This window comes from Bradyrhizobium sp. SZCCHNPS1003, assembly GCF_032381555.1.
Taxonomy (GTDB): Bacteria; Pseudomonadota; Alphaproteobacteria; order Rhizobiales; family Xanthobacteraceae; genus Bradyrhizobium.
In genome coordinates this window covers 1-112,192 of sequence record NZ_JAUHIU010000005.1, presented here as the reverse complement: position 1 = coordinate 112,192, position 112,192 = coordinate 1, and the positions used below count along the sequence as shown (strand labels likewise).

The window sequence follows — 112,192 nt, the reverse complement described above, 5'->3', positions numbered from 1 at the left end:
CGCCGCCGCGGGCTGCTGCGGACGCAGCATGGTGAGGATCTGCGCGGTCGGACCGTCGGCGACAATCTTGCCGGAGTCGAACACCAGGATGCGGTCGACCAGCGACAACAACGAAGGCCGGTGGGTCGAGACGATGATGGACATCTCGCCTTTGGCCAGCGACTTCAGGCGCTCGAGGAATTCGCCCTCGCTGCGGACGTCGAAATGCGCAGTCGGCTCGTCGAGGAACAGCACGCGCGGCTTGCGGATCAGGACACGCGCCAGCCCGATCGCCTGCTTCTGCCCGCCCGACAGGCTGCGGCCGCCTTCGGCGATCATCATCTCATAGCCCTGCGGGTGGCCGGCGATGAAGGTTTCGACGCCGGCGAGCCGCGCTGCCTCGAGCACCTCCTCATCGGTCGCCGCCGGACGGCCGAGCGTGATGTTGTCGCGCAGCTTGCCGTAGAACAGGTCGGTGTCCTGCAGCACGAAGCCGATGCCGGCGCGCAGATCGGCCGGGTCGTACTGCTGGATGTCGATCCCGTCGATCAGGATGCTGCCTTCGGTCGGCGGATAGAACGCAGTGGCGAGGCGGCCGACGGTGGTCTTGCCCGAGCCGACCCGACCGATGATGCCGATCTTCTCGCCCGGCTTGATATCGAAGGAGACGTTGTCGAGCGCCTTGGTCTGGCTTCCCGGATAGGAGAAGCTGACGTTCTTGAACTGGATGCGGCCCTGGTTGATCTCACGCGCGACGTAGATCTTTTCCGGCGGACGCTCACGGTCCAGGGACATCAGCCGGTCGATCGAGCGCAGCGCCGACGTCGTCTGGGTGAAGCGCGTCATCAGGCCGGCGATGCCGGCGATCGGACCGAGCACGCGACCCGACAGCATGTTGGCCGCCACCAGCGCACCGACCGAGAGCTTGCCGTCGAGGATCAGGAACACGCCGACCACGACCAGCAGCAGGCTGCAGAACTGGCTGGCGACGCTCGCCGCGGTCATGGCCATCGACGCCCAGAACTGGACGTCCTCGCTGGAGCGCGCCTGCGCCGCCACCGAGCGCTCCCACACCGTCTGCACCCGGCTCTCGCCGGCCACCGCGCGGACCGTCTCCATTCCGTTCAGCGATTCCACCAGAATGCCGTGACGCGCGGCGGACTGCGCCTGCATCTGCCGCATCGCGCGTTCGAGCGGCCGCTGGATCAGCAGCCCGACGGCGATCATCACCGGCAGCATCAGCAGCGGAATCCATGCGATGGGACCTGCGATGATGAACAGCACGATGATGAACACGACCGCGAACAGCATGTCGGTCGCCGACACCACGGTGCCGGAGGTGAAGAACTCGCGAACCGAATCAAAGTCTCGCAGCTGGTTGGCGAGGATGCCGACCGACGGCGGCCGCTTGTCCATCTTCAGCGACATCACGTGCTCGAAGATGTTCGCGGCAAGCACCACGTCGATCTTCTTGCCTGTCATGTCGATGATGCGGCTGCGCACCACCTTGAGCAGGAAGTCGAATCCGATGGCGAGGAGAAGGCCGATGCCGAGTGCGACCAATGAGGGGATCGCGCCGTTCGGGATCACGCGGTCGTAGACGCTCATCGTGAACAGCGGCGCGGCCAGCGCCAGGATGTTGACGATGAACGCGGCGATCGCGACATGGCCGTAATTGGCGCCGAAGCGGCTGACCACCGACCAGAACCAGTGCGTCTTCGGCACCTCGCCGGCTGCCGCCACGCGCGGATCGGCGACTGTGGCGGGCCGCACCAGATAGGCGAAGCCGACATATCGCGCCGCGACCGCCTCGAAGCGCTCGATCGCCGGCTGTTCACGACGCGAGGGATCGACGATGGTGAGGCGGCCGGCGGCCTCGTCGATCGTCAGCAGGATGCGCGTGGTGCCGTCGTGAAACATCAGCACGCAAGGCAGCACCAGCGCGGGGATCTCGCTCAGCGGCCGTTCGACCAGTTGCGCCTCGAGCCCGGCGCGCTGCGCGGCGCGCTCGTAGAGCGCGATGCTGAGCACGCCGCTGTCGAGCGGCAGTCCGGATAGCAGCGCGCTGCGGCTCAAGGCGCGGCCATGATGAGCTGCGAGGTAAAGCAGACTGTCGCTGAGAGGATCAGTTGCTGCTGCGGCTGCGCTCATCTGCGGCATCACGTGGGCCGTCTCTTCGAGCTCGAACCTTGTCGGACGAATATTCAACGACGCCTCGAAAACCCATCTGGCCCACCGAGCAGCGCGGACCTGCACCCATTGCTTCTTGCTAATAATTTGCCTTAGCCCAATTCTTTGGCTCGCACCTGGCTTTTTCAAGATTTTTGCAGGTGCTTCTCGACAATCTCAGCGCAAAGTAAATGCGTATGGTGAAAAGCCGGCGCGACATGCACCGGCTTTGTTAGTCTCACCTATTTCGGCGCGCGCCCGTTGGGGCTCTGAGCGAATCCGCCGTACTTTCCGGACGCGACGAACAGTGTCGTATCCTCAGGATCGCTCGAGGCCCACCGATCGCCAAAGGTAATCGGCGCAGGATGCTTCGGCGTACCAGCATGCAGGCCGAACATCGGCACCGGACCGGCGGAGCTCAGCGGCTGCGGTCCGGGCGCAGGCGCGCTCAGCCGAACAGGCGCCAGGCTATAGCCGATGAAGCCGCTCGGCGTGTCCACCGGCTCGGTCTCCGGAGGATGCCCGGTCTTCAGGTAGTTGAGCATCTGGCCCATCGCGGCGAGCAGCTGATAGTCAGCGAACACAACCACACCGCGCGCCGACACCAGCGACACGTTGGCATTGAAGTACTGGTTCTGCGAGTTCAGGAGATCGATCAGCGTGCGCTGGCCGAGTTCGTATTCCTTGTTGTAGGCGACGAAGGTGCGACGGGCCGCTTCGACATCGCGTACGAGGGCGGCGACGCGATCGGCGGTGATGATCCGGGCCGCCCAGGCCTTGTCGATCGACTCCAGCGCATCGCGCTGCAGCCGAGCGTGCTTCTGCTGCTCCTGGATCATCCGCTGCGCGGCTTCCTCACGGCGCCAGCTGTTCTGACCGCCGTTGAAGATATCCCAGGACGCAACGACCTTGCCGCTGACCTCGTCGTAGCGATTGGTGTAGGTGATCGATTCCTTGCCGGTCGTCGCGCGGCCTTCGAGCGAAAGCGTCGGCAGGAAGGTGCCGGTCGTGGCATCGAAGCCCCGCTTGGCAGCCGTCACATCCGCCGCGGCGGCGCGCAGGGTCGGATTGAACTTGTAGGCGACGTCGAGCGATTCCGCCTTGTCTCTCGGCATGTCGGACAGCCGGCCGGGGAAACGCAGGTTATAGGGCTCGACGCCGACGACCTTGCGGTACTTCGCCCGCGCCACTTCCAGGCTGAGACGGAATTCTTCGAGCACGGCCTGCGCTGCAGCGACCCGCTCCTCGGCCTGCTGGGTGTCGCCCTCGCCGGCCCGGCCGCCCTGGAAACGGGCCAGCACGTTCCTGCGCAGCTCGAGATGAACCTTGAGGTTCTTCTCGGCCAGCGCGACCAGCCTGGAGTAGCGCACCACGTCGACATAGGCCTCGGCGGCATCGAGACCGATCAGCTCGGTTCGCTCCAGCACGCGGTACGCGGCGGCATCGACCCGCGCGGCCTGGCGCCACACTTCATTGATCGAGGAAAAGCCATCGAACAGCAACTGACGGACCACCACGCCGGCCTCGCGGCCGCGCAGGTAGCGGCCATTATTGGCCGGCGCCGGTGAAACATACTGCTTGAGCATCTCGGGCCCGGCGCTCGCATCGAGCCGGACCTGCGGCAGCAGCGTCCCCTGGGACTGGCGAAGCTCGGCTTCGGTGGCCCGCCGGTTGGCGGCGGCCTCCCCGACACCGGGATTGGTCTTCACCGCCTGGTTGATGGCGTCCTGGATGGTGAACGGCTCAGCGCCCAATGCCGGGCTAAAGCTCATTCCCACAACACATATCAAAATCGGTGTATATATGCTCTTGAACATATGGAACCGATAACAAACGTGAGATCAGCTCGCAACGCGACTCGCCACAGTTGCGACGAAAAACCGCCCGGTTGTGGCAGAATAGCTACGCTCCGCCACATTCTTCGAGGCGAAAGATTCAGGATTCTGAAGCAAAATCAATGCGGTGGGAATGACGCGAAGCCGACGCGGTTGATTTAAAGCCAGCTATTTTTTTCATAAAGAAAATCTCGCGACAGAGAATGTCGCGTTTTCCGTGGTTGCTTCAATATATCGATCGCTTTCGCGGCATTAACTCGGCTGTGGCAGCCGGAACCTCACCCCGCGAGGGTGGACCGGCAACAAGCGATCAATAGCCCACCGTTGCCAAGCCGGCTTGTCCGGAGCCTGGGTTCTGGCGCGTCGTCATGGCAGCCGTGAGCGATTGCCGCCGAGGGATCGAGGAACAACCAAGGATACAATGGAGGTCACGATCGGTCGTTGGATTTCCGGATCTCGCCATGACCCAGATGCGACCCATTGATTTCGGCGCTCCATCTGCAGGGAATGCGGCGGCAATGCCCAGGGGGTCCCCGATCCTTGCAAAATCTCATCGAGCTGAGAGGCAGTAAATTGGTGGGGGAGGCAGGACTCGAACCTGCGAAGCCATGAGGCGGCTGATTTACAGTCAGCTCCCTTTGCCACTCGGGACACTCCCCCGTATCGACGGCAATTCGGGCCGGCCGCGGAACAGCAGCGTCGGGACCATCAGCGCCATGGAGACGGTAAGACCGCGGGGCCCGGATGAGTGGGCGCGCGCGGCCGGGGTCGTTATGATCGAACCCGCCCCTCGAAGTCAACCAAGGGACGACGAATTTTCCCGTCTCAGCGGTGCCAAATTGCCAGAATCCGCAGGCCGTGACAGAAGCTCGGGCCATGAGCGAACGCGACCGAAAGCCACCTTTTCGCCGTCCGGGCGGTAAATTCTCCGGCAAACCGCGCGGATTCGAGCGCCCCCAGCCGTGGCGGGAGCGCGGTCAGGACTCGGATGGCCCCGTCATTCTCTATGGCTGGCACACCGTGACCCTGGCGCTGGCCAATCCGAAGCGGAGGATTCGCAAGCTTTACCTGACCGAGAACGCTGCCCGCCGGCTCGCCGACGAGGGGATCGAGACACGGGTGACGCCCGAGATCGTGCGTCCCAGCCAGATCGACCAGCGGCTCGGCCCGGACGCCGTGCACCAGGGCCTGTTGGCGGAGGCCGATCCCCTGCCCTCGCCGGACATCGACACGCTCGCCGCCGAGGGGCTGATCCTGGTGCTCGACCAGATCACCGACCCGCACAATGTCGGCGCCATCCTGCGCTCGGCGGCGGCGTTCGGCGTGAAGGCCGTCGTCACCACCGGGCGCCACAGCCCCGAGGCCACCGGAGTGCTGGCCAAGTCCGCCTCCGGCGCGCTGGAACTGGTGCCGATCGTCACGGTGCAGAACCTCGCCCGCGCGCTGACGCGGCTGAACGAACGCGGCTTTCAGACAGTGGGGCTGGACAGCGCGGGCGAGGAGGACATCGCGGCGGTCGCCTTGCGCGAGCCGCTCGCGCTGGTGCTCGGCGCCGAGGGCAAGGGCCTGCGGCAGTTGACGCGCGAGACCTGCAGCGTCGTGGCACGGCTCGACATGCCCGGCGCCATCAAGAGCCTCAACGTCTCCAATGCCGCCGTGCTCGCACTCTATGTCGGCGCGACCCGCATCGGATTGATGCCGAAATGACGAAGCGCCCGCGCGCATGCGGCGCGCGGGCGCTGGCGTGAACGAAGGTGCGGCTGATCAGTAGTAGCGGCGCAGCACGCGCTGGCCGTGATAATAAGGCGAGGCGCCCCAGCGATAGGCGGGGCGGGGCTGGGCATATACCACTTCGGGGGCGACGCGGGTCGCCTCATAAGCATGCCGGCGGTGGTGATAGCGATAGACCGGGAGCGCCTGCTCCTCATAGGCCGGATACGGCGCGAAGGCGCCGGGACCGCTGTAGGTCGGACCCTGGTTGACATAGTAGTACTGCCGCGTCGGCTCGGGCAGCCGCTCATAGCTCGCGCCGCAGGCACCGCAGCCGTGGCCATAGGTGTAGCCGGGCTGATAGAAGTATTGCGGCTGATACGTCACCGTGGGCTGGTAGGTCACGGTCGGCTGATAAGTGACCGTCGGCTGATAGGCGACCTGCGGCGCGCACGGCGTGGCGTAGCCGCACGGCGTGCAGGCGGAGGCGCCGCAGGCGGCGGCCGGCGCGCTGCCAGCGGCGGCCAGACCGGCAATGGCGACAAGTCCTGAAATTATTCCACGCATAACTCTCTCCTGTTGACCTATTTTTGCTTGATTTGACAGTTGATGGCGAGCTGCTCGCTAGCGGCGGTAGGCCGGCGGTGAATTAGAATACCCGCGCGGGCCGCCATCAGGCGGAGCCAGGATGACGGCAGGCGGATACATCGGCACCGCCGGCTCCGGCGGCTGCATCTGCGACTGGGCACCCCATGAGCGCGAATAGCTCTCGGCCGGCTTCGGCAGCTTGCGATCGGCCGGCGGCTCGATCTCCATGCGGCCATAGCCCGGCCTCGCTCCGAGAGTCGGATAGTAATGGCCGACATGGGGCTCGGGCTCGACCGGTCGACCGCCATAGATCGTCGGCTGCATGTAATTGCCCCTGCCAAGACCGTACTGGCCTTCGACAACGGCGTAGGACGCATCGATGCCGTTGATGACGACGGGCACGCCGGGCCGCTGCGGAATGACGATCTCGAAGCCTTCGCTGGCGAGCGCGGCGGAAGACGCTCCAATCAGAATCACAAGAGCCGTTGTAATACGCATGAATTCACGCCCCGGTTGCCATCCTACCAATACCGCAACGCGCGCCCCGATGGGTTAAACGCGCACATCAATCTGCTGGTAAGACTAACGCGCGAGCCACCATTCCGGGTTAAAGCCCCGGTGGGGTTCGAGCGCGAGGGTTAATGGCTGATCATCAGCCGAGAGCGACAATACTGCCAGCATCAACCCCGCCTGCCCTGTCCGCGGGACTAACAGCCTTCGGGTCGGAGCAAGCCGGACCGCAACCGCTGCTCCGGCCTCGCAAAGCGATGGCCTCATGTCGTTCCAAAACATTCCCGGCGCGGCGGGAACGACGGGGCCGGCTTGCGCTTAGCAGGTGGGGCGCAACGACGGAGTATTCCATGACACGATTTGCTATTCTCGGGGCTGCTGTACTCGCAACGGCGCTCGCCGGCCCGGCCATGGCGCGCGACATGCATCACCGGCATATGAACCACCAGCAGGAAGGAATGATGCAGCATCGGCACATGGCCCGCCAGGACGGGGCGATGATGCAGCAGCGCACCGATGCCGGGTGGAATACCGGATGGAACAACAACGGCTGGGATCGCCGCAACAGCGGCTTCTGGCCGGCTGACGTCGCCGCTGGAGCGGTCGGCACCGCTGCTGGCATCGCAGGCGCAGCCATCGGAACCGCCGGCGCCATCGCCACGGCGCCGTTCCGGACCGCGGATGCCTATGCCTACAGTCCCGGCCCCTCTTACGGCCAACCGAGCTATGATCGCGGCCCGAACGGCTACTATGGCGACTGGAACAGCTACGCGACCCGCAACGGCCTGGTCTGCCGCCCCGGCACCATGTTCAAGGGCAGCGACGGGCTGATGCACATCTGCCAGTAAAGATCGCGCCGGAGCGGCTTCGATAATCGGCTCCGACAAGGGCGGCCCAACGGCCGCCCTTTTTGCTGGGTTGATGGGAGAGGCGGCCCTCACTCGGGGAGTAGCCGGACTGCATCAACTCTGGTAGGAACACCGCGCTTCGCGAGACCTCGTCGCAATCTGAGGACGAGATCTTCGCCACCAATGTGCATTCGCCGGCTTAGCTCAGCGGTAGAGCAGCGGTTTTGTAAACCGAAGGTCGGGGGTTCAATCCCCTCAGCCGGCACCAGCTTCCGTGAAGTTGGGATTTGCTGCGGCAATCGCTATCACCGGCCTTAGGCGTCAATTCACCCTCGTCCTGACCGCTGGCTTGGCGATACCGGTCGCCGACGGCGGCTTGGGCGCAGTCCACTCTGGATCCGGCAACGGCCCGCCGCCCTCGCCGGTCGCTCCGATGAGTTGGCCGGGCACCTGATCCGTCACCAGCACCCAGCCTTGCGTCGCGCAGAACAGCCCGAGCAGACAGCCCTTGACCGCCAGCATCTTCGGGCCCTCGCGCCAGATCGAGACGGCATAGGTCTTGCCGTCCTCGGCGTTGTAGACCTCGCCGCTGTGACGGCCGTCGGCGTTCAGCTTCAGGCCGAGCAGCATCTGGTGGCCGAGCAGCAGACGGCCGCGCCTGGCCGGATCCGGATTCAGCCGGTCACGGAACGGCTGCCCCTTGGCATCCGCCGTCTCCTTCATCCAGACGATGTAGCCGCAGACGCGATCGGCCATGGCGCCACAACGCTCGATGCGGACGCGGGCGCGGCCGTCCTCGGTCAACCATGTGCCGAGCGGATCGCTGACGGGGGCGGCGTGACCGCGGCCCTCCGCCATCGACAGCAGCAGGCTGACGACGATGCGCAGGCCGACGCGCAGAACGAATCTCAATGTCATGTCCAGGGACCCCGTTGTCTCCACGGCCTCGAGCCACGCGCTCGTACGGCGAGATTGACGTCGCCAATGGCTGCCGGACATTTGCCGGTGCCCTCGATGCGAAAGCACGCGAAAGACGGCTGCGCGGCGGGCCGCCTTCTGGGGCCCCTTCGCATGCGTCTGCACTGCTCGCTCACTGGAGCTGCGCGACCAGGGCATCGGCCCCCTTGTCGATCCCGGCTTCTGCGGCCGCGAGCGCGCCGACGCTGGCCTTGATGTCATACGGAGAGGGATATTGCTTGCTGACGAAAGCGTTCAGCAGCCGCCCGCTCGCGGCATCGAAGATCTCGGCCGCGTAGAACACCGAGCCGGTCAGCAGCCCCTCGCCGTCGCGGGCGCTTTGCACACCGTTGTAGACGGCGCCGGCGAGATCGAAGCGCGAGGCGGTGCCGAGCACCGGCGTGTTGGCGACGGCGCCGGTCAGGGTAAGCCGCACGCGCAACGTGGCCGGCCCTCGCTGGCTCACGACCCGGAAGCGCGCCGACAGATTTTCCAGGAACCGCGACCGCATGTAGGCGGCGAGCCTCGCCTTGTCCTGCTCGGACATGTCGCCGAACTGGTGATCCCTGCCGCGATAGATCACGACCGGATCGAGCATCACCTTGTCATAGCTGCGCCAGTCCGCGGCAGCCGCGTAGCGGTACGGCACCCGCCCCGACAGGTCGACGGAATTCGGCGCCAGATAACGCGCCGAGGCCACCTCGGAATAGGCCACCGGCGTCACCGTATTGCAGCCGGCGCAAAGACCCGCCGCGGCAATCGCCGCAAAGCCGGACACCCGGACTCGAATCGTCATTCCCTTTCTCCTCACCTGCGCGGCTTGTTGCGAAGCACAACCAGCGCCCAATCAATAAAACCGACCAGACGGTTTGTAAAGAAGCTCGGTGAAGATTGCGTTAATGTCTCGGTGGGATGCGACCCGGCGCCTGCCGAAGAAGCGGCTTTCGAGGCAGATCAGCGGTCGGACGGGACGCGGTGCTCGAACCCCGTCCATTGGCGGTCGTCGAGCAGGCGCGCAAACAGGCGGTCCAGGTCCGGCTGCTCCAGCGGCGAGACGCGCAGCATCGTCATCAACGCAAGCCCACGGGCCGCCGCCCATCTTAGGACCGCGAGATCGGCGTCCTCGGCCTCGCCGCGGATCTCGGCTACTCTCTCGGCATCCTTGGCACGGGCATCGGCCAGCAATCCCGGCTCCTGGGCGAGCGCGCCGAGCATGGCCTGCGCCACCGAATATTGCTGGGCGATCAGCTCCCGCGAGATCGCGATCTGCGTCGCGAGCTCGGGCTGATCAGCCGCTTTGCCGGCTTCAGCCCTGTATCTGCTGGCGAATTCGTCGAAATGCAGGAATTGCTGTTCCAGCAGAGCCTTGAGCACCGCTTCCTTGTTGGGGAACTGGTGCATCAGCCCGCCCTTGCTCAGCCCGCTCTCGCGGGCGATGGCGTCGAGCGTCAGCCGCCCCGGACCATCGCGGGCGATGATGGTAAGAGCGGCGGTGAGCGCGGCCTTGCGCGACCGCTCGGAGCGTGAAGGGTTGTCCATCGAAGACTGCGAAGTGCTCGGGCGGCGCACGAAGGTTGCGAGCAGGAAGATGCCCCGACACCGAGGCGGCTCCGTCATAGGGGCGAGCCACCCTCCTCTGTCAAGAAGAGCTCCGGAAAAAAACCGCCGCGCCTCAGGAACCATCTGCGCGGGATTGAATTTCTGCTATCACCTTCCGCGGGTGGGGGACGAAACGAGTTCAGACTGTGGCAACATTGTTGTCACATCTCATCTAGAACTCCTGCTTATCCCCAGAAGTCACTGGTCTTCAACTTGATTTCGTCAGCCGCTTTTGTTGCAATTGAGGCATCGGGGGACAAGCGTCATGACGTGGAAGGAAGAGCGTGATGCACTGATCGCGCAGACCATGGCCTTCGTGCAGTCGGTCACCGGAAAGCCTGCCGACTTCGCCCAGTTCGAGCTGCCTGCCGTTCCAGCCGACACCCCCGCTACGCCGCAGCAGGCTGCGGTCGAGCGACCGACGCATGTCACCTTGGAGCGTGTGCTCGCCGCCCGAGCCGAAATCGGGGCATGGCGCGGCGGCAACGCGCAAGGCGAGATCCCCGGCGCGGTCGCGGAGGCTGCAAGGCCGAGTGCGCCCCACTCCATCGCGTCCGAGGCTTCGTCCTCAGCCCTGAGCCCAGCCCCCCCGGAGCGTTTCACGAGCATCGCCTCGCAACTCGATCTGCAGCGCGACATGCAGGCAGAGATTCGTGCCCGGGTTGCTCGCTTCCGGGCCCACCAGGAGCGCTTCAACCGGGAGCGCCAGGAATATTTCAGCGCGACACTCGCGCGCCTGAAAGCATCGGCCGAACGGAGCGCCCTCCCTGAGGACTAAAGCCGGCCGCGCCAGAGGTGCACAACGGCCGAGAGTGCACAAAAGAACGAATCCCGCAATCGACGCGCCCGCTCACAGCCAGGCGCACAGCAGCGCCACATTGGCGACGAAGGCGAGCAGCAGCCCAAAGGCGAGCGTCAGCTGGATCCGCCCGCAAAAGATGTGGAGATCGGTTCCCATGAGCTTAACCATCTGGCGATTCTAGCCCCGGAGTCCCACGGATTCTTTTTTCAAAAATTTAGGACTCGTTTACGACTCGGCCGCGCCGAAAAGGCCCCTTTCCTGCCCCAGGCGCGCCAGTGTCTCGCTACACGTGCCGTTCATTCTCGGTTCATCCTTCGCTTCTCTGGAGCTGCTTGGAATGCCCTACGCGCTATTTTGCAACGACGCCAAGTTGAGCAAAGCCTATCCGACCGAGGGGGATGTCTGGCGGCTGGCGCGGCAGAGCGGGCTTGTGGTGGACGTGATGATCAATGCGCGATCGACCGCGCATCTGCAGCTCGACAATGATTACGAGATCAGACCCTGCGCCGCCGAGCCCGAGGAAGATCCCTGGCAGAACCGTGCCGAGGCCGAGCAGGAGTTCAACATCCCGTTCGCATCCTGACCGGCTGCGGCGGAAGCCCGCCTTGGGTCACACGCGGCAGAAGAGATGCACGCCGTTATGCCCGTCCGCTCCCGCGGACGGCTTGCTTTCATCAAAGATTTTTCGACAGACAGACCCGCGATCAGCGGGCAGCCGGAGCTGCAGCTGGAAGGTCGCCATGAAGCCCGTTCTCAGGGCGTCGCCGTCGCCAGCGATACCGTCTCGGCCGGAAGGGCGACACAGGCGCGCTTGCGGCTGACACCGCGGATCGCACCGGTCACCTTCAGAACCTTGCCCGACGGGCAGGACGCGGTTTGCACCAGCGCCACCTCGTAGGGGGCCAGCATCAACGGTTCGGACTTCAGAACGGTCTGGGCGGAGCACGGCAAAACAGCCGCCGACAACAACAGCACGGACACCAAGATACGCATGTGGGATGATCCATCAAACCAGCGGACTGATAATATCAACTGATGGCGAAAGTTTCACGAAGGTTTGAAAATTTTTTTGCACTGCGTGAGCGATCCCGAAACCATCGACGGCAAACCGCCGGATAGCAATACACCCGCACCAGATGGCGCGGGCGTGTTGGAAGTGAGGCGTGAACCGGTCCCCGCCGGAAGCCGCCGGCCGCGGGCTCGGTGACCGCGCTTAGTACTTGCTGGCGGCCGGTCCGCCCCAGCCGAAGCGGTAGTTCACGCCGACCTTGACCGTATGCTCGTCGCTGTTGAAGCGGCTGCCCACAACCGGAGCCGGCCCAGCCGTGAAGGTCGTATTGCCGAAATTGTAATATTGATACTCGGCCTTGGCCGACCAGTTCGGTGCGAACATGTATTCGAGGCCGGCACCGACGGTGTAGCCATCCTTGGTATTGCCCGACGTGGTGAAACCCGTCGGCACGCCGGCGACGCTCACCCCGAGATTGTTACCGTCCCGCCAGGCGTAGCCGCCCTTGGCATAGAGCAAGGCCGGTCCCCAGGTGTAGCCAAGACGGCCGGTGACCGAGCCGAGCTGGTTGGCGCCGGTCGAGGTCACGACCGCAGCCCCCGGGAAGCCGAAATTGGTCGTATTGCGATCCATCCAGCTGTACTGGGCTTCGATGCCGAGCACCCAGTTCGGGGCAAACTGGTAGTCGAAGCCGCCCTGCACGCCGCCGAGGAAGCGGCCGTTGTTGCCTTCCAGGCTATTATTGCCCGCGAAGGCGCCACCAAGGTGACCACCGAGATAGAAGCCGGTCCAGTTGTAGATCGCCTGGGGCGGCGTGTAGACGGGCGCCTTGGTGTAGGTGCGCGGAGGCATGTCGGCGGCGAAAGCCGGGGCAGCCAATGTGGTCAGGGCCACTGCACTGAATAAAAACCGCTTCATGGGACGTCCCCGTTATTCGTCTGCGACATCTATCGAACATCATGGCCGCATTTGGGTTGCCCGGCGGCGGTGACACAGCTGTGATTGCTGCTGCGGTGTCACCAGAGGGCAACAAAGGCCTTTTGTTCCATAGGCTTCCCGAATATTTCGTGAAGCTGACGCCGCGCCCGATATTTGGTCGCCGCGAGGCAGCAAAGCGTTCGGGCCATCCCCGATTTGTGATCGGGCAAGCCGCTTGGCAAGGTGCTGCGACGACGTGGCAGGCGGCCGAAGACGTCGCGGCCTAACGCGTGAGGCCGGCAAGCTCCGGGAATGGCGCGTAGGTCGACCCGGCACAGAGCTCGCCTGCATCCTCGACCAGACGATCGAACCGGCCGTCGACGAACACCGCCGCGCGCTCCTGCGCCGGACGGTAGCTGCCGTCGGACTCGCGCGCCGCATAGCGGAGGCAGCTCACATAGCGCAGCCGGCCACCGACCGTCCGTTGCACCGGCTCCGCCATGACGCCGTCGCGCACCCCGACCGGATTGTTCAGGTAGGTCCTGAGATAGGACAGGATCTCGCTGCGGTGGTTGGCCGGAAACGGCTGGCTGCCGACGCCACGATCGCCGGTGTAGGAGATGCCGCGATTGTCCTCGCTCATGAACGCGGCGGGACCTCCGCTGGCGCACCCCGCCAACAGCAGCGCCAGCGCGGTTGCCGGCCACCAGCTCGTTCTCCCCATCCCCAAGGCGCCCAACTCTTGAAAGCCAATCCCGCGGCCGTTCTAGCTCAAAGCCGGAGGCCGGGAAATCCGTCCCGGCTCACGCCTTCGTCAAGCCGCTGCCGCCGGAGCGCTCTGGCGCGCTCCGGCGGCCAACGACCAGATCGGCTCTGCGTGACCTTGGCCGGATCAGCCGCGGCGGGTCGCCGGCGTCACGCGCTTGAAGCTCACCTTGTTGTGATGGCTGAGATGCGCCACGTGGCGATGCTTGTGGCGGACAAGCGAGGCATGCGGCTTGGTCTTCGTCTTGCCGACGGTGGGCTTCATCTCGTTGGCCTTGTCGCCGGCCTGCGTCGCGCCCGGCTTGGTGGCGTCGGTCTTGGCCGCATCGGTCTTGCTCACATCGGTCTTCGCGGTGCCAGTGGTCTGGCTGGACTTCGCGGACGTGTCGGTTTTTGCAGGACCAGCAGCGAACGCGGGCGCAGCCAGGATCGACGCGGCGAGCAGAGCAACAGACATTGACTTCAGCATGGTCGTCTCCGTGATGTGAAGATCTGGAGGCACCATCCAGTCTGGATGGGCTCGTGATCATGAAGGCGACGATAGGGAACCGGCACTGAACCGCCCCTGAAGTAAAGTGGTGTTTTCAGTTCATGGACATGAAGGGATAGTCATCGAGGTGACTGGTCTGTCATCATGTCGTCCGTATAATGAACCGATCGCGGCGCAAAATCCGCGCAAATGGCCGGGAATATTTCGCAGCTGCGGGAGTTCTTCTCCGTACGCAGTCACCTGTTGGATCGACAACTCGGGAGATACGAATGAAAAAGTCTGCGATCAGGATTGCCACGCTGGCTCTGTTCTCGATGGCCGTGGCCTCCGGGCCGCTGCTTCTGTCGAAGGCCTATGCCGCGGGCAGCGATACCCCGTCGTCGCCGCCGGCGTCGGATTCAGGCAAGAAGAAGAAGGACAAGAGCTCGAGCATCGAAGATCCGAAGTTCCTGGCGGCCTATCGCACGGCCTACACCTCGATCTACGATCGCGGCGACTACGCCACCGCGATCCAGCAGCTCAAGGCGCTGAACCGCGAGGACGTCGCCGACGTTGCCAACCTGATCGGCTACTCCTACCGCAAGCTCGGCAACTACCAGGCCTCCAAGCAGTACTACGAGCAGGCCCTGGCGGATGATCCGAACCACGTGCGCACCTGGCAGTATTACGGCCTGTGGCAGCTCGAACAGGGCAACCGCGAGCAGGCCAAGTACCACCTCGACAAGGTGGCGCAGCTCGCCGGCACCAACAGCGCCGAATATCGCTCGCTGGCCGACGCGCTCGAGAAGCAGCCGGGCACCGGCCTCGTCTACTAAGACGCGATCGGACCAGATCCGATCTCGACAGTGGCGCAACCCGAAGGGGTTGCGCCATTTTCTTTGTCCGCTGCCCTTCGTCCGCTATGGATGGGATGTCGTGCAGTCCATTTTCATCACGTCTTTTGAACGGGAGATTGCCTCGTGGAGTCCTGGCTGGGCGCAGCACTCGATTACATCAAGGATTGGCTGGCCTTTCAGGTCGCCGTTTCGGAGCAACCCGGCTGCATCCTTGCGATTGCCCATCGCGGTGAGATCGTCCTGGAGGCGGCCTATGGCCACGCCAATCTCGACAGCGGCGAGAAGCTGACGCCGCGGCACCGCTTCCGTATCGCCTCGCACACCAAGGCGTTCACCGCCGCCGGAATCATGCGCCTGCGCGAGCAGAAGCGGTTGAAGCTGGACGATCCGGTCGGCGGCTACGTCAAGGATCTGCATCCGGATGTCGCCGCAGCAACATTGAACCAGCTGCTGTCGCACACGGCAGGCCTGATCCGCGACGGCAAGGATTCCGGCCAGTTCACCGACGGCCGATCCTATCTCGACAAGGACGAGCTGCTGGCCGAGCTGAAGCAGCCGCCGGCGATCGATCCCAACAGCCGGTTCAAATATTCCAACCATGGCTACGGCCTGCTCGGCCTGGTCATCGAGGCGATCACCGGCGAGCCCTACCCGGCCTGGCTGCAGCGCGAGATCATGACGCCGCTGGCCTTGCGCGAAAGCGCGCCCGACATGACGCTGCTCGGCAAGGGTGTCCCGTTCGCGCGCGGGCATTCGCGCATCGTGCCCGTGGGCCGCCGAGTCGTGATTCCCGGCGACAATCCGACCCACGCCATGATGGCGGCCGCCGGCATCGTTGCGACCGCCGCGGACACTGCCCGCTTCTTCGCCCAGCTCGCGCCGAACGCAAAGAAGAGCCTGCTGTCGGTCGCGAGCCGCCGCGAGATGGTCCGGAGGCAATGGCGCGTCCCACAGGACATCGAAGAGGCCTATTACGGCCTGGCCCTGATGAGCGGGACGACGGCCGGCTTCGACTGGTTCGGCCATGGCGGCGGCTTCCAGGGCTACATCTCGCGGACGTCAGTCATCCCCTCGCGCGAGATCACGATCACCGTGCTGACCAATGCCGTCGACGGCTGGGCGCCGGGCTGGGCCAACGGTGTCAAGTTCATCCTGCAGGCCTTCGCCACCCATGGCGCGCCGTCGCGCAAGACGCGCGACTGGACCGGGCGCTGGTGGACGCTGTGGGGCGCCGTCGATCTCGTCCCCTTCGGCGCGCAGGTGATGGTCGCCAATCCGGTCTTCATCAACCCGTTCATCGATGCCGCCCGCATCGAGGTGACCGGCCGCGACACCGGCCGCATCGTCCAGGCGACCGGCTATGCGAGCCACGGCGAGCCCGTCCGGCGCGTGCGCACCAAGTCCGGCGTCAGCGAGATCTGGCTCGCCGGCGCGCGGATACGGCCCGAGCGCGTGGTGAAGGCCGAGATGGAGCGGAAGTATCCGAAGGGCCGGCGCAAGAAGGACTCATAGCCCGGGTGTCGCTGCACTCATCGGGCCTCCTCCCTGCCCTCCTTCATCAACGCCTCGGCCTCGCCGCGGAACGCTTTCCGCGCATCGTCGCGGGAATAGAACATGTGCCCGCCCGGATAGACCACGAGCTTGACCCGCGGCGGTCGCGCGAAGGCCGGCAATTGGTCGAGCAGGATCTTCGAGCCGTAATACGGCGTGGCGAGATCGAACAGACCGTGGCCGACCAGGAGCTTGAGCTTGGGATCGAGCGCGAGGATCTGCCGGAGCTCGCCGGTGGACTCCGGCGGGCTGATGCCCTTTCCGAAATCCCATGACCGGTTCACCGCCCCGCTCAACAGCTCGTAGGAGCCGTCGGGGTGCCAGTTCAGCTTGCGTGTCGTCAGCTCGACCGCGGCACTGGTCAGCGGCGCGGTCAGCACATCCCCGGATGGATCGGAGCTGCGCGAGCGACTCGAATCCGGATAGGGATCGATGCCCAGCACCGAGCCGTCATAGCGTCCGGCGATGCGGCCGTTCTTGCGGTCGAACTCGCGGCGAAACTCCGAGACGTCGAACCGGCCGGCCAGCCTGCGGCTGACCGCCTGGTCGATGCCGGTGAGGCTCGCGACCCTGTCGGCGAGCCGGTTGGTCGCTTCCGTATCGGCCTCGCCCTTGACGAGGTCGAGCAGGAAGTCGCCGCTGGCGTAGCGCTCGACGTCGGCAAGATCGGCGCGGGTGACCGGCCCCTTCATCTGCTTCGCGACGGCGGCATAGCTTGGCAGGCTCGCGACATATTGCATCAGGCTCGAGCCGGAATAATCGCGAAAGTCCATCAGTGGTGAGAGCAGGATCAGGCCGCTGACGCCGATCCCCTGGTCATGTTGAAGGTTGTTGACGATCTTCGGACCGCGAATGCCGCCATAGCTCTCGGCCGTGATGAATTTGGGCGAGGCGAGCCGGTCGTGCTTCTCCAGCCAGCGACGCACCACGAGCGACAGCGAACGTACGTCGCCGTCGACCGAGAAGAACCGTTTGCGCACCTCGTCGCCGGTCGCGACGAAACGGCTGTAGCCGGTCCCGACAGGATCGATGAACACGAGATCGGTAAAGTCGAGCCAGGTGTCGGCATTGGGCATCAGCTCCGGCTTCGACGAGGGCGTCACGCTGGCCGCATCGATTCCGATCCGCCACGGACCGGCATTGCCGAGCTGCAGATAGGCGGACGAGGCACCCGGCCCACCGTTGAAGAAGAAGGTCACCGGGCGGCTGGCGCGATCAGCACCATCGAGCTGATAGGAGGTGTAGGCGATGTCGGCCTGCGGCTCGCTCTTGTCGTCGAACAGGCGGATCGAACCGGCAGTCGCCGTGAACGACAGCGTGCGATCGGGCAGCTCGACCTTTTGGGTCGTGGTGGAATCCGCCGGGAGCTTGTGCTGCTCGGCTGCCGATGGCGAGCTCGGCGGGCTTGCGGCGCGATTGCCGGCCGATCCGGTTCGGTGCGCGCCGGGAGCCGTGGTGTCCTGCGCCGCCGGCGGCGCGTCCTGCGCGTATACGGCTTGGCCGGCGAGCAGCGCCGTCAAGGTCAGGGCCATCACACGGGACCACACGACGGACGATCTCGAACCTGCCATCAACTCACTCCCTGGACGATGGATTGGCGCAACGCGCTACCCTTTATCGCTTGCTTTACAAACGCATGAACCGCGGCTTGGGACCAAGCTCAACCAACTCTTCCGTGATCCAGGTCACATCCGGAGCAGTGCCCGTTCTTCGTAAGGTGTGTTATGGGCTCGAACCTCTCCATCGCCTCCGGCGTCCCACCACTGGGACACCCAGGTTTGGGCCAAGAGGCGCGCCGCCGATTGCGATCACGGAGTTCATCATGAAGTTGCCGACGCTCATCATCGCAGCCCTCATCGGGCTCGCCGGACCGGCCATGATTGGACCGCCGGCGGCCTGGGCCGGTCCGCCGGCGGCGCTGGTCGAGGACGTCCAGGGGGATGTGGCCGGCGCCGAGCTGATGGACTATGTCGCGCCCGGCCAGGTGATCAAGCTCGGCCCGGATGGCGCCGTGGTGATGAGCTACCTCAAATCCTGCCGGCGCGAGACGGTCAACGGCTCCGGCAGTGTCACCGTCGGACCCGGCGAAAGCACGGTCGACGGCGCGACGCTCAAGAGCGACATCGTCAATTGCGACGCCAGCCATGCGCAGGCCACCTCGCGTGAGACCAGCGAGGTCGCGGCCACGATCGTGCGCAGCGTCGGGCCGGACAGCGCGCCGGTGGCGCAAGCGATCATCTACAGCGCGTCGCCCATCTTCGAGGCCAAAGGGCGCGGCACGCTGATCGTCGAGCGGCTCGACCAGCCCGGCGAGCGCCAGCAGGTCGAGCTCTCAGGCCGGCAGTACAAGGGACGATTCTACGATTTCGCCGGCACCAGCCACCCGCTTACTCCCGGCGGCACCTATGTCGCGAGCTTCAGCAACGCGCGCATCGTCTTCAAGGTCGACGCACAGGCCAAGGCGGGCCCCGGCCCTGCGGTCGGGCGATTGATCCGGTTCAACTGAGACCGAAAGCTCTTGTCGGTGGCGATCGGACGCCGGACGCGCGACGCGGTTGCCGTCATCGCCATTGCGCTGGCGTGCGCGGGCCTGTTCGTGTCGCCGGCCTTCGAGCGCGGCCGCGGCCTGTCGCTGGACGCGCTGACATGGCTGCACTTCGAGACCTTCGGCAACCGCCACGATGCAGCAGCGAGCCCGGCCGTGGTCATCGCGGTCGACGAGGAGAGCTATCAAGCGCCCCCCTTCAAGGGCGCGCCGCTGTTGACCTGGACCGGCGAGATCGGGCGCGTGATGACGGCCGTCCTCGACGGCGGCGCCAAGGTGGTCGGCTTCGACATCGTGTTCCAGACATCGATCGAGCAGTCGGAGATTCCGCTCGGCGACAGCACCCTTGGCGAGAAGACGCGCGGCTTCGATCGCGACTTCCTGCGCGCGCTCGCTGCCGCGGCCGCCGGCGGCAAGGTGGTGCTGGGCGAGATTTTTGCCGAGCCGCCGATCCTGCCCGCGCCCGGCCAGCGCATCGCGGTGCGCCAGCAGCAGAACCTTCGTCCGCTCAACACCTATACCGACAGCGATGATGTCGTCCGCCGCCATCCGTTGACGCTGTCCGTCGATGGCAAGGCAGTTCCGAGCATGGCGCTGGAATTGGCGGGGCGCGCAACCGGCACCGCGCCGGTCATTGCCGCTGATGGCGTCACACTCGGTGAGTACAAGGTGCCCGGCAGCGTGCCGGGCACCATGACCCTGAATTTCGCCGGCGGCGCCCAGGACATCCCGACGTACTCGTTCGCCGATTTGCGCGCCTGCGTGCTCAAGGGCGACAAGGACTATTTCCGCCGCGAGTTCGCCGGCAAGGTCGTCCTGCTTGGCACCGTCGGGATCGAGGATCGGCGGCTCACCTCGAAGCGCTTCGCGACCCGCGCCGAGGGCGCGCGCCGGCCGCGCTGCGTGCTGGACGAGCGCAGGATCACCGAGACGTTCGCCCGCAGCACCATTGCCGGCGTCTACATCCACGCCACGGCGGTGAACAATCTGGTGCGGCAGGACGCGGCCACCGAGCTCGGACGCCCAGCAATCTTCGCCATCGCCGCAACCATCGCCCTGCTGGCTGCGCTGCTCGCCCGATTGCTGCGCCCCGCCTCTGCAGCGGCCATCCTGGCAGGGCTCGCGCTGCTCTACACCGCGCTCGCCGCCGCCTTCTTCGACCATGCCTACGCGCTGCCCTTGACGGAGCCGCTCGCGGCCGGCGTGCTCGCGCTGGCTGCGACCACCGGCTATCGTTTCATGGTCACCGACAAGGACCGCAGGCTGCTGCAGAAGAGCTTTGCCTATTATCTCGCACCGCACGAGATCGACCGCATGCTGGCCTCGCGCCGGCTGCCGCAGCTCGGCGGCGAGACCCGCGAGGTCACCGTATTCTTCTCCGACATCGAGGGCTTCTCGCGCCTCGCCGAGCAGATGACGCCGGAGCAGCTCATGGCGCTCACCAATGAATATCTCTCGGCCATGACCGACGTCATCGAAAGCCACGACGGCTATGTCGACAAATACATCGGCGACTCCGTGGTCGCCGTGTTCGGCGCTCCGCTCGACGATCCCGACCATGCACGCAGCGCGGCGCGTGCGGCGCTCGACTGCAAGGCGAAGCTCGCCGAGCTCAACCTGATGTCGACGGCATTCCAGGGCATCAAGGTGGCGCAGCGCATCGGCATCAACAGCGGCGCCGCGCTGGTCGGCAATTTCGGCTCACAACGTCGCTTCAACTATTCCGTCATGAGCGACGCCGTGAACGTGGCCTCGCGGCTCGAGGGCGCCAACAAGTTCTACGGCACCACGATCATTGCCTCCGAGAGCACGGTGACGCTCGCCGGAAACGAGTTTGCCTGGCGCGAGCTCGACACCATCCGGGTCAAGGGGCGCGAGCAGTCGTTGAAGATCTACGAGCTGCATGGCCGCGCAGCCGAGCTCACGCCGGAGGAACAGGCTCTCCTCACCGGCTACGCCGCAGGCCTCGCGCATTGGCGCGCCGGCGAACTGCCGCAAGCGGTCGACTGCTTCGCGCGGGGCGCACCGAGCGATCCGCCAAGCCACTTCTTCGCCGAACGAGTGAAAGCAAGCTTGGCGACCGGGTCCTTGGCCTGGGATCCGGTGCGCAGCCTACAGGAAAAGTGACGCCACGATGACTTCCGCGCGTGCGCACACGTCCGGGCCATATCAGCCTCATCCCGGCCCCATTGCCCCGGGATACCGGCCGCGATGGACAAGCACGGGCAAGGTCGGCTAGACGACACGGCGCCTGTCACCGGCCAACCGACCAGCGAGCCCTGCGACGCATGACCACGTCCAAGCGATATGAGCGGATCGCCTTCGTCGCGAGTCCGAGTGCCGAAGCCCAGGCCGCACTGGCGCAGCTCTCCGCGCTGTACGGCAACTCCGATCCGGACCTGGCGGACGTCGTGGTCGCGCTCGGCGGCGATGGCCTGATGCTGCAGACGCTGCACGACCACATGCGCTCGGGAAAGCCGATCTACGGCATGCATCGCGGCACGGTCGGCTTCCTGATGAACGAGTTCAGCACGATCGATCTGCACGGGCGGCTCGAAGCGGCGCAGGAATCGGTAATCCATCCGCTGCTGATGCGGGCGACCGATGCCGCTGGCGTCGTTCACATCCACCACGCCATCAACGAGGTCTACCTGTTTCGCCAGACGGCGCAGACGGCGCGGCTGCGCATCCTGATCGATGAGCGCGAGCGCATGCCGGAGCTGATCGCCGACGGCGTGCTCGTTGCCACGCCCGCAGGCTCCACCGCCTATAACCTCTCGGTGCAGGGCCCGATCCTGCCGATCAACGCCGCGCTGCTGGCGCTGACGCCGATCAGCGCCTTCCGGCCGCGGCGCTGGCGCGGCGCCCTGCTTCCGAACACGGCCTATGTGATCATCGAGGTGCTCGAAGGCGACAAGCGCCCAGTCGCGGCGGTGGCGGATCATGACGAGGTCCGCAACGTCCAGCGAGTCGAGGTGCTCTCGGACAAGACGATCTCGATGCGGATGCTGTTCGACGCCGGCCACAGCCTGGAAGAGCGGATCCTGAGCGAGCAGTTCGGCTACTGACATCGGGCGCTTTTCCGCGCCTTTTTCCTCCTTCGCCGCCCTGGGCAACGCTTTGTTAACCCGCGGCTCCGTATGGTTAATGCGGGTATACCGCCATCACCGGTGATCCTTTCAGGCCGGCCAAATGTACCGCATCGACTTCAACAAGCTGCGCTTTCTCGTCTGCGACGACAATCCGCACATGCGCCGCATCCTGCGCACGCTGCTGCATTCGTTCGGCGCCCGCGAGGTCAACGAGGCCGAGGATGGCGCGACCGCACTCGAGATGTATACTCATTTCTCCCCCGACATCGTCATCACCGACTGGGCGATGCCGATCTTCGACGGGCTCGAGCTCGCGCAGATGATCCGGCAGCCGGAAGCCAAGGGCAACCCCTACGCGCCGATCATCATGCTGACGGGACATTCGGAGAAGCGCCGCGTCACCGTCGCGCGCGATGCCGGCGTGACGGAATTCCTCGCCAAGCCGATCTCGGCGAAGGGACTGTATCAGCGCATCCTCAACGTGGTTGCCAATCCGCGTCCGTTCATCAAGACCAAGACCTACTTCGGTCCGGACCGGCGCCGCAACACCAACACCGCTTATATCGGGCCAGAGCGTCGGATCGGCGGCGAGGCCGAGATCTTCCAGCAGCCGTCACTTCTGGATAAGGCGCGCTCCGCAGTTTAGGAGCGCGGCAGTGAGCCCGCGTTAACGCAATCCGGGGATCGACGCCCAGAGCGCCCAGTTCCTCGGCTATGAATCGGGGCAATGAGTCGATTTGCGTTGTTCGGCATCATCAGGGGATATCGAGATGGCGAAAGACAAGGCCTCGGCGATCCAGGTCAAGACCTACACCTCGCATCACGTCATCACCCAGCCCAATCCGCTGAAGAAGGTGCTGCGCCGCGCCGAGGAGAAGGATCTCGACGATCCTATCGCGCGCGCGGAAGCCGCGCTTGCCGGGCTATCCGGCGAGTTCAAGTCGTGGATGGACACCGAGGCCGATCGCCTGACAAAGGCTTACGGTGCCGTTCTGAACAATGGCTTCGACGACGACGCCTGCGAGGAGATGTTCCGCGCCGCCCACGACATCAAGGGCGATGCCGCGACCTTCGGCTATCCCGCCGCTGCCGAGGTTGCCGACAGCCTGTGCCGGATCATCGAGCACGCGCCGGATCTCGAAAAGGTCCCCGTCGAGTTGTTCGAGCATCACGTCAACGCCATCCAGGCGATCGTGCATGACCATACGAAGTACCACAGCCCGACCGTCGCTGCCGAATTGAGCCGCCGGCTGCGCCGCGTCGCCGACGACTACCTGCTCCAGGTCAACCGCAACCGGCCGGAGCATCTCGAAGCGATCCTGGCGCCGAGCCTGGTGCCGAGCGATCAGCCGTAATCGGATGGCGATCACGTAGGGTGGGCAAAGCCGCCGCCGCAAAGGGGCGGCAGCGTGCCCACCATGGATCAGCAATCTCTCGGCAAGTCGGTGGGCACGGCGCCACCGCGCGCTCGAACGTGGCGATATCTGCGACGCGCCTTTGCCCACCCTACGGCAGCGGACACGCCTCACGCCGCGATCAGTCCGAACTCCAGCCCGGCCACGAAATCCTCCGCCATCACCTCGTCGCAGAACTCGCGGGCCTCGTCGCGCGCGGATTCGGTGGCGAAGCGGCGCAGCAGGATCAGCAACGGCTCGGCGGCATCACGGTCGGTGGCGCAATGGGTGAGCACGCGCTCCACCATCTTGCGGCGCAGGATCGCTGCTCCGCTCAAGGTGTCGGCAAATCCATTCTCGCGGCAGACTTCGAGCGCGATGCTGAAGGCCTCGAAGGTGGTGTCGGGAATGCCCGCCTTGCGCAGCAGCCCCTGCAGGCTGGCGCGGCCGCGATCGTTGAGCAGCGCCGACACCCGGGCCCGCGGCATGTCGGCGAGCTCCGACAGAGCGATCTCGAACAATTCGACGTTGCCGGAGAGAAGTGCGCGCAGGATCAGGCCCGCGGTGAGTTGCGAGGTTGCACGCAGATGCTGGACCAGCCCGCGCAGCTCCTCGCCGCGCGACCGCGCCGCGATGGTAATGGTCGAGCGGTCGCGCGCCTCATTGGTGATGCGCCCTGCTTTGTCGGCACTGAGCCAATTCCTGGCGACGACGAACTGCGCCAGTGTCTCGGAGAGCTTGTCGACCAGCGCCGCCCGCGTCGCGGCCGGCAGGTCGTCCAGGACCAGCATCGCTTCGCGGATGGCGGCGAGATGGCCGTGGCGCTCGACGATGCGGTCCCAGGAGAACGGCGCTAGCTCGGCATAGGCGTTCTCGATCAGCTCGAGCGCGGCGGCGGCGCTGCCGACTTCGGCGATCGCGGCGCAGACCGGCGCCGGCAGGCCGACGCGGCGCGCGATCGCGCATTGTGTGTCGGAGTTGCCGGTCGCGACGATGTCGACGAGGTCGGCATCGATCAGCAGCGGCGAATGTTCGAGGATGATGGCGGCGACAGAAGCCTGGTCCGTGGCGAGCGCCTGGACGATGGCGGCCGGCGCCTCCTCCGAGCGGGCGAACACCTCCGCCATGGCCTGACGCACCAACGGCGACGGATCGTCCAGCAGCATGAGGAGCGCGCCCTCCGCGGCGCCGCGATCCTCATCGCAGAGATCCGACAACAACCACGCCCGCGCGAGCGCCCTGGTGGCCTCTGCCCGCTCACCGGCGGGTGCGGTTCTGACCCAACTGAGAAACTGCCGAACGATCATGGTCTTTCCGGCTTACGCAACTTGCAGACAAAGGCCACGAGGGCCTCAACAGCACCGAAAGTAAACCACGACGCTTAACAAAGCGTTCACCATAAGTAGCTGGTTTTGTTGATGTTTTGTTAAGGAGGGAAATCAAAACTATATTATGCCACCTCTGAATGTCTCATTTGGCCGTAATCCAACGGGCGAAATGCGGCCGCCGCCGGCAGCGCAAGCCGTGGCGAAAGGTCGAAAATAGTTCTTTTTGATCAATGGTTCAGCGACGAGTGCGGACCGCCTTAGCCGGCACATCAGCCCGAAAAGGTGCCGTGGGGATCGCTGAACAGGTCGAGTCTGCGCTGGCCATTGCCGCCGCCATCGTTACCGCCGCCCTCCGGCGAGGCCGCGCTAGCGACCGATGAGCGGCCCCACAATTCGCGGACGGTCGGCGAGACCGCCTGGCTCGACTGGCCGTCAACCTGGAATAGCGAGCGAAACATCGGGTCCGCCGGCCGGTTGGCGGCCGATGCGTCGGCCGTCGTCGAAGATGCGGCTTGCGACGAGCCGCGCGCATCCGGAAACATCGACAGGAAGGTGGCGGTGTCCGTCGTCGGCAGCGCGCCGCCGCCGGCTGCATTGGCCGCGACATTCGCCGATGCCCCTCCATAAAGGGCGAGCGCCCCGCGCGTCGCCGAGGAGTTGGCGGCGCCGGCATAGCGCGTGTTCAGCACCGCATAGACCTGGGACACGCTGCGGGCTTGTCCGTCGCGATCGTAGAAGATCGGCCGGTTGGCCGCGGCGGCGCCGGGAAACATCCGCGCGGCCGACGCATTCGGCGTCTCCTGGGTGCTGGTGATCAGCTTCGCGGCGCCGCCGACACCCATGAAGTGCGCCATGTAGAGCTCGGCATCGGTCGGCCGACGGCCGATCTTGCCGGCGAGCTGGAAGCTGTTCGATTGCGTGAGCGCAGCGGCCATCGCGGACGACGCCTGCGGGTCGTCGCGCAGCTTCATGATCGCCTGCCGCATTCCGGGATCGCTGACCGTGTAGTCGCCCGACGATGTCCGGGTGATCGCGTCGGCATATTGGCCATAGCCGAGATCGGCGCCGGCTTCCTTCACGGTGCCGAGCCAGGTCTGGTCGATGAACTGGTAGAGCCCGCGCGCTGATGACGTCGAGGCGCCGGCGGTCGGATTGAAGTCCGACTCCATCTTGGCGGTCGACAACAGATATTCGAAGCTGGTGCCGACGCTGTCCGCGGCCTGCTTGATTGCGCCGGCGACCTTCGCCCGGACGCCATCGAGGAAACCGGTGGACGAGGAGTTGGATGCGTCGACCGACATGGGAAGACCCGCTGTTTGCAGATTCGCTGGCAGACGAACGCGCCGGAAACGTCCGGCAAAATGCGGCGGGTATGGTTAATGGCGGGTTAATTCGCAGGGCCCGACCGGGCCAATGAACGACCGGGCACGTCAGGACGCAGGTCGCTGGCCTACTTGCGATAGACCTCGGCGGGATCGAACAGCCTGTCGGCATCGACGAACACGAGCCGCGCGCCACTGCCGTCATCCGATCGCTCGACCTTGCGATAGAAGCAGGAACGGCGGCCGGTGTGGCACGCCGCGCCGGCCTGCTCGACGCGCAGCCAGACCGCGTCCTGGTCGCAATCGGTGCGCATCTCGACCACGCGCTGGGTCTGGCCCGAGCTCTCACCCTTGCGCCACAACGCATTGCGCGAGCGGCTGAAATACCAGGCTTCGCCGGTCGCCACCGTCTTGCGCAGGGCCTCCTCGTTCATGTGGGCGACCATCAGCACGTCGCCGCTCACGGCATCGGTCGTCACACAGGTGACGAGGCCGGCCGCGTCGAACTTGGGCAGGAAGGCCAAGCCCTCCTCGCGCTCAACTGAGGATGAAGACACGAAACTCTCTGCTCAACGGGTTGGCAGGCTTACCGTTGCGGCGACCGCACCATGGACAGGAAGCGCGACTGCTCGGCCGGATTGTCCCTGAACATGCCGGTGAAGCGGCTGGTGAAGGTGATGGCGCCGTGCTTGGCGACGCCCCGCACCGACATGCAGGTGTGCTCGGCCTCGATCATGACGGCGACGCCGCGCGGCTTCAGCACCTCGTCGATCGCGGCCGCGATCTGGGCGGTGAGATGCTCCTGGGTCTGCAGGCGGCGGGCGAAGATGTCGGTCAGGCGCGCCAGCTTGGACAGGCCGACCACCCGCTCGACCGGCGTATAGGCGATATGCGCGCGACCGTAGAAGGGCATCATGTGATGCTCGCATTGCGACGTGAACTCGATGTCGCGAATCAGCACGAAGTCGTCATAGCCGGCGGTCTCGCCGAAGGTGCGGTCGAGCACCTCGGCCGGGCACTGGTGATAGCCCTGGTACAGCTCGTCATAGGCCTCGACGACCCGGCGCGGCGTGTCGACCAGCCCCTCGCGGGTCGGATCCTCGCCGATGTAATTCAACAGCGTATAGACCGCGGCCTCGGCCTCGGCCCGCGACGGCCTGGCACGGTCGGGCCGCACGGCGGCAGCGAGAAACTCGGCGGGATCGAGCTCTGCAGCGCGAGCGTCAGTCAGCTTGGCGTCTAACGGCTTGCCCTCGGGCTTGTTCGCACGCAACGTCTTGATCAAAGTGTCCATCTCAACTCCGTTCGACCGGTCGGCGGTCCGACCGGAGTGTCACCGGCACAGCATCACCTTGAGGGCGTCACCTGCAGAGGTGCCACACGCAGGCTTGGCGCCTCTCGCGCCGGACGCCTGTGGATGTGGCTGGAATTCCTGCCAATCGTTTCCATATACTCGCAATATAGGGCGATGAAACCCGGCCGCCAAGGCCGCCACGCCGGTAATTCCGGGACGTCAGGCACATGCTGAACGACATCTACAACAAGCGCATCATCGAGCTCGCCGGCAACATTCCGCGGCTCGGACGGCTGGACCACCCGGACGCCACTGCCACCGCCCATTCCAAGCTGTGCGGCTCGACCGTCAAGGTCGACCTCAAGATGGACGGGCCCGTGGTGACCGACTTCGCCCATGACGTGAAGGCCTGCGCCCTCGGCCAGGCCTCCTCTTCGATCATGGCCCGCCACGTCGTCGGTTCCAGCGCCGCGGAGCTGCGCGAGCTGCGGGAGACGGTCCGGAGGATGCTGAAGGAGAACGGTGCACCGCCGGAGGGCAAATGGGCCGACATTGCCCTGCTTGAGCCGGTGCGAGACTACAAGGCCCGCCACGCCTCCACGATGCTGACGTTCGACGCCGTGGTGGATGCCATCGGCCAGATCGAGGCCAAGACCAACGGCGAGCAGCCGACCGCGGCTCAGGGCTGAGGCGGCACCGCTTCCCACCCGTGCGTGCAGACTGACAGATCCATAGCCCGCATGAGCGCACCGGCATGCGGGAGCGGTCGTCGGCAAGCTCATGATTGGACGCGGAGGTCCGGCTCGCCCCGGCGACGTCGATGCCTATTGCTGCGGCGTCGTGGCGACCGTCGCTGGCGGCAGAGCCTCCGCGGTACGCGACAGTTGCCCCTTGTCGCGGTCCAGCGCCACGGAGAAGCGGTCCTGCTGCTTGTCCTTGGCCTGCGGCTTCTGTGCGAGCTCGGCGACCGGCACGGCCCCCTTCGGCGGCAGCACCTCGGCAACCAGATCCGTGGTCACGACGTTGGTGAGCCGCAGCTCGGCGCGTGACAGCTCATGCAGGTCCTCCCAGGGCGGCACGTTCAGCGCCAGCGACAGCAGATCGCCCGCTCCGCCCATCTCGAAGGTGTATTTGGCGAGACGCCCGATGTCGCGCTCGACGATCATCAGGTCCTGCGCCGTATAGCTCGCCGCCTTGGCGTCGTCGGCGCGGTCTCCCATCCAGATCTGGTGAACGCGGACATGGGCCGTGTCCGGAACATAACGCGTGGTTCCAGCCAGCAGCAGGAACACGCACATCGACTCGCAATAGGCCTCGGGCATGACGCGCGGCCGGTCACCCGCGCGGCTCGGACGCTGGGTCATGCCGACGGTGGTGCGCATCTTCAGCCCACGGAACCGGCGGCCCAAGGTGATGGCGTCGTTGACCGAGCCGCCGCTGGAGTCGAGCACCAGGGTGGCCCCCGTCAGGTCGCGATCCCTCGCGAAATCCTCGAAATCCTTCGGCGTATCGCCGGTGACGATCCCAACCGCACTGACCCAGCCGCAATTCGGCTCGCAGGCGACCCAACCGAACCGCATCGGGAGTTTGCGCTCTTCGAGCGCGCCGCCGGCGCGCGCCGTGTTTGACATGATGGTGATCGCGCTACCGACCACCGCACCAAGCGCTGCAACACCAAGTAGCATCCAGCGCAATTCACGCGACCGCAGCAATCTCACGCGCAATCCGTCCCCCTCGTCAAGCTCGGTACGCAGTTCCTCGGTTTTCTCGCGGAAAGACCTGACAACCTGGCCTCAAATCCGTTATTAGTCTGTCACATCCTTGTCGGGAAACGTATCCGGGCAATCACCGACCGTCCAGCTGCGGCGTGCTGCGGCGCCGCTGAAAACCGGCCATTGTTGCATCACATCACCACAAATGAACGCGAGCCGGGTTCCCTGCCGAGGAACCGGTCAAAAGTTCGCACATCCATCTGGCATCGCGCTCATGAAGCACTCATGCTCTGACATCGGCTGCCATTCTGCGCACATCGGGTCGCTGCTGGCCCGACTCCCGCGGCGCGCTGCTCACGCGCTGATCTGGCTGTACCGCCACACATTGTCGCCGCTGGTCGGCTACAATTGTCGGCACCTGCCGACCTGCTCGGTCTATGCCGATGAGGCCATCGAACGCTTCGGACTCTGGGCGGGCGGGTGGATGACGCTCGCCCGTCTGCTGCGCTGCCAGCCCTTTGGCACCTCGGGCATCGACAACGTCCCAACAACGGCTCCCGCAGGCGCTCACTGGTATCTGCCTTGGCGCTACGCGCGATGGCGCGGCGTCAACGGCCCGGGCTGATGTGCAGCGCAACAGAGGTCGCGCTCGTCAATTGATCTGCAGCACATGGCCCTGGCGAAATCTCGGGCTACGATTATTCTTACGTCACGAGCCGGCGCTCCCATCAGGAACCGCGCTGCCTCGACCTGCATTGATGTGATGCTTCCTTCGGGAGGAAAACAACGATGCGCTGGACAATCAGCCCCAGAAGCAACCGTTCCCGCAAGAGCATCGGTCCCGATCAGGCCGGCCACCACGACGCACGCCAGGTGGATCTACTCTGCATCATCGCTTTGTTGATCGTCATTGTCGGTGCCTGGCGCTTTCTTGCCGACAGCACCGCCCTGCCCTCGCCGACGACGTCCTACATCGTGCCCAGCCAGAGCGTGCACTGGTGAGATTCACCCCCTACCATCTCGGCCAGAAGATGAAATCGTCGCGCCGCGGCGGCGGATAGAGAGGAACCGGCTCCGGCGGCCGCGGCACGCGCCGAGCGCGCGGCGGTGGCTGGTAATCCGTTTCTGCAGGGGCGCTCGCTTCGGCCGAGACCGTCGCGTCGGCCGGAGGCGATCTCACCGCGAGCAGGACATTCGATTCACGCGTGCGCCAACGATAGCCGATCCCGAATTCCAGCGGCTGCGCACGCTCGAACAGCTTCGCATAGCTCCTCTGGTACATGTCCGGAAATTTGTCGATCGGCCCGGCATAGCGCCCGAACGGCAGGAAACGCCAGGCCCGCGCCTCATAGCTCGCGAGCGGGATGCCGGAATCGTCCTGGATGACGGTGGCGCTGTTCTTCAGCAGCCAGCTGCGGACCCGTGCGAAGCCGTTCTCATGCAACAGATAAGACGCGCTCTTCAGGAGACTGTCGCCCGGCCCCAGCGGCTCGCAGAACTTGAACAACCCGCTGGCCTTCACGCCGGAATCGGAGAGATCAGCGGAGAAGTAGTAGAGCGTCTTCGCGACCCCGTCGGCGCCGGCAAACAGGATGCGCGCGCCCTTGGTCGCATTGCGCGTCGGCGGCTCGTTGTTTCCGTGCAATCCGCCATTCTCGTCCAACCAGATCAGACTGGCCTCGCGGATCGTCTTGCCGGTGCGCGCCAGGAAGACGTAGAGAATTGGCAAGGTCCCTTCGAGTTCGCCTTCGCGCAAGTCGACCTTCATGTCCTTGGTGATAAAGAAGGAGAAACTCAGGATCGATTGCAACGAGCGTTCGACATAGGACAGCGCCGGGCCGATGCTGCCTCGGGGCAATCTGGTCAGGTCCGGGATCGGGCCGGTCGGCTCGAGCGCCACCAGGACATAGGTCGTTGCCTTCGGATGAAAGGCATCGGCATAGAGAAAATCCGGCCCCGAGAAGAAATAGAACATCGCCGGCCGCGGCGCGGCCAGATTGGCATCCGCCCAGGCCCTGATCTTCGACAATTGTCGCTGCTCGAGCTGATTGAAGGCGTTGTCGAAGAACGCCGCGTGCCGCCGCCATGCCGGATCCTGCACGAAGGGCACGAGCGGCGAGCCCGCCGCTGGCGCCATGCCCGCCAGCACCCGCGCCGTATCGTCCGGCGTGATGGTCTGAGCCCGAGCCTCGAAGCTCATGGCAAGGATCAGACATGCGACGGCGAACCAGACTCTCGAGGCCAACAGCATTTCAATCCGAACCCGATGCGAGCGTTGCGGTGATACGGCGCGATCGCGCGTGAGCGAGCCAATAGATCAGCAATCCCGACGCCATTGCGCCTGCGCCGAGCCCTGCCTGCAAGGGCCGCGTCGCGACGAGATAGTACATCATGAAGAAGGTCACGCTGAGGAAGATCAACGGCGTGACCGGATAGCCCCAGGCGCGGTAGGGTCGCGTGAGTTCGGGCTGCGCGATGCGCAGCTTGAGCAGTCCGAGCACAGCGAGAAACGAGCAGGACAAGAGCGAGAACTGGACGAGATCCAGCACCGCCTCGAAGCTCTCCGTGAACAGCATCAGGGTGGCCACCGTGAGCTGGAACAGGACGGCGTAGGCCGGCGCCCCGTTGCGCGAGCGCCGCGCGAACACCGACAGCGCCGGAATGTCCTCGCCCATTGTCATCAGCACGCGCGGGCCGATCCACATCATCGCGGCGATGGAAGGAACCAGTCCGATGCAGATCATCGCGGCCACGAAGCGCCCGCCGGTCTCGCCGAAGATATGACTGCCCGCGATGCTTGCGACCTGGAGTTGGCCCGCGAGTGCGTCCATCGGTGCGGCCCGCAGGAAAACCGCGTTGAGCGCAATGTAGAGCACCAGAACGATCACCGTGCCCAACAGCAGCGCGCGCGGCAAGGTCCGCTCCGGCGCATGCAACTCGCCGATGATGTAGGTCGCCGCGTTCCAGCCGGAGAACGCGTACATCACGAACACCAGTCCGGTCGCGAACGCCGCGCTCGTCACGTGACCGACATCGGTCACGGTTGGCAGGAACGTCACCGGTTGCGGGGTGGCGATGGTGTAGCCGGCGATCAGGAAGGCGGTGATGAGCCCGAGCTTCAGCACGGTCGACAACAGCTGGAAACGGCTCGACTGCCTGATGCCGCCGAGTTGCACTGCTGTCACGAGCCAGACAGCGCCGGTGGCGAGCAGCAGCGGCGGAGCGCCCGGGATGACGGCACGACCATATTCTCCGAACGCCATGGCCGCGAGCGCCACCGGCGCCGCGAAGCCCACCGTCGCCGAGACCCACCCGGCCATGAAGCCGATCGCCGGGTGGAACGCCCGCGTCAGAAAATTGTACTCGCCGCTCGAGCGCGGAAACATCGTGCCGAGTTCGGCATAGGACAGTGCCCCGCAGATCGACACCAATCCCCCGACCGCCCACAGCACCAGAATGGAGAAGCCCGACGGGATGTCTCGGACCTGGAAGCCGAGGCTGGTGAAGACGCCGACCCCGATCATGTCGGCGATGACGATAGCAGTCGCGACCGGAAGCGACACGGATGGAACCCGGTCGCCGTCTGTCCGGCCCCGGCCGGGATCGTCCGCCTCGGATGCAGCCATCTCGTCGAAGGACGCCCGGCGCCCCTTCCTCTGCCTCAGCCCAGGTTCCCGCCGAAGCATTCAAACATCGTTAACGGGCGTTAAATATGACCTTCATCAAGGGTATTTATGAACCGATTTCGGACAGGCTGGGCTGCGACATTGCATTGGGCCGCCAGGCGTCCCACAATCGCGACACGTTCGCGTGGTGTGTCCCGGTGCGCCCGGGGTTGGCCGGACACGATCCTTAACGCGACCTCAATTTCGGCGGCGCAGGTTGAACGAAATCCGCTGGTTGAAGAGCCGTGTTGCGGCTCGAACTCGTCTTTGGGGACGGATGATCGGGGAAGACCATAACATCTTGAGGTCTGTGCGCAGAGGTTGGTGCCTCTGGTGGCGCGCGGCTTTGGCGCTGGCGATCTGCCTTTCGTTCACGCATTGCGGCAAGGCCCCCAATCCCGAGGCGTTGGCCGCCAACGCGTCGACGGCCCAGGGGCTGACCTTCGACGATCGTTTTCCGGCACCTGAATTCAGCGACCGTTTCCCGTCCGCGCAGGAGAGTTTTCGGCTTCACACGCCCTCCGACTTCGCCCCGAAGCCGGCGCCCTCTCAGATCGCATCGCTGGAGCCGCAGCGGCCGGGACGGCCGCAGCGTGAGGAACTGACGACCCTCATCAGCATGAAGTCGTCGGCCTTTCCCTATTTCGGCAACAATCCGGCGTCCGACGCACCGTTCCTGAACGTCAGCAGCGGTGAGCGCCGCGGCCACCGCAGCTTCTCCGGCCGCGTCTACTGGCAGGACCAGACCTACAACGACAGCCGTGTGCTGGTGCACGTCCCCGAACAATTCGATGTGCGCAAGCCGGGCGTGATCGTCGTGTTCTTCCATGGCAACGGCGCCACGCTGGAGCGCGACGTGCGCGACCGCCAGTTGGTGCCGCAGCAGATCACCGCGGCCGGCGTCAACGCGGTGCTGCTCGCGCCGCAGATGGCCGTCGACGCCGCCGATTCGAGCGCCGGCAAGTTCTGGCAGCCCGGCGGCTTCAAGCGCTTCATGGACGAGGCCGCGGCCAGCCTCGCCCGCCTGACCGGCGATCCGGCAAGCGCGAAGACTTTCGCCGGCATGCCCATCGTGATCGTCGGCTACAGCGGCGGCTTCCTCCCCACGGCATGGAGCCTCGAGGTCGGCGGCATCAGCGACCGCGTGCGCGGCGTCGTGCTGCTCGATGCGGTCTACGGCCAGCTCGACAAGTTCGCCAACTGGATCGAGCGCAGCCGCTCCGGCTTTTTCATCAGCTCCTACACGCGCTATACCGCGCGGCATGATCAGGAACTGATGGCGATGCTGCGCAATCGCGGCATCGAAGTCTCCGAAGACATGGACCGGCCGCTGCGCCCGGGCAGCGTCGTCTTCGTCGAGACCGACGAGGGCATCACCCATCGCGACTACGTCACGCAGGCCTGGACGCGCAACCCGATCAAGGATGTGCTGGTCAAGATGGCGGCCGCCCAGCCGCCGATCCGGATTGCGGCCGGAGCCCAGGACATGTCGAACCGCGTGTCGAGCCGCTGAGAGAGCGGCCGCCGCAACGCCTCAGGACTTCGGCAGCTTCTCGACGAAGCCGTTGAAGCAGGCGAGCCGCTCGTCCTCTTCCTTGGCGAACTTGCAGTCGCCGACCGCCTTGGCCTTCATCGCCTTCGGCTTGGCGGCCGGCGGAATGACGGCGTCGTAGCAGTTCAGGCGCTCCTTGGTTCCGTCATCGATCTCCAGGCAGGCCTGGAGCTTGGCGGCCGCCGATTGCGGCTTGGCCGGCGCTGCGGCGGCGGTCTTCGTCCCCTTCGGCTTGACCTGCACCAGCGGGCGGTCACCGACCATCGGCGCGCTCTGGGCCAGCGCAGGGGTGCACAGCAGCACTGCAGCCAGGCTCAACATCATCTTCTTCATGCCATATCTCTCTCATCCGACCCGTGGGCACGCGAGGACGTCCGTCGATGCTACTCGCCGGCCGTGGCAGAATCCACGCCCCAGCAGCCCCCACGACATCGGCCTTTAATCCGGTCGGGCCGGCTTTGCCAAGCGTCAACCCGCTGCTCAGGCCGGAACCGCGATCCGCGCGCGCTGGCGGCTGGCCAGGATTGCCAGCAATGCCAGGGTCAGGAACATCAGTGCGACGTAGCCGGTGGCGCCGAGCAGGTCGCGCGCGAACAGGCTGCCGCCGATCGCGGAGCCGATGGCCTGGCCGATATAGAGCACCGAGGTGTTGAGCGACACCGAAGCCGAGGCGAGCGGCGGCGCGGCTGCCACCAGCCGAACCTGCTGCATCGAATTGGTGGACGCAAACCCCAACCCCCAGATGGCGACCGCCGCCGCCATGAGGCCGTAGGTGCCTGCCGCCAGCGTCCAGGCCGACACGCCGGCGAACATCAGGCAGGTGAACAAGAGCGACGTCCGGTAGGCTCCCCAGCCATCGACGATCCGGGTTGCGATGACGACGCCGAGAAAGCCGCAGGCGCCGTAGATCGCGAACACCAGGCCGATCTGGTTGGAGTCGGCGCCAGTCAGGCGCTTCAGCAGCGGTCCCATGAAGGTGAAGATGACGAACTGTCCCGACATCTGCAGGGTCGTGACCAGGAGCAGCAGGACCACCAGGCGGTTGCGGCCGAGTTCGGTCCAGGTCTTCAACGCGACCGGCGCGCCCTTCAGGCCGGATGGGAGGCGCCATGTCAGCAGAACAAAGCTGACCGTGCCGGCCGCACCGACCGCGAGATAGGCGGCTCGCCAACCGGAATGACTGCCGATGAAGGTGATCATGGGCAGCCCCACGGCGGCCGCCAGCGACCAGCCCAGGAAGACATAGGCGATGGTGCTGCCGCGTCTCTCGACCGGGCTGATCAGCGCCGCCGTTCCGGCAGCCTGCGGTGTATAGAGAGCGCCGACCGCGAGCATCACGAGGCGCAGCGCGAGCAGGCTCGCATAGTCGGGCGCAAACGCCGAGCCGAGATTGCCGAGCGTGAGCACCAAGAGCGTCGCTGCGAGCAGACGGCGGCGATCGAAGCGGCTCGTCAGCCAGGCGGTCAAGGGCGAGCAGATGCAGAGCACCACCGCGCCGAAGGTGATCAGGAGCCCCGCCGTCTGAACGCCGACAGCAAGATCCGAGGCGAGTTCCGGCAGCAGGCCGGCGGGCGCGAGCACCGAGCAGCCGGTGACGAGATTGCCGAGCATGAGCGCGGTCGGCGCAAAGCGCCCGGGAGCGGATGTGGATGTCATCGCGCCTCAATAGCAGAGAATTCCATGCATTTGCATGAAAATGTCTCATGCCGTCCATGACTTTCTCTCGTCCTGCCTCCTTCGTCCATTCTCGTCAGCGCGCGGGGGCGGACTGCGCCGCCGAGGCCTGCGGCGAGGGAATCTGCGTCCACGGAACCGGCGTACTCGTCGGACGGGCGATGGCCTTGGACGGCGGGCAGCTGTCGGTCAGCATCTTCAGGGCAGATTGCAGGCCTTCGCTGCTCACCGGAAATGTCGAGACATTGCGACGCGCGACATTCAACAGGGAATCGCTCAGCTCGGCCGACGGCATCAACGACAGCGTTTTCACCTGGCTTGCATTCAGGAACACGCCCCAGGTCTCGCGATCGCCCGACCGCCGCGGCGGCGAGAGGAAATTGAGCCGCATATCTCCGCTCGCCATCGCCAGCGGACCCGGCGGCGAGCCGGCCGGCGCGATGCGCTCGACGTCGAGCTCGAAGCGGTCCTGATCGAAGCAGACCATCTGCAAGCGCGTGGTCTGGAACGTGCTCTCACCGTCCCTACGTGCGAGAATGGTCTTGTAGGCAATCCCTCGGCTGGCGGTCTCGAACATCCAGGGGCTTTCCACCCGCTGCCGCCTGTCGAGCGCAAACCGCGCGATCTCCTCCCGCGTCAGGATGCGCATGCTCTCGAACGGGACAGACCGCGCCACCGTCAGCAGACCGGGATCCGCGCCGAGCTTGGTGATGTAGTCGAGCACCATCTTGTCGGCCCGAGCCATCGCCTGCTGCATCGCCTGCGCCCGCATCTCGCGGGTCGGCACGCCGCCCGTGAAGTTCAGGATGACGCGCGGAGAATGCACCGCGAGCGTCGCATCCGCTGCGATGTCACGTGTGGACGCGCCGAGCAGCAAGTAGGGACAGGCCGAATTGCACGTCGCCCCCCGCGTCCAGACCTCGCCATGCAGCTCGCGTCCGGACAGCTTCAGCTTGCTACAAGCTTCGCCCTCCTGAGGCTCGAAGCCGCACTCGCGCAAGGTGGTACGTCCCACCCGCACGGTGGCCTTGCGCTCGCGCAGCATGTCGCCGATGGCGAGCGCCTGCTGCAGATTGCCGCCTGGAGAATTGAAGTAGATCGGCAATCTGCGCTCTCCGATCTGCTTCATGAACTTGCGGAAGCGCGCGGCGGCGCCGCCGTCGATCTTGCCTTCGGCGGCGATCCAGCTGTCACAATCATGTCCACAGGCGTCCGAGGAGCCCTTGACGAGCGCGAACGCAATCGGCGCCGAGCCATCTGCGATCCGCGGCGACGGGGCGCGGCGCGCGGCCGGCCTGGACTCCGTTGCAGGCCTGGCCGGGGGCCTAGGCTGCGCCGCCGGCTTCGGCTGCAAAGCCTTTTGCTGCGAAGGAGGCCTCGGCTGGATCATGGATCTGGACTGGTCCGCGGGCCTTGTTGCCGCCGGAACGGCCGCGAACGACGACAGGCTCGACAACACGCACATGATCAGTGCGGCCCCAACATGAATGCCGCCGCGCCGACAAACGGAGAGCGGCGCCTCCCCTGCAGACTCCATCGCCAAACGCGTCCCCACGCCCCGAACACTTGAAGTTGTATCATACCGGTCCGCGGCGGCAATCTCCGCATCGCCGCACCGGCCGCAATTGGGCGGTTTTCCCGTCCCTCTCCCGGTTGCAGCCTGAAAATCCCCTGCTATACCCCTTGCTCCCGCTTACCTGCGCTCGTTCGCAGGAGTGAGCTCAAGGAGTGACCCATGTCCGATCCGAAATCGCCTGATTCCAAGTCCGACCAGCAAAAGTCCAATTTCCAATACAGCCTCAGCAACCTGAAGCCCGCCACCCCGGTCGAGAAGATCACCATCAGCTTCCCAGACGGCGCCCGGCGTGAATATCCCAGGGGCACCACCGGTCTCGACATTGCCAAGGGCATCTCGCCCTCGCTCGCCAAGCGCACCGTCGCGATGGCGCTGAACGGCGACCTCGTCGACCTCGACGATCCCATCACCGAGGACGCCAAGCTCGAGCTCGTCGACCGCGACGACCCGCGCGCGCTGGAATTGATCCGGCACGATTGCGCGCATGTGCTCGCCGAGGCGGTGCAGGCGCTGTGGCCGGGCACCCAGGTCACGATCGGCCCGGTGATCGAAAACGGCTTCTATTACGACTTCTTCCGCAACGAGCCCTTCACCCCCGAGGACTTCGCCGCGATCGAGAAGAAGATGCGCGAGATCATCGGCCGCGACAAACCCTTCACCAAGGAGGTGTGGGACCGCGAGAAGACCAAGCAGGTGTTCCGCGACAAGGGCGAGGCGTTCAAGGTCGAGCTGGTCGACGCCATTCCGGGCAACGAGCCGATCAAGATCTACTACCAGGGCGACTGGTTCGACCTGTGTCGTGGTCCGCACATGACCTCGACGGGGAAGATCGGCAACGCCTTCAAATTGATGAAGGTGGCGGGCGCGTATTGGCGCGGCGATTCCAACAACCCGATGCTGACCCGCATCTACGGCACCGCCTTCGCCAAGCAGGAGCAGCTCGACGCCTACCTCAAGCAGATCGAGGAGGCCGAGAAGCGCGACCACCGCAAGCTCGGCCGCGAGCTCGACCTGTTTCATTTCCAGGAGGAAGGTCCGGGCGTCGTGTTCTGGCATCCCAGAGGCTGGAGCATCTTCCAGGCGCTGATCGCCTATATGCGGCGGCGTCTCGCCGGCGAGTATGACGAGGTCAACGCGCCGCAGATCCTCGACAAGTCGCTGTGGGAGACCTCCGGTCACTGGAACTGGTATCGCGAGAACATGTTCGCAGCGCAGTCCGCCGGCGACGAGGCCGAGGACAAGCGCTGGTTCGCGCTCAAGCCGATGAACTGCCCGGGTCACGTGCAGATCTTCAAGCACGGCCTGAAGAGCTACCGCGACCTGCCGCTGCGGCTCGCCGAGTTCGGCGTCGTGCATCGCTACGAGGCCTCCGGCGCCATGCACGGCCTGATGCGCGTGCGCGGCTTCACCCAGGACGATGCGCATGTGTTCTGCACCGAGGACCAGCTCGCCGACGAGTGCCTGAAGATCAACGACCTGATCCTGTCGACCTACTCGGATTTCGGCTTCGAGGGCGAATTGACGGTGAAGCTCTCGACCCGGCCGGACAAGCGCGTCGGCACCGACGAGATGTGGGATCACGCCGAGCGCGTGATGGCCACCGTGCTGAACGAGATCAAGGCGCAGAGCAACCACATCCGCACCGAGATCAATCCGGGCGAAGGCGCGTTCTACGGGCCGAAGTTCGAGTATGTGCTGCGCGATGCCATCGGCCGCGACTGGCAGTGCGGCACCACGCAGGTCGACTTCAACCTGCCGGAGCGGTTCGGCGCGTTCTACATCGACGCCGACGGCGCCAAGAAGGCGCCGGTCATGGTCCACCGCGCCATCTGCGGCTCGATGGAGCGCTTCATCGGCATCCTGATCGAGCACTATGCCGGCAGCTTCCCGCTGTGGCTGGCGCCGACGCAGGTGGTCGTCACCACCATCACCTCGGAAGGCGACGAATACGCCAAGCAGGTGCTGGCGGCGTTGCGGCGCGCGGGTCTGCGGGCAGAGATCGATCTGCGCAACGAGAAGATCAACTACAAGGTCCGCGAGCACTCGCTGCAGAAGATCCCTGCCCTGCTCGTCGTCGGCAAGAAGGAGGCCGAGACGCATTCGGTCTCCGTGCGCCGGCTCGGCCGCGACGGCCAGACCGTGATGCCGACCGCGGAGGCCATCGCCGCCCTGGTCGACGAGGCGACGCCGCCGGACGTGCGGCGCCGTCAGCGCGAGGCGGCGTGAGCTGTCCCGGTTCGTAGCCCGCATGAGCGCAGCGACATGCGGGAACAGTTTCCCCGGGTGTCGCTTGCGCTCACCCGGGCTACGGGCGCTGCTATGCCGACAGGGTGGCCACGGCATCCGTCGCACTCCCATCCCGGCCCGCCGCCTGCCGCGCCACCTCGGCGCATTCGGCCATGTAGAGGAACATCGTCGCGAGCATCCGCTCGATCGCCTCGCGTCCCCTTGGCAGGATGGTGATGGCCTCGGTGCCGCGGACGAGCAGGCCCTTCTCCTCCGCATCGCGCAGCAAGGTCAGCACGTGTTTGCGTGACACCGAAAAACGCGTCGCCAGTCCATTGATGGAGAGCGGCACGGGACCATCGGGCGGGAACGGCTGGTCCGGCCCGCCCCCTTGGGCCAGGCTGAACAGGATCACCATGCCGGCGGTGCGCTCGGCAAACGGCTCCAGCTCCGGCGCGCCGTCGAGCACCCGCACGCCCGCGATGAAGCGGCGGCCGAGCTCGAGCACGAAGGTCTTGACGAAAGCGGGATCGTTCAGCGCGGCCCGATAGGCGACCGCGGCCGGAAGCACCGCGCTCATCGCATCGAACTGCACGCTCCAGCGCTCCCGATGCAGCGCTATGAGCTTGTCGGTCGGCACCAGCGGACGCCGGCGGCGGTCGAGATTGGAGGCGGACGCGACCAGCCCGGCCGCGCGCATCAAGGCCAGCATCGCCTCGCAGCGGCCGGCACTGCACAGGCCGAGCCTGACGCACATCTCCTTCATGGCGCCGACGGTGAGGCCGAGCTCGCCATCGCGCTGCTCGGCGAAGTGCAGGTACAGCGCGACATGGGGAAACAGCGCCCGCGCCCGGTCGCTCAGCAGCGCATTGAGGATGCGGTCGCCCCGGTAGAGCCTGACGGCAGCCTCGGTCGACGCCCGCATCGCCGCGGCGAAACCCGGCTCGCGGCGCAGCCGCACGACGGCATCAACTGAAGGTGTCAGCGCTGTCATTCCCACCGCAAGTCTGCTGCCCCGGCCGGCCGCGAGCTGCGGTCTCCAGCGTCATCTTTTTACCGATCCACCCAAATTTCCACAATTGCCACGGCCGAGGCTGGCGGCGGACCGATGGCCGCAGCCAACCAGGCCGGGGCCGCCGTGTGAGGCGAGAGATTGCAGGATTCACGTCACGGCTGCACGGCAGCTTGAGCAGAGCGCGCGCCGCCTGCGGCTGCGGCAACACGCGGTAGAACCGATCAAAACGCCGTTCCGTGGTCTCGTTGCAGGCGAAGGCGCATGCTATCTGTTCCGCGTGCAACCAACGAGACATCACGACGTGACCGACGCGATCGAACTGCTGAAAACCCGCCGCTCCGTGAAGCCGCGCGAGATGAGCGGCCCCGGCCCCTCGCCCGCCGAGCTCGACACCATCCTGACCATCGGCGCCCGCGTGCCCGACCATGGCAAGCTCGCGCCGTGGCGCTTCATCGTGTTCGAGGGCGACGGCCGCCGCCGCGCCGGTGAGGTCATCGCGTCCGTCTTCGCCAAGAACAACCCGCAGGCCAGCGCGGCCGAGCTTGAAGTCGAGAAGAACCGCCTGATGGAGGCGCCCCTGGTGATCGGCCTCGTCAGCTTCACCCGGCCGCATCCCAAGGTGCCGGCCTATGAGCAGGAGCTCTCCGCCGGCGCCAGCGCGATGAACATCCTGACCGCGGCCACCGCGCTCGGCTATGGCGGCTGCTGGCTGTCCGGCTGGTTCATGTTCGATCGCGATGTGATGAACGGGCTCGGCCTGAAGCCGGAGGAGAAGCTCGCCGGGCTCATTCATATCGGCAAGCCGACCAAGCCGAACGAAGACCGCCCGCGGCCGGCGCTGGCGGAGATCGTGACGCGGTTCTGACAACGAAGCCCGCAGTCCGTAGCCCGCATGAGCGAAGCGACATGCGGGGACGGTGTTCCCGGGGCCGCTCCGCTCGCCCGGGCTACGCACTGCGCACTCGTCAACCATCACGCTGCCTTCGACGACCGCGCGCCGAATTGCGCCAGCAACCCCGCGATCTCCGATGCCGGCTTTGCGGCGCTGAACAGAAAGCCCTGGACCTGGTTGCAGCCTTCGGCGCGCAGCCAGTCGAGCTGATCCGATGTCTCGACGCCCTCGGCGGTGGTGATGATGTTGAGGCTCTTGCCGAGGCCGGAGATGGCCCGGACGATGGCGAGGCAGTCGGAGCGCTGCGCGAGGTCCTTCACGAAGGAGCGGTCGATCTTGATCTTGTCGAACGGGAAGCTGCGCAGATAGCTCAGGCTGGAATAGCCGGTGCCGAAATCGTCCATCGAGATGCGGATGCCGAGCTGGCGCAGCTGATGCAGCGTCGCCAGATTGGCCTCGGTCTCCGCGAGCAGGATCGACTCGGTGATCTCCAGCTCGAGCCGCTCCGGCGCCAGCGCCGACTGCGCCAGCGCCTGGACCACGACCTGCACCAGGTTGCGGCTGCGGAACTGCACGGCGGAGAGGTTCACCGCCACCTTGATGCCATCGGGCCATCGTGCCGCCTCGTGGCAGGCCTCGCGCAGCACCCATTCGCCGAGCGGCACGATCAGGCCAATGTCCTCAGCCACAGGGATGAAGTCGGCCGGCGAGATCATGCCCTTGTCGGGATGACGCCAGCGCAGCAGGCATTCGAAGGCAGAGATGGCGTTGGTCGCGACATCGACCAGCGGCTGGTAGTGCAGCTCGAACTCGCCATGCGCGAAGGCGCGGCGCAGATCGTGCTCCATGTCGCGCCGCTTCTGCGCCTGGCGGTCCATCTCCTTTTCGAAGAAGCGATGCACGCGGCCGCCGTCCTGCTTGGCGCGATACAGCGCCATGTCGGCGTTCTTCATCAGCTCCTCGCAGCTCGCGCCGTCGCCCGGCGACAGCGCGATGCCGATGGAGGCGCCGATCACGAGCTCATTGCCGTCGATGTCATAGGGCGCGCCGAGCGCCGCGATCAGGCGGGCGGCACATTCGCTCGCGTCGTTGACGCCACTGCTCTGGCTGATGATCACCGCGAACTCGTCGCCGCCGAGCCGCGCCGCCAGCTTGCCGCCATGCATCTGCTGCGTCAGGCGGCCGGCGACCGCCTGCAGCAGCCGGTCGCCCATCGGATGACCGAAGGAGTCGTTGACGGTCTTGAACAGGTCGAGGTCGATGCACATCACCGCGATGCGCCGGTCGGCCGCGCCGGCGCCGTCGAGTTCCTGCGTGAGGCGCTGCTGGAAGAACTCGCGGTTCGGCAGGCCGGTCAGCCCGTCATGGTGCGCCATGTAGGCGATGCGCGCCTCGGCGCGACGGCGCTCGGTGATATCGACGATCGCAACCAGCACGCCGTCGCGGCCATCGAAGGTGATCTCTCGGCCATAGGTCAGCACCTCGATCTCGCTGCCATCGGCCTTGCGATGGCGCCAGTCGCGATGAAACAGGTCACCGTCGGCAAGCCGCAACAGCGCGTCATCCAGGCTTTCCCATTCGCCCGGCGGCCAGAGATCCCAGACGTTCATGCAAAGGAGGTCCGCCCGGCCGTAGCCGTAGTGGCCGACCATCGCATCGTTGACATTGAGGATCTGCGCGGTCTTCGCGTCGAGAATGCACATCGGCACCGGATTGGCGTCGAACAGCAGCCGGAACGACGCCTCGCGCCGCTTCAGCGCGGTCACGTCGGCAATGGTCAATGAGATGATGTCGCCAAAGGCGTGGGCGCCGAGCCTGAGACTGCGGGCTTCGCTGTCGAGCTCGAACTGGTCGCTTCGCCCCTGCGTGACGACATCGAACAGCCGCGCCATCACCTCGGGCGTGCACAGCATGTTGCCGCCCTGCTTCAGGCGATGCCATTGCAGCGTCGCCGATGGCAGCCTGAGCAGCTCGGCCGCCGCGCGATTGTGATGGACGACCTGAAAATCGCAGGGCATGCCGACGCTGTCGCGGATGGTTGCGAGCGAGACCACGCCGTCATCCGTCGTCGAGAAAATCGCATCGAGCAGATTATATTGCGCGTCGCGCTCGTTGACATAGGTCCCGACCAGCGTGCTGCCCCACCGCGAGTTGGTCGGCAGCGCCAGGACGTCATAGCTGCGAACCATGCCGTCGCGCACGCAATGCGCATGGGCGAGATAGGGCTGGCCGCTGGCGAGCGCGCAGTTTGCGGCCTCCACCAGCACGGTGGCGCAATCCGGCGACACGGCCTCGACCGCGACGCCCGAGCGTTCGTCCTGCAACCATTGTTGGACGTAGCGGCCGCTGCGCGAAATCTGCAGACCGCCGTCTTCGTTGTTGAGCACCGCGATATGATCGGCGAGACGGCCGAGGCTGCCCAGCATGACGTCCTCGTAGCGCGGCAGGCGCTGGCCGGGCTTCAACGCGGCCTGCCATTTGCGCCTGAGCACCGGGATGTCGTCAAACAGATCGCTGCTGATCGTCGTCAACGCCTTGGTCGTCGCGGCACTCATCATTTCCACTCAATCGCCACCCTGTCGGTCCCGGCGGTATCTGAAGCAGACGCGGCTTTAACGAGCTGTAAATGCATTGGCTTCGCGCGTGGCGCGCAGCCATTGTGACAGTTTTAAGTGGTTCCATGGTTATCGCGCATTAGCGACTGTGACAGTATCGCTTCACGTTCGTCGCCTATGTCGCAACGGCGAGGTCGATACCGATACGGCACAGATGCGGATGTGAACCTGCGATCTCGCGACAATCTCTGCCCGAGTTTTGCTGATCGAACCGCCCTCTTCGAACAGAGGGCGCAGGGAGAGCCGGACCTCGACTGAGGTCCGTGGCCCGCCTGCGAAAAAATGCAGGCGGCAGGTACCACGGGTCAGCCGGAAACCCGGCCCTCCCTGCGCGATGGCTGAACGGCTGCTTCGCGTTCTCCCTGGTGCGCCGGGCTTTCTGGCCACCATCCCCACGCGAAGCGAAGCCTCAACGTGAGTTGATATCAGCATCGGGATATCAGGACCGCGCGACTTGACCGTGCGCAGCGAATTGTTCGTCGGCGCGAGAGACTCGCGCTGCAATCCACCACGCCCACCGCTCCCCGCCTCGCGTCTCGTGACGACCGCGATACGCCCCTCATCTCGAGGCGGGATGCGCGGAAAGATCGACCTGATTTGCCCGACGACACAAGAACTAATAACTGCGACAAAGTAACCCGACGGGCAGATGCGGCACGACTTAGCGAGTCGTGTCGCGCACCACTGCTTCGACAATCACCGCTGTCGTCCCGGCCTTGAGCCGGGCCCCATAGCCACCGGCCGCGGTGATGCGGGCCACTGACAGCGACGTCCCCCGATAGCATCCGCGGTATGGGTCCCGGCGTTCGCCGGGACGACACCCGTGGTCAGGCGCGCTCCTGCCAAAAACGCTGTTCTTGCATCACTCCTCCTCCAGACGGATGCCTGCGTCGCTCAGCGCCTGCATGATCCGCTCGATGTCCTCGGGTTCGACTGTGTTACCCGGGCAAAGTGCGTTCAGCTCGTCGAACGTGATCCAGCCCTTGCGCTCGCCGATCTCGATGGCCTGGCGGATGATGTGGCATATCTGCATGCGGCTCTCCCAGAGATTGGCTCTCATAGATAGCGGGGAGAGTCGGTGTCCTTCTGCGGGGCCATTTCACGTGCGAGCCGCTTACCGCGCGAGCACCTCGACCTCGCCGTCGACGCCGTTGACGACGCTGAAGGAGCGCTCGAACACCTTGCCTTCGTTCTTGGCGATGGCGCGGTAGTCGCCTTCGGACAGCACGACCTTGGGGAAGGCGCCGATCGATTCCTTGATCACGTCGCCGCCGGGGTTGATGACCGACCAGGCCGTGTTGGCGAGCGCCTCGCCGCCCTTGTCGGAGACGAGCTTCAAGGTGATGACCGCGGCGCGATGCGTCACCGTGACATCGGTGAGCTTGCCGGCCTGGACGCGGATGTCGGAGCGCACCACCGAGTTGGCGTCGCCATAGTTGGAGACGATGTAATAGGTCCCCTCCGGCAGCATCAGCATGTCGCCGGCGGCGACGTTCGGCACCAGCGGCGCCCGCTCGCGGCCGTCGAACTGGCTGCCCTTATAGATGGCAAACGAGATCTGGTTCTGCGGGATCTTGCTGGTGCCGACCCTGCCCTCGAGACGCAGGCCCCCGGCCGGCAGCACGAAGGATTCGCGATCGGTCTCCGGCTTCAGGTTCACGGACCTGACCGCGCTGACGAGACCGAGCGCGACATGGACGACATAGGTGCCGGGCGGCAGCACGATGTTCGGCGTTGCGCCGCGATCCTCGCGCAGCATCTTGAAGGCGCCGGATTCGTCCGGCCGGTCGGCGAACACGCGCCAGACCAGCCCGCCATTGATGTTCGGCAGGTCCTTGCCGAACCGCGCCGACAGCGACAGCACGCCCTGATTGGGGGCTGCGGCCGGCGGAGCGGCAACCGGGGGGATCGCAGCCGGCGCGCCGGGTGGAATCGCGGCGACCGGCGGTCCCGGCAGCGCCTGGGGTGCCGGCGGCGGAATGGGGCCGGAGGGTGGTGCCAGGCTGACCGCTGCCCCGGGATCGGGCACCGAGGCCGGCGGAACCGGCGGCGGCCTGTCGCTGAACAGTTGCGCTGCGGCCGGCGACATTGAGAGTCCGGTCAGCGGGCACGACAAGGCAAGCACAAGCCATAGCCGCCCGCTGCGCCGGAATCTGGTGAACCCGCGACCTGTCGTCATCGTCCTGCTTTTGACCGAAAACGCGGCAAATTCAAGCCTCTACTCAACTGTCCCCGAGGAACCGCATGGGCGGCGCGCGACTTGGTCGCATTCTCCGGCGGTGAGCGGCCGGAGCGCGCAGTTCCGTCCAGGAGAGCCGTTCACATCAGCGGCATCCGATGCTTCCGTCGACCCGGCATAAAGGATGCTTCTGGTAGGCTGGTGCTAGGCTGTCATGCGTCATGAGTCCGTTGCCGACTCATTGCACACAGTATGCGTAGGCGTGGAGATCTCGGTGCTGGATATTCTGAAAGGACGCCGTGCGAGCGGAACCGAAGGTTCCGATGTCGGTCTTGGGACGATCCGCAAGCCGGTCATCGGCTTGGCGCTCGGCGGCGGTGCGGCGCGCGGCTTTGCCCATATCGGCGTGCTCCGAACCCTGATGGCGCACGGCATCGTGCCCGACGTCGTGGTCGGCACCTCGATCGGGGCCGTGGTCGGCGGTGCCTATGCGGCCGGCCAGCTCGATACCCTGGAGGAATGGGCGCGCAGCCTGCAGATGCGCAACATCCTCGGCTATCTCGACATCCGCCTCAACGGCTCTGGCCTGATCGGCGGCGAGAAGCTCGCCGCCCAGCTCAAAGCCTCGCTCGGCCGCGTCACCATCGAGGAGCTGCCGATGAAGGTCGCAACCGTGGCGACCGAAATCCGCACCGGTCACGAGATCTGGCTGACCCATGGCAGCCTGGTCGATGCGATGCGCGCCTCCTACGCCCTGCCCGGCATCTTCGCGCCGGTCCTGATCGGCGACCGCTGGCTGGTCGACGGCGCCATGGTGAACCCGGTGCCGGTGTCGGCGGCGCGCGCGCTCGGCGCCGAGATCGTGATCGCCGCCAACCTGTCCAGCGACGTGTTCACGCATTCGACGACGATCTACTCGCATGGCCAGCCGGTCGAGGTGCCGGAGACGGTGATGGAGAGCGCGCCGCCCAAGCGCCGCTTCGGCAGGCTGTTCTCGCCGGAGCGCGCGGTGAAGCGGCAGTTCTTCGGCGGCGGCGGCCGGCCGGGCATCTCGTCGGTGATGGTCGATGCCTTCAACATCATGCAGGACCGCATCACCCGCGCACGTCTCGCCGGCGATCCGCCGGACCTTCTGATCTCGCCGCGCGTCGGCCAGATCGGCTGGTTCGACTTCCACCGCGCGGCCGACCTCATCGCGTTCGGTACCAGGGCGGCCGAACGTGCGCTGGATTCGATCCAGGAGACCATCGGCCAGGCGACCGGCGCGGTGACGCCGACCGGCGGCGGAGCGACGACTACGCCGTCTTGATGTACTGACGCAGGGCTTCCTGCTCGGTCTCGTATTCCTGGACGCGCCACTTCACGACGTCGCCGATCGAGATCAGGCCGACGACGACGCCGCCCTCGATCACCGGCAGATGGCGGAACTTGCCGTTCGTCATCACTTCCATGATCGAGGCGACGGTATCCGCCGGCTTGCAGCTCACCACCCGCCGCGTCATCACGTTCGACACCGGCTCGGTGAGCGCCGAGGCGCCGCGCTCGCCGAGCGCGCGGACGATGTCGCGCTCGGATAGGATGCCCTCCATCCGGGAGCCCGACATCACCAGCACCGCGCCGATCTTGCGGTCGGCGAGCCGCTTGGCGGCTTCGGCGAGTGTGGTCTGGGACTCGACGCTCTCGACCTGATGGCCCTTGATGTCGAGGATCGCACGTACTGTCATTGCTCGTCTCCTTCAGGGGCCGGTGTGCCTTCTTGAGCGAGGCGTCGTTGCGGCCGATGCTTCCAGCGATCGTCAGTCAAGCGAGTCTTCAATCAACAGTCTGGCAACGCAACGGATCCAATCCTCCCGATCACGCCTTGGTTGCATTGCACTCGGCAGGCTGGCCTGCGCGGCACAAAATGGCCTGCTTTCGTTCATCCGGAATCGTGCTCCGGTTGCAGTGGACGCAAATGATGAATGAAATCACCCGCGCTCGCAAGCGCAGGATTGCGGCAACTAACGGTCGACCACGTCGGACGGTAACGCAGGCGCAGCATCGTCACGTACATGCGGGGTGGGATCGAACAGCGCAAACAGGATCAGGCCGGCGATGAAGCCGCCGATATGAGCCTGCCAGGCGACGTCGGCGCCCTCGGCGCCGGGCGTGATGCCGCCGATGCCGAACACGATGTTGACGCCGAACCACACTGCCAGAAAGCCGAGGACGCGCGGATTGCGCAGCGCACGCGACAGCGACAATGCCGGAACCCTGGCCGCCGCCTCGGCATCGCCGCGAGTGAACGACAGGAAGCTGCCGCTCACGAAGGCAAAGCGCATCGCGGCCGCCATGGTGCCGGACACCGAGGCCGAGGCGCCGATCATCGGCGCCAGCGCGTGCTCATGGGTGAGCAGATGCGCCAGCGCACCGGCCGCCGCCGTCACCGCCATGAACAGATAGAACCGGGCCGCCCCGAAGCGGCGCGCGAGCGCGCTGCCGAATGGCAGCAGCCACAGCACGTTGAAGCCGATATGCGCCAGATTGGCGTGCAGCAGCGAATAGCTGACGAAGGTCCAGATCTTGGCCGGCGTGCCGCCGGGAAACGCCCCGTCCATCAGGGTCTGGTCGTATCGTTTCGGGACGAAGGCGAACAGGTCGATGATCCAGCCGTTCCACTCGTCCGGCAACAGCACGCGCAGATGGATCACCGCGATCAGCAGGATGTAGGCGGTCAGTGCGCCCGGCAGATTGAGGATCGGCTCCCGCGCCTGCTGGAGCGGCGGATCCTGCGTGAGGTCTGACGAGGAGGAATCCAACGGAACGCACGCCTTCGACGAGAGGAACAGATCCGTCAGATAGGCGGCTTTGGCCGGCCTGTGCAAGCGCACGGCGGCAGAGTTGATGTGCGGCGCGGTGGCAGCGGTGGAGAAAGGGCGGCGGATCCGCAAAAAGAACGAGGGAGGGTCCTGAGAAAACCCTCCCTCCGAGACTTGCCGGCCTCTGCCGCGTCCGGAGCGCCCGGGTTTGTTTTCCCCACCCCGCCCCGTCGCGACGACCAGACTTGTTTGACGCCGCCTGCGTGTACCTCACCGTATCGCGGCGGACCTTCCACCGTCCGGCCGCGATCTGATGAACGCATTGTTAACGATCGCTCGGCGGCCGCCAAGCTCATCGTTAATTTAACCTTAACGCGCGGAAGGCCGGGGGAAAGCCGGCACGATCGCACCATCGGCATGGACGCTGCACCGCCCCTCCTGCGAAAACAAACCAGGGAGGCGCCTGGACGAAAGCGGGACAGCAATGTCCTCCGTGACGTCGAGGGCGCGAGGGATCACCGAGATGAAACATCCGTCCAATCGCGAGCTCTTCGCCTATTGGAACGACAGGCGCGGCCATGCCAAGGCGCCAGAGCGCTGCGACTTCGAGCCGTCGGCCGTGCGCGAGCTGCTCGGCGACATCTTCGTCTTGTCCTGCGACGCCGACAGCGGCTTTCCGTTCCGCATGGCCGGCACGCGGCTGTGCGCCCTGCTCGGCGGCGACGTCAAGGACAGGAGCTTCCCGGCGCAGTTCGCGCCCGCCAGCCGCCGCGAGATCGAAGAGATCACGATGGTCGTGTGCGAGGAGACGCTGCCGGCGATCGCCGGCGTCAAGGCGCAGGGACCGGATCGCACGACGGCGCATTTCGAGCTGCTGCTGCTGCCGTTCGCGACGCGCGCGCACGAGCCGATCAGCCTGACCGGCCTGCTCGCCCCGTTCGAGACGCCGCGAGGCGCGCTCGGACCGCTGGAGATGGTGTCATGGCGCTACATCCATCCGCCGGCCGAGCCGATCGTGCCGCGCGCGCTGCGCAAGCTCGCGCTCGCCCGCGGCTTGATGGTCTATGAGGGCCTGCGCTGACTGCGGCGCGCGTAGTTAGGACTTCTGTGCAGAAGCAACCGCAAATACTCCAATTGCGTTACCGCTAGCGGATTGTCGTAAGGGCCGAGAGTTTCGCCTGGAACCTTTCGCGCACCTTCTCTGCCCCGCTCTTCGGGTCGTTGGCTAAGAGTGCGTTGACGACGACGAGGCCCTTGCGATAGGCGTCGACGGCGTCTTGCAGGGAGCGGTCATCTTTTCCCGGCTCGCTCTGCTCGCGCGCGGCGTCACCGATGCGCTCGTAGCCTTCCGCCAGCTCAAGTTGACGCTTGCTATCGTCGGGAAACCTTCCCGCGAGCTGCAGCCGGATTTGCAGACCGGCATCATATTCCTTGAGCGCGTTTACGAAGTCGTGCTGCCTTCGCCAGGCGCCCCCAAGCCTATCGTGTGTGTCGGCTACGTCGCGCGTCCATGCCACTTTATTGAGGTCCTTTGCGGTGATCTCCTCGCGAATTGCCAGGGCACTGCGGTATCTTTCGATCGCGCCCGCCGGGTCCTGCTCTGCCACCGAATCGCCGATGATGACGTATTGCCGGGCGAGGCGAATTTTCCAGTCGACCTTGTCGGGATCGTCGCGGGCGAGGCCGGCTGAGAGGTCGACTGCCATCTGGAAGTACTTCAGTGCGTCGTCGAGCTGGTCTTGCATCCTGTGCACTCGGCCGATCTGCTCGTAGATCCTCGACAAATTGGATCGATAGATGTTGTTTTTCGGCTCCCTGCGGACCAGGGCTTCCCGTATCGTCATTGCCTGCTCGTATTCCGCCAGAGCTTCCTTCGCACGATCGTGCGCAGCAAGGACATCGCCGATCCGGGTCCGAGCATCCGCCACGGCCTTCTGGGCATCCGGATCGTTCCGGTCCTGAGCCAGGAGAGCGGTGCCAATCGCAAGGGATTTCCGGTACCAATCCAGAGCCCCCTTCCAGTCCGTATTCAGGAGGCTGTCCGCAATCTTGTTCTCGACGAATGCGATTCTTGGGCGCGCTGCGCCGTCCGCGGGGTTCTTGTCAGCCAGCCGCTGCGCAATCCGTAGCGCGTAATCAAGTTCCGCTGCGGATCGCTTCAGGTCACGGCCCTCGAAGGCGTCTCCGAGTCGGAACGCAACCTCATAACGCAGCTTCTTCCACTCGTCGTTCTCGGCGTCGTTCTCGAGGAGCTGGTCAGCGAGGTCTTTGGCCTCTTCGATTTGTGTTAAGGCAGCGTCATGTGCTCCAACCAGCAGGTACACATCCGAGAACTTCGTCAGCAGCTTGGCGCGATACTCCATGACTTCCGGCCGATTCTCGACGGCACCGAAGATCTTCTCGGCGCCGCGCAGCAGCCGTTCAGCACTCGAAACCTGGATTGCGCCGGTATTGAGCTGATCCTGAATTACATCGAGCACGCTCCCGACGACGGAAAATGCACTTTTCGCGCTCCGCAGCGCGGATTGCTCCTCCAAATCCGCCTTTCGCCAGCCCCACACCGCAAAAACGAGCAAGGCCGCCATGACAATCAGCGCGCCGTTCCTGGCGCGGGAATATCGTCGCGCCTGCAGCTCGTTGTGGGCCCGACTGGCCGCCACGAGCTCCTTGAGCTCCGGCGCGCCCTCCATGTAGGACGCCGCGTCGTCCAGAGCGGCGCCGGAGAGCAGATAACCGGCGTCGAAGCCGGATGCCTGCCAGCGCTGCGCCGTCGCGATGAGCTGCAGCTTCGCCTTGGAGCGGTTCCGCTCGTCCTGCAGCCAGTCGCGCAATCGCGGCCAGCCGTCGATCAGCGCGCTGTGGGCCAGATCGAAGCGATCGTCGTCCCAGCCGACGCCTGGACTACGCCGGATGAGCTCGGCATCCACATATCGCTCCAGAACATGGTCGACGCGACCGGCAGGCGCGATCTGCACCAGAACGTCCCGCCGCACCCGGCGGCGGATGAACCCCTCCACGTCGGGCTGCACCAGTTGCAGGAAGACGCACCTCGCGGCCGCCTGGTCGTCAGACGTCAGACCGGCGTAAATCGCTTCTGCTGTACGGATCAGAGCGTCTCGCGGCTTGCCCACCTTATGATAGGCTTCCCAGGTGATGCGGTTACGCTCGCGCTGGTCCCACAGCCTTCCAAGGGCAAATTGCAGCATGGCCAGCGCGCCCGCATCGCCGGCAACACTCTTGGCGAGGTCCTCGACGATTCCCTCGTCGAACTTGAGCCCGACCGTGGTGGCCGCGCTCTCGATGATGTGCTGCACTTCGGCAGCGTTGGGCGGCGCAAGCGAGAAGCGCGCGGCCGGGTTCTCCCCGAGTGACTTGAGCGCGGCGAGCTGAAGCGCCGGTTGCTGGTACCGCTCCTCGATAATGAGGATGGTCCGGTCCGGCTGGCCACGCGCTCCGACCAGTGCCTGAACAAAGCCCTCCCTCGTCTTCTCGTCCGAGCAGATCGTAAAGATCTGCTCGAGCTGATCGACAACCATGATAACGGGGCGCCCCGGAAATACGCCGTCGAGCAAGGCGCCAAAAAGCTCTGGCGAACGTTCGAGCTTCTGCTTCTGCTCGGTGATCCATGTTTCGAGTTTGGGTAATGCGGGATTGGCAGCCGCCTCATATATGCTCGTGAGCAACGCGGCGAACGGATCCGCTCTCGGAACTACGACCAGAACGAGCGGGCTCTTGCCTTCCCCGGCAATCTGCGACTTCATCCTTGGGATGGCGCCGGCCATTACAATCGATGTCTTGCCGCTTCCCATCGGGCCGGTGACGAGCACTACTCGCTGTTCGCGAAGCTGCTCCAGAAGTCTTCGGACAGCCTCCTCGCGCCCGAAAAAGCGCCCTGCGTCGCCTTCGTCGAACGGGTTCAACCCTATGTAGGGATTGGCGGCGCTGGTGAGGTCCGGGGCGTGCGATGGGTCGAAGGGGGCGAGGGCGGGCAGCGTGGCAGAGAGAGCCTCCCGATCGCCGGCCGAAAACTGATACGACGTCCAGTAGGTAATGATGTTCTGGGCAGCCTCGCGGTCGGCCGGCGAATCTATCCATCGTCCCGCCGCCTGCGCCCGATCGACGAACTTATGGACGTCGGCAAGCAGATCTTGGTCGTTCTCTCGATCGCGGGCCGCGCGCATCAACGCGATGTGTTCGGCGCGCAATTCGGTTAGCGAGGTGAATGTTGACGGCACCGGTCCTGAGGCGTCCGGCGCAACTTGGTGATCTTTCGACATGGCTCACACCTTGTCAGACAGTTCTCGCAAAGGCTCACGGATCTTCAGGATGTCCCCACACTGCGCCTTGAGATCTCGATCGACATTGAAGAAGTGAAGAAGCGCCGTATCGCGGAATAGTTTGAAATTTCTGCGCAGCGTGCCGAAATTGGTAACGTGGCTGGCGATCGTCTCGTCGACCCGGCTGGCGTACTCCTTGGCATCCTTCGCCCAGTCCGCTTCAGCCTGCGTGGATGCGATCTCGTCGACGCGCGACTTGATCGCCGGCCAGAATTCCTTGAACAGGTCGAGCGATTCCGGTGTGTTCTTTTCGATGTTGTCTTCGGCCTCCCAGAAATCCTTCTCGATTCTCTGCCATTTGTCGTGTTCCGCAACCCGGCTACTCAGTTGCGACTTGATGTTCCTCAAAGATGCGATCGCCTCTTGAAGGTCGGCAGCCGACGCATCCCCTGCCGGTTTGGCGGCGACAGCATTGGCGAGGATTTCGCTCAGCTCTCGCAACGGGAGCTCTTCGGCATATCGGTTGAGCGATGCATTGACCCTGCTCTGTTCGGAGACGATCACGCTCCGAAACGGGAACACCGCAGTGATCACATCGTGCGTATCCTCGTCGCGAACGGCCTTCCGCAATTTCGGAATCGCCGATTCGAGCTCCTCTATCCAGCCCCGCACATGCGTCCGATCGGCGCCGACCTCCGGGAGCAGCTCGGCCGCCTCGCGCACGCGGCTGCAGATTTTCGCGAGGTCGATGACGTGTTGTTGGAGCCCGAACGATGCTTGCGGATCGCGCCCCAGTTCCTTGGCACAATCGATGATCTCGCGGTAATGTCGCAATTGGATGTCGTGCAGGCAATCGTGCAGCTCCTTGTAATGAAAAAGAGCGTCGATTCTGCTGCTGACCTGGTCGAGCGTTTTGCGCGAGGCGGCGACGACGGAGCGTATCCCGGCGTCCTCCTCGACTTCCCGACGCAGGCTATTGATCCCGGTGTTGAGTGTCTTGACGCTGGCCGGGGTGGAAATGCGATCGAGGTGCTCGTCGACAACCCTCTGAAGGGCCTCGTTGGACTGTTGATCCTCCCAGTTCTTGATGCCATTGAGCAGGTCGAGAAGCCGGCCGTCCCCTTCGACCATATCCAGGAGATCGAGGACGATGTTCGGTTTCGGCTGGTCCCAGGACAGTCGATTGAAAACGACTTTGCCCATCGTCGTGCGAACCAGGATCTTCAGATCGTTCATGTTGAACGCATCGCAGATGCCATGGAGCAGCTTCTTGTCCAAGAGAGAGTCCGCCCCTTTCGCGGAGCCGGCAGCGTCTGTCTCGACCATGGCCTCTACGCCCTTTCACTTGAAGCGAAGCGGACCCAGCGCATCATGGCGCCTCGAACTCGATCTTGCCTGCAAGCCGCTGGCGGATCATTCCAATCGGAATGCCCTGATTGAATTTCGGCGAGCCCCAGGCAGGGTCGCCCATGTGATGCATCGCAACCAGCGACCATTCCATATTGAAGCACGGGGACCCCGATGAGCCTCGGTCGCTGTTAGTGGCATAGCGAACCCGTGTGCCGTTGCCGTTCATGCCGAGCACAGCTTGCGTGTCCACGGCGAGCTTCAAAGGGCTCCCGTCCGGATGTTGGGCTATCAGCAGCGGCATGTCGATCTCAAGTGGCGGCTGTGTCTTGGGCATTGCGATCCAGCGCCGTCGCGGGGCACCGGAGCCGGCGTTCTTGTCGATCGGTTCGTTGCCGATGGATCGCGCCAAGCGGGCGAGTACGAAATCGAGTTCGTCGACCGCTGGAAGATCTCGGTCCGGCTGACCTTCGGCCTCGGCCTGGCTGTAACGCGCGAAGTCGATGCGCCAATCTGAATCGTGCAGCGGCACGACAACTCCTTCCGAGCGCGAGCCATCGGTGAGAACCTTGTAATCAAAATGGCAGGCGATCGCGGCCGGACGTGCCGTCCCCTCGATCGCGGACTCGAGCACGTGATAGTTGGTCAGGATGAGATCCGGTCCTATCAAGAAGCCGGTCCCCATCGCGTTGCCGTCAAACTCAATGCGGCAAACTTGGCCCTCGATCTGTGCCATGCATCCCCGCCACACGCCCATATCGAAGGTCTTAAGTCGCGGACGCACGATCGCTTCGAGGCCGCTTGCGGTGGCACGCTCGGGCGCCGCGGTGACGGACTTGCCCGCGTTCTGTACCGACATCGTCGGCGCCATGCCGAATTTCTCGTAGAGGCGTCGTATCTTCTCGTGGTCAGGCTTCGTAAGATACGCAGCGCGGGCCAAATCGACGACGATCGTCGCGCCCTTTCGCTCCGCCCAGTCGATCAGTTGAAACGCCACGTAGTTGTTCGGACCGGGTGTAACAATGTCTTCCAGCCGTTCGTTTAATCGAACGCGGACCATCATCTCCAATTCTCTAGGATTGAACGCTGCGACAAGCGCTTCCTGGAACTCGCCGAAATCGATGCCCGGTATCATCGCACCAGATCCTGCGCGAACTGAGGTGCCCGCCCGGCCGACGATCGGCACACGACGTCTCGTTGAAGCCGATGGGCTCGTCGTCTCGGTGCCCCTCATTGCTCCACAGAACAATGTGCTGCGCTCAAGCTCTACTTTCAAGAGCATTGTTTACGATATGTAACCTCCCGCTGAAGTCACCGGAGGGACGGGAGACCGCCAGATCCGGTCTGGAGAGTGTGGATCTTGTCGCGACGACCTCTGGTCGCATCGCATGCGGGCCACGCGATCGGGGCTACGTCCCGCGCCTCACCGCGAGCCGGTCAGCGGGGTGAGCAGACTGCCGTCGGGAGCGAACGCGGCGACGTGATCCGAGATGACGAACGAAGTAAGATCGCACCCGACGACAAGCGGGCCCTGATAGGCCGTGCGCGTGCGCGCGACCAGCGCACCCTCCGGCACGTCCTGGACCGGCTTCACGGTCGCAAACACGATGTGCGAGTAGACTGCGAGCTTCGGCTTCGCCTCGCTGAAGATCCTGCCGGCCTCCTCGGGCGAGGTGTGGTGGTCCTCGATGGCGCGGTAGTTCGGGTAGGATTTCAGCAGCTCCGGATCGATGACGGCGACCTCATGGATCAGAAGATCGGCCCCCTCCGCCGCCTTCTCCACCCGCGGATCGGGCTTGGTGTCTCCGGACAGCACGACCTTCTTGCCGTCGAACTCGACGACATAGCCGAGCGCCGGCTTGATCTTCTCGCCGTGATTGACCTCGATGGCGCTGACCCTGACGCCGTTACGCTCGTAGACGACGCCCGGCCCGATATCGGTCGCGGCGAAGGCGACGCCTTCGGGCGGATAGTGCTCGTCATCGATGCGGATGCGGATGTCCTCGGAGAAGGCTTTGGTGAGATTCTCCGTCATCGCCACTGTCCCCTTCGGTCCGAACACGACCATCGGCCCCTTGCGCGAGGCCCAGGGCGTGCCGATCCATCCGCTCAGCCACATGTCCGGCAGCCCCACCACGTGATCGGAATGCAGATGGGTGAGGAAATGCGCGGTGATGCTGCCGAGTGGGATGTTCTTCTGGAACAGGCGGATCGTGGAGCCGCGTCCGAGGTCGAACAGCAGCCGCTCCGGCCCGGCCTCGATCAGGGTGGAGGCGCTGAAGCTCGACAGGCGCGGCGTCGGCGTGCCCGTCCCGAGCAGGGTCACCTTCATCTCGGCCGCCGCGGCCGGCGACGATCCAACCGCTGCGCAGACCACGACTGCCACGGCTCCCAACCAACTCCGCATGAACGTCTCTCCCGTCTTCACTGGTGTCATTGGCGCGATGCCGCGCCTGCCCATTCTATCAGCTCGTCAAAGGCCGTGGCAGCGTGCTGCAGGAGCACAACGTAACGCTGAATTAACCGTGCAGGACTTAGTTTCAACACTGGATCATCCGGCGCGCTAAGAGCCGGCTTTGAGTGGCGAAACATGGCGTTGCCGAACAAAAAACTCTCTCTTCCGGCCGCCGAGGAGCGCCGCCGTTTCCAGCGGGTCAAGGTCCACCTGCTCGGCCGCTACATGCTGCCGGACCGCCGTGAGTTTCCCTGCCAGGTGATCAACATGTCGCCGGGCGGCCTCGCGCTGCTCGCGCCGGGCATCGGCAATGTCGGCGACCGCGTGATCGCCTATCTCGACCATATCGGCCGCGTCGAAGGCAAGATCACCCGCATCATCGACAACGGTTTTGCGATGACGATCGGCGCCACCGCGCGCAAGCGCGACAAGCTCGCCGCGCAGCTGACCTGGCTCGCCAACCGCGACATCCTCAACCTGCCGGAGGATCGCCGCCACGACCGTATCATTCCGCGCAACCCGATCGCGGTGCTGACGCTCGAGGACGGCACCAAGATGACCTGCCGCATCATCGACATGTCGCTGTCGGGCGCGGCGATCGCGGCCGAGACCCGGCCGCCGCTGAAATCGCAGGTCATGCTCGGCCGCGTGCAGGCGCGCGTGGTGCGAAATCTCGAAGGCGGCTTCGCGATCGAGTTCCTGCACGCCCAGATCGCCGAAACGCTCGAAGACAGCGTTACCGCGCGGTAAAGCCGCAAGCCTCTGAAATCCCGCAACTTCACGGAGCACACGGCGTCCGCCACCGCGGGCGCCGTGTGGCGTTCGGCCAGCGCACAGGTGGTCCGGCGCGGTTAATGGCTGGCGGGCAAAGCGCGGCAGACCCTGCAACGGCAGCGGTTCCCGGCTTAATGCCGCGCATTCGATTCAACCCCGAACGATTCAAATTTTAGCTAAGTTCGATTCAAGTGAAAGTCGAATAAGCCCTTTGTTTTACTTGGATTTGCGTCAAATCCATCGTGGCGATTTAGCGGCAGCGAAAAATCTTTATGAGACACATGGTCCCAACGAAAACGGGGGGCCAAAAATGGTCAAGCGGACGGGACAGGCAAAAGGGTGGGCGGTCGCAGCCTTCCTGATGGCGATGGGCGGGATGGCGCATGCCGGCGATGACCGGGTGCTCTATGCGAGCCTTGGCGACACCGCACGGGCGCCGATCGGCTGGGTCGAGTTCTGCACCGAGACGCCCGAGGAATGCCGCGGCGGCGCGTCGCAGCCCCGCGACATCGTGCTGTCCCAGACCGCCTGGCGCGATCTGCTAAAGGTCAATCGCTGGGTCAACGAGAACGTCAAGCCCATCACCGACATGGACCATTGGGGCGTGGTCGAGAAATGGTCGCTGCCGACGGACGGCTACGGCGACTGCGAGGATTACGTGCTGCTGAAGCGCAAGCTGCTGATCGATGCCGGCTGGCCCCGCGAGGCGCTGCTGATCACGGTGGTGCGCGACAAGAAGGGTGAAGGACACGCCGTCCTCACCGTGAAGACCGACAAGGGCGAATACGTGCTCGACAATCAGAACGAGAGCGTCGTCGCCTGGACCGAGACCGGCTACCGCTTCGTCAAGCGGCAGTCGCAGGGCGATCCCAACGTCTGGGTCTCGCTCGGCGACGGTCGCCCGGCAGTGGCCACCGCCAGCGCAAGAGAACGCTAAGGCGTCCGCGAACGCTGATCAGAGAGGCGAGACACGAATTCGAGTTACGCGACCCGGTCACATCCCCACCCCTCCCCGTCCCAGACCGGTTCGCGCGCGGCCAGGCCTCCCCCAAGGCCTGGCCGCAACTTTTTTGAGCCAGCCGAAGTTCACGAAAACCGCTTGAATTCCACGGCTTGGCAGCACCGTTCCGGTCCCGCTCGCCGATCCCCCCGTCACTTCGGCCGCTCGGGCCAGGCCCGACTGACCTGATCGCGCAGTTCCTCGAGCCCGCACGCGAGGCGCAAGTCCTTCCGTATACTCGTTTTTCGAGGAGTCGGCGGCTGCTGCAGCCCCGCCATACAATCCAAGATCAGCAGTGTTCCACATCAACACGCGAAGATTGATCGCGCTGAGGCTGTGGTGCTAGAGTGCTTCCACTTTAGCGCGGGGCATTGCTATGGGGATGAACCTCGATGCCGTGATCTACTTGCAGCGGAACGGACATCTGACCGGCAGGAAAAACAGAATTCTCGATATCGGGCCGCAGACTATCTATTTCGCACGCGCCGAGCAGATCACGGAAATCGTCGAGCGCCTGGGACAGCCGCGTCCTGACGCAATAACGGTTGATCGGCTCGTCCACTTCTCGACGCCAAGAGCGGACGAGAGAACGACGATGCTTTCCGAGATCACGGATCTCGCAAACATCGAATATGAGGCGATCGATGTTTGTCCCGGGCTGAAGAACACCAACATCCTGGATCTCAACTTCGACGAACTCCCTTCGCAGCTCCGTGGCCATTTCGACGTGGTTCTCAACTTCGGCACCACCGAGCACATCGTCAATCAGTGGAACTGTTTCGAAGTGATGCATGACGCCATGAAGGTCGGCGGCGTGATCTACCATCAGCTGCCAGCGAGCGGCTATCTCGACCACGGATACTTCTGCTACACGCCGCTCTTCTTCCGGGAGCTTGCCCAGGCCAACGGCTACGAGATCGAGTGCCTCGCAGTCACCCATGCGGGCGAAAACCGGATCGACGCTCTCGGCATCACTTGTCTCGGCGGCGATACGATGTTGAGTGAGCCGGCCCATCTCGCCGACAACAATCGCGTCCCCCAGCTCAATCTTCACGTCATCCTGCGGAAGACGATCGACCAGGCGTTCCGCCCCTCGCTCGAGATCGCTACGACCCACAGCCAACTGAGCGAAAGGATGCGAGCTCGCTACAGCGACCTCCTCCAGTTGCAGGATCGCATCGAGGCGCTTGAGTCGGAACTCGGCAGAACGGTGAGCCCCCGCCTTATCCGCTGGCTGCAGAAGAACTACGCTCTGCTGCGTGGGAGCGCGCGCGCCCCCGTCCGGCTGCCATAGCGAAAAGTGGCCTACCGTTTCTCGAATTGTGATGCCAGAGAAGCGTAGCTGGCATCAGTATCTGCCATCGGGCGCAGCCGCGCCTTCAATCGACCAGGCCGTGGCAAAGGCTGCGGCCAGGATCTCTCGCGCGTCGGGCACGATCGACTGTCACCGTGAATCTCTCCACGACGCCGTGCTGAGAGCAGGCCGAGATGCAAGCGTCCGCCGTTAGAGGCCAGCGGCGATCTCGACCGTCCCAGCTCCATCACCCGCCAGGAAGCACGGAGGCTTGGGCCGGCAATGGACCATTGTTCAAGCACGTCTGCGGCAGTCGGTCGAACGCGCGAACAAACTCCGACGAGAACCGCTTCGAGCTGTCAAATGACAGATGAGCCTCGTCGACGAAGGTGAGATCGTCGCCGGTATCAGCATCGATATACATCGCCCCGATCGTCTCGGCGAGTTGCTTGGTCGGATCCGGCTTTGGCCAGATTTCGGTCGTCGGCATCGGGACCAGGACGACACAGTCGGCAGGCATGCCAATTCGCTTCAAGAAGTTGTTTGCCTCGATCGCCGAGAGCGGCACATTGACCTGAAAGTCCCGCAACTGGCTCCGACGAACTCGCGGGCGCTGGCGATCCGCCATCAGCACATCCCGCCAACGAAAATAGCCATCCACTGAGGATCTGAAGGCCGTCGGCGCAATTTCGCAGTCGACAAACCGTAAATTGCACAGGGCTGGCTGGGCCCACATCTCCCCCTTCTTGACCAGAGCCCGCCCGAGCTCCCATCCATCATGCAGCGCGGCCAAGGCGGGCTCGCTTACCCGATCGTTGAAATAGGGATCGACACCAATCACCAGCACACGCGGACGCAGATGGTGCTTCACCGCAAGCGCAGAGAAGAACGTCTGCTGGTCCTCATAGCCGAATCCGAGATTAAACTGCCGTAGACCGCGTGCGGCAAAATACGACCGCACTTCGGCCGTGCTGAAAGCAAACATCGTGCGGCTCGACCCAGTAAAGACCACATCGGCTGCCTTCAGGTTGGCAAGCGCCCTGCGCTCGATCCCGAACCAAAACGCAGCATGCTCGAAGTCGCCAAATCGGCGCGCACTGCAGTAGCTGATGAACTGATCAGGCTCCGGCGCCAGCTTGCATCCGGCGATCGAGATCCCCCTGCCGCCATATGCGATCGGAGCCGCCAGGCAGCCCGATACAATGACCATGGCAATATAGATCAACAACCAAAGTTTGTGCCCATCACGCACGCACGCGCCCCCCCTCTGCCGGCCGGAAAAACGGTTAGCAAATACCACATGGCTCGCCATCACGCGCAAAAAATCGACTTAAGATTGAATTCAGAGTCTAACGCAATCAACAACAGTATTTTTATACTTATCTAAGCCGAGTTTCCGGCAAGCCGGGGCGAGCTGCCGGAACAAAAAAAGCCCGGCGGCGCGGGGGTCGCGGACTTCGTAGTTCGGCGTCTTGCCGTGGGTCGCGGACGGTGGGAGGCACGTCATCGCCTCGCGTAAGGTCGTCTCGATGCGCAACTTTTTTTGGCCTTGCTTTGACGATATGTCGCAGGCGGGGCGCGGCAATGGCCGGCCAACCTTGTTTTCCCTCGACCGTCGGGTTTAGGTTGTCGGCATGATGATGATCCTGCGAAGCGCGACCCTGCTGGCCGCGGCCCTGACGCTGGCGAACTGCTGCATGTCCGGCACCGGCTGCTCGGGACCGCTGGCCTCGGCCGGCGCACCTGCAGCCACGCCGGCGATGGCCGCTGCGCCCGCCGTGATTGCCGCGCAGCCGACGAGCGCTGCGGCCGACTGGGACGGCCGTGTCGCCACCTCCGACGCCGACACCGAGATGGCGACGGAGCCGGACATCGGCACGCCGCGCAAAGGCGCCAAGCGCCGTGGCGACTCGCGGGTCGACGTGATGTCCGCGCAGTCGAGCTCCGGCTATCGGGGCCGGATGAGCTGGGAGGAGGAACAGGCGGCCGACCTCGCCGACGAGGCCCGCCTCAAGCAGAAGCTCACGATCTGCCGGAACTGCAGCGCAACGCAGTAAGCATCTGTCCCGCCGAATTTTTCGGCTGGTCGCGACCGCCGCACGGAACCGGCATGGTGCATGGCGCGGCGGCGCGCGCTTTCGGACTTGCAGGCCTCGCTTTTGTCGGATTTCCTAATCAAACCTTGACCACTTGGTTCGTCCGTCAGACGCTCGATTTGCGGGCTGGGCGAACAGCGTTCTCTGCTCGAGTTTTCGCCTCTCCCAGTTTTCGGGAGGAGCATCCGAAGCTTTTTCAATTTGGGTGGTTTCGTGATGAATCCGGTGACGCGCGACACCAGACGCTACCCCGAGAAGCTCAGCCCGAGCCCCGTCAAGGGCGCCCAGCCGATCGCGCTCGCAGCCGCGACGCTCGTGGTGCTCGTCGCGGGCATCGGCGGCATCATGTTGTGGCGTGCCCATGGGGGCGCGCCGGAAGCCGAGCGCGGCGCAGTGACGCGGCAATTGCAGGCGCGCACTGTGCAGGCGTCCGAGCAATTGGTGGAGAAGACCAAGGGCCTGGAAGCCACCCAGCAGGAATCGATCGATCAGCTGCAGATGATGCAGGAGCAGATGCAGAGCATGCGCCGCCTGCTCGCCGCCCAGCAGGCCGACACCAAGCGGCTCTCGGACCAGGTCTCGACCTTGAAGGACTCCATCGACGGCCTGCGCCAGTCCTTCGCCAGCACCCAGAGCTCGGAGCAGGCCGCGCCGGCCCCGCGCAACCGCAGCATCCGCGCCCGCGCCCATGCCAGCCGCAGCGGCCATCGGCATCGCCGCAACCGGTCCTGATATGGCCGGTCCTGACACCTGCTCGTAGAATTTCCCGCCGAATTTTCCCGGGCCCCTGTGAAGTGCTTCACAGATTGAAACCGGGAGTCACGCCATCCTGCCTTCACCGGATGGCGAGCCAATTTCAGGATGGCACAGGGCCAATTTCAATATCCGGGGCTGGCAAGGTCGTTGGCGCCATACTGCGCCGACGGCCTTGTTCTTTGTGGGATCACGTTCGACCGCCCGGAACGGACCCGACTGCCGCGGCTCTCCGGCTGGTGACTTGCTTTTCCCAGTCAATTCTCGGCTCAATGCGCCCGTAAGACGCAGAGGAGCCCCCATGTCCGCCGATCCAGCACTGACCTCCGATGTCATCGGGCTGACCACGGTCGCCCCCTTCTCACGCCGCGGCTTCATGACCGCGTCCGCTGCCGTGACGGCCGGCTACACGCTGGCTGCCGGCCCGGTGCGGGCCGAGGTCATCACCACCGACAGCAATGGCCTGAATGCCGGAGATGCGAAGATCAAGGTCGGCGACCGCGACATGCCGGCCTATTTCGCCCGCCCCGCCAGCGCCAGCAGCCCGCCCGTCGTGCTGGTCGCGATGGAGATCTTCGGCCTGCATCAGTACATCAAGGACGTGACCCGCCGTCTCGCCAAGCTCGGCGCGTTGGCCGTGGCGCCGGACTACTACTTCCGCAGCGGGACCGACCTCACCAAGATCACCGAGATCAAGGACCTGCTGCCGATCGTGAATGCCAAGCCCGACGCGGAGCTGCTGTCGGACCTCGACGCGACCGTGGCCTGGGCCAAGTCGCAGGGCGGCGACAGCTCGCGCCTCGGCATCGTCGGCTTCTGCCGCGGCGGCCGCAACGTGTGGGAATATGCGGCGCATAGTTCGGCGCTGAAGGCGGGCGTCGCGTTCTACGGCCCGCTGATCGATCCGCCCAATCCGGCCTGGCCGAAGAGCCCGACGCAGCTTGCACCCGAGATGAAGGCGCCCGTCCTCGGCCTCTACGGCGAGGCCGACACCGGCATTCCCGTCGCCAGCGTCGAGGCCATGAAGGCCGCGCTCGCCGACAACAAGAAGACCGCGGAGTTCAAGATCTATCCCGGCGCGCCGCACGGCTTCCATGCCGACTATCGCCCCAGCTATCGCAAGGACGCCGCCGAGGACGGCTGGGTGCAGATGCAGGCGTGGTTCAAGAAATATGGCGTGCTGAGCTGACGGCCGCCCGCCCGGGCGAGCGAACCGGGTAAGACTGCCCCCGCGAGACGTCCCGCATGTCGCTTGCGCTCATGCGGGCTCCGGGCTGTCGGCGGTTAGCGCAGGCGATGATCGTCGCGACGGATCTTCGCCAGCTGCCTGCCGCCCTGCTCGAGCTCCCAGGCCATCCAGACCAGCGCTGCGCCCAGGCCGACGACGACGCCCATGAAGACCAACGTGAGTTCAGGGGATGTGAGTGTGTTCATCATGCCTGGATCCCATGCAAGCGTTGCGCCAGCTACTTCTCCGTTGTGCGCCGCCGATCGGAGCGCCAACAAAAGGTGACGAGATGTCGTTAAGGCGAAGTGACCGGATCGGCCGGTCACCTCGCCCAAGCTTCATTCACACACCTCGACGTTCCGATAGCGCCAGCCGTGCGCCGTGCGCACGCGCTTGCGGGCGACGTAGCAGCCGCCGAGATCTTCGTAGGTGTACGGGTAGTAGTAAGGATAGCCTCCGTAACCGTAGTAGCCGGGATAGCCGAAGCCGAACCCGATTCCGAAGCCTGGACCAAAGCCATGATGATAACCGAATCCATGATGGAAACCGCCGCCATGAAAGCCGCCCGGCCCGCGCGCCGATGCCATGCCGGGCACCATCGCCGTCGCGATCACGGCACCCGCCAGCAATCCCATCAATCTCTTGCGCATCGATCCGTCTCCAAATTCAACCGGCATGACAATGTCATTGCACTCGGTACTCTCAGCCGAATGTCTCTAAGCCGAATTTGGAACGGCGCGGGGGCAACCCCGCTCACATCTGCGCGATCTCGATGTCGTTGTGTGACGTCCGGAGCCGCGGGCAATATTCAGCAACCGCGGCAGATGCTCTTGACCTTCCGGTCGACCGTCTTGTTCTCCTGCTGAATCTGCTCATCGGTCGCATCACCGGCGCGGTTCGGTCCCGTTGCCGCGGTGCCTCCCGCCGCTCCACGACCCGTGCCGGTCGTGACGCCGGAATTGCTCGACCCCGACCCGCTCGCGCCGGAGCCGGACGACTGCGCCGTGCCGAGGCTGTTAGTCCCGTTGGTGCCTGCCGCCCCCGGTTGCGACAGCCGCGAGGGATTGTTGCCGCTTCCGGCTTCGTTCTGCGCGTTGCCGAGACCGGCGGCGTTCCCTGATCCCGCGGCGATACCGGTCGTGCCGGTGCCGGCGGCCCCCGCACCCGGCGCGCCGCCGCCAGCGCCTCCTCCACCGCCCGCACCGCCTTGCGCGAACACCGCTGTGGCCGTGCTGAGGCCTGCAATCACGATCAAAGTGCCCAACGAAAATCTGGCCATGTGACCGTCTCCCTTTACGCTTCAACCCGACCGGGCGGACCGCGTTCCGGAACGAATGTTGGTCGGAGAGGATTGATGGGGCGAGGAGACCGAGGAGCCGTGCGCAAGCTGATCGCCTTCGACGAGGACACGTTCGGCAAGCTCAAGCAGCTGGGCCGCGATCAGATGCTGAGTCTGCAGGATCTCGCCGACGAGGCGTTCATGGACCTGTTGGAAAGGCACGGCGTACCGGCGGATCTGAAGGACGCGCTGCGCAAGAGCGCTGCGGAGGATGGCGATGGCACAGGCAAGCCTGCGCGCAAACGGAAAAGCGAGACCGACGACAAGTCCAGAAACCAGTCGAAGCGCAAACCGAAGCAGAGAAGCAGGGCATCAGCATGAGCACCGACCCCGATCCGTTCGAGCAGGGCGAGCGCGCCGCGCACGAGAACATTCCGGCCGAGGCCAATCCCTACCACGACGGCAGCGAGCAGTATGCGCTGTGGGCGAGCGGCCACGAACGTGTCGCCAGCGCAGCCGAGGCCGGCGAGTCCGAAGGGACGGAAGGGACGTGAGCGATCTCCGATAGCCCGACAGTTCGATCCGCGGCGAGGTCAGCCGATCTTCTTCAGGCCCTTGATATAGCGCGGTCCCTTGGCGACATAGGCCTTGGCCGCGATACCCATGCGCTCGACCTGCGCCGGCTCCAGCGTGCGCACGACACGCGCGGGCGCGCCGATGATCAGCGAGTATTCCGGAAAATCCTTGCCCTCGGTGATGATGGCGCCGGCGCCGACGACGCTGCCGCGGCGGATGTGCGCGCCATTCATGATGATCGAGCCCATGCCGATCAGGGCGTCGTCCTCGACCGTGCAGCCGTGCAGGATGACATTGTGGCCGACCGTGACGTTGCGGCCGACGCGCAGCGGAAAGCCGGGATCGACGTGGCAGGTGGCGTTGTCCTGGATGTTGGAGCCTTCGCCGATCTCGATCGAGTCATTGTCGCCGCGGATCACCGCGCCGAACCAGACGGTGACCTCCTTGGCGAGCTTCACCCGGCCGATCACGGTGGCATTGTCGGCGATGTAGTAGTTGCCGTCCGCCGGCAGCTCGGGCGCCTGCCCGTCGAGTTCGTAGATGGCCATCGAGGTCTCCCGTTCGCAGGTGACCTTGGCACAGCCGCCAGAGCGATTTCAAGCAACCGCGGCGGCGGCGCCCGGCACGGGAACTAGGTCAGCACGCCCGCGGCGCGCAGCGTCATCACCACGAAGGTGCCGGACATCATGCTCCAGAAGCCGGCGATGACGGTCGCCAGCATCACGAACTCGAAGCGGCGGCGCTCGATGCGCGCGCCGCGTAGCGTGTTGCGCATGATGATGAAGGGCGCGGCGAACACCAGGAACGGCACCGCGGCGAAGCGCCGGGGCGTGACGCCCTCCTGCAGCAGCTCGAAGCCCGGCGGACGTTCGGCATAGGCCTGATAGCCGCTCGCCAGGGCACCGGCCAAGGCGAAACCGATGAGGAGCGAGAACAGGGAATTGAACGCCTCTGCCGACATCGTACGCACTCACACACTTGCAGAACAGCCCGATGCTGGTTTGGCAAAAAGTGCTCGCGCCCGCCACATTATCCTTAAGGAACGGTTAACGGCGGCGGCAGCCGGTGCGCGGCTCCCTGCAGGTAAGTTTCTGCGGAATGCCGCATCGCCGTGGCATAGTCGCCGCTGATTCGGCCTTGAGATCCCTGCCCGCCATGACGATGTTTTCGGTCCGCAGTGCCCGCCCTTCGAACGGACATGGCCATGCCGTGCCGATCATCCTGGGCTGCGTGCTGGCGGCGGCGGCGATCGCCCTCGTTGCCTACCTGCTCTGGCCGACCTGGCGCGCCAGCACCTTCAAGGGGCCCGAGCGCCTGCCGGTCAGCATCGGCAGCACCGTGTTCAACGTGCCGGCGGCCGCCATCCGGGTGAAGGTCCAGCGCCACACCGGCCCGCAGGAGCGCGTCGATCTCGGCTTCGAATATCCCTCGCTCACGCCGCCCGAGGCGCCGCATCACGTCAGCGCCGACCAGATCGATCAGGCGCCGCACCCGATCGATCGCATCTTCGTCTCGATATCGGCGCATCACGACGCGATGTCGCCCGAGACGCGACTGAAGACAATCTATCCGCGCTACCTCAATCCGGCTGCCGTGTCGGTGCAGGACGGGCTGAGCATGCGAAGCTTCCGCGCGGGCACACCGTACGACGTGGAGGATCTGTTCACGGCCGAACAGCCTTTGCTGGTCGCCCGCTGCACGCGTGACGCCGCCACGCCCGGCATGTGCCTCAGCGAACGCCGCGTCGAGGGCGCGGATCTGATCTTCCGGTTTCCGCGCAGCTGGCTGTCACAGTGGCAGGACGTCGCCGCCGCGATGGAGCGGCTGACGGCGCAGATGCATGCGACGAAGTAGTCAGTCTTAGCCCGGATGAGCGCAGCGATATCCGGGGTCTTTCGCCCAGCGCGTGTGAACCCGCATGTCGCTTGCGCTCATGCGGGCTACGCGCTCTAGGACTTACTCCACCAGATCGTCTTCCAGGATCGCCATCTGGAACTGGAACGAGCGATCGTCGTCCTCATCGTCGACGAACAGCACGCCGATGAACTCCTCGCCGATATAGACTTCGGCGGAGTCCTCCTTCTTCGGCCGCGGCACTACACGGATCTTGGGATTGCCGAACACGCGCTTCAGATACGCGTCGAGCTTCCTGACTTCCTGAACGTCCACGGTGATCTCCAATCGACAGCGAGGTTTGCGGATGATGAGGACGTTGCAGCGCGAACGTCCGTGTCCTTGTGATTTCGACATTGTGATTTCGACATTCCGGCCCACCGATCGAGGCAAGACGAGCCGGCGATGTCGAACGACCTGAAAGGGACGCCGTGGATCTCACATTCACTCCGCCAAGACAAACGGCGGATCGTCAAATCCACAGACGCCGATGTGTTGGCACGAATTTCCCTGGATGAGAAGGTCTTGACTTCGCTGTCGCCGACGCGCTCGCGGCTCAGATCCCGATCGCGTTGATCATCTGATCCATGGTGCGCGACGGCTCCGCACAACCGGCCTCGCCGACGATCTTCGCCGGCACGCCTGCGACGGTGACGTTGTTCGGTACCGGCTTCACGACGACGGAGCCGGCAGCGATGCGCGCGCAATGACCGACTTCGATGTTGCCGAGAACCTTGGCGCCGGCGCCGATCAGCACGCCGTGACGAATCTTGGGATGCCGATCCTCATTCTCCTTGCCGGTGCCGCCGAGCGTCACGCCATGCAGAATCGAGACGTTGTCCTCGATGATGGCCGTCTCGCCGCAGACGAAGCCTGTGGCGTGATCGAGGAAGATGCCGCGGCCGATGCGCGCCGCCGGATTGATGTCGGTCTGGAACACGGCCGAGGAGCGGCTCTGCAGATAGAACGCGAAATCCTTGCGACTCTTGCGATACAGCCAATGCGCCAGCCGGTGCGTCTGCAGCGCGTGAAAGCCCTTGAAGTAGAGCAACGGATCGATGAAGCGCGAGGTGGCGGGATCGCGATCGTAGACGGCGACGAGATCGGCGCGAAACGCATGGCCGAGGTCCGGCTCGTCGCGCAGCGCGTCGTCGAAGGTCTGGCGGATCAGGTCGCCCGACAGCGCGGAATGATCGAGACGATCGGCAACCCGGTGCACGACCGAATCCTCGAGCCGGCCGTGGTGCAGAACGGTTGAATAGATGAAGGTCGCGAGTTCAGGCTCGCGGCGCACGATCTCTTCTGCCTCGTGGCGGATCCGATCCCAGATCGGATCAAGCGTCGCCAGCTTGCTGCCCTGCTGCGGATTGGTCTGGTGCATAGCCATGGCTGCTTCTCGCAGTTTCAGTGGGCGGGCCTTATAGCACGGCGCCGGGAACGATGTCCTCCGCGGGCTGCGCGAGGCCGGCGATCCATCCCGGCCAGCCCGCCTCCCAGAGAACACGGGATTGAGACATTTCCGTTACGCCCCGCCGGTGACGTCCCGGTTGCGCCGCCATACGGTTCGGCACCGCCGTCGGCTCAAGGTGGGCAGCAGGAACCCGAAATCAAGACGATCGTGGCGGAAGAAGCGGCGAACACCGTGGCTGCGGCAAAAAGGAACCACCTGGGCACAGAAGGCCGACCATTCCCCCGTTCAATCCCGGGATCGGCTTTACCATCCATCGCTCTGCGTCTACTAGTGAATATCGCCCTGACCATATTGCGGCCATGGTGCTCCTGATCGGGGGGACACGGGTATCAGTAACACTCAGATCCTGGACGAACGCACGACCGAGGCCGGATCGGCCTGGCTCCCCGTCATCGTCATCCCGCTCTTCCTGGTCGCGCCGGCGCTGTGGAACGGCTACCCGCTGCTGCAGTGGGACACCGGGGGCTATCTCGCGCGCTGGTACGAAGGCTATCTGGTGCCGAGCCGCTCGACCGTGTTCGGGCTCTATCTGCATTGGGGCGAGGGCTCGAGCTTCTGGCTCAATCTCGGTCTGCAGGCGCTGGCAACGCTCTGGATCCTGCAGCTCACCTTGCGCGTGTTGGGACTGGCCCAGCCGCTGCGCCTGCTCTGGATCGGCCTGCTGTTGGTCCTGACCACCGCCCTGCCCTGGCTCGCCAGCATGCTGCTGACCGACATCTTCGCCGGGCTGTCGGTGCTGGCGCTGTACATCATGGTCACGCAGGCACGCCGGACCTCCCTGCTGGAGAAATGCGCGCTGTTCGGCTTCGTGGCCTTCGCCTCCGCCACCCACAGCGCCACGCTCGGCGTCCTGTTCGGCCTGTGCTGCGTCGGCTGGATCGCCTATCCCCGGCTGCGCCGGCAGATCGCGCTCTCGGGCCTGGTCCAGGCCAGCATGACCATCGTCGCGGGGGCGGCGATGCTGCTCGCGGCCAACTTTGCCCTGTCCGGCCAGCTGGCGTGGACGCCGGGCGGCACCGGCGTCGCCTTCGGCCGCATGCTCCAGGACGGTATCGTGGCGCAATATCTGAAGGATCATTGCGCCCGCCAGAAGCTGAAGCTCTGCCCCTATCGCAACGAGCTGCCGCCCACCGCCGACGACTTCCTGTGGGGCAACAGCATGTTCAACAAGCTCGGCCGCTTCGAGGGCATGAACGACGAGATGGGCTTCATCGTGAAGCAGTCGCTCGCGGCCTACCCGCTGTGGCAGGCCAAGGCGGCGGCGATCGCGACGGCGGAGCAACTGGTTCACGTCGCGACCGGCGAAGGCACCAGCGGCTGGGTGCCGCACACCTATGGCATCATCGAGCGCTACATCCCCTCGCAGGTCCGGGAGATGCGTGCGGCGCACCAGCAGCATTGGGAGATCAATTTCGCCGTCGTGAACTGGCTGCACGTGCCGGTCGCGCTGGGCTCGATGCTCGCGGCAGCAGCGATCGCCGCTCACGCGATCTGGCGGCGGCGGCGCGATGACGTCGCCCTGCTCGCCAGCACCGTGACGCTCGCGCTGCTCGGCAACGCCGTGATCTGCGGCGTGATCTCCGGCCCGCACGACCGCTATGGCGCGCGGCTGGTGTGGATCGCCACCTTCACGGCGCTGATCGCAGCCGCGCGCTGGTTCGGCGGCGAGCGTGCGGACGTGCCGACGGCATGAGGGCCCCGTAGCCCGCATGAGCGACAGCCGAAGCCGCGAGGCTTCGGCGAAAGCGACATGCGGGTTCACACGCGCTGCGCCGGAAAACCCGTGCGCTCCGCTCGCCCTGGCTCCGCGTTCAGCGCCGCGCCAGGAAATCCACCACGCCGGCCTTGTAGACCTTGTCGCCGACCGCGCGCATGTGGTCGCGGTTGGGAATGTCGAGCACCTCTGCACCCGGGATGAGCGCACCGAGCGCGGGCCCCGAGCCCGACACTTCGTCCGTCGTGCCGACCGCGACCAGCACCGGCACCGCGATGCGGCCCGCATCCTCCCGCGAGATCAGGCCGCGCGAGCCGCGCATGCAGGCAGCCAGCGCCAAGCGGTCCGAGCGGGTCTGGTCGGCGAAGGCGCGGAAGGTGCGGCCGACGGGATCGGTCACGTCGTCGATCGACGGCGCCTCGAGTGCCGAGGCGACGTTCTCGCCGGGTCCGCCGCCTTCGATCATCGCCATGCCGATGCCGCCGAAGATCGCCGAGCGCAGGCGTTGTGGAGTGTTCAAGGCAATATGCGCGGCGATGCGGCCACCGAGCGAGTAGCCCATCACGTCGGCGCTGGCGAGGCCGAGATGATCCATCAGCGCGGTGACGTCGCTCGCCATCTCCGCGATCGAATACAGCGCGGGGTCGTAGAGCTTGGCCGAATCGCCATGGCCGCGATTGTCGAGCGCGATCACCCGGCGGCCGTCCTTGCGCAACTCGGAGGTCCAGCCCGGATAGATCCAGTTGACGGTCTTGGTCGAGGCGAAGCCGTGGACGAGCACGATCGGATCGCCCTCCCCCTCATCGATGAAGGCGATTTCAACAGCGCCGTTGTGAAAGCTCGGCATCGGTCGCGGATCCCGGAATGTGCAAGGATTGATCTTGAGCCGCAGTCTAGCCGCAGGGCGCGGCCGCGACCAGTTCGGGACGGACCGCAGCGGCCTGCATCTGGCGCAGGCGGCGCCGCTTGCTCCGGTCGAGCCAGGCCTGGGTGGCCCGCTCGGCCATCGCCTTGAGCGAGGCGACGAAGCTGAGCAGCGTCATTAACGCGCCGAACAGCCACAGCGCGAGATTGAACGCGCCCGCGGTCAGCAGCAGCGCGCCGCGGCCGAGCAGCTTCAGGATCGCGCGGGTCTGCCCGCCCTTGGCCTCGGCCAGGCGGGCCGCACGGGCAATGTCCTTCGGCCCTTCGGCGAGCTTGAGCGAATCGAGCGCGCCACGCGTGCCGGCCTTTTCGGTGACGCGGCCGACATCCTTGGCGAGCCGCACCAGCGCGCCGGCCTTCTCGGCGCGGAACGCAGCCCGGATCGCGGTCGCGGTCTGGCCCGGCCGCAGCACCGAGCCCGAGGCCACCGCCTGCTGCAACAGCGGCGCATCGACAACCTCGCGCGCCGAGCGCCCGGCCCAGGCGGCGAGCCCCTCGCCGAGCCGGCCGACTTTCCGCGCGTCCTTGACCAGGGTGAGGCCCGCCCGCACCGGCGCGGCAGTCCCGACCGAGGCATAGGTCGCGGCCGTGACGGCAAGGCCCGCAGTCGCGAGACCCAGCACCAGCCGGTCGGTCTCCTCGCCCATCACCAGATGCTTGCCCTCGCGCACCGCGTCGCGGATGTCGCCGAACACGAAGAGGTCGCCGGCCACGGTGCCGGACAGGCTCGCGACGTCATCGGCCTGTCCGGTGACGAGCCCGCTGGCGAAGCGCTTGGCGACACTCCCCGGCGCCTTCTCGGCGGCCACGGCATCGCTCACCCGCTGGATCAGCGCCTCGTCGAGCGCAACGCGATGATCCTGTGCGAGCGCGACGAAACTCTCGGCGAGATCGGTATCGCCCGCCGCGAGCGCATCCTCGATGTTGCGAGCAATCCGCGCCGGATCGTTCTGCAGAACGGACGCAATCTGAAGCTCCGACAGCCTCGCCGGGTCATCCTGTGCCACGATGATGGCTCCGGCCCCATAGGCGTGCGGCCATATCGCAGCGCCGACCGCGGCGCTGACGGCAAGCCCGGCCAGCGCCAGACTGATTCCCAGCTTGATTCGCTTCGAGATCACGCCGCCTTCACGTTTTCGCGGGGACGATGCCGAAAGACATAGGATGTCCCGTGCCTGACACAACGGCCCCGACGAAAGAAGGGCTTCTCGGCGGGCCTGAGTTTGTGTCGAATCCACAGGCCACAACATAACGGCGTGCGTTGCACCAAACGCGGGTTCCCAACACTAGGAATTGGCCTTAAGGCTCAGTATGGTCGCGCCGTTTTCGACGCGTGCGGCCCTGCGACCTCAGTCCCGTCCTGCTCCGTCGTGCTGACCGCATACGCTCCCGTTGCCACGCGAGGTGATACCGATGGCCGATAACATCGTCCCGCATTTCCACAATGATGCCGGTGTCCCCGTCATCGAGATCGGCTCGCATGAGTTCATGTGCGTGGGCGCCAATCCGCCGTTCGATCATCCGCACGTGTTCCTCGATCTCGGCAACGACAAGGAAATCATCTGCCCGTACTGCTCGACGCTGTACCGCTATGCGCCGGACCTCGCCGCGGGCGAAGCGCGGCCGCCGGAATGCGTATTGAAGGACGTCGCCTGATCGGCGTGTCGTGGCATCGCGTACCGTCTATGTGGCTGGAGCCGGGATTGGCGGCCTGACGGCTGCGCTCGCGCTCGCCACCAAGGGCTTCCGCGTCGTCGTGCTGGAGAAGGCCGAACGGCTCGAGGAAGTCGGCGCCGGCCTGCAGCTGTCCCCCAACGCCAGCCGCATCCTGCTCGATCTCGGCCTGGGGCCGCGGCTGACCGCGCGCGCCGTGGTGCCCGACGCCGTCAGCATCATGAGTGCGCGGGCCGGCGGCGAGATCGCCCGCCTGCCGCTCGGCGAGGCCGCGAGCCAGGCGGCTGGCGCGCCCTATTGGGTCATCCACCGCGCCGACCTGCAGGCGGCGCTGGCCGCGGAGGTGATGGCGCATCCGGACGTCGAGCTGCGGCTCGGCTGCCAGTTCGAGGACGTCGCCGCCCACGCCAAGGGCCTGACCGTCGTGCATCGCCGCGGCAATGAGCGCCGCCAGGACGTGGCGCTGGCGCTGATCGGCGCCGACGGCGTGTGGTCGGCGGTCCGGCACCATCTGTTTCCGCAAGTCCGCGCCGCGTTTTCCGGCCTGATCGCCTGGCGCGGCACGCTTGACGCCCGGCAATTGCCACGCGAATTGACCGCAGCGCGGGTGCAGCTGTGGATGGGTCCCGAGGCCCATCTCGTCGCCTATCCAATTTCTGCCGGCCGGCAGGTCAACGTGGTCGCGGTGGTGCCGGGGACCTGGAACCGGCCGGGCTGGAGCACGGAGGGTGATCCGAGCGAGCTGAAGGCGGCGTTCGCCCCACCGCGCTGGCCTGCGACGGCGCGCCTGCTGCTCAACGCGGTCGACGGCTGGCGCAAATGGGCGCTGTTCGGCGTCCCCGAAGGCATCGAATGGACCGACGGCAGCGTTGCGCTGCTGGGCGATGCCGCGCATGCCATGCTGCCCTTTGCGGCGCAAGGCGCGGGAATGGCGATCGAGGATGCGGTGGTGCTCGCCAAGAGCCTGAGCGAGGCACGCCCGGACGGTCCCGGCGCGATCCCGGCTGCGCTCAAACGCTACGCCAAGCTGCGCCGTCCGCGCGTCGGCCAGGTGCAGCGCACCGCGCGCAATCGGGGCCGCCTCTATCACATGACCGGGCCGCTGGCGCTGGCCCGCGATCTCAGCATCAAGGCGCTCGGACCGCAGCGGCTGTCGGCGCGGCAGAGCTGGATCTACGACTGGCGGCTATAGATTGCCGCTGCGGCTGCGGTCAGTAGACCGAGCCGTCGCGCGGCAAGATCGATGGTGCGCCGGAATTGCTCGAGGCCATCGGCCGCGCATTGCGCGCCGGCTTGACCGGCTTGCCACCCTTCGCGGCCACCGGCGCCGACGGCGTTTCCACGCATTTGTTGCGGCGCCAGGCCTCTTCGGCGAATTGCGACTGGCCCCTGATGGCGACGTAATCGTTGCGATACGCGACCTCGGCGACGATGGCGCCGCCGGCTCCGGTCTCCGCCTTGGCCATCAGGCCCTGCAGCTCGGCGGCTCGCGCCGCGAGGGCCTTGCGCTCGGCTTCGAGCTGCTTGCAGTCGTAGAGATCGTATTTGGCCGGATCCGCGAAGGCCGTCGACACGCTGTCGCTCATGCCTGCGCAGCCCGACAGCAGCGATGACAAGGCCAGCAGTCCCGCGGCCAGCGCGAGGCGACGGGAACGAAGGCGATCGGTGGTCATGCAGCCTCGATCATGCGGCGGCCTCGAGACGTCGACGCAATTGTGGGCCGATCGGCCGCGAACGGCGGCAGTGTTCGCCTCTGCGATGGTCTTCGGATTCGTCACGCTCACCTCGCCCAGCGACCGGTCCGCAAGGCATGCGGATCCGAATCGTTTTCTCGTGATGGGTCCGTGCCTTACAACGGCCGCTTCGTCCATGTCTTGCACCACGTGATCCCAGACTTGGCAAAGCGCTTCAACGCGAAGGCATCTCAAAGCAGCTGGTGACGGCCGGATTGAGGCTTTACCAAGGCGCTCTCGCTGGCTTAAGCAGAGGATGAGCTTCAGAACCAAAGTGCAACCTCGTCCGGCCTCGCCGGATGGTGCGCCAGGTCTCTGAAATCAAAGCGCGGACGTGGCGGAATCGGTAGACGCAAGGGACTTAAAATCCCTCGATGGCAACGTCGTGTGGGTTCGAGTCCCACCGTCCGCACCAGCCCTGTGCACGCCTCGCTCGACCGCCCTGCCCGGCTCAGTTCAACGCCGCCAGCCGCTCGAGCTCGGCGAGATCGGTGACCTCCAGCCTGCCCTCCGAGATCGTCAGGATCTTGCGATCACGAAACAGCGCCAGCACGCGGCTGACATGGACCGAGGTCAGGCCGATGGCGTCGGCGATGTGCTGCTGCTTCAAGGGAAACGGATAGCGGTGGTGCTGGACCACGCCGTCGACCGCGACGCGCCGCATCAGGCTGAGCAGCAGATGCGCGATGCGACGCTCGGCCGGACGCTGGCCGAGCACGGTGATGAGCTCGTAGGAAGCCCTGCCATTGTCGCCGAGCGAGCGGAACACCTCCATCATGACCAGCTCGTCGGCACGGCACTGCTTGCGGACCTCCTCGCCATCGAGCCGGCTGACCTGGACCTGGGTCAATGCCTTGGCCGAGAAGCTCATGCCTTTGGCGAAAATCGCCGCCGGCGAGAAGATGTCGCCCGGCAGCAGGAAGCGCAGGATCTGGCGGCCGCCATCCGACAGCTGGATGTAACGGAATGCCCAGCCGCTGCAGAGCACGAGCACATCGTCGCGCGCCTCGCTCTGGCATTTGATCTGCTGGCCGGCCCGGACGGTGAAGAACTGCTGATGGAGCCGCGGCAGCGCCGACTGCTCCCCGCAAGCATTGAACAGCGCGGCACAGAATCCGGAATTGAGGTGAGTGCAGGAGACGCAGCGGGCGGCTAGATCGGGGTCTGATCGCAGCATCAAGGGGGGTGCTTGTGTCCAATCTGTCCGCAGGGCCAGCTTCGTCGCGCGGCCGTCGGCACGCAGCGGCGGCCGCTCCGAGTGAGCGGATGCCGAAGCCTCCGGCATGCCTGACAGCTAAGATGGAACCGGTCTGTAGCGATATAACCTGGATTAATGACGTGGTTGAAAGTCGTGCATTCGTCCGCCCCAGCGGCCTTCACGGCGCGATCAGTCGTTTGGACGCGGATCTCACACCCAAGCAATGATCGACGCGGCTAGCGCCTACGCCGCCTGCGCTCGCGCCGTCAGCTCCGCCATGGTGGTGGACTTGAAGCTCGGCCGCCCCTCCAGCCGGTCGATCCAGGCGACGAGATTGGAATGGCCGGCGGTCAGCTCCGTCCAGTCCGGCGTCAACGACAGGAAGCTCGCCTGCGGCGCGGCCTGCAGATCCGCCAGCGACAGATGGTCGCCGACCATGAACGGCTGCTCGCCGAGCAGCCGCGACAACTCGGCGATGACAGCTCTCGCCTGCGGCATCGCGCGCGCGATCGCGGCTTCGTCGGTGGTCGTGCCGAAGAATTGCGGGCCGACGATGCGCTGGAAAATGATGACGTTGCACACGCCCTGGAACAGGTACCAGTCGCTGATGTTCATCACCTGGTCCATACGCGCGGCCGGATTGACTTCCTCGTCTACGCGCAGCAGGTTACAACCTTTGCGGGACGAATTGTACTAGCCAAATGCATCGAGTGGTTTTCCATTCGTTCGGGACGTGGGACCGGGGGGCCTCACCTTGCGCACAGTTTTGCTTGCTACTGCCTCGGGATTGATTGTTTTTGCATGCGCCGCCAGTAGCTGCGTGCAGGTCCCGCGCCGGGATGGGATCGCTGCCGTGGACGTCAATGCTGTCGTCAAACGGATTAAGTGCGACCTTAACAGGGCTGTTCTGGATAAGGCGTACTCACTCTTCCCGGAAGAAAAGCTACCCGAACGGCGGCAGCCCTTCCTCTTTTTGCGCTCGTGGGCTGCCAAGATTCGACTGACGGTCGCCATTGACGATAGCTTCCAGATCAATCCGGGAGCCTCGTACACGCAGCCACTCCGCACCGTGAACAATGTCGCCCAAACCTTCACGATCGGCGCGGGAGGTGGTTTGACGACGCAAGCGATCAGGCAGGAGGACGTAGAGTTTCTTATGTCGTTCAGGGATCTCGATGCGGAGAACGACAGCGGACGTCTGAAGACCGGGCTCTACGACTTCTGTCGTCCCGATCCTGGATTGCTGCTCGAGAGCGATCTGGGTTTAGACCGCCTCATTGACGCGGCTCTCAAGCCGGTCGAGACCGGCGTTTTGAGACCGGGCAACAATTTTGGACCGGGCGCATCGCCGCCGCCTGCCATTCCCAAACTGGACCTCCCGACAATCGTTGCCGAACGGCGAAAGGTCGATCCGAAGGCCATACCTGAGGATTCCATACGAACCATTGCGGCCCAGTCCGAAAAGATGAGGCAATTTTCAACTCAGCTCATTCAGAAATTCAACATTCCTGAACTGGCGGATAAGACCACCAAGGAGCTGACGGAGGCACCGTCGCCGAAGAATGAAAGCGCGGAACGGATCAAACAGATTCTTGCGAACTCGGCCGAAGCCACCCGCATCGAGACGAAGACACAGGCCATCATAAACAATGTGGTGAAGCCTCGTTACAGTATTGCGCAGGGAGCGCTCGACGGATCGTGCCTAAAGCCGGTCGCTGAAGCGCAGTTTGAGGCCATTGCACAATCAGCCAACGTTTCGACGTTCGTTATCAACATCGACAAGGCGGCCGAACTCACTTCTGATCATCCGAGCGCAGCGCCTCCATCTAAAGCGGACGAGGAAAGATTGAAGGAAGCCGCGGAGCAATCCGCGGCTGATCTCAAGAAATTGATTGAGGCCCGCGACAAGGTCATCGTCGCCACGAATACGATGAGAGACGCCATGCTCACCTGTTTGGTTGAGACGAAGAAGATACAGGAGGAAAAGAAGAGAGAAGGCCCGGCGGTCTTCGATCCGGTGTCAACCATAAGTGAAACAGTCAATTTCTATATAACGCTGACGGGAAGCGTCACACCGACCTGGAAATTGGTGCGGGTGACGGCACCCACCTCGGGAAATTTCCTCTCAGGCACGCGCAAGGATACAAATACTCTGATACTAAGTATGGGTCGACCGACACCTGGATCCAGCGCCGGACCTACGTCCGCCATCGACCAACAAATTCTCTATTCGATACTCGGACAGGCGATCCCAGCATCGAGGCCGTAGCGCCATTTCTCACGCGCCAGCTTACCATCGCGACGCAGAGTGTCGCTAATGGCCCTCGATGGCCAGCGTCGTAGCGATCGCGCCAATAGATGAACCGGGTGCGGGGTCGCCTTCACCTCACCGAAAACCCATTCTGGCGTGCTCCTATTGCGTCTCAAACCCATTGCACTCGACGTCACTCCTTTGGAATGACTTTGACCTCTTTCAGTAAACTTTGCAGTTTGCCTTGTCCGCCGAGCCAACAAATATCTGCAATGTCTTTTCGGGGTCCGCGTACGTTCGCAAGATCGAATCTCGCCATCGATACCGGCCGTGGCGCTCAGCTTGCTCTTCGTCAAATCTGGATCTCCAACTGTCCTCGCTGCGTACTTGTCCAACTCTTCTTCACACTTTACGCGCGGATTGTAGAGAGCAAGCCGCACCAGTCCAATGCGCTTCTGCAGCGCATCGCCAAACGGCGAGACATATTGCGCATCCCATATCGGGAAGGATTCGGGATGCTCCATGAAGACCCCTTACGGAAACTCCGATTCGTCGCTGAGCTGTCGATCAAGGCCCTCCTTCTTGGCGCCACGAAACCAAGGGGGAACGAACTCTTCAACAGGCTGCCCCCGGAACCTCTCCCCCGGCCACATCACCGCGCGTGCGCGGCGACAATCAAGGTGAGAACTCCGCGACGATGAGGATGAGAGAGCCGACCTGGCGAAAGAGAAAGAGCAGTCCTGCAGCCTCGTTCAGGAGGCCGATACGGCTCGGCTTTGTCCCGAACAGGACAGCGGACTCGGATCAGCGGCGCGATACAAGCTGACGCCCGCCTGATCCGACGTGAACGCAACGTCGCTCCATCAGTGATCTGATCTGCAGTGATCTGATCTACGGCTCCGGCGTGGGGCAAGCCCTGCGCGCCGATGACGGCGCGACCGGCGGCTTGTTCCGCGGCGGCAGGCCCGCTCGGCTGGTCGCACCTAAACGACCTGCGGAGGCTACGCCGCCTGCGCTCGCGCCGTCAGCTCCGCCATGGTGGTGGATCTGAAGCTCGGCCGCGTCTCCAGCCGGTCGATCCAGGCGACGAGGTTGGGGTGGCCGGCGGTCAGCTCCGCCCATTCCGGCGTCAACGACAGAAAGCTCGCCTGCGGCGCGGCCTGCAGATCCGCCAGTGACAGATGGTCGCCGACCATGAACGGCTGCTCGCCGAGCAGCCGCGACAACTCGGCGATGACGGCTCTCGCCTGCGGCATCGCGCGTGCGATCGCGGCTTCGTCGGTGGTCGTGCCGAAGAATTGCGGGCCGACGATGCGCTGGAAGATGATGACGTTGCAGACGCCCTGGAACAGGTACCAGTCGCTGATGTTCATCACCTGGTCCATACGCGCGGCCTGCCTGACGTCCGCGGGCGTCAGGGCCGGCTCGGGCAGCATGCGGTCGAGATAGCGCAGGATCGCCTGGGTCTCGTACAACACGAAGCCGTCATGCTCGAGCACCGGCACGCGCCCGAAGGGATGACGCGCCAGATGCGCCGCTCCCTTGGAGTCGCCCGGCGCCAGCGCGGCAAGCCGATACGGCGCGCCTTTCTCCTCCAGCGCGATCAGCACGCTGCGCCCGAACGGGCTTCCCGGCACGGAATGGACCACGAACTCGGACATCACGGTCTCCCCACTCTTGTGATGATTTGCTCAGGATGACGTCGGCGGCCGCTCGGCCTCGGCCACGAAACGCTGCAGCAGCCCCGGCCAGCCGCCGTCGACGTCCCGCCGCATCGATGCGCCGGCCTCGCTGCCCATGGTTTCGAACTTGTGGTGCAACAGCTCGACGCGGGTCACGTCCGCGCCTTCGACGACGAATTGCACATCGACCTCCGAGCGCATCGCCGCGTTCGGCTTCCACTGCGCATCGATCTGCCACAGCATGACGAAGCGATGCGGCGGCTCCCATAGCGTGATGGTCGCGACCGTGGTCGCCGTGCCGTCCTCAGCGATCTCGAGCCAGCGACCGCCGAGCTTCGGCTCCAGCAGCACCTTCTCGATCGGCTTGCGGCCGACCCCATGCGTATGCGGCCACCAGCGCGTCAGGCCGCGCGTGAAAACGTCGAACGCATGGTCGATCGGCGCCCGGACACGGACGAGCTTCCGAACCGGCGCGATCACGGCACCCTCACTCATCGATCCTCCCTTTCGTCTGCCGATGCGTGCGCTCCGCCTCGATCTTGAAGGCGAGCAGTGCGTCGTCCCAGAAGCTGTCGAGCCAGTCGCGGAGCTCGGCCAGCCCCTCACGGCGCAACGAGTAGATGCGCCGTACGCCTTCGCTGCGCTCCTCGACCAGCCCGGCATCCTTCAGCACCTTCAGATGCTGCGATACCGCCGGCCGCGACACCGGCATCCCGGCCGCAATCGCATGGACCGGGCGCGGCCCGCCGCGCAGCCGCTCGAGCACTTCCCGCCGCGTCGGGTCCGCCAACACGTTCAGCGTCGTTCCGTAAGCCATAGCTTACTGTAGGCTGCGACTTACATAATGGTCAAGGGCGGCAGGTCGGGGAACGCGAGAGCCTGATCCAGCAGATCTCGCCACCACCGGTTGCAGGAAGAAACCCGCCATTAACCACAACCGACGAGGGTGGAACCAACGGCTACCGGCGTCCGGGCCGGTCACTGCGTGCGACCTCGCTCAGGCCAGCCGGGCTCGCCATCAATGAGAGGCACGATGCTGGGATTCCGCCGAAAGAACGAACCATCGGACGCCCCGCTTGCGTCCGACACCTCCGCACACGACGCCTTCCAGGACGCGCTGGCGCAATGCCTCGGCGACTGGGCGGACGGCAAGCTCAATCGCGATGTCGCAGGCGTCGATGCTGCCGCGCTGCACGCCAAGCTCAAGCCGCAACTGATCGAGGCCATCCATCGTCTCGGCACCGCGCTCGCGGCCCGCGCGTCCCAGGATCTCGATTCGGTCGTCGACCTCTGCATCAACAGCAACGAAGCCTCGATCAGCGCGGCGCGCCTGATCGGCGCCTCCAACAATCAGTCCGAACGCTGCCAGAGTCTCGCTTCCGCATCGGTCGAGATGCAGGCCTCCGTACACTCCATCCGGTCGACGTCGACCGAAGCCGCCGCCGAGGCCGCCGCGACGCGCCAGGCCGTCGAGAAGAGCGTGACCGCGGTACAACGGACGTTGCAGACGATGAACGGCATCGCCAGCTCCGTGCGCGACACCTCGACGAAGATCGCCGATCTCAGCGCCGCCTCCGCCGAGATCGGATCCATCGTCGGCACCATCGACGCGATCGCCAACCAGACCAACCTGCTGGCGCTCAATGCCACCATCGAGGCGGCGCGCGCCGGCGAATTCGGCAGGGGCTTCGCGGTGGTCGCAGCCGAGGTCAAGAACCTGTCGCAGCAGACCACCAAGGCGACCGAGGACATCAAGGGTCGCATCGAGCGGCTGCAGGCCGAGATGAGCGGCATCGTCGAGGCCATGGCCGGCGGCGCCAAGGCGGTCGAGGTCGGCATGTCCGAGATGAACGATCTGGCGCAGGCGATCGATCAGGCCGGCACCCGGACCGCGGTGGTCAGCACCAAGATGGACGAGATCTCCGGCATTCTCGCCGAGCAGTCCGCCGCAACCGACGAGGTCGCGCAGGGCATCACCATCATCGCCGATCTCGCGACCGCCAATGCCAACGAGGTGATGTCGCTCGCGGACACCATGGGCAAGACGGACGCAAAGGTCGGCAAGATGCTGGGCGAGATCGCCAAGCTCTCGCTGGACAACCAGGTGGTGAGATTGGCCAAGGCCGACCACGTGATCTGGAAGAAGCGGCTGGTCGACATGTCGGTCGGCCGGCTGCAACTTCGCGCCGACGAGCTCTCCGATCATCACACGTGCCGGCTCGGCAAATGGTACTATGGCGAAGGCGGTCGGCGTCTGGCCGGGGATCCGGCGTTTCGCAACCTCGAACGCCCTCACGAGGCGGTGCATCGCCACGGCAAGGAAGCCGCGCGCCTGTTCAGCTCAGGGCGCATCGATGAAGCCCTCAACGAGATCGGCAAGGTCGAGGTCGCTTCCAGCGAGGTGTTGGCGGCGCTGGACGAGATCAGGGCCTCATAGCTACGAGGCTGCTGCCGACGTCAGGTCACTCCATCCGCGCGTCATTCCGGGGCGTGCGCAGCATGAGCCCGGAATCCATAGCCACAGGACAGAGCGTGGTGCGAGATGGCCGTGGCGCTTGTCTTCGCCACATGACGGCGCGTGGATATGGATTCCGGGCTCATCGCTGCGCGATGCCCCGGAATAACGGCGAGAGAGTCGACCCCGTCGGCAGTCGCGTAGCCTGGATGAGCGCAGCGACATCCGGGTCTCCTCCACAGCGCGTTTGAACCCGGATGTCGCTATCGCTCATCCGGGCTACGGCTACGGGCCGCGGCCGACATCACGTCACTCGCTCTTGTCGACGTTCCAGAACACAGGCACGGCCTGCCCTTCCAGGACGCCGGTGATCGATTTGCGCCAGGCGCTCGGCATGAACCATTGGCCGAGCGGCACGTAGATCACCTGGTCGTAGACCTCCTGCTGAATCTGGGCGGCGATCCGCTTCTGGTCCTCCGGCTTCGTGGCCTTGGCGAAGGCGTCGCGCAGCTCCTCCATCTTGGGATCGTCGGGCCAGCCGAACGGGCTCTTCTGGCCGCGTGCGCCGACGAAGGTGCTGCCGATCGGATTGCCGGAGTCGGCGATCACCGAGTTGGTGAAGAACATGTTCCAGCCGCCCTCCTTGGGCGGCTTCTGGCTGGCACGCCGCGTCACCACGGTCTGCCAGTCCGTCGTCTGCAGATCGACCTTGAAGCCGGCCTCGCGCAACAGCTGCGCGGCGACCACCGGCTGCGCCTTCAGGGTGATCGCATCGCCCGGCGCGAGGATCACGACGGGCGTACCGTCGTAGCCGGCCTCGGCCAGCAGCTTCTTGGCCTGCTCCATGCCGTTGCCCTTCACCAGCGTCTCCGAGCCGATATCGGTTTCGAGCGGCGTGCCGCAGCCGAACACGGCGCCGCAGATCGTGTAGTACTTGGCGTTGCCGACGAGCGCGTCGAGCACATCCTTCTGGTTCAGCGCCAGGAACGCCGCACGGCGGATCTTCACATTGTCGAACGGCGGAAACAGGAAGTTCATGCGTCCCAGGGTCTGGTAGCCGAACTTGTTCAGCACGTTCATCGAAAGATCGGGATTGGCTGATAGCACCGGCTCGAGGTCGAGCGGCGGAAATTCCATGAAGTCGATATCGCCCGCCTGCAGCGCGTTGACCGCCGTCTGCGCATCGGGCATCGAGACCCACTCGACGCGGTCGACCTTCACCACCTTGCCGCCGGCCGTCCAGCTCGGCGGCTCCTTGCGCGGCACGTAGTCGGTGTTCTTCTCATAGACTGCCTTCACGCCCGGCTGGAATTCAGCCTTCACGAACTTGAACGGTCCGGAGCCGATCTGCTCTGAAATCTGCTGGTTCGCGGGCGTCTCGGCGAGACGCTTCGGCATCATGAACGGCACGTAGGAGGACGGCTTGCCGATCGACTCCAGCACCAGGCCGTAAGGCTCCTTCAGCTTCAAGGTGATGGTCTTGGCATCGGTGGCCTCCAGCGAGGCCGTGGCCTCCATCAGCTTCTGGCCCATGCTGTCGTTGCGGCTCCAGCGCTTCAGCGAAGCGACGCAGTCCTCGGCGGTGACCGGCGCGCCGTCGTGCCACTTCAGGCCGTCGCGCAAGGTGAAGGTGTAGGTCAGCTTGTCGTCCGAGACCTTCCACTCCGCCATCTGCGGCTGGACCTGAAACTTGGCGTCGGTCCCGAGCAAGGTGTCGTACACCATGTAGCCATGGTCGCGCGTGATGTAGGCCGGCGTGAACACGGGATCGATGACGCGCAGATCCGAATGCATCACCGCCGTGATCATCTTCTTGCCGGCGGCGAGGGCCTGGGTCGTCACGCCCGCCATCGACACGGCGATGACCGAGGCGACGAACCATGAAACGAGCGTGGATGAGGTCCGGCGCGAAGTATGTGACATGCGATCTCTCTTGGCGTGGCTTCCATCCGAGGGCCCTGATACCGATCAAGGCCTGACGAGGCGTCTTGCGTCGCGTCTGCAAACGCGGAGCAAAGAGTCTCGGCAAGGAGACTTGCAGCAGTTCCATCGCAGGTCAATCGCCATGGGCGCATGGGTCACCGCATCGCACGGATGCACATAGCGCGGCTGCGACGATGGCGTCCCGCCATCTGGAACTCGGCTGCACCTGGTCCGTTATGCGCACCAGCAAGGAGCTTGACGATGCCGAATGAAGTCACCGAACCGCGGGATAATGGCCGACGTCCGACCGCACCTATCCGCACCGGCAAGACGCCACCCCAGGATCAAATCAGCCCGCCCTTGATGGTCGACGGCCTGGAAGCGGTCCGCGATCCGCACTGCTGAAGCGCGGCTTATGCACAAGGCGAGCGCAAGAACAAAAGAGAGACGCGGCGAAGTCTCCGCTTCACCGCGTCTCTCGTTGCGTCACGAGTTCGGCGCGCGGCCTACTCGCTCTTGTCGAAGTTCCAGAACACCGGCGTGGCCGGGCCGTCGAGCACTCCGGTCAGCGACTTCCGCCAGCCGCTCGGGAGCAAATACTGGCCGAGCGGGATGTAGATCACCTTCTCGTAGTTCTGCTTCTGGATCTCGGTGGCGATCTTCTTCTGCTCGTCCGGCGAGGAGGACCGCGCATAGGCGTCGCGCAGCTTCTCGATCTCGGCATCTTCGGCCCAGCCGAACCAGCCGCCCTTGGTGCCGCGGCCGCCGATCGACACGTTCGCCACGGGATTGGCGACGTCGGCGCCGACCCAGTTGGTGAAGAACATGTTCCAGCCGCCCTCCTTCACGGGCTTCTGGCTGGCCCGCCGTGTCACCACCGTCTGCCAGTCGGTGGCCTGCAGGTCGACCTTGAAGCCGGCCTCGCGCAACAGCTGCGCCGCCACCACGGGCTGCGCCTTCAAGGTGGTGACGTCGCCCGGCGCCATGATCGCGATCGGCGTGCCGTCATAGCCGGACTCGGCGAGTGCCTTCTTGGCTTCCGCCATGCCGTTGCCCTTGATCAGCGTCTCGGCGCCGACATCGGTCTCGAGCGGCGTGCCGCACACGAACACGGCGCCGCAGATCTTCTGATACTTGTCGTTGCCGACGAGCGCGTCGAGCACGTCCTTCTGGTTCAGCGCGAGGAAGGCCGCGCGGCGCACCTTCACGTTGTCGAACGGCGGGTTGAGGAAGTTCATGCGGCCGAGCGTCTGGTAGCCGAACTTGTTCAGCACGTCGATCTTGAGCTCGGAGTTCGACTCCAGCACCGGCAGCATGTCGTAGGGAAGGTTCTCCATGAAGTCGATGTCACCCGATTGCAGCGCGTTCACCGCGGTCTGTGCGTCCGGCATCGTGATCCACTCGACGCGGTCGACCTTCACCACCTTGCCGCCGGACGTCCAGCTCGCCGGCTCCTTGCGCGGCACGTAGTCGGTGTTCTTCTCGTACACCGCCTTCACGCCCGGCTGGAATTCCGCCTTGACGAATTTGAACGGGCCCGAGCCGATCTGCTCAGGAATCTGCTGGCCCTGCGGCGTCTCGGCGAGACGCTTCGGCATCATGAACGGCACCAGCGAGGACGGCTTGGCGATCGACTCCAGGACGAGTCCATAGGGCTCCTTCAACTTGAGCACGATGGTCTTGGCATCGGGCGCCTCCAGGCTCGCCGTGAAGTCCATCAGCTTCTGGCCCATGCCGTCGTTGCGGCCCCAGCGCTTCAGCGAAGCAACGCAGTCCTCGGCGGTCACCGGCGTGCCGTCATGCCATTTCAGGCCGTCGCGCAGGGTGAAGGTGTAGGTCAGCTTGTCGTCGGAGACCTTCCAGTCCGCCATCTGCGGCTGGACCTTGAAATTCGAATCGGTCGCCAGCAGCGTGTCGTAAACCATGTAGCCATGGTCACGGGTGATGTAGGCCGTCGTGAATCCGGGATCGATGACGCGCAGATCCGAATGCATCACCGCCGTGATCGTCTTCTTGCCGGCTGCGATGGCCTGGGTGCTCAGCGCCGTCGAGAGCGAAAGCACGGAAACGGCGAGGCTCGTCGCGAGCGTCAGACGTTTCCAGCGCGGGCTGTGGAACATTACGAGGTCTCCTGAGTGGATGGTTTGACCTGAAACTGATCAGATCCAGATCATTCGTTGGGCGTGCAGATCAATCCTTGTGCGAACTAACATGCTGTAAGTCGCAAGCTTTCGACAGTTGCAGAGGTCGCCTTTCGCGTCAATCCGCATTCAGCGCATGCGGCCCGTGGCTGACAATGCCGTTAACGTCTGCATAGCTTTCGCTTTACAAAGCGCGCCCGCCTGCGTCTCGTGTCATGAGATCGCGACAATGCCTTGAGAGAGCACCAATGAATCCAGCCCATCTTCCCTTTGATACCGAAATCATGCTGCAGGGCTTGCGCGGCTGGGTCGAGTGCGAAAGTCCGACCTGGGACGCCGCCGCGGTGGAGCGCATGCTGGATCTTGCCGCGCGCGACATGGCGACCCTGGGTGCGACGATCGAGCGCATCGCCGGGCGCCAGGGCTTCGCCGGCTGCGTGCGCGCCCGCTTCCCGCACCCGCGGCAGGGTGAGCCGGGCATCCTGATCGCCGGCCACATGGATACCGTTCACCCCGTCGGCACGCTGACCAAGCTGCCTTGGCGCCGCGAGGGCAACAAATGCTATGGGCCCGGCATCTGCGACATGAAGGGCGGCAACTATCTCACGCTGGAAGCGATCCGCCAGCTGATCAAGGCCTCCATTGCGACGCCGCTGCCGATCACCATCCTGTTCACGCCGGACGAGGAGGTCGGCACGCCTTCGACCCGCGACATCATCGAAGCCGAGGCGCAGCGCAACAAATACGTGCTGGTGCCCGAGCCGGGCCGTCAGGATAATGGCGTGGTGACCGGCCGCTACGCCATCGCCCGCTTCAATCTCGAGGCGATCGGGCGCCCGAGCCATGCCGGCGCTCGGCTCGGCGCGGGTCGTTCCGCCATCCGGGAAATGGCGCGACAGATCCTCGCCATCGACGGCATGACAACGGAGGACTGCACCTTCTCCGTCGGCATCGTTCATGGCGGCCAGTGGGTCAACTGCGTCGCCACCACCGCCACCGGCGAAGCGCTCAGCATGGCGAAACGGCAGGCCGACCTCGATCGCGGCGTGGAGCGCATGCTGTCCCTGTCCGGCACCACCGACGACGTGACCTTCAAGGTGACGCGCGGCGTGACGCGGCCGGTGTGGGAGCCGGATTCCGGAACCATGGCGCTGTACGAGAAGGCGCGCGGCATCGCTGAGCAGCTCGGCCTGTCGCTGCCGCACGGCTCGGCAGGCGGCGGCTCGGACGGCAACTTCACCGGCGCGCTCGGCATTCCGACCCTCGATGGCCTCGGGGTGCGCGGCACCGACATGCACACCCTGAACGAGCACATCGAGATCGACAGCCTTGCCGAGCGTGGCCGCCTGATGGCGGGGCTGCTCGCGACGCTCGACTAGATCGCGACACACGACGGCGCGTAGCCCGCATGAGCGCAAGCGAGATGCGGGTCCCGCTCGTCCGCGCGGTCGCTCCGCTCGCCCGGGCTACGCTGCGCAGCAGCACGGTTTCATTTTCCGGGACCTGCGCGGGGCGAGTGGACAATCACTCCGCAGCGCGCGCATGATGGCATGCGGCTTGCAAAGTTTCGCGCAAGGTTCGCCGCAAAAGTGCTGCGACATTGTTCGCATATGCGATGGTTCGCGCAGATCACGAACACCGTGTCGTCCCGTGTGCACGAGCAGATGAGCGAACACCGGAGACCTTGAAAGCGATGGATATCGGTGACATGCACACTCTCTCACGACGTTGCGCGCGTCGCCCCAGCACCATAAAGGCGGTTCTCTCGAGATGATCGGTTATCTGCTTCGCCGCATCCTCGCATCCATCCCCGTGATGGGCGTGGTGGCGCTGTTCGTCTTTCTCCTGCTGCGGCTGACGCCGGGCGATCCCGCCGCGATTCTCGCCGGCGACAACGCGACCCCTGAGCAGCTCGAGCGCATCCGCACCACGCTCGGACTGAACGAGCCGCTCTACATCCAGTTCATCACCTGGATCAATCAGCTGCTGCATGGCGATCTCGGCGTATCGCTGATCTCCAAGGTGCCGGTGCTGCAGATGATCGGCCAGCGCATCGAGCCGTCGATCTCGGTCGCGATCTCGACCATCATCCTGTCGATCCTCGTCGCCGTCCCGCTCGGCGTCATCGCGGCCTGGAAGCACGGCACCTGGATCGACCGTTTCGTGATGGCGCTTTCGGTGATCGGCTTCTCGGTGCCGGTATTCGTCATCGGCTACATCCTGATCCAGTTGTTCGCGATCAACCTGCGCTGGGTCCCTGTCCAGGGCTTCAAGAGTCTCAGCGCCGGCTTCGGCCCGTTCTTCGAGCGCATCATCCTGCCGACCTGCGCATTGTCCTTCATCTACGTCGCGCTGATCGCGCGCATGACGCGCGCCGCGATGCTCGACGTGCTCGGCGAGGACTTCGTGCGCACCGCGCGCGCCAAGGGCGTCAGCGAGATCGCGGTGCTGTTGCGCCACGCGTTGCGAAATGCGGCCGTGCCCGTCATCACCGTGATCGGCTCCGGCTTCGCGCTGTTGATCTCCGGCGTCGTGGTCACCGAGAGCGTGTTCAACCTGCCCGGCATCGGCCGCCTCACCGTCGACGCCGTGCTGGCGCGCGACTATCCGGTCATCCAGGGCATGATCCTTCTCACCTCGTTCATCTATCTCGCGGTCAATCTCCTGATCGACCTCGCCTACACCCTGCTCGATCCACGCATCCGCTACTGAGGCCCTCATCCGATGGCGATCGTTACCACCCCTGAGCCGTCGATCCCGGTCACCACGCGACTGGGTCCCCGGTTCGGCTTTCTCACCTCGACCCCGATCATCGCCGTGGCGACCGTCTGCCTGTCGCTCATCGTGCTGATCTCGATCCTGGCACCGCTGCTGGCGCCGCACGATCCCGTGCTGCTCGCTCCGGCGCAGCGGCTCAAGCCGTCGAGCGCGCAACACCTCCTCGGCACCGACGCCTATGGCCGCGACCTGTTGTCGCGCACGATCTATGGCGGCCGCATCTCGCTTCTGGTCGGCGTCGGCGCCGCGATCATCTCGATCGCGATCGGGCTCGTGATCGGCCTCGTCTCCGGCTTCTTCCGCTGGGTGGACGCCATCCTGATGCGCGTGATGGACGGCCTGATGGCGATCCCGAGCATCCTGCTCGCCATCGCCGTCGTCTCGCTGTCGGGCGCCAGCGTCGGCACCGTGATGATCGCGATCACCATCGTCGAGATCCCGCGCGTCGCGCGCCTGGTTCGCTCGGTCGTGCTGACGGCACGCGAGGAGCCCTATGTCGAAGCTGCGATTTCATTGGGCACGTCGATGCCCAAGATCATGTGGCGGCATCTGATGCCGAACACGATCGCGCCGCTGATCGTCCAGGGCACCTACATCTGCGCCGCCGCCATTCTCACCGAGGCGATCCTGTCGTTTCTCGGCGCCGGCATCAGCCCGGAGACGCCGACCTGGGGCAACATCATGGCCGAGGGCCGCTCCTACTTCCAGATCAAGCCATCGCTGATCTTCTGGCCCGGCCTGTTGCTGTCGATCGCCATCCTCTCGATCAACCTGATCGGCGACGCTGCGCGCGACGCGCTCGACCCGCGCATGAAGCAGCGCGAGGCCGGCAAGTGACAATGGTTTTTCGTCATCGCGAGCGAAGCGACGCGATCCAGGGGCCGCACCCGGAGCTCTGGATTGCTTCGTCGCTATCGCTCCTCGCAATGACGGTGGAGAAATGAACACATGACCGACACCATCCTCGACATCGACAATCTCGTCGTCACCGTCGGCAAGACGAAGAACCCGAACGGCCCGCGCATCATCGACGGCGTCTCGATCAAGGTCGAAAAGGGCGAGACGCTCTGCGTCGTCGGCGAAAGCGGCTCCGGCAAATCGGTGACGTCGCTGACCACCATGGGCCTGTTGCCGAAGAACGCGCTGCATGCCGTCGGCGGCAGCGTCAAGCTGGTCGGCGAAGAGCTGCTCACCGCGAGCGATCGCCGGCTGCGCGAGCTGCGCGCCACCCGGATGGCGATGATCTTCCAGGAGCCGATGACCGCGCTCAATCCGGTCGTGCCGGTGGGCCGCCAGATCGACGAGGTGCTGCGCGCGCATACGTCCCTCGATGCGCGCACGCGGCGCAAGCGCATCCTCGACATGATGGAGCAGGTCCACCTGCCCGACGTCGAGCGCATTTTCGGCTCCTATCCCCATCGCCTGTCCGGCGGCCAGCGCCAGCGCATCATGATCGCGATGGCGCTGGTGCTCGAGCCGAAACTCCTGATCGCCGACGAGCCGACCACCGCACTCGACGTCACCACGCAGAAGCAGATCCTCTCGCTGATCCGCGAGTTGCAGCGCGATCACGGCACCGCCGTGCTGTTCATCACCCACGACATGGGCGTGGTCGCCGAGATCGCCGATCGCGTCTCGGTGATGCGCCAGGGACGCTTGGTCGAGACCGGCGCGCTCGACAAGATCCTGCGGGCGCCCGAGATGGACTACACGCGCAACCTGCTCGCTTCCGTGCCCAGCCTGATCCCGCGTCCGCCGCGGCCGGACAGCACCGAGCCGGTGGTGCTGGAGACCAACGAGCTCGGCAAGGTCTATCGCGAGCGTTCGTTCCTCGGCAAAGCGCGCGAAGTCGTCGCCGCGCAGAACGTCACGCTCACCCTGCGCAAGGGCCGCACGCTCGGCATCGTCGGCGAAAGCGGCTCCGGCAAGTCGACGGTGGCCCGCTGCATCGTCCGGCTGATCGATCCGACCTCCGGCGGCGTCCGCCTCGCCGGCCATGAGATCTCGATCCTGACCCGCCGGCTGCTGCAGCCGCATCGCAAGCGGATCCAGATCGTGTTCCAGGATCCCTACCGCTCGCTCAACCCGCGGCTGACCGTCGGTGAAAGCATCGCCGAGGGACCGGTCAACTACGGCACCTCGCATGACAAGGCGATGGCGCGGGCGCGCGAGCTGCTCGAGCTGGTCGGCCTGCCCGCGGACGCGATCTCACGCTACCCGCACCAGTTCTCCGGCGGCCAGCGCCAGCGCATCGCTATCGCCCGCGCGCTCGCGCTCGATCCCGACGTGCTGGTCGCGGATGAAGCGGTGTCTGCGCTCGACGTCTCGGTACAGGCGCAGGTGCTGGAGCTGCTCGACGAGATCCAGCGCCGGCTCGGCATCGCCATCCTGTTCATCACGCATGACCTGCGCGTTGCCGCGCAGATCTGCGACGACGTCGTCGTGATGCAGAAAGGGCGCATAGTCGAACAGGGTCCGGCCGGCGAGATCCTGACGCATCCGAAGGAAGCCTACACGCGCGCGCTGCTCGAAGCGGCGCCGGGACGGAACTGGGACTTCGCCAACTTCCGGCCGGTGTCGGAAGCAGTGGCGTAGCAACGCCACCCACCGCCGTCGCGGCAAGCGGTGAAGCAATCCAGACTGGATATCTAGACGGATCCTGGCTTGCTTCGCAGCGAAGCAATCCAGGCGGCCCGGGGACTCTGAACTGCGTCGCTGAGCCGGCAAGGACCCACGACGAGACGCCACCGCGCCAACGCGCCGTCATCGTGGCCCGCATGCAAAACGGCATCGCTCGATCGCTTGCGTGGGCCGCGATACGCGGTCTAACGTCATCGCACCACCAACAGCCTGAGGCGGAGTGATGACGCGCGTCGCGATCGGCGGCTTTCTGCACGAGACCAATACATTCGCACCGACGAAAGCGGACTACGACGCGTTCATGCATGGCGGCGGCCGCGCATCGATCGCCGATGCGGCCTCCGTGCTCACGACGATGCGCGGCATCAATGCCGGCCAGGCCGGCTTCATGGCGGTCGCGGAAGCCAACGGCTGGGACGTCGTGCCCACCATCGCCTGCGCGGCGAGTCCCTCGGCGCATGTCACCAGGGACGCGTTCGAGCGCATCACGACCGTGATGGTCGAGCGCATCAAGGCCGCCGGCCCGCTCGACGGCGTCTATCTCGATCTGCACGGCGCGATGGTGGCCGAGCATCTTGACGACGGCGAAGGCGAGATCCTGGCGCGCGTGCGCAAGGTCATCGGCCCGAACGTGCCGCTGGTCGCGAGCCTCGATCTGCATGCCAACGTCACGCCCGAGATGATGGCACATGCCGATGCGCTGATCGCCTACCGGAAATATCCGCACACCGACATGGCCGACACCGGCCGCGCCAGCGCCGAGCATCTCTCCCTGCTGCTGCGCGCAAAGGCGCCGCTGGCGAAAGCCTTCCGGCAATTGCCGTTCCTGATCCCGATCAGCTGGCAATGCACCAACGACCAGCCCACCAAAGGCATCTACGAGAAGCTTGCGGCGCTGCAGAGCGAGGCCGTGCCGACGCTGTCGTTCGCGCCCGGCTTTCCCGCCGCCGATTTCGCGCATTGCGGCCCGAGCGTGTTCGCCTATGGCCGGACGCAGGCCGACGCGGACGCCGCGGCGGATGCGATCGCGGCGATCGTCGCGGGCCACGAGGATGATTTCGACGGCCGCATCTACACGCCCGATGACGGCGTGCGTCATGCCATGACGCTGGCGCAGACGGCGACGCGTCCGATCGTGATCGCCGACACCCAGGACAATCCCGGCGCGGGCGGCGATTCCGATACGACCGGCATGCTGCGCGCGCTGGTGCGCAATCGCGCCAGCCGCGCCGCGATCGGCATGATCTACGATCCGCAAGCGGCGATCGCCGCGCATGCGGCCGGCGAAGGGGCCACCGTGACGCTGTCGCTCGGCGGCAAGAGCGGCATTCCCGGCGATGCGCCGTTCGAGGAGAGCTTCATCGTCGAGAAAATCTCCGACGGCCGCTTCGTCGCACCCGGCCCGTTCTACGGCGGCCGCAAGATGGAAATGGGACCGTCAGCGTGCTTGCGCATTGGCGATGTCCGCGTCGTCGTGGCCTCGCACAAGTCCCAGCTTGCCGACCAGGAGATGTACCGCTTCGTCGGCATCGAGCCGACCGCGCAGGCGATCCTGGTCAACAAGAGCTCGGTGCATTTCCGCGCCGATTTCGAACCGATCGCCGAGCATCTCCTGATCTGCGCCGCGCCCGGCGCGATGCCCGCCGATCCCTCCACCCTGCCCTGGACCAGCCTGCGTCCGGGCATCCGCCTCAAGCCGAACGGCCCAGCGTTCGAAGCTTAACCTGACAACGGAAACGCCCCATGCCCACCATCGATCGCATCCAGGCTTACGCCGACGAACTCACCGCCATCCGCCGCGACCTGCACGCGCATCCGGAGATCGGCTTCGAGGAGACGCGCACCTCCGGCATCGTCGCCGAGAAGCTCGCGCAATGGGGCATCGAGGTGCATCGCGGCCTCGGCGGCACCGGGGTGATCGGCGTGCTCAAGGGCAAGAACGACAGCGGCAGGAAGATCGGCCTGCGCGCCGACATGGATGCGCTGCCGATGGAGGAGAATACGAACCTGCCGTGGCGCTCGACCATCCCCGGCCGTTTCCACGGCTGCGGCCATGACGGCCACACCACGATGCTGCTCGGCACCGCGCGCTATCTCGCCGAGACCCGCAACTTCGACGGCACCGTGCACTTCATCTTCCAGCCGGCGGAGGAAGGCCTCGGCGGCGCACGCGCGATGATCAAGGACGGCCTGTTCCAGAAGTTTCCCTGCGACGAGCTCTACGGCCTGCACAACGCGCCCGACCTGGAGCATGGCGAGATCGCGATCCTGCCCGGTCCGGCCATGGCCGGCGCCGATTTCTTCGACATCCGCATCTCCGGTTACGGCGCCCATGGCGCGATGCCCGAGCGCTCCAAGGACGCGGTGGTGATCGCGACCAGCGTGGCGCAGGCGATCCAGACCATCGTCAGCCGCAATGTCGAACCGCTGCAGGCGGCCGTTGTCTCGATCACGCAGATCCATGCCGGCTCGGCCTACAACGTCATTCCCGGCGATGCCTGGCTGTGCGGCACCGTGCGCGCGTTCTCGGACCCCGTGCGCGCGCTGGTGCGCGAGCGCATGCGCGCGATCTGCGCCGGCATGGCGGCCGCCTTCAATTGCGAGATCGATGTCGACATCCGCGACACGTTCAGCGTGCTGGTGAACCAGGAGGAGCAGTCCAAGGTCGTCGAGCAGGTCGCGCGCACCGTGGTCGAGCCGTCCAAGGTGCTGACCCGCTCGACGCCGAAGATGGGCAGCGAGGATTTCGCCGACATGCTGCAGACGATTCCGGGCGCCTATTTCTGGGTCGGCCATGACGGCTCGGTGCCGGTGCACAATCCCGGCTACGTGCTCGACGACAAGATCCTGCCGATCGGCGCCAGCATGTTCGCCCGCATCATCGAGACTCGTCTGCCGGCAGCTTAGCGCTGATCTACGTCAATGAGCGGGCGCGAATTGATATGAACTTCGGCAACGGAGCACCAGCATGCATAAGCCCGCCTCTGACGACATCACGTCGCTGCACGATCTCTCCGCCGTCGACCTGATCGCCGGCTATCGCGCGCGCCAGTTCTCGCCGTCCGAGGTGATGGACGACGTGCTGGCGCATGTCGCAGTGTGGGAGCCGCATATCAAGGCGCTGTATCTGCTCGATGTCGACGGGGCGCGGGCGGAAGCGAAGGCCTCGACCGAGCGTTGGGCCAAGGACGAGCCGGCAGGCGTCCTCGACGGCGTGCCGGCGACGGTGAAGGACAACATCGCCACCAAGGGCCAGCCGATGCCGCTCGGCGCAGCCAGCGTCACGCGCGCGCCGCTGGCGGCCGACGCGCCGCCGGTGGCGCGGCTGCGCGAGGCCGGTGCGATCATCTTCGCCAAGACCACGATGCCCGACTACGGCATGCTGTCGTCGGGCCTGTCAAGCTTCCATCCGCTGACGCGCAATCCGTGGGACCTGCGGATGAACCCCGGCGGCTCCAGCGCCGGCGCGGGTGCCGCGGCCGCAGCCGGCTATGGCCCGCTGCATGTCGGCACCGACATCGGCGGCTCGATCCGGCTGCCCGCGTCGTGGTGCGGTCTCGTCGGCCTCAAGCCGAGCTTCGGCCGCGTGCCGATCGATCCGCCCTATGTCGGCCGCGTCGCCGGGCCGATGACGCGCATCGTCGACGACGCAGCGCTGATGATGAGCGTGCTGTCGAAGCCCGACCGCCGCGACGGCACCAGCCTGCCGCCATCGGACCTGCACTGGAAGGTCGCGGAGAAGCCGGTGCGCAAGCTGCGCATCGGCGTGATGCTCGATCTCGGCGACGTCGGCCAGGCGCTCGAGGAGCCGGTGCGTACGACGACGCTGGCGGCCGCAAAAGCCTTCGAATCCGCAGGTGCCGTCATCAGCGAGGTGAAGGGCTTCCTCACCCGCGAGATGCTCGACGGTCTCGACAATTTCTGGCGTGCGCGGCTGTGGGACGATCTGGCGCGGCTCGCGCCCGACGTTCGTGCCAAGACCCTGCCCTACATCCTGCAATGGGCCGAGCGCGGCGCCGCGCTGTCGGGCGTCGAGGTCATCAGGGGCTTCAACGTCACGATGACCCTGCGCGCCGCCGCAGCAAGACTGTTCTGCGACTATGACTACATCATCTCTCCGACCTCGCCCGGCGTGAAATTCCCCGCCGAGTTCGCCTCGCCGCTCAACGATCCTCAGAAGCCGTTCGAGCACATCACCTACACCGTGCCGTGGAACATGTCGGAGAACCCGGCGATCTCAGTCAATGCCGGCTACGACGCCGACGGCTTCCCGATCGGCCTGCAGATCATCGGCCGCCGCTTCGACGACGTCGGCGTGCTCGGGATGGCGAAGACGTTCGAAGGATTGCGCAGCGAGCAGCGGCCGTGGCCGGTGGCGCCCTGACGGATTCGTAGGATGGGCAAAGGCGCGTACACGGCGCTATCCACGCTCACCGCTGCTGACGGGCGCCGTGCCCACCGCCGGACCATCGGTGAAAATGGTGGGCACGTCGCCGCGCGCGATGCGCGCCGCGCCTTTGCCCACCCTACGGAATACCATACGCACTTGCCGCATGGCCTGATGCTTGCGCATCGGTCCGGAATGACGTTTCTAACAACGAGAACAATAACACATCAGGAAACACCCATGGCGTATCAGACCATTCTCTACGACGTCGCCGACAAGATCCTCACCATCACGCTGAACCGGCCGGAGAAGCTCAACGCCTTCACCGGCACCATGATGGAAGAGCTGATCGACGCCTTCGATCGCGCCGACAAGGATGACGGCGTCAGGGCGATCATCGTCACCGGAGCGGGCCGCGCCTTCTGCGCCGGAGCCGACCTCTCCTCCGGCGCCGACACGTTCGATCGCGATGCCAGGCGCGGGCCGGTGAAGCGCTACGCCGATGGCCGCGTCGACTATTCTGATCCGCAGGTGCGCGACGGCGGCGGCCAGGTGACGTTGCGCATCTTCAAGTCGCTGAAGCCGGTCATCGCCGCGGTGAACGGCCCGGCCGTCGGCATCGGTGTCACCATGCAGCTCGCGATGGACATCCGCATCGCCTCGGAGGGCGCGCGGTTCGGCTTCGTGTTCTCCCAGCGCGGCATCGTGCCGGAGGCGGCGTCGAGCTGGTTCCTGCCGCGCATCGTCGGCATCTCGCAGGCGCTGGAATGGTGCTACACCGGCCGCGTGTTTCCGGCGCAGGAAGCGCTCGCCGGCCGTCTCGTCAGCAAGGTGGTGCCGCCGGAGGAACTATTGCCCACCGCGCGCGCCCTGGCGCGCGAGATCGCAGACAAGACCGCGCCGGTGTCGATCGCGCTGATCCGTCAGATGATGTGGCGCATGATGGGCGCCGACGATCCGATGGAGGCGCACAAGGTCGACAGCCGCGGCATCTACGCGCGCGGCCGCTCCGACGACGTCAAGGAAGGCGTGGTGTCGTTCCTGGAGAAGCGCCCGGCGCAGTTCAAGAACACCGTCACCGCCGACATGCCGGACTATTTCCCGTGGTGGGACGAGCGCGAGTATAAATAGAACGCTGTCATCCCGGACAAGCGCGCGGCACGCGCGCGCCGATCCGGGATCAATAGCCACCGGATGCCGTTTGGCGAAGAACGACGTCCAGGGTGCCGCACGATGGATCACGCGGTATGGGTCCCGGCGCGGAGGCCGGGACGACAGCGAGTGGCGCCCCGCGTCGGCCAGTCACATCGCGTGAGATCGCTCACGCCGCCTTGATGCCGCGAATGAAGTCATCGACATGGCGGCGCATGCTCTCGGACTGGCGCAGCAGCTCCGCCGACGCCCCGAGCACTTGGCTGGCGGTGACGCCGGACTCGTTTGCGGCGGCCGTGACCTGCTGGATGTTCTGCGAAATCTCGTCGGTCCCCTTGGCCGCGTGCTGGACGTTGCGCGCCATCTCGCGCGTGGCCGCGCCCTGCTCCTCGACGGCATTCGCGATCGACGACGCGATCTCGTTCAGCTCGCCGATGGTCGTGGTGATGCCGCGGATGGCCCGGACGGCCTCACTCGACACCTCCTGCATTCCGGAGATCTGCGCGCGGATCTCGCCCGTCGCCTTGGCGGTCTGCTCGGCGAGCAGCTTCACCTCGCCGGCGACGACGGCAAAGCCGCGGCCGGCTTCGCCCGCCCGCGCGGCCTCGATGGTCGCATTGAGCGCGAGAAGGTTGGTCTGGCCGGCAATGTCGCTGATCAGCCGCACGATGTCGCCGATCCGTTCGGCCATGCTGGAAAGGCCCTGCACGGTCTCGTTGGTCCGCTGCCCTTCCGCGGCCGCCTTCTGCGCCATGTCGGCCGACTGCGTCACCTGACCGCCGATGCCCGCGACCGAGCTCGACAGCTGGTCCGTCGCCGCGGCCATCGTCTGCATGTTGCTCGATGCGGCCTCGGTCGCCTGCGCGACGCTGCTCGCTTCACTGCAGGTCCTGCTCGCCGTCCGGTTCATCACGGCGGCCGTCGATTCAAGCTGTGCCGAGGCTGAGATCACGCTATCGATCACGGCCGCGATATCGCCGCTGAAACGGTCGGTCAGCTCGCCGACGCGCTTGGCTTTTTCGGCGCGCTGGCTCATCGCTTCCGCATCCCTGGCGGCGAGCTCGGCGCCATGAATCATGTTCTCCTTGAAGACCTGCACTGCCCTCGCCATCAGGCCGACCTCGTCGCGCCGATCGACCGCATCGATCGCGGTGCTCACATCGCCCTTCGCCAGCCGCGTCATCGTATCGGCCAGCGCGTTGATCGGCCCGGTGATGCTGCGCGCCAGCGCGACGACGATCGCGAGGCTCAGCGCCAAGGCGAGCAGCAGCAGCACGCCGACGGCGGCGAGGCTGGCCGTGGCCGCGGCCTGCTTGCCGGCCATCAGCTCCGACAGCTCAACGGCCAGAGCGTCTTCGACCTGCTTCAGGAGATCGATCCGCAGCGTGGCCGCATCGAACCAGGCTTTGCTCGCGAGCCCTTTGAAATCACCACTGACGCCGCCCTGCTCCACCACCTTGCGCATGGCAACGACGCCGTCGATCGCCGGCCCGGTCATCGCCGCATCGAACGCCGCGCGCGCTCTCGCCGAGACGGCGGCGCGAAATGCCGCGAAATAACTGTCCTGTGCTGCAGCCAGCCCTATTGCACGCGCATAGGCGGCCTGCTCGAAGCGACCGGCGGCAAGGCCTCCCGCCACGACGGCGCGCTCCAGGCCGGCGCGCTCCTTGCCTTCCGTCAGGTTGCCATAGGCGATGATCGCCTTGGAGATGTCGTCATCATCGCTCAGCGTCGACATGCTGCTGATCAGACTGGTCAGCCGGGCGACAATCTCGGTGAGAGCGCTGACGGCCGCCGCCGGCGTTATGGCTTGCGCGTCGATATCGCCGCGATGGCGATCGAGCTGCGCCAACGCCTGATCGCTGGCTTGCGCCGCCTCGGCCAGCGCGCCGCTCCGGCGCAGCCCGTCCAGCGCGGTGACCGCATGCGCGCGCTCGCCGTCGGTCAGCCTGCGCTGCTGATCCAGCTCGGCGCGCATCTGCGTGCCCTTGCTGCTGAGAAACGCCGACGACATGCCGCGCTCACGCTGCAGCTCATGAACGAAACGGCTGAGCTTGCCGACGGCTTCCGCCACCGGCTGCATGTGCATCATCTCGACGCGCACCGCCCATTTCGTGGAGATCTCGTAGGCCGCCAACGCAGCCAATGTGAGGATGGGCAGCAATGCAGACAGGGCAATGCGGTGAAGTATCTTCGACGTCTTCAACATGATCGGCCTCAACCTGTCCGATCATTCTATGAATCCAGTGGTAAAAAAATACATAGACCCGTCCGCCCCATTTTTGGGCAGGCGCCTGCAAACTAATCCATCACCAGCGCCACGCGGCCGATCGCCTTGCGCTCGATCAACAGCCGCATCGCCACTGCGTAATCCTCGAACGGCACACGGTGCGACACGTTCGGCCGCAGTCTGCCCTGCTCGGCGAAGGCCAGCAGCGCCGCCATGCGTCGCTCTCCGAGTTCAGGGTCCCTGCGCACGGCCTCGCCGGCGCGCACGCCGAGCACGCTGGCGCCCTTCATCAGGATCAAATTGGTGCGTGCGAGCCCGATGCCGCCGGTGAAGCCGATCACGAGCAGCCGCGCGCCCCAGGCGATGCAGCGGACGCTGTGCTCGAACACCTCGCCGCCCACCGGGTCGAACACGACGTCGACGCCCCGCCCATCCGTGATGCGCTTGACGGCGTCGCGGAACGGCTCGCGCGCATACAGCACGAGATGATCGGCGCCACGCGCGCGTGCCACCGCGAGTTTCTCCTCCGAGGACGCTGCTGCAATGACCGTCGCGCCGAGCAGCTTGCCGATCTCGACGGCGGCGAGGCCGACGCCGCCACCGGCGCCGTGCACCAGCAGAGTCTCGCCGGGCTTGAGCTGGCCGCGATCGACCAGCGCGTGATGGGCGGTGCCGTGGCCGGCGAGATAGGTCGCGCCTTCCGCGTAGTCGAAGGTCGACGGCAGCGGCGTGAGCTGGCTCCCCGCCACCACCGCCTCCTCGGCGTAAGCACCGAAGCGCATGCGGACGATGACCTTGTCGCCGACGGCATGGCCGGTCACGGCGGCGCCGATCGCGATGACATCGCCGGCCGCCTCCACGCCGGGCGTGAACGGCAGCTCCGGCTTGAGCTGATACTCACCCGCCGCCATCAGGATGTCCGGGAAATTGATGCCGGCCGCGCGGATCCTCACCCGCACCTCGCCGTCAGCCAACACACGAGACGGCAGGCTTTCCAGCCTCAGCTTCTCCGGCGGGCCGAGCTCGCGGCAGACGATCGCCCGCGCCATCAGCCGGCGCGCCCCTTCGCCCTTGCCAGCGCTTCGCGGATCAGCGGCAGCCGGTCGTTGCCGAAATACATGTCGGTTACATTGACGAAGATGGTCGGCGAGCCGAAGCCGCCGCGCTTGACGACCTCCTCGGTGTTGATGCGCAGCTGGTCCTTGATGCCCTGCTGGGCGATGCCCGCGAAGAAATCCTTCGGGTCGATGCCGACACGCCGGCACGCCTCCGTCAGCACGGCATCCTGCGAGATGTCCTGGTCCTCCCCCCAGTAGATCTCGAACACGGTCCGCGCGAACGGCACCATGTCCTGCCCCAGCCAGATGCAGCCGCGCATCGCCTTGACGCTGTTCACCGGAAACACCGTCGGCGGCATCTTGATCTTGAGCCCGGCCGAGCGCGCCCAGTCGCCGAGGTCCTTCAGCATGTAGGCCGCCTTGGCCGGCACCGGCTTCTCGCGTTGCGCATAGACGCTGGGATTGACGGTGTTGAAGATGCCGCCGACGAGAATGGGCCGCCAGACGATGTCGACGCCGAATTCTTTCGCGAGCGGCTGGATGTTGTGGAAGGCCAGATAGGTCCAGGGGCTGGAGCAGTCGAAGAAGAATTCGATCATGTGTGTTTCCTCAAGGTCTTGATGCGTTCGTCATCGAGAGCGCCACGGAGTCATTGAGACCATTAGTGTCGCCCCTGGATTGCTTCGCTGCGCTCGCAATGACGGCGGAGGCAGTTGGCGCACATCACTCTCTCCGTCATTGCGAGAAGCGTAGCGACGAAGCAATCCAGGGGCTGCAACATACGGTCTGGATGGCTTATCCCCGCTTATCCCCATGCTCCTCGCGATGCCGCGGAGCTCGCTCACGATCTCCCCATCATCTCCTTCGCGCGCGCGCCGAACATCACATGACGCGACTGCTCGTTGAACGGCTCCTTGACGAACTTGCCGATCGCAAGCCCCGCCTGCAGCTTCGGCCGGCCACGCAACACCGCGTACCAGCGCTTGGTGTGGGGGTAGTCGTCGAGCGAAAACCCCTGCGCCTTGTGCGTCATCATCCACGGAAAGCAGGCGATGTCGGCGATCGTGTAGTCGTCGCCGGCGACATAGGCACCGGTCTTGCCGAGCTGCACGTCGAGCACGTGGAACAACCGTGCGACCTCGTCGCGGTAGCGCTGGATCGCATACGGGATCGTCTCGGCCGCATAGAGCGCGAAATGGCCGTGCTGCCCCATCATCGGCCCCAGCCCCGCCATCTGCCACATCACCCATTGGATCACGCGCGAGCGCGCCCGCATCTCCTGCGGCAGGAAACGGCCGGTCTTGTCGGCGAGATAGATCAGGATGGCACCGGTCTCGAACACCGGGAACGGCGGGCCGCCATCGGCCGGCGCGTGATCGACGATCGCCGGAATCCGGTTGTTCGGGCTGATCGCCAGGAACTCCGGCTTGAACTGGTCGCCGGCGCGAATGTCGACGGGAATGACGTTATAGGGCAGCCCGAGTTCCTCGAGCATGATCGAGATCTTCCAGCCGTTCGGCGTCGGCGCGTAATGGAGATCGATCATGCTTTCCCCGATTCCTTCCCCGGACCATTATGCCGCGCCGCGGAACACGCGAGGCGGCTTCGTTCTTCTGTACCTGAAGGGTAAGCCATGGCAGACAGGCGCTCAAGCCTGACCGCCCCATACGCCGACGGAGAGTTCGACCATGCTGTTTCCATCGACCATCGCAGGCTCGCTGCCGAAGCCGGAATGGCTGGCCGAGCCGAACGTGCTGTGGGCCCCGTGGAAGTCGAAGGGCGATGAGCTTGCGCGCGCCAAGCGCGACGCGACCATTCTCGCGCTGAAGCTGCAGGAGGATTCCGGCATCGACATCCTCACCGAGGGCGAGCAGTCGCGGCAGCATTTCGTGCACGGCTTCCTCGAGCGGGTCGAGGGCATCGACTTCGCGCACAAGGTCGAGATGGGCATCCGCAAGGACCGCTACAAGGCGATGGTGCCGCAGGTCGTGGCGCCGTTGTCGCTGAAGGGCCGCGTCCATGGTGACGAGGCGCGGATCGCGCGCACGCACACCACGCGGGCCGTGAAGTTCACTCTGCCGGGGCCGATGACGATCATCGACACCATCGCCGACAACTACTATGGCGACCGCGTCAAGATGGCGTTCGCGTTTGCCGAGTTGCTGAACCAGGAAGCGAAGGCGCTGCACGACGACGGCATCGACATGATCCAGTTCGACGAGCCCGCCTTCAACGTCTACATGGACGAGGTGCGCGACTGGGGCATCAAGGCGCTGGAGCGCGCCGCCGAGGGGCTGACCTGCCCGACGGCCGTGCACATCTGCTACGGCTACGGCATCAAGGCCAACACCGACTGGAAGGAGACGCTCGGCGGCGAGTGGCGGCAGTATGAGGAGACGTTCCCGGTCATCGACGCCAGCACCATCCAGCAGGTCGCGGTCGAATGCCGCAATTCGAAGGTGCCGATCGAGCTGCTCGGCCTGCTCAAGAACAAGATCGTGCAGGCCGGCGTCATCGACGTCGCCAGCGACGCGATCGAGACCGCCGAGGATGTCTGCAAGACCATCGAGGACGTCATGAAGGTGGTGCCGAAGGAGAACATCATCGCCACGACCAATTGCGGCATGGCGCCGATGCGGCGCGAGATCGCCGAGGCCAAGCTGATGGCGCTCGGCACCGGAGCGAAGCTGGCACGGCAAAGGTTTGCGTAATTCGTAGCCCGCATGAGCGCAGCGACATGCGGGTTCAACGCAGCACCGCACGAGACCCCGGATATCGCTTCGCTCATCCAGGCTACGAGGCTTGTGCGCTCGGATGCAGCACGGGCCGAAAGCCGGCCTCCAACGTGCGCAATGTGGACGGTGGCGTCAGCAGCCGCGGCGCCGTGAGATCGTCGCGCGCAGCACCGTAGCCGGTAAAGCACCAGGGCAGCGCCCTGCCCTGCACGACCAGGAAACATTCTTCGTCGACCTGCACCATCGCGCCGTCGGGCAGCTCGCTCCACGGCATCGGCAGCGGATGCAGCCGCTTCCTACCGCGGTCCAGCCGCTCACGATGCAGCACCGCGTCGATCTCGGACGCACGAACATCGCTAACGCCATTCCCCCGCTGCCACGCCGCGCGAAACCGGTTGGCGTCGTCGCGGCGGCAGTAGAAGCAGGGGCGATGGCCGGCGGCGAAAGCCGTGGCCTCGTCGAGGAAGAACAGCTCGGTCCAGCTGCGCCGTGCCATCACCTCCCGGCGGCGGCCGCGGAAGTCGCACAGGCAGACCAGCCAAGCGGAGCTCGACCAGCGCTTCCGCAGCAGCGTCTTCGTCGCGGGATCATGGATGATGCCGCGATTGCCGGTGAACAGGCCGCGATGCGGCGTGGCGACGATGTCGCCTGTAGGCGTCACGCGGTTCTGCAGAGGCATCCGTCTCCTCCGCCTTCGGCTCCGGAGCAGGCGAATAGCGAGTGGCGAATAGCGAATAGGGCAACCACCAGCCCCTATTCCCTATTCGCTACTCCCTATTCGCCATTCGCCCCCTCCTCACGCCGCCCCGTCGCGCAGCGGCGGCGCGAAGGACAGCGCGGTGTCCCAGGGGAAGAAGATCCAAGTGTCCTGCGACACCTCGGTGATGAAGGTGTCGACCAGCGGCCGGCCCTTCGGCTTGGCGTAGACGGTGGCGAAATGCGCGTCGGGGAGAATTTCGCGGACCATGCGTCCGGTCTTGCCGGTGTCGACGAGGTCATCGACGATGAGGAGCCCTTTGCCGGTGCCGCCACCGAGTTGCGCGGTGTCGAGCGAGATGCCCTTCAGAACCTGAAGCTCGCCCTGCTTGGTGTGGTCGTAGCTCGCGATGCAGATCGTATCGATGACCCGCACGCCAAGCTCGCGCGCCACGATCGCCGCCGGCACCAGTCCGCCGCGGGTGATGGCCACCACGGCATGAAACGGCCCGATCTCGTTCAGCCGCCAGGTCAGCGCCCGGCAATCGCGATGAAACTGGTCCCAGGACACCGGGAAGGCCCGGCCCGCGCGCTCCTCTGCACTCAAAGTCTTGTCTGGCATCTCATCTCGTCCGTGAGTTTCTCGAAAGCTGCACCTGCTTTAGCGCGTCACGTTGAGCCCGGCGAGCATCTCCTTCACCGCAGCCATCGCGGCCGACAGCTTGTCCTGGTCGCGCGAGCGCACGACGAGATGCGTGTTCGGCTTCTGGTCCTCGTCGATGAAGGGATAGCTGCCGATGATGGCGTCCGGATGCGCCTTCGCGATCTCGCGCAAGGGACCGCCGATATCGCCCTCGCGCGCGTTGGCTCGGACGGTCTCGGACAGCATCCGCACGCCCGATTTCAGCTTCGGCGCCACGATGTCCATCATCGCCTGCATGATCGAGGGCACGCCGGCCATGACGATGACGTTGCCGAGCTTGAAGCCCGGCGCCAGAATGGTCGCGCTCTGGATCAGCTCGGCGCCGTCGGGGATGCGCGCCATGCGCAGCCGCGCCTCGTTGAGCTCCTGCTCGCTCCAGCGCTCTCGGAAGCGCGCCACCACCTCGGGATGGTGGTCGATGCCGACGCCGAACGCCTTCGCGATCGCATCCGCGGTGATATCGTCATGGGTCGGACCGATGCCGCCGGTGGTGAACACATAGGTGTAGCGATGCCGCAGCGCGTCGAGCGCCGCGATGATGTCCGGCTCGTCGTCCGAGACCACCCGGACTTCCTTGAGGTCGATGCCGAGATTGGTGAGGTATTCGGCGATGAAGCCGATGTTCTTGTCCTTGGTCCGGCCGGACAGGATCTCGTCGCCGATGACCAGCAACCCCGCGGTGACGATCTCGCTCATGGTTTCTCCTCGCATCTGCCGTCTCTTTTGGCCCGCCACGGCGCCAATGTCATCCGGAACGTCGCAGTCTATGCCGCGGATTTGAGCACGACGCAGCCGGTTTTTCGGGCATGGCTTCAGCAACCCCCACGAAATGCCGCAGGAGAATGCATATCGCGCTGGCCCGGCCCTTGCTACCGTCATGCAGAGTCATGCAGTGTATGGCGAGGCTGGGACACACGGGCATCTATGGCAGTTGCGTTCGACGAAATGAACGAGCCGGGCGGCGAGGTCCGTCAGGCTTATCAGGAGCTGTCGCGGTGGCTGAAGGAAACGCCGCCGGAGGCGCTGGAGTATCGCCGCCACGAGGCGGAGCTGCTGTTCCGGCGAATCGGCATCACCTTCGCGGTCTATGGCGAGGCGGAGGCGCAGGAGCGGCTGATCCCGTTCGACGTCATTCCGCGCATCCTCTCGGGCAAGGAATGGGCGCTGCTGGAAAAGGGGCTGAAGCAGCGCGTCAAGGCGCTGAACATGTTCCTGCGCGACATCTATCACGGCCGGGACATCCTGCGCGCCAACGTCGTGCCGGATGACCTGATCTTTCAGAATCCCGTGTTCCGCCCGGAGATGAACGGGCAGGACGTGCCGCACGACGTCTACGTCCACATCGCCGGCATCGACATCGTCCGCGTCGACGCCAACGACTTCATCGTGCTCGAGGACAACGCGCGCACGCCGTCCGGCGTGTCCTACATGCTGGAAAACCGCGAGATCATGATGCGGCTGTTTCCAGACCTGTTCGCGCGCCACCGCGTCGCTCCCGTCGAGCGCTATCCGGACGAGTTGCTGTCGGCGCTGCGCTCGGTCGCGCCGCTCAGCGCCTCGGCCGAGCCGACGGTGGCGCTGATGACGCCCGGCATCTACAACTCCGCCTATTACGAGCACTCCTTTCTCGCCGACAAGCTCGGCATCGAGCTGGTCGAGGGCCGCGACCTCATCGTCAAGAACGATGAGGTGTTCATGCGCACCACCGAGGGGCTGAAGCGGGTCGACGTGATCTACCGCCGCGTCGACGACGACTTCCTCGACCCCCTCACCTTCCGCCCCGACTCGGCGCTCGGCGTGCCCGGCCTGATGTCGGCCTACGTCGCCGGCAACGTCACGCTCGCCAACGCGGTCGGCACCGGCATCGCCGACGACAAGGCGATCTACTCCTACATGCCGGACGTCGTGAAGTTCTATCTCGGCGAGGAGCCGATCCTGAAGAACGTGCAGACCTGGCGCTGCCGCGAGCCGCAGGATCTGTCCTACGTGCTCGACCATCTCGGCGAGCTCGTGGTCAAGGAGGTGCACGGCTCGGGTGGCTACGGCATGCTGATCGGCCCGGCCGCCACCAAGGCGACCATCGAGGCGTTCCGCGACAAGCTCAAGCGCGAGCCCGAGGGCTTCATTGCCCAGCCGACCTTGGCGCTGTCGACCTGCCCGACCTGCGTCACGTCAGGGCTGGCGCCGCGCCATGTCGACCTGCGCCCGTTCGTGCTCACCGGACGCGACCACACCACCATCGTGCCGGGCGGCCTCACCCGCGTGGCACTGAAGGAAGGCTCGCTGGTGGTCAATTCCAGCCAGGGCGGCGGCACCAAGGACACATGGGTGCTGGATGAGTAAGCCTCGCCTCACAAACCTTCGATCCATACTTGCCTTTCCCGCCACCGAGGCGGGATCACTCCGCAGCTTGTAGATTGCCCATGCTGTCGCGCACCGCCGAAAACCTGTACTGGCTGGCTCGCTACGTCGAGCGCGCCGAGTATCTCGCCCGCACCATCGACGCCACCTTGCGCGTCACCGCCCTTCCCGCGGCCTATATCGGCAAGACCAACGAGTGGGAGTCGGCGCTGATGACCGCCGGCGTCAATGTCAGCTTCTACGAGCACTACTCCGAGGCCAACGAGCAGAACGTCGTCGAATATCTCTCGTTCAATCCGTCGAACCCGTCCTCGATCAAGAACTGCATCGAGGCCGCCCGTCTCAATGCCCGCTCGGTCCGCACGGCGCTGACCTCGGAGATGTGGGACACGCTCAACGGTTCCTGGATCGAGCTGCAGGAAGTCTGGAGCAAGGGCACCAAGACCCGCGAGGATCTCGCGCGCTTTCTGCGCTTCGTGCAGGAGACCTCGCTGCGCTTCGATGGCTCGGCCTACCGGACGATGTTGCGCAACGACGCCTACTGGTTCTCGCGGCTCGGCCTGCATCTGGAGCGCGCCGACAACACCGCGCGTATTCTCGACGTCAAATATCACGTGCTGCTGCCCGAGGACGAGCATGTCGGCGGCCCGCTGGACTATTATCAATGGACCTCGATCCTGCGTTCGGTGTCGGCGCTCACGGCCTATCACTGGGTCTATCGCGAGACGCTGAAGCCCTGGCTGATCGCGGACCTCCTGATCCTCAACGACACGCTGCCGCGCTCGCTGGCGAGCTGCTACGGCAACCTCGTCCGCAATCTCGACCAGATTGGCGTCGCCTATGGCCGCCAGGGGGCGGCGCAGCGCCATGCCCGCGGCGTCCGCAATCGGCTCGACCACTCCAACATGGACGACATCTTCCAGCGCGGCGTGCACGAGTTCATCCAGGAGTTCATCGCCGACAATTCGCGACTTGGAGAGATCATCACCAAGCAGTATCTGATCTGAGCGCCCGGAGCGCAGCGGAAACAGCGATGGGCGGCCGTCGGACTGTGTCTGCGAGACCACGTCCGGCGCCGGGCGCCCTCCCCTTCGCCCGAGGGGTCCTCCTTCCCCCTTTCAGGGAGAGGTGAAACGAGCTACCGCGGACAGCACATCTGACGAAGACTGGTCGACCGCCATGCGCCTGCGTATCTCCCATTCCACCACCTACCGCTACGAGCCAGCGGCGACCGGCGCCATCCAGATCATCCGCATGACGCCCGGCAGCAATGACGGCCAATATGTGGCGGAGTGGCAGATCGACGTGTCGACCGATGCCCGCCTCGACATGCATGAAGACGCATTCGGCAACGTCACCCATGTGATCACCCATGGCGCACTCGAGGACCTCACGATCACGGCGGAAGGCCTAGTCGAGACGCACGACACCGGCGGCGTGTTGAAGGGAGCGGACGAGCGCTTCCCGCCCAGCTTCTTCCTCCGGCAGACACCCCTCACGGCCGCCAATGCCGCCATGGCCGCCGTCGTGCGCGATCTGCGCGCGGAATCGAACAGCGACGTGCTCGGTCTTCTGCACACCCTGATGGTGCAGGTCTACGAGCACATGACCTTCGACGAGGATCCGACCCACAGCGGCACCTCGGCGGCGGAAGCTTTCGTGCTGAAGCGCGGCGTCTGCCAGGACTATGCGCATATCGTCATCGCCTGCGCGCGCGCCGCCGGCATCCCCGCGCGTTTCGTGTCCGGCCACTTCCTGCGCTCTGATGGTGCAGTGCACCAGGAAGCCGGCCATGCCTGGGCGGAAGCCTATGTGCCGAATCTCGGCTGGGTCGGTTTCGACGCCGCCAACTGCATCTGCACCACCGACGCCCATGTCCGGGTCGCCATCGGGCTCGATTATCTCGGCGCCGCCCCGGTGCGCGGCACCCGCTATGGCGGCGGGACCGAGACGCTCACCGTGAAGGTGAAGGTCGAGCAGGTCGGCCGCGGCGGTCCGTCGCAATCGCAGTCGCAGCGGCAGTCCTGAATTCTGGAACCGCCGGCCTTCCCGTAGCCCATATGAGCGACTTGTCCGCCGAAGCCCGCAAGGGCGAAGGCGGAAGCGACATCCGGGTTCACCGAGACAGCGCGTGAGATCCCGGATGTCGCTCCGCTCATCCGGGCTACGGAAGTGCGGGGTTGGACGAAGGGGCGATTTTCGCTAGTAATTCGCGCAACTGCTCGAGGGGACTGAGATGACCTATTGCTGCGGAATTCTGGTGCGTGACGGCCTGGTCATGATCGCGGACACCCGAACCAATGCCGGTCTCGACAACGTCTCGACCTTCCGCAAGCTGCACATCTTCTCCAATCCGGGCGAGCGCATCGTGGCGGTCGCCAGCGCCGGCAATCTCGCCGTCAGCCAGTCCGTGCTCTCGACCTTGACCGAAGGCATGGAGGACCCCGAGACCGGCGAGGTCGAGACCCTGATGAACGCGCCGACCATGTTTCAGGCCGCGCAGCGCATCGGCAAGGCGATCCGCATGGTGCACGCCACCGAAGGCCCGGCGCTGAAGGCCGAAGACATCTCGTTCGACGTCTCCTTCCTGTTCGGCGGCCAGATCAAGGGCTCGCGGATGCGGCTGTTCATGGTCTACACCGCCGGCAACTTCATCGAATGCACCACCGACACGCCCTATCTGCAGATCGGCGAGCACAAATACGGCAAGCCGGTGCTGGACCGCGCCATGCATTACGACGTCGAGCTCTACGAGGCGCTGAAGACGGGCCTGATCTCGATGGACTCGACGATGCGCTCCAATCTCGGCGTCGGCCTGCCGATCGACGTGCTGGTGGTGCGCGCGGAGGCCTGCGAGGCCGACCTCAACCACCGCATCGAGGCCGGCGAGCCCTATTTCCACGATCTCCGCTCGCGCTGGTCGGCGGCCCTGCGCGCGGCGCACAACAACATTCCAAGGCCGCCCTACAAGACTCAGAGCGAGTCGAAACACTGAAACTGCAGAACACTGCAAGACACGTGAACTGAAGGTGAGGAAACATGGCTGAAGCGGCAAAGAAGATCGCCCTGGTGACGGGCGCAGGCACGGGGGTCGGCCGCGCCGCATCGCTGGCGCTGATGAAGGGCGGCTTCACCGTGGTGCTGGTCGGCCGCCGCAAGGAGATGCTGGAGGAGACCGCGAAGCTCGGCGAGCCGGGCATGAGCCTGCCCGTCCCCGCCGACATGACCGATCCCGCCTCGATCGCGGCGCTGTTCGACACCGTGAAGTCGACCTACGGCCGACTCGACGTGCTGTTCAACAACGCCGGCATGGGTGCGCCGCCGGTGCCGTTCGAGGACCTCACTTTGCAGCAGTGGCAGTCGGTGGTGGCGACCAACCTCACCGCGCCGTTCCTGTGCACGCAGCACGCCTTCCGCATCATGAAGGATCAGTCGCCGCGCGGCGGCCGCATCATCAACAACGGCTCGATCTCGGCGCATGCACCGCGGCCGTTCTCCTCGCCCTACACCTCGACCAAGCACGCGATCACGGGTCTGACGAAAGCCTCGAATCTCGACGGCCGCGCCTATGACATCGCGGTCGGCCAGATCGACATCGGCAACGCCGAGACGCCGATGACCGAGCGCATGGTCGGCGGCGTACTGCAGCCCGACGGCCGCATGATGCCGGAGCCGCGCATGGACGTGAAGGCCGTCGGCGACGCCGTCGCCTACATGGCCTCGCTGCCGCTCGACGCCAACGTCCTGTTCATCACCGTGATGGCGACCAAGATGCCGTTCGTGGGACGGGGCTAGCTGTGGAGCCTCAGGAGGTTGTCCTCGGTTAAACCGAGTCTGCTGATAGGCGGCTGGGAGTTTATGCCGCCGTG

At 65.3% G+C, this 112,192-nt stretch carries 107 protein-coding genes and 3 tRNA genes (1 of these 110 cut by a window edge); 51 read left to right on the top strand and 59 right to left on the bottom strand.

Annotated elements, in window-relative coordinates; all coding sequences use genetic code 11:
- The 3 genes from QX126_RS10260 to QX126_RS10250 all read right to left on the bottom strand — a co-directional run.
- Window positions 1-2,139, bottom strand: partial view of a type I secretion system permease/ATPase gene (locus QX126_RS10260; RefSeq protein WP_315771199.1) — the 5' portion only. Its footprint begins 45 nt before the window's first position; 2,139 of the gene's 2,184 nt are visible here — the first part of the coding sequence; it begins with the start codon at window positions 2,137-2,139; the stop codon falls past the left edge of the window.
- 251 nt (window positions 2,140-2,390) lie between these two features.
- On the bottom strand, window positions 2,391-3,920 hold the full coding sequence (locus QX126_RS10255; RefSeq protein WP_315780765.1) for a TolC family outer membrane protein: 1,530 nt from the start codon (window positions 3,918-3,920) through the stop codon (window positions 2,391-2,393).
- Window positions 3,921-4,557: 637 nt separating this feature from the next.
- Window positions 4,558-4,643, bottom strand: a tRNA-Tyr gene (locus tag QX126_RS10250).
- 216 nt (window positions 4,644-4,859) lie between these two features.
- On the opposite strand from QX126_RS10250, the gene rlmB reads away from it, so the two are divergent.
- A complete protein-coding gene (gene rlmB, locus QX126_RS10245) occupies window positions 4,860-5,690 on the top strand; it encodes a 23S rRNA (guanosine(2251)-2'-O)-methyltransferase RlmB (protein WP_315737540.1) in 831 nt (276 codons plus the stop codon).
- Between the two features lie 57 nt (window positions 5,691-5,747).
- Here rlmB and QX126_RS10240 read toward each other — a convergent pair whose 3' ends face one another.
- Complete coding sequence (locus QX126_RS10240; protein ID WP_315780763.1) at window positions 5,748-6,260, bottom strand: hypothetical protein; 513 nt, start codon at window positions 6,258-6,260, stop codon at window positions 5,748-5,750.
- Window positions 6,261-6,317: 57 nt separating this feature from the next.
- A complete protein-coding gene (locus tag QX126_RS10235) occupies window positions 6,318-6,779 on the bottom strand; it encodes a hypothetical protein (protein ID WP_315780761.1) in 462 nt (153 codons plus the stop codon).
- A gap of 362 nt (window positions 6,780-7,141) precedes the next feature.
- Here QX126_RS10235 and QX126_RS10230 point away from each other — a divergent pair, with 362 nt between their 5' ends.
- The gene (locus tag QX126_RS10230; RefSeq protein WP_315780759.1) at window positions 7,142-7,639 is read left to right on the top strand and encodes a hypothetical protein; all 498 of its coding nucleotides are present in this window, start codon (window positions 7,142-7,144) and stop codon (window positions 7,637-7,639) included.
- A 193-nt stretch (window positions 7,640-7,832) separates the two neighbouring features.
- Window positions 7,833-7,907, top strand: a tRNA-Thr gene (locus QX126_RS10225).
- A gap of 53 nt (window positions 7,908-7,960) precedes the next feature.
- Here the strand turns inward: QX126_RS10225 and QX126_RS10220 are convergent.
- The 3 genes from QX126_RS10220 to QX126_RS10210 form a co-directional block, all read right to left on the bottom strand.
- Window positions 7,961-8,557, bottom strand: a complete 597-nt coding sequence (locus tag QX126_RS10220) for a DUF2147 domain-containing protein (protein WP_315780757.1) — start codon at window positions 8,555-8,557, stop codon at window positions 7,961-7,963.
- Between the two features lie 172 nt (window positions 8,558-8,729).
- The gene (locus tag QX126_RS10215; protein WP_315780755.1) at window positions 8,730-9,392 is read right to left on the bottom strand and encodes a DUF3313 domain-containing protein; all 663 of its coding nucleotides are present in this window, start codon (window positions 9,390-9,392) and stop codon (window positions 8,730-8,732) included.
- A 158-nt stretch (window positions 9,393-9,550) separates the two neighbouring features.
- The gene (locus QX126_RS10210) at window positions 9,551-10,135 is read right to left on the bottom strand and encodes a TetR/AcrR family transcriptional regulator (RefSeq protein ID WP_315780753.1); all 585 of its coding nucleotides are present in this window, start codon (window positions 10,133-10,135) and stop codon (window positions 9,551-9,553) included.
- A 325-nt stretch (window positions 10,136-10,460) separates the two neighbouring features.
- Between QX126_RS10210 and QX126_RS10205 the strand changes: the two genes are divergently transcribed.
- On the top strand, window positions 10,461-10,973 hold the full coding sequence (locus QX126_RS10205; protein WP_315737534.1) for a hypothetical protein: 513 nt from the start codon (window positions 10,461-10,463) through the stop codon (window positions 10,971-10,973).
- Window positions 10,974-11,045: 72 nt separating this feature from the next.
- On the opposite strand, the gene QX126_RS10200 is transcribed toward QX126_RS10205, so the two are convergent.
- Window positions 11,046-11,153: a hypothetical protein gene (locus tag QX126_RS10200; protein ID WP_041750859.1), complete on the bottom strand. Its 108-nt coding sequence runs from the start codon at window positions 11,151-11,153 to the stop codon at window positions 11,046-11,048.
- A 181-nt stretch (window positions 11,154-11,334) separates the two neighbouring features.
- Between QX126_RS10200 and QX126_RS10195 the strand changes: the two genes are divergently transcribed.
- The gene (locus QX126_RS10195) at window positions 11,335-11,580 is read left to right on the top strand and encodes a hypothetical protein (protein ID WP_315714645.1); all 246 of its coding nucleotides are present in this window, start codon (window positions 11,335-11,337) and stop codon (window positions 11,578-11,580) included.
- 170 nt (window positions 11,581-11,750) lie between these two features.
- On the opposite strand, the gene QX126_RS10190 is transcribed toward QX126_RS10195, so the two are convergent.
- The 4 genes from QX126_RS10190 to QX126_RS10175 form a co-directional block, all read right to left on the bottom strand.
- Window positions 11,751-11,990 (bottom strand): DUF6719 family protein, encoded by a 240-nt coding sequence (locus tag QX126_RS10190; RefSeq protein ID WP_315737532.1) that lies wholly within the window; start codon window positions 11,988-11,990, stop codon window positions 11,751-11,753.
- A gap of 220 nt (window positions 11,991-12,210) precedes the next feature.
- Entirely contained in the window at window positions 12,211-12,924 is a 714-nt protein-coding gene (locus tag QX126_RS10185) for a porin family protein (RefSeq protein ID WP_315771111.1), read from the bottom strand.
- Window positions 12,925-13,207: 283 nt separating this feature from the next.
- Window positions 13,208-13,654: a hypothetical protein gene (locus tag QX126_RS10180; protein ID WP_315776666.1), complete on the bottom strand. Its 447-nt coding sequence runs from the start codon at window positions 13,652-13,654 to the stop codon at window positions 13,208-13,210.
- A 162-nt stretch (window positions 13,655-13,816) separates the two neighbouring features.
- On the bottom strand, window positions 13,817-14,158 hold the full coding sequence (locus QX126_RS10175) for a hypothetical protein (protein WP_315771107.1): 342 nt from the start codon (window positions 14,156-14,158) through the stop codon (window positions 13,817-13,819).
- 290 nt (window positions 14,159-14,448) lie between these two features.
- Here QX126_RS10175 and QX126_RS10170 point away from each other — a divergent pair, with 290 nt between their 5' ends.
- Window positions 14,449-14,994: a tetratricopeptide repeat protein gene (locus QX126_RS10170; protein WP_315737528.1), complete on the top strand. Its 546-nt coding sequence runs from the start codon at window positions 14,449-14,451 to the stop codon at window positions 14,992-14,994.
- Between the two features lie 144 nt (window positions 14,995-15,138).
- The gene (locus QX126_RS10165; RefSeq protein ID WP_315780751.1) at window positions 15,139-16,527 is read left to right on the top strand and encodes a serine hydrolase domain-containing protein; all 1,389 of its coding nucleotides are present in this window, start codon (window positions 15,139-15,141) and stop codon (window positions 16,525-16,527) included.
- A gap of 17 nt (window positions 16,528-16,544) precedes the next feature.
- Here QX126_RS10165 and QX126_RS10160 read toward each other — a convergent pair whose 3' ends face one another.
- Entirely contained in the window at window positions 16,545-18,137 is a 1,593-nt protein-coding gene (locus QX126_RS10160) for a S10 family serine carboxypeptidase-like protein (protein ID WP_315780750.1), read from the bottom strand.
- A 251-nt stretch (window positions 18,138-18,388) separates the two neighbouring features.
- Between QX126_RS10160 and QX126_RS10155 the strand changes: the two genes are divergently transcribed.
- The 5 genes from QX126_RS10155 (at window position 18,389) to QX126_RS10135 (ending at window position 23,558) form a co-directional block, all read left to right on the top strand.
- The gene (locus QX126_RS10155; protein WP_315780749.1) at window positions 18,389-19,072 is read left to right on the top strand and encodes a hypothetical protein; all 684 of its coding nucleotides are present in this window, start codon (window positions 18,389-18,391) and stop codon (window positions 19,070-19,072) included.
- Between the two features lie 12 nt (window positions 19,073-19,084).
- Window positions 19,085-21,238: an adenylate/guanylate cyclase domain-containing protein gene (locus QX126_RS10150; RefSeq protein ID WP_315780748.1), complete on the top strand. Its 2,154-nt coding sequence runs from the start codon at window positions 19,085-19,087 to the stop codon at window positions 21,236-21,238.
- A gap of 161 nt (window positions 21,239-21,399) precedes the next feature.
- A complete protein-coding gene (locus QX126_RS10145) occupies window positions 21,400-22,179 on the top strand; it encodes an NAD kinase (protein ID WP_315776673.1) in 780 nt (259 codons plus the stop codon).
- A gap of 124 nt (window positions 22,180-22,303) precedes the next feature.
- Window positions 22,304-22,849, top strand: a complete 546-nt coding sequence (locus QX126_RS10140) for a response regulator (protein ID WP_172107934.1) — start codon at window positions 22,304-22,306, stop codon at window positions 22,847-22,849.
- 124 nt (window positions 22,850-22,973) lie between these two features.
- Window positions 22,974-23,558, top strand: a complete 585-nt coding sequence (locus QX126_RS10135) for an Hpt domain-containing protein (protein ID WP_315737523.1) — start codon at window positions 22,974-22,976, stop codon at window positions 23,556-23,558.
- 170 nt (window positions 23,559-23,728) lie between these two features.
- Here QX126_RS10135 and QX126_RS10130 read toward each other — a convergent pair whose 3' ends face one another.
- From QX126_RS10130 to folE, 4 genes are all read right to left on the bottom strand, one after another.
- Window positions 23,729-24,904 carry a DUF2336 domain-containing protein gene (locus tag QX126_RS10130; protein ID WP_315754071.1) on the bottom strand — a complete coding sequence of 392 codons (1,176 nt, stop codon included), beginning with the start codon at window positions 24,902-24,904 and terminating at the stop codon, window positions 23,729-23,731.
- 290 nt (window positions 24,905-25,194) lie between these two features.
- Entirely contained in the window at window positions 25,195-26,226 is a 1,032-nt protein-coding gene (locus QX126_RS10125) for a lytic transglycosylase domain-containing protein (RefSeq protein ID WP_315780746.1), read from the bottom strand.
- Window positions 26,227-26,375: 149 nt separating this feature from the next.
- Window positions 26,376-26,804: a phosphoribosyl-AMP cyclohydrolase gene (gene hisI, locus QX126_RS10120; protein WP_315737520.1), complete on the bottom strand. Its 429-nt coding sequence runs from the start codon at window positions 26,802-26,804 to the stop codon at window positions 26,376-26,378.
- A gap of 29 nt (window positions 26,805-26,833) precedes the next feature.
- Window positions 26,834-27,541, bottom strand: a complete 708-nt coding sequence (gene folE, locus QX126_RS10115; protein ID WP_315737519.1) for a GTP cyclohydrolase I FolE — start codon at window positions 27,539-27,541, stop codon at window positions 26,834-26,836.
- Window positions 27,542-27,768: 227 nt separating this feature from the next.
- Between folE and QX126_RS10110 the strand changes: the two genes are divergently transcribed.
- On the top strand, window positions 27,769-28,230 hold the full coding sequence (locus QX126_RS10110) for an iron-sulfur cluster assembly scaffold protein (RefSeq protein ID WP_315737518.1): 462 nt from the start codon (window positions 27,769-27,771) through the stop codon (window positions 28,228-28,230).
- A gap of 135 nt (window positions 28,231-28,365) precedes the next feature.
- On the opposite strand, the gene QX126_RS10105 is transcribed toward QX126_RS10110, so the two are convergent.
- On the bottom strand, window positions 28,366-29,265 hold the full coding sequence (locus QX126_RS10105) for a hypothetical protein (protein WP_315780744.1): 900 nt from the start codon (window positions 29,263-29,265) through the stop codon (window positions 28,366-28,368).
- A gap of 262 nt (window positions 29,266-29,527) precedes the next feature.
- Here QX126_RS10105 and yidD point away from each other — a divergent pair, with 262 nt between their 5' ends.
- Entirely contained in the window at window positions 29,528-29,878 is a 351-nt protein-coding gene (yidD, locus tag QX126_RS10100) for a membrane protein insertion efficiency factor YidD (protein ID WP_315780742.1), read from the top strand.
- Window positions 29,879-30,042: 164 nt separating this feature from the next.
- Complete coding sequence (locus QX126_RS10095) at window positions 30,043-30,255, top strand: hypothetical protein (protein ID WP_315780740.1); 213 nt, start codon at window positions 30,043-30,045, stop codon at window positions 30,253-30,255.
- A 10-nt stretch (window positions 30,256-30,265) separates the two neighbouring features.
- Here the strand turns inward: QX126_RS10095 and QX126_RS10090 are convergent, their stop codons facing one another.
- Together QX126_RS10090 and QX126_RS10085 are read right to left on the bottom strand one after the other, a co-directional pair.
- Window positions 30,266-31,504, bottom strand: a complete 1,239-nt coding sequence (locus tag QX126_RS10090; RefSeq protein ID WP_409999092.1) for a hypothetical protein — start codon at window positions 31,502-31,504, stop codon at window positions 30,266-30,268.
- Window position 31,505: 1 nt separating this feature from the next.
- Window positions 31,506-32,879 (bottom strand): APC family permease, encoded by a 1,374-nt coding sequence (locus QX126_RS10085; protein ID WP_315776787.1) that lies wholly within the window; start codon window positions 32,877-32,879, stop codon window positions 31,506-31,508.
- 316 nt (window positions 32,880-33,195) lie between these two features.
- Between QX126_RS10085 and QX126_RS10080 the strand changes: the two genes are divergently transcribed.
- Window positions 33,196-34,431, top strand: a complete 1,236-nt coding sequence (locus QX126_RS10080; protein WP_409997754.1) for an alpha/beta hydrolase — start codon at window positions 33,196-33,198, stop codon at window positions 34,429-34,431.
- 21 nt (window positions 34,432-34,452) lie between these two features.
- On the opposite strand, the gene QX126_RS10075 is transcribed toward QX126_RS10080, so the two are convergent.
- The 3 genes from QX126_RS10075 to QX126_RS10065 form a co-directional block, all read right to left on the bottom strand.
- Window positions 34,453-34,803 (bottom strand): hypothetical protein, encoded by a 351-nt coding sequence (locus QX126_RS10075; protein ID WP_315780737.1) that lies wholly within the window; start codon window positions 34,801-34,803, stop codon window positions 34,453-34,455.
- Between the two features lie 147 nt (window positions 34,804-34,950).
- On the bottom strand, window positions 34,951-36,126 hold the full coding sequence (locus QX126_RS10070) for an MFS transporter (RefSeq protein ID WP_315780735.1): 1,176 nt from the start codon (window positions 36,124-36,126) through the stop codon (window positions 34,951-34,953).
- Window positions 36,127-36,220: 94 nt separating this feature from the next.
- Window positions 36,221-37,249, bottom strand: coding sequence for a hypothetical protein (locus tag QX126_RS10065; protein WP_315780733.1), 1,029 nt, complete (start codon window positions 37,247-37,249; stop codon window positions 36,221-36,223).
- A gap of 22 nt (window positions 37,250-37,271) precedes the next feature.
- On the opposite strand from QX126_RS10065, the gene QX126_RS10060 reads away from it, so the two are divergent.
- Window positions 37,272-37,631, top strand: coding sequence for a hypothetical protein (locus QX126_RS10060; protein ID WP_315780731.1), 360 nt, complete (start codon window positions 37,272-37,274; stop codon window positions 37,629-37,631).
- Between the two features lie 248 nt (window positions 37,632-37,879).
- Complete coding sequence (gene thrS, locus QX126_RS10055; RefSeq protein WP_315780729.1) at window positions 37,880-39,946, top strand: threonine--tRNA ligase; 2,067 nt, start codon at window positions 37,880-37,882, stop codon at window positions 39,944-39,946.
- Window positions 39,947-40,037: 91 nt separating this feature from the next.
- Here thrS and QX126_RS10050 read toward each other — a convergent pair whose 3' ends face one another.
- Complete coding sequence (locus tag QX126_RS10050) at window positions 40,038-40,940, bottom strand: hypothetical protein (RefSeq protein WP_315780728.1); 903 nt, start codon at window positions 40,938-40,940, stop codon at window positions 40,038-40,040.
- Between the two features lie 322 nt (window positions 40,941-41,262).
- Here QX126_RS10050 and QX126_RS10045 point away from each other — a divergent pair, with 322 nt between their 5' ends.
- Window positions 41,263-41,826: a nitroreductase gene (locus tag QX126_RS10045; RefSeq protein ID WP_315737508.1), complete on the top strand. Its 564-nt coding sequence runs from the start codon at window positions 41,263-41,265 to the stop codon at window positions 41,824-41,826.
- Between the two features lie 107 nt (window positions 41,827-41,933).
- On the opposite strand, the gene QX126_RS10040 is transcribed toward QX126_RS10045, so the two are convergent.
- From QX126_RS10040 to QX126_RS10030, 3 genes are all read right to left on the bottom strand, one after another.
- A complete protein-coding gene (locus QX126_RS10040) occupies window positions 41,934-44,408 on the bottom strand; it encodes a putative bifunctional diguanylate cyclase/phosphodiesterase (protein WP_315780726.1) in 2,475 nt (824 codons plus the stop codon).
- Window positions 44,409-45,330: 922 nt separating this feature from the next.
- Entirely contained in the window at window positions 45,331-45,501 is a 171-nt protein-coding gene (locus tag QX126_RS10035; RefSeq protein WP_315737506.1) for an RNA polymerase sigma factor region1.1 domain-containing protein, read from the bottom strand.
- Window positions 45,502-45,582: 81 nt separating this feature from the next.
- Window positions 45,583-46,647, bottom strand: a complete 1,065-nt coding sequence (locus tag QX126_RS10030; RefSeq protein ID WP_315771093.1) for a hypothetical protein — start codon at window positions 46,645-46,647, stop codon at window positions 45,583-45,585.
- 274 nt (window positions 46,648-46,921) lie between these two features.
- Between QX126_RS10030 and QX126_RS10025 the strand changes: the two genes are divergently transcribed.
- Complete coding sequence (locus tag QX126_RS10025) at window positions 46,922-47,956, top strand: patatin-like phospholipase family protein (protein WP_315780724.1); 1,035 nt, start codon at window positions 46,922-46,924, stop codon at window positions 47,954-47,956.
- Here the strand turns inward: QX126_RS10025 and QX126_RS10020 are convergent.
- A complete protein-coding gene (locus QX126_RS10020) occupies window positions 47,943-48,371 on the bottom strand; it encodes a CBS domain-containing protein (RefSeq protein ID WP_315737503.1) in 429 nt (142 codons plus the stop codon). The genes QX126_RS10025 and QX126_RS10020 overlap by 14 nt on opposite strands.
- 276 nt (window positions 48,372-48,647) lie before the next feature.
- On the bottom strand, window positions 48,648-49,445 hold the full coding sequence (locus QX126_RS10015) for a rhomboid family intramembrane serine protease (protein WP_315737726.1): 798 nt from the start codon (window positions 49,443-49,445) through the stop codon (window positions 48,648-48,650).
- Window positions 49,446-49,968: 523 nt separating this feature from the next.
- Here QX126_RS10015 and QX126_RS10010 point away from each other — a divergent pair.
- The gene (locus tag QX126_RS10010) at window positions 49,969-50,526 is read left to right on the top strand and encodes a PAS domain-containing protein (RefSeq protein ID WP_315737502.1); all 558 of its coding nucleotides are present in this window, start codon (window positions 49,969-49,971) and stop codon (window positions 50,524-50,526) included.
- A gap of 64 nt (window positions 50,527-50,590) precedes the next feature.
- Here the strand turns inward: QX126_RS10010 and QX126_RS10005 are convergent, their stop codons facing one another.
- The 4 genes from QX126_RS10005 to QX126_RS09990 all read right to left on the bottom strand — a co-directional run bounded on the left by QX126_RS10005 (window position 50,591) and on the right by QX126_RS09990 (window position 57,476).
- Window positions 50,591-53,722: a tetratricopeptide repeat protein gene (locus QX126_RS10005; RefSeq protein WP_315780722.1), complete on the bottom strand. Its 3,132-nt coding sequence runs from the start codon at window positions 53,720-53,722 to the stop codon at window positions 50,591-50,593.
- Window positions 53,723-53,725: 3 nt separating this feature from the next.
- On the bottom strand, window positions 53,726-55,000 hold the full coding sequence (locus QX126_RS10000) for a hypothetical protein (protein ID WP_315771090.1): 1,275 nt from the start codon (window positions 54,998-55,000) through the stop codon (window positions 53,726-53,728).
- 91 nt (window positions 55,001-55,091) lie between these two features.
- Entirely contained in the window at window positions 55,092-56,255 is a 1,164-nt protein-coding gene (locus tag QX126_RS09995; RefSeq protein WP_315780720.1) for a trypsin-like peptidase domain-containing protein, read from the bottom strand.
- Window positions 56,256-56,492: 237 nt separating this feature from the next.
- The gene (locus QX126_RS09990) at window positions 56,493-57,476 is read right to left on the bottom strand and encodes an MBL fold metallo-hydrolase (RefSeq protein WP_315780718.1); all 984 of its coding nucleotides are present in this window, start codon (window positions 57,474-57,476) and stop codon (window positions 56,493-56,495) included.
- 183 nt (window positions 57,477-57,659) lie between these two features.
- Here QX126_RS09990 and QX126_RS09985 point away from each other — a divergent pair, with 183 nt between their 5' ends.
- From QX126_RS09985 to QX126_RS09975, 3 genes are all read left to right on the top strand, one after another.
- The gene (locus tag QX126_RS09985; protein ID WP_315737497.1) at window positions 57,660-58,274 is read left to right on the top strand and encodes a PilZ domain-containing protein; all 615 of its coding nucleotides are present in this window, start codon (window positions 57,660-57,662) and stop codon (window positions 58,272-58,274) included.
- A 334-nt stretch (window positions 58,275-58,608) separates the two neighbouring features.
- Window positions 58,609-59,235: a transglutaminase-like cysteine peptidase gene (locus tag QX126_RS09980; protein WP_315737496.1), complete on the top strand. Its 627-nt coding sequence runs from the start codon at window positions 58,609-58,611 to the stop codon at window positions 59,233-59,235.
- A 445-nt stretch (window positions 59,236-59,680) separates the two neighbouring features.
- On the top strand, window positions 59,681-60,592 hold the full coding sequence (locus QX126_RS09975; RefSeq protein WP_315780715.1) for a methyltransferase domain-containing protein: 912 nt from the start codon (window positions 59,681-59,683) through the stop codon (window positions 60,590-60,592).
- A 247-nt stretch (window positions 60,593-60,839) separates the two neighbouring features.
- On the opposite strand, the gene QX126_RS09970 is transcribed toward QX126_RS09975, so the two are convergent.
- Window positions 60,840-61,820, bottom strand: coding sequence for a hypothetical protein (locus QX126_RS09970; protein WP_315780713.1), 981 nt, complete (start codon window positions 61,818-61,820; stop codon window positions 60,840-60,842).
- Between the two features lie 406 nt (window positions 61,821-62,226).
- Between QX126_RS09970 and QX126_RS09965 the strand changes: the two genes are divergently transcribed.
- The 3 genes from QX126_RS09965 to QX126_RS09955 all read left to right on the top strand — a co-directional run bounded on the left by QX126_RS09965 (window position 62,227) and on the right by QX126_RS09955 (window position 64,630).
- Entirely contained in the window at window positions 62,227-62,649 is a 423-nt protein-coding gene (locus QX126_RS09965) for a hypothetical protein (RefSeq protein ID WP_315776694.1), read from the top strand.
- A gap of 255 nt (window positions 62,650-62,904) precedes the next feature.
- Window positions 62,905-63,420, top strand: coding sequence for a hypothetical protein (locus QX126_RS09960; protein WP_315737492.1), 516 nt, complete (start codon window positions 62,905-62,907; stop codon window positions 63,418-63,420).
- Between the two features lie 397 nt (window positions 63,421-63,817).
- Window positions 63,818-64,630: a dienelactone hydrolase family protein gene (locus tag QX126_RS09955; RefSeq protein WP_409999093.1), complete on the top strand. Its 813-nt coding sequence runs from the start codon at window positions 63,818-63,820 to the stop codon at window positions 64,628-64,630.
- 95 nt (window positions 64,631-64,725) lie between these two features.
- Here QX126_RS09955 and QX126_RS09950 read toward each other — a convergent pair whose 3' ends face one another.
- The 3 genes from QX126_RS09950 to QX126_RS09940 form a co-directional block, all read right to left on the bottom strand.
- On the bottom strand, window positions 64,726-64,878 hold the full coding sequence (locus QX126_RS09950; protein WP_315737739.1) for a hypothetical protein: 153 nt from the start codon (window positions 64,876-64,878) through the stop codon (window positions 64,726-64,728).
- Between the two features lie 129 nt (window positions 64,879-65,007).
- Complete coding sequence (locus QX126_RS09945) at window positions 65,008-65,319, bottom strand: hypothetical protein (RefSeq protein ID WP_315780709.1); 312 nt, start codon at window positions 65,317-65,319, stop codon at window positions 65,008-65,010.
- Between the two features lie 158 nt (window positions 65,320-65,477).
- Window positions 65,478-65,948 carry a hypothetical protein gene (locus QX126_RS09940; protein WP_315780707.1) on the bottom strand — a complete coding sequence of 157 codons (471 nt, stop codon included), beginning with the start codon at window positions 65,946-65,948 and terminating at the stop codon, window positions 65,478-65,480.
- A 99-nt stretch (window positions 65,949-66,047) separates the two neighbouring features.
- Here QX126_RS09940 and QX126_RS09935 point away from each other — a divergent pair, with 99 nt between their 5' ends.
- Both QX126_RS09935 and QX126_RS09930 read left to right on the top strand, forming a co-directional pair.
- Window positions 66,048-66,329, top strand: a complete 282-nt coding sequence (locus tag QX126_RS09935) for a hypothetical protein (RefSeq protein WP_315780705.1) — start codon at window positions 66,048-66,050, stop codon at window positions 66,327-66,329.
- The gene (locus tag QX126_RS09930) at window positions 66,326-66,502 is read left to right on the top strand and encodes a hypothetical protein (RefSeq protein WP_315780704.1); all 177 of its coding nucleotides are present in this window, start codon (window positions 66,326-66,328) and stop codon (window positions 66,500-66,502) included. The genes QX126_RS09935 and QX126_RS09930 overlap by 4 nt, the downstream gene beginning before the upstream one ends.
- Window positions 66,503-66,541: 39 nt before the next feature.
- Here the strand turns inward: QX126_RS09930 and QX126_RS09925 are convergent, their stop codons facing one another.
- On the bottom strand, window positions 66,542-67,072 hold the full coding sequence (locus QX126_RS09925) for a gamma carbonic anhydrase family protein (RefSeq protein WP_315780702.1): 531 nt from the start codon (window positions 67,070-67,072) through the stop codon (window positions 66,542-66,544).
- 83 nt (window positions 67,073-67,155) lie between these two features.
- A complete protein-coding gene (locus tag QX126_RS09920) occupies window positions 67,156-67,485 on the bottom strand; it encodes a DUF6949 family protein (RefSeq protein ID WP_172115419.1) in 330 nt (109 codons plus the stop codon).
- A gap of 194 nt (window positions 67,486-67,679) precedes the next feature.
- Between QX126_RS09920 and QX126_RS09915 the strand changes: the two genes are divergently transcribed.
- Entirely contained in the window at window positions 67,680-68,378 is a 699-nt protein-coding gene (locus tag QX126_RS09915) for a hypothetical protein (RefSeq protein WP_315776699.1), read from the top strand.
- Between the two features lie 102 nt (window positions 68,379-68,480).
- On the opposite strand, the gene QX126_RS09910 is transcribed toward QX126_RS09915, so the two are convergent.
- Both QX126_RS09910 and cysE read right to left on the bottom strand, forming a co-directional pair.
- Complete coding sequence (locus tag QX126_RS09910; RefSeq protein WP_006611186.1) at window positions 68,481-68,693, bottom strand: DUF3126 family protein; 213 nt, start codon at window positions 68,691-68,693, stop codon at window positions 68,481-68,483.
- A gap of 280 nt (window positions 68,694-68,973) precedes the next feature.
- Entirely contained in the window at window positions 68,974-69,804 is an 831-nt protein-coding gene (cysE, locus tag QX126_RS09905; protein ID WP_315737485.1) for a serine O-acetyltransferase, read from the bottom strand.
- 580 nt (window positions 69,805-70,384) lie between these two features.
- Between cysE and QX126_RS09900 the strand changes: the two genes are divergently transcribed.
- Complete coding sequence (locus QX126_RS09900) at window positions 70,385-71,581, top strand: hypothetical protein (RefSeq protein ID WP_315780700.1); 1,197 nt, start codon at window positions 70,385-70,387, stop codon at window positions 71,579-71,581.
- Between the two features lie 118 nt (window positions 71,582-71,699).
- On the opposite strand, the gene QX126_RS09895 is transcribed toward QX126_RS09900, so the two are convergent.
- Together QX126_RS09895 and QX126_RS09890 are read right to left on the bottom strand one after the other, a co-directional pair.
- Complete coding sequence (locus QX126_RS09895) at window positions 71,700-72,449, bottom strand: alpha/beta hydrolase (protein WP_315780698.1); 750 nt, start codon at window positions 72,447-72,449, stop codon at window positions 71,700-71,702.
- A 46-nt stretch (window positions 72,450-72,495) separates the two neighbouring features.
- Window positions 72,496-73,647, bottom strand: a complete 1,152-nt coding sequence (locus QX126_RS09890; protein ID WP_409999091.1) for a hypothetical protein — start codon at window positions 73,645-73,647, stop codon at window positions 72,496-72,498.
- A gap of 292 nt (window positions 73,648-73,939) precedes the next feature.
- Between QX126_RS09890 and QX126_RS09885 the strand changes: the two genes are divergently transcribed.
- Together QX126_RS09885 and QX126_RS09880 are read left to right on the top strand one after the other, a co-directional pair.
- Complete coding sequence (locus QX126_RS09885; protein WP_006611181.1) at window positions 73,940-74,182, top strand: zinc-finger domain-containing protein; 243 nt, start codon at window positions 73,940-73,942, stop codon at window positions 74,180-74,182.
- A 10-nt stretch (window positions 74,183-74,192) separates the two neighbouring features.
- Complete coding sequence (locus QX126_RS09880) at window positions 74,193-75,392, top strand: FAD-dependent monooxygenase (RefSeq protein WP_315780696.1); 1,200 nt, start codon at window positions 74,193-74,195, stop codon at window positions 75,390-75,392.
- A gap of 19 nt (window positions 75,393-75,411) precedes the next feature.
- On the opposite strand, the gene QX126_RS09875 is transcribed toward QX126_RS09880, so the two are convergent.
- Complete coding sequence (locus QX126_RS09875; RefSeq protein ID WP_315780693.1) at window positions 75,412-75,873, bottom strand: hypothetical protein; 462 nt, start codon at window positions 75,871-75,873, stop codon at window positions 75,412-75,414.
- Window positions 75,874-76,261: 388 nt separating this feature from the next.
- Here QX126_RS09875 and QX126_RS09870 point away from each other — a divergent pair.
- Window positions 76,262-76,348: transfer RNA gene (locus QX126_RS09870), tRNA-Leu, on the top strand.
- Window positions 76,349-76,384: 36 nt separating this feature from the next.
- Here QX126_RS09870 and QX126_RS09865 read toward each other — a convergent pair.
- Window positions 76,385-77,110 (bottom strand): Crp/Fnr family transcriptional regulator, encoded by a 726-nt coding sequence (locus QX126_RS09865; protein WP_315780692.1) that lies wholly within the window; start codon window positions 77,108-77,110, stop codon window positions 76,385-76,387.
- Between the two features lie 264 nt (window positions 77,111-77,374).
- Window positions 77,375-77,746, bottom strand: a complete 372-nt coding sequence (locus tag QX126_RS09860; protein WP_315780690.1) for a glutathione S-transferase family protein — start codon at window positions 77,744-77,746, stop codon at window positions 77,375-77,377.
- Window positions 77,747-77,984: 238 nt separating this feature from the next.
- Between QX126_RS09860 and QX126_RS09855 the strand changes: the two genes are divergently transcribed.
- Window positions 77,985-79,400: a hypothetical protein gene (locus tag QX126_RS09855; RefSeq protein ID WP_315780689.1), complete on the top strand. Its 1,416-nt coding sequence runs from the start codon at window positions 77,985-77,987 to the stop codon at window positions 79,398-79,400.
- Window positions 79,401-80,383: 983 nt separating this feature from the next.
- Here the strand turns inward: QX126_RS09855 and QX126_RS09850 are convergent.
- Genes QX126_RS09850 through QX126_RS09840 form a run of 3 tightly spaced genes read right to left on the bottom strand, consistent with a single transcriptional unit; the run spans window position 80,384 to window position 81,881 of the window.
- Window positions 80,384-81,043, bottom strand: a complete 660-nt coding sequence (locus QX126_RS09850) for a glutathione S-transferase family protein (protein ID WP_315737477.1) — start codon at window positions 81,041-81,043, stop codon at window positions 80,384-80,386.
- A gap of 30 nt (window positions 81,044-81,073) precedes the next feature.
- On the bottom strand, window positions 81,074-81,559 hold the full coding sequence (locus QX126_RS09845) for an SRPBCC family protein (protein ID WP_315780687.1): 486 nt from the start codon (window positions 81,557-81,559) through the stop codon (window positions 81,074-81,076).
- Window positions 81,552-81,881, bottom strand: a complete 330-nt coding sequence (locus QX126_RS09840) for a metalloregulator ArsR/SmtB family transcription factor (protein ID WP_315780685.1) — start codon at window positions 81,879-81,881, stop codon at window positions 81,552-81,554. Before QX126_RS09840 ends, QX126_RS09845 begins: the two co-directional genes overlap by 8 nt.
- A gap of 216 nt (window positions 81,882-82,097) precedes the next feature.
- On the opposite strand from QX126_RS09840, the gene QX126_RS09835 reads away from it, so the two are divergent.
- Entirely contained in the window at window positions 82,098-83,501 is a 1,404-nt protein-coding gene (locus QX126_RS09835; RefSeq protein ID WP_315780683.1) for a methyl-accepting chemotaxis protein, read from the top strand.
- Between the two features lie 327 nt (window positions 83,502-83,828).
- On the opposite strand, the gene QX126_RS09830 is transcribed toward QX126_RS09835, so the two are convergent.
- Complete coding sequence (locus QX126_RS09830) at window positions 83,829-85,442, bottom strand: ABC transporter substrate-binding protein (RefSeq protein WP_315780681.1); 1,614 nt, start codon at window positions 85,440-85,442, stop codon at window positions 83,829-83,831.
- 261 nt (window positions 85,443-85,703) lie between these two features.
- Between QX126_RS09830 and QX126_RS09825 the strand changes: the two genes are divergently transcribed.
- A complete protein-coding gene (locus QX126_RS09825) occupies window positions 85,704-85,847 on the top strand; it encodes a hypothetical protein (protein WP_315780679.1) in 144 nt (47 codons plus the stop codon).
- A 101-nt stretch (window positions 85,848-85,948) separates the two neighbouring features.
- Here QX126_RS09825 and QX126_RS09820 read toward each other — a convergent pair whose 3' ends face one another.
- Window positions 85,949-87,562, bottom strand: coding sequence for an ABC transporter substrate-binding protein (locus tag QX126_RS09820; protein ID WP_315780677.1), 1,614 nt, complete (start codon window positions 87,560-87,562; stop codon window positions 85,949-85,951).
- Between the two features lie 269 nt (window positions 87,563-87,831).
- On the opposite strand from QX126_RS09820, the gene QX126_RS09815 reads away from it, so the two are divergent.
- The 8 genes from QX126_RS09815 to QX126_RS09780 all read left to right on the top strand — a co-directional run bounded on the left by QX126_RS09815 (window position 87,832) and on the right by QX126_RS09780 (window position 98,519).
- Window positions 87,832-88,962 carry a M20/M25/M40 family metallo-hydrolase gene (locus tag QX126_RS09815; protein ID WP_315780675.1) on the top strand — a complete coding sequence of 377 codons (1,131 nt, stop codon included), beginning with the start codon at window positions 87,832-87,834 and terminating at the stop codon, window positions 88,960-88,962.
- 391 nt (window positions 88,963-89,353) lie between these two features.
- The gene (locus tag QX126_RS09810) at window positions 89,354-90,295 is read left to right on the top strand and encodes an ABC transporter permease (protein ID WP_315714710.1); all 942 of its coding nucleotides are present in this window, start codon (window positions 89,354-89,356) and stop codon (window positions 90,293-90,295) included.
- A 12-nt stretch (window positions 90,296-90,307) separates the two neighbouring features.
- On the top strand, window positions 90,308-91,198 hold the full coding sequence (locus QX126_RS09805; RefSeq protein ID WP_315714711.1) for an ABC transporter permease: 891 nt from the start codon (window positions 90,308-90,310) through the stop codon (window positions 91,196-91,198).
- 111 nt (window positions 91,199-91,309) lie between these two features.
- Window positions 91,310-92,956 (top strand): ABC transporter ATP-binding protein, encoded by a 1,647-nt coding sequence (locus tag QX126_RS09800; protein WP_315737468.1) that lies wholly within the window; start codon window positions 91,310-91,312, stop codon window positions 92,954-92,956.
- A gap of 268 nt (window positions 92,957-93,224) precedes the next feature.
- Window positions 93,225-94,724: a M81 family metallopeptidase gene (locus QX126_RS09795; RefSeq protein ID WP_315780674.1), complete on the top strand. Its 1,500-nt coding sequence runs from the start codon at window positions 93,225-93,227 to the stop codon at window positions 94,722-94,724.
- A 20-nt stretch (window positions 94,725-94,744) separates the two neighbouring features.
- Complete coding sequence (locus QX126_RS09790) at window positions 94,745-95,908, top strand: M20 aminoacylase family protein (RefSeq protein ID WP_315780672.1); 1,164 nt, start codon at window positions 94,745-94,747, stop codon at window positions 95,906-95,908.
- Between the two features lie 61 nt (window positions 95,909-95,969).
- Window positions 95,970-97,385, top strand: coding sequence for an amidase (locus tag QX126_RS09785; protein ID WP_315780670.1), 1,416 nt, complete (start codon window positions 95,970-95,972; stop codon window positions 97,383-97,385).
- 243 nt (window positions 97,386-97,628) lie between these two features.
- Window positions 97,629-98,519, top strand: a complete 891-nt coding sequence (locus QX126_RS09780; protein ID WP_315780668.1) for a crotonase/enoyl-CoA hydratase family protein — start codon at window positions 97,629-97,631, stop codon at window positions 98,517-98,519.
- Between the two features lie 190 nt (window positions 98,520-98,709).
- Here the strand turns inward: QX126_RS09780 and QX126_RS09775 are convergent, their stop codons facing one another.
- The 4 genes from QX126_RS09775 to QX126_RS09760 all read right to left on the bottom strand — a co-directional run bounded on the left by QX126_RS09775 (window position 98,710) and on the right by QX126_RS09760 (window position 103,374).
- Window positions 98,710-100,749 (bottom strand): methyl-accepting chemotaxis protein, encoded by a 2,040-nt coding sequence (locus QX126_RS09775; protein ID WP_315780666.1) that lies wholly within the window; start codon window positions 100,747-100,749, stop codon window positions 98,710-98,712.
- A gap of 92 nt (window positions 100,750-100,841) precedes the next feature.
- Entirely contained in the window at window positions 100,842-101,819 is a 978-nt protein-coding gene (locus QX126_RS09770; protein WP_315780664.1) for an NADPH:quinone oxidoreductase family protein, read from the bottom strand.
- Window positions 101,819-102,427 carry a 2-hydroxychromene-2-carboxylate isomerase gene (locus QX126_RS09765; protein ID WP_315780662.1) on the bottom strand — a complete coding sequence of 203 codons (609 nt, stop codon included), beginning with the start codon at window positions 102,425-102,427 and terminating at the stop codon, window positions 101,819-101,821. The genes QX126_RS09770 and QX126_RS09765 overlap by 1 nt, the downstream gene beginning before the upstream one ends.
- Window positions 102,428-102,669: 242 nt before the next feature.
- Window positions 102,670-103,374 (bottom strand): glutathione binding-like protein, encoded by a 705-nt coding sequence (locus tag QX126_RS09760; protein WP_315780660.1) that lies wholly within the window; start codon window positions 103,372-103,374, stop codon window positions 102,670-102,672.
- Between the two features lie 142 nt (window positions 103,375-103,516).
- On the opposite strand from QX126_RS09760, the gene QX126_RS09755 reads away from it, so the two are divergent.
- On the top strand, window positions 103,517-104,539 hold the full coding sequence (locus QX126_RS09755; RefSeq protein ID WP_315737459.1) for a methionine synthase: 1,023 nt from the start codon (window positions 103,517-103,519) through the stop codon (window positions 104,537-104,539).
- Between the two features lie 82 nt (window positions 104,540-104,621).
- Here the strand turns inward: QX126_RS09755 and QX126_RS09750 are convergent, their stop codons facing one another.
- The 3 genes from QX126_RS09750 to QX126_RS09740 all read right to left on the bottom strand — a co-directional run bounded on the left by QX126_RS09750 (window position 104,622) and on the right by QX126_RS09740 (window position 106,658).
- Window positions 104,622-105,242, bottom strand: coding sequence for a hypothetical protein (locus tag QX126_RS09750; protein ID WP_315780658.1), 621 nt, complete (start codon window positions 105,240-105,242; stop codon window positions 104,622-104,624).
- A 117-nt stretch (window positions 105,243-105,359) separates the two neighbouring features.
- The gene (gpt, locus tag QX126_RS09745) at window positions 105,360-105,881 is read right to left on the bottom strand and encodes a xanthine phosphoribosyltransferase (RefSeq protein WP_315737456.1); all 522 of its coding nucleotides are present in this window, start codon (window positions 105,879-105,881) and stop codon (window positions 105,360-105,362) included.
- A 39-nt stretch (window positions 105,882-105,920) separates the two neighbouring features.
- A complete protein-coding gene (locus QX126_RS09740; RefSeq protein ID WP_315780655.1) occupies window positions 105,921-106,658 on the bottom strand; it encodes a competence/damage-inducible protein A in 738 nt (245 codons plus the stop codon).
- A gap of 228 nt (window positions 106,659-106,886) precedes the next feature.
- On the opposite strand from QX126_RS09740, the gene QX126_RS09735 reads away from it, so the two are divergent.
- The 5 genes from QX126_RS09735 to QX126_RS09715 all read left to right on the top strand — a co-directional run bounded on the left by QX126_RS09735 (window position 106,887) and on the right by QX126_RS09715 (window position 112,118).
- Window positions 106,887-108,305 carry a circularly permuted type 2 ATP-grasp protein gene (locus tag QX126_RS09735; protein WP_315737454.1) on the top strand — a complete coding sequence of 473 codons (1,419 nt, stop codon included), beginning with the start codon at window positions 106,887-106,889 and terminating at the stop codon, window positions 108,303-108,305.
- A gap of 80 nt (window positions 108,306-108,385) precedes the next feature.
- On the top strand, window positions 108,386-109,330 hold the full coding sequence (locus tag QX126_RS09730) for an alpha-E domain-containing protein (protein WP_315737453.1): 945 nt from the start codon (window positions 108,386-108,388) through the stop codon (window positions 109,328-109,330).
- Between the two features lie 172 nt (window positions 109,331-109,502).
- Window positions 109,503-110,351: a transglutaminase family protein gene (locus QX126_RS09725; protein ID WP_315780653.1), complete on the top strand. Its 849-nt coding sequence runs from the start codon at window positions 109,503-109,505 to the stop codon at window positions 110,349-110,351.
- Window positions 110,352-110,559: 208 nt separating this feature from the next.
- A complete protein-coding gene (locus QX126_RS09720; RefSeq protein ID WP_284419127.1) occupies window positions 110,560-111,318 on the top strand; it encodes a peptidase in 759 nt (252 codons plus the stop codon).
- Between the two features lie 44 nt (window positions 111,319-111,362).
- Complete coding sequence (locus QX126_RS09715) at window positions 111,363-112,118, top strand: SDR family oxidoreductase (protein ID WP_315737451.1); 756 nt, start codon at window positions 111,363-111,365, stop codon at window positions 112,116-112,118.
- The last annotated feature ends 74 nt before the right edge of the window (window positions 112,119-112,192 follow it).

Excerpts from the sequence above, each read along its gene's own strand:
- QX126_RS10255 (WP_315780765.1), bottom strand. The coding sequence starts at position 3,920 with ATGAGCTTTAGCCCGGCATTGGGCGCTGAGCCGTTCACCATCCAGGAC.
- rlmB (WP_315737540.1), top strand. The coding sequence starts at position 4,860 with ATGAGCGAACGCGACCGAAAGCCACCTTTTCGCCGTCCGGGCGGTAAA.
- QX126_RS10240 (WP_315780763.1), bottom strand. The coding sequence starts at position 6,260 with ATGCGTGGAATAATTTCAGGACTTGTCGCCATTGCCGGTCTGGCCGCC.
- QX126_RS10235 (WP_315780761.1), bottom strand. The coding sequence starts at position 6,779 with ATGCGTATTACAACGGCTCTTGTGATTCTGATTGGAGCGTCTTCCGCC.
- QX126_RS10230 (WP_315780759.1), top strand. The coding sequence starts at position 7,142 with ATGACACGATTTGCTATTCTCGGGGCTGCTGTACTCGCAACGGCGCTC.
- QX126_RS10220 (WP_315780757.1), bottom strand. The coding sequence starts at position 8,557 with ATGACATTGAGATTCGTTCTGCGCGTCGGCCTGCGCATCGTCGTCAGC.
- QX126_RS10215 (WP_315780755.1), bottom strand. The coding sequence starts at position 9,392 with ATGACGATTCGAGTCCGGGTGTCCGGCTTTGCGGCGATTGCCGCGGCG.
- QX126_RS10210 (WP_315780753.1), bottom strand. The coding sequence starts at position 10,135 with ATGGACAACCCTTCACGCTCCGAGCGGTCGCGCAAGGCCGCGCTCACC.
- QX126_RS10205 (WP_315737534.1), top strand. The coding sequence starts at position 10,461 with ATGACGTGGAAGGAAGAGCGTGATGCACTGATCGCGCAGACCATGGCC.
- QX126_RS10200 (WP_041750859.1), bottom strand. The coding sequence starts at position 11,153 with ATGGGAACCGATCTCCACATCTTTTGCGGGCGGATCCAGCTGACGCTC.
- QX126_RS10195 (WP_315714645.1), top strand. The coding sequence starts at position 11,335 with ATGCCCTACGCGCTATTTTGCAACGACGCCAAGTTGAGCAAAGCCTAT.
- QX126_RS10190 (WP_315737532.1), bottom strand. The coding sequence starts at position 11,990 with ATGCGTATCTTGGTGTCCGTGCTGTTGTTGTCGGCGGCTGTTTTGCCG.
- QX126_RS10185 (WP_315771111.1), bottom strand. The coding sequence starts at position 12,924 with ATGAAGCGGTTTTTATTCAGTGCAGTGGCCCTGACCACATTGGCTGCC.
- QX126_RS10175 (WP_315771107.1), bottom strand. The coding sequence starts at position 14,158 with ATGCTGAAGTCAATGTCTGTTGCTCTGCTCGCCGCGTCGATCCTGGCT.
- QX126_RS10170 (WP_315737528.1), top strand. The coding sequence starts at position 14,449 with ATGAAAAAGTCTGCGATCAGGATTGCCACGCTGGCTCTGTTCTCGATG.
- QX126_RS10160 (WP_315780750.1), bottom strand. The coding sequence starts at position 18,137 with ATGGCAGGTTCGAGATCGTCCGTCGTGTGGTCCCGTGTGATGGCCCTG.
- QX126_RS10155 (WP_315780749.1), top strand. The coding sequence starts at position 18,389 with ATGAAGTTGCCGACGCTCATCATCGCAGCCCTCATCGGGCTCGCCGGA.
- QX126_RS10145 (WP_315776673.1), top strand. The coding sequence starts at position 21,400 with ATGACCACGTCCAAGCGATATGAGCGGATCGCCTTCGTCGCGAGTCCG.
- QX126_RS10140 (WP_172107934.1), top strand. The coding sequence starts at position 22,304 with ATGTACCGCATCGACTTCAACAAGCTGCGCTTTCTCGTCTGCGACGAC.
- QX126_RS10135 (WP_315737523.1), top strand. The coding sequence starts at position 22,974 with ATGGCGAAAGACAAGGCCTCGGCGATCCAGGTCAAGACCTACACCTCG.
- QX126_RS10130 (WP_315754071.1), bottom strand. The coding sequence starts at position 24,904 with ATGATCGTTCGGCAGTTTCTCAGTTGGGTCAGAACCGCACCCGCCGGT.
- QX126_RS10125 (WP_315780746.1), bottom strand. The coding sequence starts at position 26,226 with ATGTCGGTCGACGCATCCAACTCCTCGTCCACCGGTTTCCTCGATGGC.
- folE (WP_315737519.1), bottom strand. The coding sequence starts at position 27,541 with ATGGACACTTTGATCAAGACGTTGCGTGCGAACAAGCCCGAGGGCAAG.
- QX126_RS10110 (WP_315737518.1), top strand. The coding sequence starts at position 27,769 with ATGCTGAACGACATCTACAACAAGCGCATCATCGAGCTCGCCGGCAAC.
- yidD (WP_315780742.1), top strand. The coding sequence starts at position 29,528 with ATGAAGCACTCATGCTCTGACATCGGCTGCCATTCTGCGCACATCGGG.
- QX126_RS10095 (WP_315780740.1), top strand. The coding sequence starts at position 30,043 with ATGCGCTGGACAATCAGCCCCAGAAGCAACCGTTCCCGCAAGAGCATC.
- QX126_RS10090 (WP_409999092.1), bottom strand. The coding sequence starts at position 31,504 with ATGCTGTTGGCCTCGAGAGTCTGGTTCGCCGTCGCATGTCTGATCCTT.
- QX126_RS10085 (WP_315776787.1), bottom strand. The coding sequence starts at position 32,879 with ATGGCTGCATCCGAGGCGGACGATCCCGGCCGGGGCCGGACAGACGGC.
- QX126_RS10080 (WP_409997754.1), top strand. The coding sequence starts at position 33,196 with ATGATCGGGGAAGACCATAACATCTTGAGGTCTGTGCGCAGAGGTTGG.
- QX126_RS10075 (WP_315780737.1), bottom strand. The coding sequence starts at position 34,803 with ATGAAGAAGATGATGTTGAGCCTGGCTGCAGTGCTGCTGTGCACCCCT.
- QX126_RS10070 (WP_315780735.1), bottom strand. The coding sequence starts at position 36,126 with ATGACATCCACATCCGCTCCCGGGCGCTTTGCGCCGACCGCGCTCATG.
- QX126_RS10060 (WP_315780731.1), top strand. The coding sequence starts at position 37,272 with ATGAACTTGCGGAAGCGCGCGGCGGCGCCGCCGTCGATCTTGCCTTCG.
- thrS (WP_315780729.1), top strand. The coding sequence starts at position 37,880 with ATGTCCGATCCGAAATCGCCTGATTCCAAGTCCGACCAGCAAAAGTCC.
- QX126_RS10050 (WP_315780728.1), bottom strand. The coding sequence starts at position 40,940 with ATGACAGCGCTGACACCTTCAGTTGATGCCGTCGTGCGGCTGCGCCGC.
- QX126_RS10040 (WP_315780726.1), bottom strand. The coding sequence starts at position 44,408 with ATGAGTGCCGCGACGACCAAGGCGTTGACGACGATCAGCAGCGATCTG.
- QX126_RS10035 (WP_315737506.1), bottom strand. The coding sequence starts at position 45,501 with ATGCAGATATGCCACATCATCCGCCAGGCCATCGAGATCGGCGAGCGC.
- QX126_RS10030 (WP_315771093.1), bottom strand. The coding sequence starts at position 46,647 with ATGACGACAGGTCGCGGGTTCACCAGATTCCGGCGCAGCGGGCGGCTA.
- QX126_RS10020 (WP_315737503.1), bottom strand. The coding sequence starts at position 48,371 with ATGACAGTACGTGCGATCCTCGACATCAAGGGCCATCAGGTCGAGAGC.
- QX126_RS10010 (WP_315737502.1), top strand. The coding sequence starts at position 49,969 with ATGAAACATCCGTCCAATCGCGAGCTCTTCGCCTATTGGAACGACAGG.
- QX126_RS10005 (WP_315780722.1), bottom strand. The coding sequence starts at position 53,722 with ATGTCGAAAGATCACCAAGTTGCGCCGGACGCCTCAGGACCGGTGCCG.
- QX126_RS09990 (WP_315780718.1), bottom strand. The coding sequence starts at position 57,476 with ATGCGGAGTTGGTTGGGAGCCGTGGCAGTCGTGGTCTGCGCAGCGGTT.
- QX126_RS09985 (WP_315737497.1), top strand. The coding sequence starts at position 57,660 with ATGGCGTTGCCGAACAAAAAACTCTCTCTTCCGGCCGCCGAGGAGCGC.
- QX126_RS09980 (WP_315737496.1), top strand. The coding sequence starts at position 58,609 with ATGGTCAAGCGGACGGGACAGGCAAAAGGGTGGGCGGTCGCAGCCTTC.
- QX126_RS09975 (WP_315780715.1), top strand. The coding sequence starts at position 59,681 with ATGAACCTCGATGCCGTGATCTACTTGCAGCGGAACGGACATCTGACC.
- QX126_RS09965 (WP_315776694.1), top strand. The coding sequence starts at position 62,227 with ATGATGATGATCCTGCGAAGCGCGACCCTGCTGGCCGCGGCCCTGACG.
- QX126_RS09960 (WP_315737492.1), top strand. The coding sequence starts at position 62,905 with ATGAATCCGGTGACGCGCGACACCAGACGCTACCCCGAGAAGCTCAGC.
- QX126_RS09955 (WP_409999093.1), top strand. The coding sequence starts at position 63,818 with ATGACCGCGTCCGCTGCCGTGACGGCCGGCTACACGCTGGCTGCCGGC.
- QX126_RS09950 (WP_315737739.1), bottom strand. The coding sequence starts at position 64,878 with ATGATGAACACACTCACATCCCCTGAACTCACGTTGGTCTTCATGGGC.
- QX126_RS09945 (WP_315780709.1), bottom strand. The coding sequence starts at position 65,319 with ATGCGCAAGAGATTGATGGGATTGCTGGCGGGTGCCGTGATCGCGACG.
- QX126_RS09940 (WP_315780707.1), bottom strand. The coding sequence starts at position 65,948 with ATGGCCAGATTTTCGTTGGGCACTTTGATCGTGATTGCAGGCCTCAGC.
- QX126_RS09930 (WP_315780704.1), top strand. The coding sequence starts at position 66,326 with ATGAGCACCGACCCCGATCCGTTCGAGCAGGGCGAGCGCGCCGCGCAC.
- QX126_RS09925 (WP_315780702.1), bottom strand. The coding sequence starts at position 67,072 with ATGGCCATCTACGAACTCGACGGGCAGGCGCCCGAGCTGCCGGCGGAC.
- QX126_RS09920 (WP_172115419.1), bottom strand. The coding sequence starts at position 67,485 with ATGTCGGCAGAGGCGTTCAATTCCCTGTTCTCGCTCCTCATCGGTTTC.
- QX126_RS09915 (WP_315776699.1), top strand. The coding sequence starts at position 67,680 with ATGACGATGTTTTCGGTCCGCAGTGCCCGCCCTTCGAACGGACATGGC.
- cysE (WP_315737485.1), bottom strand. The coding sequence starts at position 69,804 with ATGGCTATGCACCAGACCAATCCGCAGCAGGGCAGCAAGCTGGCGACG.
- QX126_RS09895 (WP_315780698.1), bottom strand. The coding sequence starts at position 72,449 with ATGCCGAGCTTTCACAACGGCGCTGTTGAAATCGCCTTCATCGATGAG.
- QX126_RS09885 (WP_006611181.1), top strand. The coding sequence starts at position 73,940 with ATGGCCGATAACATCGTCCCGCATTTCCACAATGATGCCGGTGTCCCC.
- QX126_RS09875 (WP_315780693.1), bottom strand. The coding sequence starts at position 75,873 with ATGACCACCGATCGCCTTCGTTCCCGTCGCCTCGCGCTGGCCGCGGGA.
- QX126_RS09865 (WP_315780692.1), bottom strand. The coding sequence starts at position 77,110 with ATGCTGCGATCAGACCCCGATCTAGCCGCCCGCTGCGTCTCCTGCACT.
- QX126_RS09860 (WP_315780690.1), bottom strand. The coding sequence starts at position 77,746 with ATGAACATCAGCGACTGGTACCTGTTCCAGGGCGTGTGCAACGTCATC.
- QX126_RS09850 (WP_315737477.1), bottom strand. The coding sequence starts at position 81,043 with ATGTCCGAGTTCGTGGTCCATTCCGTGCCGGGAAGCCCGTTCGGGCGC.
- QX126_RS09845 (WP_315780687.1), bottom strand. The coding sequence starts at position 81,559 with ATGAGTGAGGGTGCCGTGATCGCGCCGGTTCGGAAGCTCGTCCGTGTC.
- QX126_RS09840 (WP_315780685.1), bottom strand. The coding sequence starts at position 81,881 with ATGGCTTACGGAACGACGCTGAACGTGTTGGCGGACCCGACGCGGCGG.
- QX126_RS09835 (WP_315780683.1), top strand. The coding sequence starts at position 82,098 with ATGCTGGGATTCCGCCGAAAGAACGAACCATCGGACGCCCCGCTTGCG.
- QX126_RS09830 (WP_315780681.1), bottom strand. The coding sequence starts at position 85,442 with ATGTCACATACTTCGCGCCGGACCTCATCCACGCTCGTTTCATGGTTC.
- QX126_RS09825 (WP_315780679.1), top strand. The coding sequence starts at position 85,704 with ATGCCGAATGAAGTCACCGAACCGCGGGATAATGGCCGACGTCCGACC.
- QX126_RS09820 (WP_315780677.1), bottom strand. The coding sequence starts at position 87,562 with ATGTTCCACAGCCCGCGCTGGAAACGTCTGACGCTCGCGACGAGCCTC.
- QX126_RS09815 (WP_315780675.1), top strand. The coding sequence starts at position 87,832 with ATGAATCCAGCCCATCTTCCCTTTGATACCGAAATCATGCTGCAGGGC.
- QX126_RS09810 (WP_315714710.1), top strand. The coding sequence starts at position 89,354 with ATGATCGGTTATCTGCTTCGCCGCATCCTCGCATCCATCCCCGTGATG.
- QX126_RS09805 (WP_315714711.1), top strand. The coding sequence starts at position 90,308 with ATGGCGATCGTTACCACCCCTGAGCCGTCGATCCCGGTCACCACGCGA.
- QX126_RS09800 (WP_315737468.1), top strand. The coding sequence starts at position 91,310 with ATGACCGACACCATCCTCGACATCGACAATCTCGTCGTCACCGTCGGC.
- QX126_RS09795 (WP_315780674.1), top strand. The coding sequence starts at position 93,225 with ATGACGCGCGTCGCGATCGGCGGCTTTCTGCACGAGACCAATACATTC.
- QX126_RS09790 (WP_315780672.1), top strand. The coding sequence starts at position 94,745 with ATGCCCACCATCGATCGCATCCAGGCTTACGCCGACGAACTCACCGCC.
- QX126_RS09785 (WP_315780670.1), top strand. The coding sequence starts at position 95,970 with ATGCATAAGCCCGCCTCTGACGACATCACGTCGCTGCACGATCTCTCC.
- QX126_RS09780 (WP_315780668.1), top strand. The coding sequence starts at position 97,629 with ATGGCGTATCAGACCATTCTCTACGACGTCGCCGACAAGATCCTCACC.
- QX126_RS09775 (WP_315780666.1), bottom strand. The coding sequence starts at position 100,749 with ATGTTGAAGACGTCGAAGATACTTCACCGCATTGCCCTGTCTGCATTG.
- QX126_RS09770 (WP_315780664.1), bottom strand. The coding sequence starts at position 101,819 with ATGGCGCGGGCGATCGTCTGCCGCGAGCTCGGCCCGCCGGAGAAGCTG.
- QX126_RS09765 (WP_315780662.1), bottom strand. The coding sequence starts at position 102,427 with ATGATCGAATTCTTCTTCGACTGCTCCAGCCCCTGGACCTATCTGGCC.
- QX126_RS09760 (WP_315780660.1), bottom strand. The coding sequence starts at position 103,374 with ATGATCGATCTCCATTACGCGCCGACGCCGAACGGCTGGAAGATCTCG.
- QX126_RS09755 (WP_315737459.1), top strand. The coding sequence starts at position 103,517 with ATGCTGTTTCCATCGACCATCGCAGGCTCGCTGCCGAAGCCGGAATGG.
- QX126_RS09750 (WP_315780658.1), bottom strand. The coding sequence starts at position 105,242 with ATGCCTCTGCAGAACCGCGTGACGCCTACAGGCGACATCGTCGCCACG.
- gpt (WP_315737456.1), bottom strand. The coding sequence starts at position 105,881 with ATGCCAGACAAGACTTTGAGTGCAGAGGAGCGCGCGGGCCGGGCCTTC.
- QX126_RS09740 (WP_315780655.1), bottom strand. The coding sequence starts at position 106,658 with ATGAGCGAGATCGTCACCGCGGGGTTGCTGGTCATCGGCGACGAGATC.
- QX126_RS09735 (WP_315737454.1), top strand. The coding sequence starts at position 106,887 with ATGGCAGTTGCGTTCGACGAAATGAACGAGCCGGGCGGCGAGGTCCGT.
- QX126_RS09730 (WP_315737453.1), top strand. The coding sequence starts at position 108,386 with ATGCTGTCGCGCACCGCCGAAAACCTGTACTGGCTGGCTCGCTACGTC.
- QX126_RS09725 (WP_315780653.1), top strand. The coding sequence starts at position 109,503 with ATGCGCCTGCGTATCTCCCATTCCACCACCTACCGCTACGAGCCAGCG.
- QX126_RS09720 (WP_284419127.1), top strand. The coding sequence starts at position 110,560 with ATGACCTATTGCTGCGGAATTCTGGTGCGTGACGGCCTGGTCATGATC.
- QX126_RS09715 (WP_315737451.1), top strand. The coding sequence starts at position 111,363 with ATGGCTGAAGCGGCAAAGAAGATCGCCCTGGTGACGGGCGCAGGCACG.